Source organism: Thioalkalivibrio sp. ALMg3 (assembly GCF_000381225.1).
Lineage (GTDB): Bacteria > Pseudomonadota > Gammaproteobacteria > Ectothiorhodospirales > Ectothiorhodospiraceae > Thioalkalivibrio > Thioalkalivibrio versutus.
In genome coordinates this window covers 1-111867 of the sequence record NZ_KB906219.1, presented here as the reverse complement: position 1 = coordinate 111867, position 111867 = coordinate 1, and the positions used below count along the sequence as shown (strand labels likewise).

General features: G+C 67.7%; 113 protein-coding genes and 1 pseudogene (1 of these 114 only partly in view). 46 read left to right on the top strand and 68 right to left on the bottom strand.

Annotated elements, in window-relative coordinates:
- Positions 1–551 carry the 5' portion of a murein hydrolase activator EnvC gene (locus F622_RS0100565; protein WP_038095993.1) on the bottom strand. Its footprint begins 631 nt before the window's first position, so the window shows 551 of its 1182 coding nt (coding positions 1–551); its start codon is at positions 549–551; the stop codon falls past the left edge of the window.
- Positions 552–625: 74 nt separating this feature from the next.
- On the opposite strand from F622_RS0100565, the gene F622_RS0100560 reads away from it, so the two are divergent.
- From F622_RS0100560 to F622_RS0100535, 6 genes are all read left to right on the top strand, one after another.
- On the top strand, positions 626–961 hold the full coding sequence (locus tag F622_RS0100560) for a helix-turn-helix transcriptional regulator (RefSeq protein WP_026182005.1): 336 nt from the start codon (positions 626–628) through the stop codon (positions 959–961).
- Between the two features lie 28 nt (positions 962–989).
- A complete protein-coding gene (locus tag F622_RS0100555) occupies positions 990–1418 on the top strand; it encodes a rhodanese-like domain-containing protein (RefSeq protein ID WP_018144124.1) in 429 nt (142 codons plus the stop codon).
- Positions 1418–1708, top strand: a complete 291-nt coding sequence (gene grxC, locus F622_RS0100550) for a glutaredoxin 3 (RefSeq protein ID WP_019563815.1) — start codon at positions 1418–1420, stop codon at positions 1706–1708. The genes F622_RS0100555 and grxC overlap by 1 nt, the downstream gene beginning before the upstream one ends.
- 111 nt (positions 1709–1819) lie before the next feature.
- Entirely contained in the window at positions 1820–2347 is a 528-nt protein-coding gene (gene secB, locus F622_RS0100545; RefSeq protein ID WP_018938372.1) for a protein-export chaperone SecB, read from the top strand.
- Between the two features lie 15 nt (positions 2348–2362).
- Positions 2363–3355, top strand: coding sequence for an NAD(P)H-dependent glycerol-3-phosphate dehydrogenase (locus F622_RS0100540; RefSeq protein WP_019563816.1), 993 nt, complete (start codon positions 2363–2365; stop codon positions 3353–3355).
- Between the two features lie 99 nt (positions 3356–3454).
- Entirely contained in the window at positions 3455–4033 is a 579-nt protein-coding gene (locus F622_RS0100535) for a hypothetical protein (protein WP_018168091.1), read from the top strand.
- A 76-nt stretch (positions 4034–4109) separates the two neighbouring features.
- Here the strand turns inward: F622_RS0100535 and F622_RS0100530 are convergent, their stop codons facing one another.
- From F622_RS0100530 to F622_RS0100515, 4 genes are all read right to left on the bottom strand, one after another.
- Positions 4110–4394 (bottom strand): hypothetical protein, encoded by a 285-nt coding sequence (locus F622_RS0100530; protein WP_018168090.1) that lies wholly within the window; start codon positions 4392–4394, stop codon positions 4110–4112.
- Between the two features lie 318 nt (positions 4395–4712).
- Positions 4713–6371 carry a BCCT family transporter gene (locus tag F622_RS0100525; protein ID WP_018952106.1) on the bottom strand — a complete coding sequence of 553 codons (1659 nt, stop codon included), beginning with the start codon at positions 6369–6371 and terminating at the stop codon, positions 4713–4715.
- A 68-nt stretch (positions 6372–6439) separates the two neighbouring features.
- A complete protein-coding gene (locus F622_RS0100520) occupies positions 6440–7591 on the bottom strand; it encodes a putative zinc-binding metallopeptidase (RefSeq protein ID WP_018952107.1) in 1152 nt (383 codons plus the stop codon).
- 110 nt (positions 7592–7701) lie between these two features.
- Positions 7702–9003 (bottom strand): alpha/beta hydrolase, encoded by a 1302-nt coding sequence (locus F622_RS0100515; RefSeq protein ID WP_018649713.1) that lies wholly within the window; start codon positions 9001–9003, stop codon positions 7702–7704.
- Between the two features lie 244 nt (positions 9004–9247).
- Here F622_RS0100515 and F622_RS0100510 point away from each other — a divergent pair, with 244 nt between their 5' ends.
- Complete coding sequence (locus F622_RS0100510; RefSeq protein WP_018168086.1) at positions 9248–9727, top strand: cupin domain-containing protein; 480 nt, start codon at positions 9248–9250, stop codon at positions 9725–9727.
- Between the two features lie 119 nt (positions 9728–9846).
- Here F622_RS0100510 and clpB read toward each other — a convergent pair whose 3' ends face one another.
- The 3 genes from clpB to rluD all read right to left on the bottom strand — a co-directional run bounded on the left by clpB (position 9847) and on the right by rluD (position 14434).
- Positions 9847–12429 carry an ATP-dependent chaperone ClpB gene (clpB, locus tag F622_RS0100505; RefSeq protein ID WP_018168085.1) on the bottom strand — a complete coding sequence of 861 codons (2583 nt, stop codon included), beginning with the start codon at positions 12427–12429 and terminating at the stop codon, positions 9847–9849.
- A 270-nt stretch (positions 12430–12699) separates the two neighbouring features.
- The gene (gene pgeF, locus F622_RS0100500) at positions 12700–13482 is read right to left on the bottom strand and encodes a peptidoglycan editing factor PgeF (RefSeq protein WP_019571139.1); all 783 of its coding nucleotides are present in this window, start codon (positions 13480–13482) and stop codon (positions 12700–12702) included.
- Positions 13475–14434 (bottom strand): 23S rRNA pseudouridine(1911/1915/1917) synthase RluD, encoded by a 960-nt coding sequence (gene rluD / locus F622_RS0100495; RefSeq protein ID WP_019571138.1) that lies wholly within the window; start codon positions 14432–14434, stop codon positions 13475–13477. The genes pgeF and rluD overlap by 8 nt, the downstream gene beginning before the upstream one ends.
- Before the next feature lie 79 nt (positions 14435–14513).
- Between rluD and F622_RS0100490 the strand changes: the two genes are divergently transcribed.
- A complete protein-coding gene (locus F622_RS0100490) occupies positions 14514–15356 on the top strand; it encodes an outer membrane protein assembly factor BamD (protein ID WP_018144137.1) in 843 nt (280 codons plus the stop codon).
- Positions 15357–15617: 261 nt separating this feature from the next.
- On the opposite strand, the gene F622_RS0100485 is transcribed toward F622_RS0100490, so the two are convergent.
- The 12 genes from F622_RS0100485 to F622_RS0100430 all read right to left on the bottom strand — a co-directional run bounded on the left by F622_RS0100485 (position 15618) and on the right by F622_RS0100430 (position 26139).
- The gene (locus F622_RS0100485; RefSeq protein WP_017940393.1) at positions 15618–15956 is read right to left on the bottom strand and encodes a P-II family nitrogen regulator; all 339 of its coding nucleotides are present in this window, start codon (positions 15954–15956) and stop codon (positions 15618–15620) included.
- Between the two features lie 352 nt (positions 15957–16308).
- Positions 16309–18003 (bottom strand): NAD+ synthase, encoded by a 1695-nt coding sequence (locus tag F622_RS0100480; protein ID WP_019571137.1) that lies wholly within the window; start codon positions 18001–18003, stop codon positions 16309–16311.
- A 7-nt stretch (positions 18004–18010) separates the two neighbouring features.
- Complete coding sequence (gene sucD, locus F622_RS0100475) at positions 18011–18886, bottom strand: succinate--CoA ligase subunit alpha (RefSeq protein WP_019571136.1); 876 nt, start codon at positions 18884–18886, stop codon at positions 18011–18013.
- Entirely contained in the window at positions 18883–20043 is a 1161-nt protein-coding gene (gene sucC / locus F622_RS0100470; RefSeq protein ID WP_019562816.1) for an ADP-forming succinate--CoA ligase subunit beta, read from the bottom strand. Before sucC ends, sucD begins: the two co-directional genes overlap by 4 nt.
- 68 nt (positions 20044–20111) lie before the next feature.
- Positions 20112–20492, bottom strand: a complete 381-nt coding sequence (panD, locus tag F622_RS0100465) for an aspartate 1-decarboxylase (protein WP_018144141.1) — start codon at positions 20490–20492, stop codon at positions 20112–20114.
- 320 nt (positions 20493–20812) lie between these two features.
- Positions 20813–21691, bottom strand: coding sequence for a pantoate--beta-alanine ligase (panC, locus tag F622_RS0100460; protein WP_019571135.1), 879 nt, complete (start codon positions 21689–21691; stop codon positions 20813–20815).
- 30 nt (positions 21692–21721) lie between these two features.
- Entirely contained in the window at positions 21722–22516 is a 795-nt protein-coding gene (gene panB, locus F622_RS0100455) for a 3-methyl-2-oxobutanoate hydroxymethyltransferase (protein WP_019571134.1), read from the bottom strand.
- A gap of 34 nt (positions 22517–22550) precedes the next feature.
- On the bottom strand, positions 22551–23201 hold the full coding sequence (locus tag F622_RS0100450) for a deoxynucleoside kinase (RefSeq protein WP_018144144.1): 651 nt from the start codon (positions 23199–23201) through the stop codon (positions 22551–22553).
- The gene (folK, locus tag F622_RS0100445) at positions 23198–23743 is read right to left on the bottom strand and encodes a 2-amino-4-hydroxy-6-hydroxymethyldihydropteridine diphosphokinase (protein ID WP_019571133.1); all 546 of its coding nucleotides are present in this window, start codon (positions 23741–23743) and stop codon (positions 23198–23200) included. Before folK ends, F622_RS0100450 begins: the two co-directional genes overlap by 4 nt.
- The gene (pcnB, locus tag F622_RS0100440; RefSeq protein WP_018168075.1) at positions 23740–25179 is read right to left on the bottom strand and encodes a polynucleotide adenylyltransferase PcnB; all 1440 of its coding nucleotides are present in this window, start codon (positions 25177–25179) and stop codon (positions 23740–23742) included. Before pcnB ends, folK begins: the two co-directional genes overlap by 4 nt.
- Before the next feature lie 52 nt (positions 25180–25231).
- A complete protein-coding gene (locus tag F622_RS0100435; protein ID WP_019571132.1) occupies positions 25232–25702 on the bottom strand; it encodes an NUDIX hydrolase in 471 nt (156 codons plus the stop codon).
- Positions 25699–26139, bottom strand: coding sequence for an RNA-binding S4 domain-containing protein (locus F622_RS0100430; RefSeq protein WP_019571131.1), 441 nt, complete (start codon positions 26137–26139; stop codon positions 25699–25701). Before F622_RS0100430 ends, F622_RS0100435 begins: the two co-directional genes overlap by 4 nt.
- Before the next feature lie 106 nt (positions 26140–26245).
- Here F622_RS0100430 and F622_RS0100425 point away from each other — a divergent pair, with 106 nt between their 5' ends.
- Both F622_RS0100425 and F622_RS14160 read left to right on the top strand, forming a co-directional pair.
- Positions 26246–26935 (top strand): glutathione S-transferase family protein, encoded by a 690-nt coding sequence (locus tag F622_RS0100425; protein WP_018168072.1) that lies wholly within the window; start codon positions 26246–26248, stop codon positions 26933–26935.
- A 448-nt stretch (positions 26936–27383) separates the two neighbouring features.
- Positions 27384–27590 carry a hypothetical protein gene (locus F622_RS14160; RefSeq protein WP_018175820.1) on the top strand — a complete coding sequence of 69 codons (207 nt, stop codon included), beginning with the start codon at positions 27384–27386 and terminating at the stop codon, positions 27588–27590.
- A 296-nt stretch (positions 27591–27886) separates the two neighbouring features.
- On the opposite strand, the gene fur is transcribed toward F622_RS14160, so the two are convergent.
- The gene (fur, locus tag F622_RS0100415) at positions 27887–28312 is read right to left on the bottom strand and encodes a ferric iron uptake transcriptional regulator (protein WP_018145396.1); all 426 of its coding nucleotides are present in this window, start codon (positions 28310–28312) and stop codon (positions 27887–27889) included.
- Between the two features lie 98 nt (positions 28313–28410).
- Between fur and F622_RS0100410 the strand changes: the two genes are divergently transcribed.
- On the top strand, positions 28411–28773 hold the full coding sequence (locus tag F622_RS0100410; protein ID WP_018145395.1) for an outer membrane protein assembly factor BamE: 363 nt from the start codon (positions 28411–28413) through the stop codon (positions 28771–28773).
- Between the two features lie 41 nt (positions 28774–28814).
- Here the strand turns inward: F622_RS0100410 and F622_RS0100405 are convergent, their stop codons facing one another.
- From F622_RS0100405 to F622_RS0100395, 3 genes are read right to left on the bottom strand one after another with little or no spacing between them, the layout of a single operon-like run.
- Positions 28815–29168, bottom strand: coding sequence for an RnfH family protein (locus tag F622_RS0100405; protein WP_018145394.1), 354 nt, complete (start codon positions 29166–29168; stop codon positions 28815–28817).
- A gap of 28 nt (positions 29169–29196) precedes the next feature.
- Positions 29197–29637 carry a type II toxin-antitoxin system RatA family toxin gene (locus tag F622_RS0100400; RefSeq protein ID WP_018145393.1) on the bottom strand — a complete coding sequence of 147 codons (441 nt, stop codon included), beginning with the start codon at positions 29635–29637 and terminating at the stop codon, positions 29197–29199.
- Positions 29637–30995 (bottom strand): sodium-dependent transporter, encoded by a 1359-nt coding sequence (locus tag F622_RS0100395; protein ID WP_019571130.1) that lies wholly within the window; start codon positions 30993–30995, stop codon positions 29637–29639. Before F622_RS0100395 ends, F622_RS0100400 begins: the two co-directional genes overlap by 1 nt.
- A gap of 197 nt (positions 30996–31192) precedes the next feature.
- Here F622_RS0100395 and smpB point away from each other — a divergent pair, with 197 nt between their 5' ends.
- Together smpB and F622_RS14155 are read left to right on the top strand one after the other, a co-directional pair.
- Positions 31193–31672: an SsrA-binding protein SmpB gene (gene smpB, locus F622_RS0100390; RefSeq protein WP_018168069.1), complete on the top strand. Its 480-nt coding sequence runs from the start codon at positions 31193–31195 to the stop codon at positions 31670–31672.
- Positions 31673–31967: 295 nt separating this feature from the next.
- Positions 31968–32226 (top strand): annotated as a pseudogene (locus F622_RS14155) (hypothetical protein).
- Between the two features lie 268 nt (positions 32227–32494).
- Here F622_RS14155 and dnaQ read toward each other — a convergent pair.
- From dnaQ to F622_RS0100375, 3 genes are read right to left on the bottom strand one after another with little or no spacing between them, the layout of a single operon-like run.
- Positions 32495–33205, bottom strand: a complete 711-nt coding sequence (gene dnaQ, locus F622_RS0100385) for a DNA polymerase III subunit epsilon (protein ID WP_018168068.1) — start codon at positions 33203–33205, stop codon at positions 32495–32497.
- 11 nt (positions 33206–33216) lie between these two features.
- Positions 33217–33678 (bottom strand): ribonuclease HI, encoded by a 462-nt coding sequence (rnhA, locus tag F622_RS0100380; RefSeq protein WP_018145389.1) that lies wholly within the window; start codon positions 33676–33678, stop codon positions 33217–33219.
- Positions 33671–34432, bottom strand: a complete 762-nt coding sequence (locus F622_RS0100375; protein ID WP_018168067.1) for a hypothetical protein — start codon at positions 34430–34432, stop codon at positions 33671–33673. Before F622_RS0100375 ends, rnhA begins: the two co-directional genes overlap by 8 nt.
- Between F622_RS0100375 and F622_RS0100370 the strand changes: the two genes are divergently transcribed.
- Positions 34431–36011: a LysM peptidoglycan-binding domain-containing protein gene (locus tag F622_RS0100370; protein ID WP_019571128.1), complete on the top strand. Its 1581-nt coding sequence runs from the start codon at positions 34431–34433 to the stop codon at positions 36009–36011. The two genes, F622_RS0100375 and F622_RS0100370, sit on opposite strands and share 2 nt — an antisense overlap.
- Before the next feature lie 81 nt (positions 36012–36092).
- Here F622_RS0100370 and hflX read toward each other — a convergent pair whose 3' ends face one another.
- From hflX to F622_RS0100335, 7 genes are all read right to left on the bottom strand, one after another.
- Entirely contained in the window at positions 36093–37433 is a 1341-nt protein-coding gene (gene hflX, locus F622_RS0100365) for a ribosome rescue GTPase HflX (protein ID WP_018175823.1), read from the bottom strand.
- 24 nt (positions 37434–37457) lie between these two features.
- Positions 37458–37718 (bottom strand): RNA chaperone Hfq, encoded by a 261-nt coding sequence (gene hfq, locus F622_RS0100360; RefSeq protein WP_018175824.1) that lies wholly within the window; start codon positions 37716–37718, stop codon positions 37458–37460.
- Between the two features lie 128 nt (positions 37719–37846).
- The gene (gene miaA, locus F622_RS0100355; RefSeq protein WP_019571127.1) at positions 37847–38815 is read right to left on the bottom strand and encodes a tRNA (adenosine(37)-N6)-dimethylallyltransferase MiaA; all 969 of its coding nucleotides are present in this window, start codon (positions 38813–38815) and stop codon (positions 37847–37849) included.
- Positions 38815–40692 (bottom strand): DNA mismatch repair endonuclease MutL, encoded by a 1878-nt coding sequence (gene mutL, locus F622_RS0100350; protein ID WP_019571126.1) that lies wholly within the window; start codon positions 40690–40692, stop codon positions 38815–38817. The genes miaA and mutL overlap by 1 nt, the downstream gene beginning before the upstream one ends.
- Before the next feature lie 120 nt (positions 40693–40812).
- On the bottom strand, positions 40813–42117 hold the full coding sequence (locus F622_RS0100345; protein ID WP_047251974.1) for an N-acetylmuramoyl-L-alanine amidase: 1305 nt from the start codon (positions 42115–42117) through the stop codon (positions 40813–40815).
- A 191-nt stretch (positions 42118–42308) separates the two neighbouring features.
- Positions 42309–42794 (bottom strand): tRNA (adenosine(37)-N6)-threonylcarbamoyltransferase complex ATPase subunit type 1 TsaE, encoded by a 486-nt coding sequence (tsaE, locus tag F622_RS0100340; RefSeq protein WP_018649699.1) that lies wholly within the window; start codon positions 42792–42794, stop codon positions 42309–42311.
- A complete protein-coding gene (locus F622_RS0100335; RefSeq protein WP_019571125.1) occupies positions 42791–44275 on the bottom strand; it encodes a bifunctional ADP-dependent NAD(P)H-hydrate dehydratase/NAD(P)H-hydrate epimerase in 1485 nt (494 codons plus the stop codon). Before F622_RS0100335 ends, tsaE begins: the two co-directional genes overlap by 4 nt.
- Before the next feature lie 18 nt (positions 44276–44293).
- On the opposite strand from F622_RS0100335, the gene queG reads away from it, so the two are divergent.
- The 3 genes from queG (at position 44294) to F622_RS0100320 (ending at position 48952) form a co-directional block, all read left to right on the top strand.
- A complete protein-coding gene (queG, locus tag F622_RS0100330) occupies positions 44294–45463 on the top strand; it encodes a tRNA epoxyqueuosine(34) reductase QueG (protein WP_018939008.1) in 1170 nt (389 codons plus the stop codon).
- Positions 45464–45605: 142 nt separating this feature from the next.
- Entirely contained in the window at positions 45606–48050 is a 2445-nt protein-coding gene (locus F622_RS0100325; RefSeq protein ID WP_019571124.1) for an EAL domain-containing protein, read from the top strand.
- A 110-nt stretch (positions 48051–48160) separates the two neighbouring features.
- Entirely contained in the window at positions 48161–48952 is a 792-nt protein-coding gene (locus tag F622_RS0100320; RefSeq protein WP_018145376.1) for a ferredoxin--NADP reductase, read from the top strand.
- A 12-nt stretch (positions 48953–48964) separates the two neighbouring features.
- Here the strand turns inward: F622_RS0100320 and F622_RS0100315 are convergent, their stop codons facing one another.
- Together F622_RS0100315 and F622_RS13335 are read right to left on the bottom strand one after the other, a co-directional pair.
- Positions 48965–49570 carry a DNA-J related domain-containing protein gene (locus F622_RS0100315; RefSeq protein ID WP_019571123.1) on the bottom strand — a complete coding sequence of 202 codons (606 nt, stop codon included), beginning with the start codon at positions 49568–49570 and terminating at the stop codon, positions 48965–48967.
- A complete protein-coding gene (locus F622_RS13335) occupies positions 49567–49977 on the bottom strand; it encodes a YchJ family protein (protein WP_038095991.1) in 411 nt (136 codons plus the stop codon). The genes F622_RS0100315 and F622_RS13335 overlap by 4 nt, the downstream gene beginning before the upstream one ends.
- A gap of 129 nt (positions 49978–50106) precedes the next feature.
- Between F622_RS13335 and F622_RS0100305 the strand changes: the two genes are divergently transcribed.
- Both F622_RS0100305 and F622_RS0100300 read left to right on the top strand, forming a co-directional pair.
- A complete protein-coding gene (locus tag F622_RS0100305; RefSeq protein ID WP_019571121.1) occupies positions 50107–50952 on the top strand; it encodes an SDR family oxidoreductase in 846 nt (281 codons plus the stop codon).
- Positions 50953–51939: 987 nt separating this feature from the next.
- The gene (locus tag F622_RS0100300) at positions 51940–54717 is read left to right on the top strand and encodes a valine--tRNA ligase (RefSeq protein WP_019571120.1); all 2778 of its coding nucleotides are present in this window, start codon (positions 51940–51942) and stop codon (positions 54715–54717) included.
- 196 nt (positions 54718–54913) lie between these two features.
- Here the strand turns inward: F622_RS0100300 and F622_RS0100295 are convergent, their stop codons facing one another.
- Entirely contained in the window at positions 54914–55588 is a 675-nt protein-coding gene (locus tag F622_RS0100295; protein WP_019571119.1) for a YdcF family protein, read from the bottom strand.
- Between the two features lie 10 nt (positions 55589–55598).
- A complete protein-coding gene (locus tag F622_RS0100290; RefSeq protein ID WP_018145368.1) occupies positions 55599–56912 on the bottom strand; it encodes an NAD(P)/FAD-dependent oxidoreductase in 1314 nt (437 codons plus the stop codon).
- 221 nt (positions 56913–57133) lie between these two features.
- On the opposite strand from F622_RS0100290, the gene F622_RS0100285 reads away from it, so the two are divergent.
- From F622_RS0100285 to F622_RS0100225, 13 genes are all read left to right on the top strand, one after another.
- Positions 57134–57406: a phosphopantetheine-binding protein gene (locus F622_RS0100285; RefSeq protein WP_026182088.1), complete on the top strand. Its 273-nt coding sequence runs from the start codon at positions 57134–57136 to the stop codon at positions 57404–57406.
- Positions 57403–58017, top strand: a complete 615-nt coding sequence (locus F622_RS0100280) for a hypothetical protein (protein WP_019563578.1) — start codon at positions 57403–57405, stop codon at positions 58015–58017. Before F622_RS0100285 ends, F622_RS0100280 begins: the two co-directional genes overlap by 4 nt.
- Entirely contained in the window at positions 58014–59363 is a 1350-nt protein-coding gene (locus F622_RS0100275) for an AMP-binding protein (protein WP_019571118.1), read from the top strand. Before F622_RS0100280 ends, F622_RS0100275 begins: the two co-directional genes overlap by 4 nt.
- Before the next feature lie 13 nt (positions 59364–59376).
- A complete protein-coding gene (locus F622_RS0100270; RefSeq protein WP_019571117.1) occupies positions 59377–59709 on the top strand; it encodes a hypothetical protein in 333 nt (110 codons plus the stop codon).
- On the top strand, positions 59706–60605 hold the full coding sequence (locus F622_RS0100265) for a lipid A biosynthesis acyltransferase (RefSeq protein WP_019571116.1): 900 nt from the start codon (positions 59706–59708) through the stop codon (positions 60603–60605). Before F622_RS0100270 ends, F622_RS0100265 begins: the two co-directional genes overlap by 4 nt.
- A 58-nt stretch (positions 60606–60663) precedes the next feature.
- Positions 60664–61209 carry a LolA-related protein gene (locus tag F622_RS0100260; RefSeq protein WP_026331517.1) on the top strand — a complete coding sequence of 182 codons (546 nt, stop codon included), beginning with the start codon at positions 60664–60666 and terminating at the stop codon, positions 61207–61209.
- A 3-nt stretch (positions 61210–61212) separates the two neighbouring features.
- The gene (locus F622_RS0100255) at positions 61213–63618 is read left to right on the top strand and encodes an MMPL family transporter (protein ID WP_019571114.1); all 2406 of its coding nucleotides are present in this window, start codon (positions 61213–61215) and stop codon (positions 63616–63618) included.
- Positions 63619–63685: 67 nt separating this feature from the next.
- Positions 63686–64873, top strand: a complete 1188-nt coding sequence (locus F622_RS0100250) for a beta-ketoacyl-ACP synthase (protein WP_018169140.1) — start codon at positions 63686–63688, stop codon at positions 64871–64873.
- Positions 64870–65649 carry a beta-ketoacyl synthase chain length factor gene (locus F622_RS0100245; protein WP_018169141.1) on the top strand — a complete coding sequence of 260 codons (780 nt, stop codon included), beginning with the start codon at positions 64870–64872 and terminating at the stop codon, positions 65647–65649. Before F622_RS0100250 ends, F622_RS0100245 begins: the two co-directional genes overlap by 4 nt.
- A gap of 30 nt (positions 65650–65679) precedes the next feature.
- Complete coding sequence (locus F622_RS0100240) at positions 65680–66141, top strand: hypothetical protein (protein WP_018169142.1); 462 nt, start codon at positions 65680–65682, stop codon at positions 66139–66141.
- Positions 66138–66860, top strand: a complete 723-nt coding sequence (gene fabG, locus F622_RS0100235; RefSeq protein ID WP_018649688.1) for a 3-oxoacyl-ACP reductase FabG — start codon at positions 66138–66140, stop codon at positions 66858–66860. The genes F622_RS0100240 and fabG overlap by 4 nt, the downstream gene beginning before the upstream one ends.
- Positions 66861–66867: 7 nt before the next feature.
- The gene (locus F622_RS0100230) at positions 66868–67593 is read left to right on the top strand and encodes a glycosyltransferase family 2 protein (protein ID WP_018169144.1); all 726 of its coding nucleotides are present in this window, start codon (positions 66868–66870) and stop codon (positions 67591–67593) included.
- Positions 67594–67684: 91 nt separating this feature from the next.
- Complete coding sequence (locus tag F622_RS0100225) at positions 67685–68080, top strand: hypothetical protein (protein ID WP_018145355.1); 396 nt, start codon at positions 67685–67687, stop codon at positions 68078–68080.
- A 277-nt stretch (positions 68081–68357) separates the two neighbouring features.
- On the opposite strand, the gene F622_RS0100220 is transcribed toward F622_RS0100225, so the two are convergent.
- A complete protein-coding gene (locus tag F622_RS0100220) occupies positions 68358–68831 on the bottom strand; it encodes a YhcB family protein (RefSeq protein ID WP_018145354.1) in 474 nt (157 codons plus the stop codon).
- Between the two features lie 159 nt (positions 68832–68990).
- Between F622_RS0100220 and F622_RS0100215 the strand changes: the two genes are divergently transcribed.
- Positions 68991–69542 (top strand): hypothetical protein, encoded by a 552-nt coding sequence (locus F622_RS0100215; RefSeq protein WP_018145353.1) that lies wholly within the window; start codon positions 68991–68993, stop codon positions 69540–69542.
- A 67-nt stretch (positions 69543–69609) separates the two neighbouring features.
- Positions 69610–70179, top strand: coding sequence for a hypothetical protein (locus F622_RS0100210; protein WP_018169145.1), 570 nt, complete (start codon positions 69610–69612; stop codon positions 70177–70179).
- A 79-nt stretch (positions 70180–70258) separates the two neighbouring features.
- On the opposite strand, the gene dacB is transcribed toward F622_RS0100210, so the two are convergent.
- From dacB to efp, 3 genes are all read right to left on the bottom strand, one after another.
- Positions 70259–71668 (bottom strand): D-alanyl-D-alanine carboxypeptidase/D-alanyl-D-alanine-endopeptidase, encoded by a 1410-nt coding sequence (gene dacB, locus F622_RS0100205; protein ID WP_369773120.1) that lies wholly within the window; start codon positions 71666–71668, stop codon positions 70259–70261.
- 166 nt (positions 71669–71834) lie between these two features.
- Positions 71835–72800 carry an EF-P lysine aminoacylase EpmA gene (epmA, locus tag F622_RS0100200; protein WP_019571113.1) on the bottom strand — a complete coding sequence of 322 codons (966 nt, stop codon included), beginning with the start codon at positions 72798–72800 and terminating at the stop codon, positions 71835–71837.
- A 25-nt stretch (positions 72801–72825) separates the two neighbouring features.
- On the bottom strand, positions 72826–73389 hold the full coding sequence (gene efp / locus F622_RS0100195; protein WP_026182087.1) for an elongation factor P: 564 nt from the start codon (positions 73387–73389) through the stop codon (positions 72826–72828).
- 77 nt (positions 73390–73466) lie between these two features.
- On the opposite strand from efp, the gene epmB reads away from it, so the two are divergent.
- The 3 genes from epmB to F622_RS0100180 all read left to right on the top strand — a co-directional run bounded on the left by epmB (position 73467) and on the right by F622_RS0100180 (position 78566).
- Complete coding sequence (gene epmB, locus F622_RS0100190; RefSeq protein ID WP_019571112.1) at positions 73467–74510, top strand: EF-P beta-lysylation protein EpmB; 1044 nt, start codon at positions 73467–73469, stop codon at positions 74508–74510.
- 89 nt (positions 74511–74599) lie between these two features.
- Positions 74600–76489, top strand: coding sequence for a hypothetical protein (locus tag F622_RS0100185; RefSeq protein ID WP_019571111.1), 1890 nt, complete (start codon positions 74600–74602; stop codon positions 76487–76489).
- A 4-nt stretch (positions 76490–76493) separates the two neighbouring features.
- The gene (locus F622_RS0100180; RefSeq protein ID WP_019571110.1) at positions 76494–78566 is read left to right on the top strand and encodes an EAL domain-containing protein; all 2073 of its coding nucleotides are present in this window, start codon (positions 76494–76496) and stop codon (positions 78564–78566) included.
- Positions 78567–78891: 325 nt separating this feature from the next.
- On the opposite strand, the gene dnaJ is transcribed toward F622_RS0100180, so the two are convergent.
- From dnaJ to hrcA, 4 genes are all read right to left on the bottom strand, one after another.
- Entirely contained in the window at positions 78892–80040 is a 1149-nt protein-coding gene (gene dnaJ, locus F622_RS0100175; RefSeq protein WP_018169152.1) for a molecular chaperone DnaJ, read from the bottom strand.
- 124 nt (positions 80041–80164) lie between these two features.
- Complete coding sequence (gene dnaK / locus F622_RS0100170) at positions 80165–82096, bottom strand: molecular chaperone DnaK (RefSeq protein WP_019571109.1); 1932 nt, start codon at positions 82094–82096, stop codon at positions 80165–80167.
- Positions 82097–82236: 140 nt separating this feature from the next.
- Positions 82237–82803: a nucleotide exchange factor GrpE gene (grpE, locus tag F622_RS0100165; protein WP_018169153.1), complete on the bottom strand. Its 567-nt coding sequence runs from the start codon at positions 82801–82803 to the stop codon at positions 82237–82239.
- Between the two features lie 119 nt (positions 82804–82922).
- A complete protein-coding gene (gene hrcA, locus F622_RS0100160; protein ID WP_018145342.1) occupies positions 82923–83981 on the bottom strand; it encodes a heat-inducible transcriptional repressor HrcA in 1059 nt (352 codons plus the stop codon).
- 115 nt (positions 83982–84096) lie between these two features.
- On the opposite strand from hrcA, the gene F622_RS0100155 reads away from it, so the two are divergent.
- Complete coding sequence (locus F622_RS0100155; protein WP_018169154.1) at positions 84097–84975, top strand: NAD(+) kinase; 879 nt, start codon at positions 84097–84099, stop codon at positions 84973–84975.
- A 4-nt stretch (positions 84976–84979) separates the two neighbouring features.
- Complete coding sequence (gene recN / locus F622_RS0100150; protein WP_019571108.1) at positions 84980–86641, top strand: DNA repair protein RecN; 1662 nt, start codon at positions 84980–84982, stop codon at positions 86639–86641.
- Positions 86642–86828: 187 nt separating this feature from the next.
- Here recN and F622_RS0100145 read toward each other — a convergent pair whose 3' ends face one another.
- Genes F622_RS0100145 through F622_RS0100135 form a run of 3 tightly spaced genes read right to left on the bottom strand, consistent with a single transcriptional unit; the run spans position 86829 to position 88502 of the window.
- Entirely contained in the window at positions 86829–87293 is a 465-nt protein-coding gene (locus F622_RS0100145) for a gamma-glutamylcyclotransferase (protein ID WP_019571107.1), read from the bottom strand.
- 2 nt (positions 87294–87295) lie between these two features.
- Positions 87296–87808, bottom strand: a complete 513-nt coding sequence (locus F622_RS0100140) for a YcgN family cysteine cluster protein (RefSeq protein WP_018145338.1) — start codon at positions 87806–87808, stop codon at positions 87296–87298.
- Positions 87801–88502 (bottom strand): hypothetical protein, encoded by a 702-nt coding sequence (locus tag F622_RS0100135; RefSeq protein ID WP_019571106.1) that lies wholly within the window; start codon positions 88500–88502, stop codon positions 87801–87803. Before F622_RS0100135 ends, F622_RS0100140 begins: the two co-directional genes overlap by 8 nt.
- Positions 88503–88604: 102 nt before the next feature.
- Between F622_RS0100135 and F622_RS0100130 the strand changes: the two genes are divergently transcribed.
- The 3 genes from F622_RS0100130 (at position 88605) to F622_RS0100120 (ending at position 90532) form a co-directional block, all read left to right on the top strand.
- Positions 88605–89741, top strand: a complete 1137-nt coding sequence (locus F622_RS0100130; RefSeq protein ID WP_018649681.1) for a hypothetical protein — start codon at positions 88605–88607, stop codon at positions 89739–89741.
- Positions 89742–89834: 93 nt separating this feature from the next.
- Positions 89835–90050: a hypothetical protein gene (locus F622_RS0100125; protein ID WP_018145335.1), complete on the top strand. Its 216-nt coding sequence runs from the start codon at positions 89835–89837 to the stop codon at positions 90048–90050.
- Positions 90051–90100: 50 nt separating this feature from the next.
- Positions 90101–90532, top strand: a complete 432-nt coding sequence (locus F622_RS0100120; RefSeq protein ID WP_018169159.1) for a hypothetical protein — start codon at positions 90101–90103, stop codon at positions 90530–90532.
- Positions 90533–90606: 74 nt separating this feature from the next.
- Here the strand turns inward: F622_RS0100120 and F622_RS0100115 are convergent, their stop codons facing one another.
- Positions 90607–91272, bottom strand: coding sequence for a tetratricopeptide repeat protein (locus tag F622_RS0100115; RefSeq protein WP_018145333.1), 666 nt, complete (start codon positions 91270–91272; stop codon positions 90607–90609).
- A 212-nt stretch (positions 91273–91484) separates the two neighbouring features.
- Between F622_RS0100115 and F622_RS0100110 the strand changes: the two genes are divergently transcribed.
- Positions 91485–91763, top strand: a complete 279-nt coding sequence (locus tag F622_RS0100110) for a hypothetical protein (RefSeq protein WP_018169160.1) — start codon at positions 91485–91487, stop codon at positions 91761–91763.
- A gap of 107 nt (positions 91764–91870) precedes the next feature.
- On the opposite strand, the gene F622_RS0100105 is transcribed toward F622_RS0100110, so the two are convergent.
- From F622_RS0100105 to ffh, 18 genes are all read right to left on the bottom strand, one after another.
- Positions 91871–92059, bottom strand: a complete 189-nt coding sequence (locus tag F622_RS0100105; RefSeq protein WP_018145331.1) for a hypothetical protein — start codon at positions 92057–92059, stop codon at positions 91871–91873.
- 223 nt (positions 92060–92282) lie between these two features.
- The gene (locus tag F622_RS0100100) at positions 92283–94400 is read right to left on the bottom strand and encodes a TonB-dependent receptor domain-containing protein (protein WP_019571105.1); all 2118 of its coding nucleotides are present in this window, start codon (positions 94398–94400) and stop codon (positions 92283–92285) included.
- Between the two features lie 255 nt (positions 94401–94655).
- Positions 94656–94829 carry a hemin uptake protein HemP gene (gene hemP / locus F622_RS13550; protein ID WP_018169162.1) on the bottom strand — a complete coding sequence of 58 codons (174 nt, stop codon included), beginning with the start codon at positions 94827–94829 and terminating at the stop codon, positions 94656–94658.
- Positions 94826–95242, bottom strand: coding sequence for a biopolymer transporter ExbD (locus F622_RS0100090; protein WP_018649677.1), 417 nt, complete (start codon positions 95240–95242; stop codon positions 94826–94828). The genes hemP and F622_RS0100090 overlap by 4 nt, the downstream gene beginning before the upstream one ends.
- 3 nt (positions 95243–95245) lie before the next feature.
- Entirely contained in the window at positions 95246–95995 is a 750-nt protein-coding gene (locus F622_RS0100085) for a MotA/TolQ/ExbB proton channel family protein (RefSeq protein WP_018169164.1), read from the bottom strand.
- A 42-nt stretch (positions 95996–96037) separates the two neighbouring features.
- On the bottom strand, positions 96038–96784 hold the full coding sequence (locus tag F622_RS0100080; RefSeq protein WP_155997090.1) for an energy transducer TonB: 747 nt from the start codon (positions 96782–96784) through the stop codon (positions 96038–96040).
- A 492-nt stretch (positions 96785–97276) separates the two neighbouring features.
- The gene (locus tag F622_RS0100075) at positions 97277–97759 is read right to left on the bottom strand and encodes a peptidylprolyl isomerase (protein ID WP_018169167.1); all 483 of its coding nucleotides are present in this window, start codon (positions 97757–97759) and stop codon (positions 97277–97279) included.
- 108 nt (positions 97760–97867) lie between these two features.
- Positions 97868–99778 carry a molecular chaperone HtpG gene (gene htpG, locus F622_RS0100070; protein WP_019571103.1) on the bottom strand — a complete coding sequence of 637 codons (1911 nt, stop codon included), beginning with the start codon at positions 99776–99778 and terminating at the stop codon, positions 97868–97870.
- The gene (locus F622_RS0100065; RefSeq protein WP_019571102.1) at positions 99775–100683 is read right to left on the bottom strand and encodes a 23S rRNA (adenine(2030)-N(6))-methyltransferase RlmJ; all 909 of its coding nucleotides are present in this window, start codon (positions 100681–100683) and stop codon (positions 99775–99777) included. The genes htpG and F622_RS0100065 overlap by 4 nt, the downstream gene beginning before the upstream one ends.
- A 90-nt stretch (positions 100684–100773) precedes the next feature.
- Positions 100774–101460, bottom strand: a complete 687-nt coding sequence (soxX, locus tag F622_RS0100060; protein ID WP_026182086.1) for a sulfur oxidation c-type cytochrome SoxX — start codon at positions 101458–101460, stop codon at positions 100774–100776.
- Positions 101461–101700: 240 nt separating this feature from the next.
- Positions 101701–102393 (bottom strand): sulfur oxidation c-type cytochrome SoxX, encoded by a 693-nt coding sequence (gene soxX / locus F622_RS0100055; protein WP_026331516.1) that lies wholly within the window; start codon positions 102391–102393, stop codon positions 101701–101703.
- 28 nt (positions 102394–102421) lie between these two features.
- Positions 102422–103231 (bottom strand): sulfur oxidation c-type cytochrome SoxA, encoded by an 810-nt coding sequence (soxA, locus tag F622_RS0100050; protein ID WP_018169171.1) that lies wholly within the window; start codon positions 103229–103231, stop codon positions 102422–102424.
- Positions 103232–103672: 441 nt separating this feature from the next.
- Positions 103673–104239: a methylated-DNA--[protein]-cysteine S-methyltransferase gene (locus F622_RS0100045; protein ID WP_018169172.1), complete on the bottom strand. Its 567-nt coding sequence runs from the start codon at positions 104237–104239 to the stop codon at positions 103673–103675.
- A 23-nt stretch (positions 104240–104262) separates the two neighbouring features.
- Positions 104263–104619 carry a 50S ribosomal protein L19 gene (rplS, locus tag F622_RS0100040; RefSeq protein WP_018145318.1) on the bottom strand — a complete coding sequence of 119 codons (357 nt, stop codon included), beginning with the start codon at positions 104617–104619 and terminating at the stop codon, positions 104263–104265.
- Positions 104620–104628: 9 nt separating this feature from the next.
- Positions 104629–105396 (bottom strand): tRNA (guanosine(37)-N1)-methyltransferase TrmD, encoded by a 768-nt coding sequence (gene trmD / locus F622_RS0100035; protein WP_018169173.1) that lies wholly within the window; start codon positions 105394–105396, stop codon positions 104629–104631.
- Positions 105397–105406: 10 nt separating this feature from the next.
- Positions 105407–105916: a ribosome maturation factor RimM gene (gene rimM, locus F622_RS0100030; RefSeq protein ID WP_018169174.1), complete on the bottom strand. Its 510-nt coding sequence runs from the start codon at positions 105914–105916 to the stop codon at positions 105407–105409.
- Positions 105917–105953: 37 nt separating this feature from the next.
- Positions 105954–106217, bottom strand: coding sequence for a 30S ribosomal protein S16 (rpsP, locus tag F622_RS0100025; RefSeq protein WP_018145315.1), 264 nt, complete (start codon positions 106215–106217; stop codon positions 105954–105956).
- 135 nt (positions 106218–106352) lie between these two features.
- Positions 106353–107741: a signal recognition particle protein gene (gene ffh, locus F622_RS0100020; RefSeq protein ID WP_018175870.1), complete on the bottom strand. Its 1389-nt coding sequence runs from the start codon at positions 107739–107741 to the stop codon at positions 106353–106355.
- A gap of 199 nt (positions 107742–107940) precedes the next feature.
- On the opposite strand from ffh, the gene F622_RS0100015 reads away from it, so the two are divergent.
- From F622_RS0100015 to radA, 3 genes are all read left to right on the top strand, one after another.
- On the top strand, positions 107941–108741 hold the full coding sequence (locus F622_RS0100015; protein WP_018169176.1) for an inner membrane protein YpjD: 801 nt from the start codon (positions 107941–107943) through the stop codon (positions 108739–108741).
- Positions 108742–108841: 100 nt separating this feature from the next.
- Entirely contained in the window at positions 108842–110128 is a 1287-nt protein-coding gene (locus tag F622_RS0100010) for an HlyC/CorC family transporter (RefSeq protein WP_019571100.1), read from the top strand.
- Entirely contained in the window at positions 110128–111474 is a 1347-nt protein-coding gene (gene radA, locus F622_RS0100005) for a DNA repair protein RadA (RefSeq protein WP_018169178.1), read from the top strand. Before F622_RS0100010 ends, radA begins: the two co-directional genes overlap by 1 nt.
- Positions 111475–111867 lie beyond the last annotated feature (393 nt).

The following is a 111867-nucleotide window of genomic DNA, read 5'->3' as shown; positions in this document are numbered from 1 at the left end:
GCCAGCACCGCCCGCTCCCGCGCGAGGTTCTCGCGCGCCGTCTCCAGCGCCTCGATGCGGTCGCGCAACACGACCAGGGCCTGCTCGCGCGCCTCGCGGATGCGCGCGGCAAACGCGGCCTGATGGCGGTGCTCCGCAGACCGACCGTCGCTCCGTCCGGGATGGCGTTCGCCCTGCCACTGATCGCGCACCAGGCGAGCCGCGGCGCGGCGTTCTGCCTCCAGCCGCTCCCGGGCCTCGTCCACACGGTCCTCCTGGTCGGCGACCACCGCCTCCTGACGCGAACGCGCCCGCGCCAGCTCGCGCAGCTCCTGGCGCGAGGCCTCGGTCCCGCGAGCAGCCTCCGCGAGCAGCCCTTCCAGATGCTGCAGGGCCGCGTAACGCTCTTCCTGGCTACGCTCCAGGTCCTGGATGGCCTCGCGCGTCTCGCGCAGCTCCGCCTCCGGTTCCAGCGCCACGGCGCTGACCGGCCACAGAAAACAGAGCAACGCACCGCACCACAAAAGGGCGCGTGAACCGCTTGGATGACTCAAGATTGCGCAAATTCGCATATCGGGGTACGTTTAGGTTCTTATATTCTGACCCAGTTGCGAGGGCCTTCCCTCGCGAGCAAGAGAGGCATGCCGTGAGCAACGAAACGGTTGAAGACGAAATGTACGTCGAAGACGGTTTGATGTCCCAGGACGAAGACATCGAGCGGGCCTCGCGCTCGCTCAAGGCCATGTCCCACCCGCTGCGTCTGAAGATCCTCTGCATTCTCGGCGATCGCGAAATCAGCGTACAGGAAATCGTCGATCAGGTCGGGACGTCGCAGAGCAACATCTCGCAGCATCTCGGCATCCTGCGCGACAAGGGCATCCTCGCCACGCGCAAGGACGCCAACCGGGTCTACTACCGGGTGGGGGACTCCCGGACCCTGCGCCTGATCGGTATGATGCAGGACGTTTTCTGCAGTTCCTGACACCCACCCCTCCGATCCGGTCTCCCGAATGCTTGAACGCCTGCCCGAATTTCTCGCCAACCACCCCATCCTGACCGGCGCCCTGCTGGCGGTGATCGGGATGATCCTGTTCGTCGAACTGCGACGCCTGAACCGCAAGTATCGCTCGCTCTCGCCGGTCGAGGCGGTGCGCGTGATCAACCAGGACGACGCCCTGGTGCTGGATGTGCGCGAGGACAACGAAGTCGCCTCCGGGCGCATCGGCGGCGCCAAGCATATCCCGCTCGGCAGCCTGAAAAAGCGCATGGGCGACATCGAGAAATACAAGGACAAACCGGTAGTGGTGTACTGCCGCAGCGGCAACCGCTCCGCCAGCGCCGCGCAGCAACTGACCGCGGCCGGGTTCGAGGACGTAGTCAACCTGCAGGGCGGCATCCAGGCCTGGCAATCGGCCAACATGCCCATCAAGAAGAAGTAATGCAGTTCGAGGTCTACTCCAGCGGGCGCTGTCCATTCTGCCTGCTCGCGCGGCGCCTGCTCAATCAGCGTGGCTACCCGTTCGCGGAGTACGCCGTCGACCGCGAACCCGGTCTGCGCGCAGAGATGGAACAGCGCGCCGCCGGCCGTAGCTCGGTCCCGCAGATCTTTCTCGGCGACACACACATCGGCGGCTTCGACGAACTGCAGGCGATGGACAGTAACGGCCAACTGGCGCGCCTGGCCAGCGAGGCCGGCCTCGAAGGCCCGACCGACAACGCCTCCGGATAACACGCGCCGCCGCCGGCAACGGGCGGCAAACGGGATCGCCCCGGCGACCCCGAAAAACACCGCTCATCCCCCTTACAATGCCCCGATTCCAGACGACTGCGAGACAACATCATGGCTGAAGAGAAGAATTCCCCGAAGAGCGGCAACGGCGCGGCCCAGGCCGAACAGAGTGACCGGCCCGACTTCTCTATCCAGAAGGTCTTCATCAAGGACCTGTCCTTCGAGGCGCCGGAATCCCCCGAGGTATTCATGCGCGAGTGGAAGGGCGAGACCAACATCCAGCTGAACACCAACGCACGTCCGATCGACGAGGCCGCCGGCGCCTTCGAGGTGGAACTGGGCCTGACCGTGACCACCGAATCCGACGGCAAGACCGCCTATCTGGTCGAAATCAAGCAGGCCGGCGTGTTCATCCTGCGCAATTTTGCCGAGGATCAGCGCAACCACCTGCTGGGTGCCTACTGCCCCAACGTGCTGTTCCCGTTCGCCCGCGAAACGGTGGCCGACCTGGTGCTCAAGGGCGGCTTCCCGCAGCTCCTGCTACAGCCGGTCAACTTCGAGTCGCTGTATGCCCAGCACCTGCAGGAACAGAAGCAACAGGCCGGCGGGGAACAGGCCGAGCCCACGCAACAGGCCTGACGCGAGGCGCAACCGATGCGTATCGCGGTCCTCGGAGGCGGCTGCTGGGGCACGGCGCTGGCGGTGCATGCGGCCCGCCTGCATGCCGACGTCGCCCTGTGGGTGCGCAATGACGCCACGGCCGGGCAACTGGAACGCGAGCGCGAGAACGCCCGCTACCTTCCCGGTCTGCGCCTCCCGGACAACCTGCGCGTCAGCGCCGACCCGGCGACCATCGAGGGCCGCGACCTGGTCCTGATCGCAGTCCCCTCCGGCGCCTTCCGCGAAACCCTGCGCTGGATCGCCCCGCGCCTCGCACGCGACCAGGTGGTCGCCTGGGCCACCAAGGGCCTGGAGACGGCAACCGGGGCCTGGCTGCACGAGATTGCCGAACAGGAACTGGGGCCCGAGCGCCCGCCCGCTCTGATCTCCGGGCCCTCCTTCGCCGCCGAGGTGGCGCAGGAGCAGCCGACCGCGCTGTCCGTGGCCTCCAGCGACGAGGGCCACATGGACTGCCTGGTTACGGCCCTGCACGGGCGCTCGCTGCGCCTGTACCGCAATACGGACGTGATCGGCGTGGAACTGGGCGGCGCGCTGAAGAACGTGCTCGCGGTGGCCACCGGTATTGCCGACGGCGCCGGGTTCGGGGCCAATGCGCGCGCCGCACTGATGACCCGCGGGCTGGCCGAGATCCAGCGCTTCGGCGCGGCGGTCGGCGCCCGTCCGACCACCCTCACCGGCCTCTCCGGACTGGGGGACATGATCCTCACCTGCACCGACAACCAGTCGCGCAACCGGCGTCTGGGCCGGATGCTGGGCGAAGGCCTGGATCTCGACACCGCCCGCGCGCGGGTGGGACAGTCGGTGGAGGGCGTAGAGACCGCCCGGGTCGCTGTGGCGCGGGCGAAGGCACTGGAAGTGGACATGCCGATCTGCGCCGAGGTGCACGCGGTGCTCTATCAGGGCCGCCCGGTGCACGACACTGTGCGCCGGCTGCTGGAACGCGACGCCACCCGCGAAGAGGACTGAAGCCGCGTCCGCAAAAGCCCCGCGCGACACCCGCACAATCGCCCGTACGCTCCGGTCGGACTACCGTGGCCCTCACACGCGAACGCAACGGAGAACCGCATGAGCAAGGCCTGGAAGGAACTGGACCTGGAAGGTGGCGGCCTGCAGGCGGTCAACGCCCGCCTCGCTCGCGAGATGCGCACCCGCCCTGCGGCCTACGCTGCGTGGATCCTGTTCCCGCTCGGGCTGCATCGCTTCTACCTGCACGAGCCGCTGGGCGGCGCCGGCTTCCTGGCACTCAGTGCGGCCACCCTGGCCCTCGCCGGATTTGGCCCCGCCGCCTGGTGGTTGCTACCGCTGATTATTGGCGTGTCATGGGCGCTGGTGGACCTGTGGTGGATTGACCGCCGAGTGACCGACTACAACAAGGAGCTACGCAAGCAGCTCTTCCTGCGCAAGGGCCACAAGCCACCGCAGGACTACCGTGGCCGCTACACCAGCGACGAAGACGCCCGCCGCGAACTGGACGAATACCAGCAGATCAAGGAAGCCGAAAAGCCCGGGCAATCAGGCCTGGCCGGTCGCAACGACCCGGCCCGCGACGCCGGCGGCAAGCGCCGCATGCCCAGCTTCAACGAACAGGAAGCCATGCTGCGCCAGATGCGCAAGGACAAAAACAAAGGCGACGGGAACAACTGACCGCCGCCTTCGCAAGATCACCGAGGTTGCGCCGCCCCCCGGTTGCGGCCACGCCCGACGGCATGGCCCGTGGCGCTCAGTTCTCGCCGGGGCGCCACACGCCACTGGCATCCTGCGGCGGCGGGGCGGTCTGCTTGCGGCTCTCGACGTCCACGAACACCGACTCGGTAAATTCGGAGAGCTGCTTGAGGTACTCCTTGCGCTCGTTCACCGACTCCGGCATCTGCGCGACCATGAACCCGGTGATCGCGCTCAGGTACTGCACGGCCACGATGGGTTGCTGCGCCTTCGGGTCCACCTCGGTCAGCAGATCCTGGACCTTCTGAATCAACTCGCCGGACAACTGCAGGGTATCGCTCATGGGGTTCCTCTCGCGGTTCGTGAAATCGTTGCGCACAGGCTACGGCAAGCCCCGCCACCCCGAAAGTGAACGCAAGATGCGCGGGCCTTTCCCTCCCTGGTGTGTTCAACACGAAGCGCGCGAAGGCTCGAAGAAGGTAAGTTCAAGAGCGATTTGAACCACAGAGGGCACGGAGAAAATCAGGGTTGAAGGGCAAGGCGAATCGAACGGCGCCTTCGCCACCCAGGCGTTACCGCGTTCCTTTCTTTCCTCCGTGCCTTCTGTGGTGCAAAGGCTTTTGACCTTCTTCGTGTGCTTCGTGGTGGAAAACTGGGACCGTCAGGAGCGACGAGGGTCGTCGTCTTCGTCACGGGCCTCGGGGGCATCGTCGTCCATGTCAAAGTCCTCGTGGACGCGATCCGGCGGAATGGTCCATGGCTCGCTGGGGGCGACCGTATGCTCGCCCGGGCGTGGGGCATAGCGCTCGTCTTCCAGGGCGCGCATCAGGCCCACCACCATCATCAGCATCACCAGCGAGAACGGCAGCGCGGCCAGGATGACTGCATTCTGCAAGACCTCCAGCCCGCCGGCCAGCAGTAGCACGCCGGTCACCAGACCGATCATCGCGCCCCACAGGATCAGGTGAATCGCCCGGTGTTCGGTGGACCCATGGGCCAGCAGGGTGTTGATGACCACGATGCCGGCATTGGCCGAGGTCAGCAGGTAGGTCGCGATCAGCACCGTAATCAGGACGGCCCCGCTCTTCGCGATCAACCAGGGTTCCAGGGTCTCCATGGTGGCGAAGGTCGCCATGGTCAGGTCCTCCGCCACCTGATCGGCAATGTTCGCGATGCCCTCGACCTCGGCGTGCAGGGCCGTACCGCCCAGCAGTGCGAGCCAGAAGAAGGTGATCAGGGTCGGCACCAGCAGCACACCCATCACGAACTCGCGCAGCGTGCGCCCGCGCGAGATGCGCGCGATGAACAGCCCGACGAACGGCGCCCAGGCCAGCCACCAGCCCCAGTAGAAGACCGTCCAGTCGGAGTGCCACTCGTCCAGGTGGTGAGCATGGGTGTACAGCGACAGCCCCAGCAGGTTCTGCATGTAACTACCACTGGACTGCACCACCAAGGCCAGCAAGTACTGGGTTGGACCCCATACCAGCAGTAGCCCAAGCAGAGCGACACTGAGCCACAGGTTGGCCTGGCTGACCCGCTGCACCCCGGCCTGCATCCCGGCCACCACCGACACGATCGCAGTCACCGTCAGCAGCGCCGTCAGCAGCAGGAGACCGCGATCCCCTTCCAGCGAGAGGCCCACGGTATGCGCCAACCCGGCCTCCAGCTGCTGGATACCCAGCCCCAGAGTCGTTGCGATCCCGAAGACCGTGGCCACGATGGCGAGCAGATCCACCAGATCGCCCGGCCAGGTATGACTGTACTTGCCGATCAGCGGGTGCAGGGCCGAGCGCAGCGCCAGCGGCTGGCCCTTGCGGAAGCTGAAATAGGCCAGGATCAGTGCCAGCAGCGCGAACACACCCCAGGCATTCAGCCCCCAGTGGAAATACGTCAGCACCATCGACATGTCGGCGGCGGCCGCCTGGTTGCCGTTCTCGGCCAGAAACGGGTTGCCGCCGTAATGCGACAGCGGCTCGGCCACCGCCCAGAACAGCAGGCCGACGCCCATGCCGGCGGCGAACAGCATCGACAGCCAGGACAGCGTGGTGAACTCCGGGACCTCGTCGTCGCGCCCCAGGCGCACGTTCTTGTAGCGCCCGACCCCGAGCCAGATCACCATGACCAGGAAGAAGGCCATGATCACCACGTAGTACCACTCCAGCAGCGGCGTCACGAAGGCGCGCGCATCCCCCACCACTGCGCCCAGCTGCTCGGTTCGATAAACCCCCAGCAGGGCGATGATCACCACAAGCATCAGCGCCAGCGGCGCAACACGCGGGTTCAGCCCCTTGAACGGGCCACGGGTGGCAACGTTGTACATCTCGCGTCCTTTCGCTTGCGCGATGGATGTATTTCAGGACAGGACCTTTGCCGATCCAGGCCGGCAGATCAAGGGCCGGTGGCGCCCGCCGGTTGTACGCGGATGCCCATGCGGAAATCCTGAATGACCTGATGCACGAACGCCAGCTTGGCGATCGCGGTAGCGGTCAGCACGAAGGGGTAGACATGCGAGTGACCCATGCTGCGATTCAGGCTGTTCAGGGCGCTGACCAGCGGCAGCCAATGCTCCAGAAGCAGATCGAAGTCCGCCGTGGCATAGGCATCAAAAGCCGGCAGATTCCCCTGCGCGCCCAGCCGCGCCGACGGTCCGGCGACGGGTTCGATGTCCATGTTGTAGGCGGAGGCCGTGTCCAGCGTATCCACGATGTGCATATAGTGAGCCCAGGTCTCGGCCCAGTCTTCCCAGGGGTGCGAGCTGGCATAGGCGGACACGAACGAGGCCTGCCAATCCGCCGGCGGACCACCGGTGTAATGGCGCCGCAGGGCCTCGTCGTAGTCCGCGCGCTCGTCGCCGAAGCGCTCGCGAAAATCGGTATGCCAGTGGCTACCGCGAATCAATCGATCCCAGTAGTAGTGCGCGGACTCATGGCGAAAGTGGCCGAGAATGGTGCGATAGGGTTCGGCCATCGCCTCGCGCATGCGCTCGCGCACCGCGGGATCGGCCTCGGCGATATTGATGGTAATGAGCCCGTGCGAATGGCCGGTGACCACGCCCCCACCCTCGCGGAACTCCGGGGCCGGATCGGCCAGGAAATCAAACGCAATCCCCCCAGGATCGCTTTTCCGCGGCACCACCGGCAGGCCCAGGCGCAACAGGCCATATACCAGGCGTCGCTTCTCGGCCTCCAGACGCTCCCACAGCCGCGCATTGCCCGGCACACTGAGGTCCGGGATGGTGCGATTCAGGCGGCAGGCGCGACAGAACGGCTCGGCTTCTTCATGTGGCACCATCCAGTTGCACACCGCGTCTACCGCATAGTGCCGGCACTGGCGATAAAACAGCCCGTCCGGCTCGTCCGCTACCCGCCACAGGCCACCGGGGATCGGGCGCCCACGGGCGCCCACGGCCTCCCCCGCCGGCACCAGGGCGGAGACCTCCAGGCGGTCCGGCAGGAATCCCAGCCGGTGGCCGCAGCGGGTACAGAAGGTGTTGTCGAAGTACACCCCCTGCCCACAGACCTCGCACTCGAACAACTGCATCGCGCTCCCCGTTGACTGGCCTGCCGAGGACGTCCAGGCGACAGGCATGCCTTCAGACTACGCCGATCCCATTGCGCCGTCGCGGCGGCACGCACCAACACAGACGCCAGTCAGTCCCCCTGTACGCCGGACAAGAGCCCGTCCACTCGCTCCAGCACCAATGGATGGGACAGGATGCCGGCGTGCGTGGTCGCCACCCCGAAGACCGAGGCCGCCTCGCGCTGCGCGGGCGGGTGCAGCATGCTGGCGAGGGTGACCACCCCGTCCGCAGTGGCGCGCGCGCCTCCCTCCCCGCGCTGGTAGCCAAACAGCAGGTGCAGCTCGGTCACCTCCGTGTTGGCATCTGCGAACAGGCCTTCCAGGTAATCGCTGCCCGGGGCCATGTCGCGCCATACCGGAATGACCACCGGCGAACGATCGACACCCCGCTGGGCGCGTTCGTGTCCGGCCCAGGGGGTGGACAGGGTGATCATCGCCGGCACGGTCGCCGCCGCCTCGCGCCGGGCGCGCTCGTTCAGGAAGCCGCGCGCGATCAGCCCGCCCATGCTGTGTGCCACCACCGGCAGTGACTCGACGCCGTGGCGCACCTCCAGCTCCTCGACCACCTGTGCCAGATGCGCCGCGGCCGACTGCAGCGGCAGCCCGGAGGCGTAATAGTAGAACCATGGCTGGTAACGCTCTCGGTCAAGCCCCTCCAGCAACCCGGCGAAGTCACGCGGCGAGCCGTTCATCCCGTGCACGAACAGCACGGGCGTCCGTGCGGGATCGTATGGCTCAAGAAAGTACACCCCGGCATACCCCGACAGCACGAAATCCAGCGGGCGCCACTGGCTGCCCCGCGCCACCTCGGTCGCGAAGCGCGGATCCTCCAGATGGGCGATCTCGCCGTAGGCCGTCACCCGGCCCAGGCTAAGCGGCGCGGGGTCCGGCGCCGCGCCGTCCCCAGGACCCCGCGTATCCGGCAGGCGAATGGCGTGCGCCAGGCGATCATTCCCGTTCACGCGGATATCGATCCCGGTCAGCCGTCCGCCAGGGCCACAATCCAGCGAATCGCCGCGCGCGACGTGCTGGACCGGTGCGCCGGCCGGATGCGCGCGATCACCATCCTCGTCGCGGAAGGCCAGCACGCTGTAACGACCAGGCTCCAGGGCAAAGAACCAGCTCCCGCCGCGCGCGCTCACCACGTGGTCTGCCGGTTCGGGCACAACGGCGCCGGCGACCGGCTCGCGGAACACCGCCACAACATAGGGCCCGGTCCGTTCCGACCCATCCGCCCCTTCGTTCGATCCTACCGTACCGCTGATCACACAGGCCCCGCCCATCCGCGCCAGCTGCTCGCGCGCATCCAGCAGCGAACACCCCACCAGCCCCATCACCACCGCCAGGACCGCACACACTCGCAACACACCCATTCCGAACATCCCTATCCGATAGCTCCCAGACCCCGAGTGTAGCGAGCCGGCAATCGTGGCGCTGCCTGGTGCCCACCTACCGCAACATCCGCCCCCCTGCCGCAAGATCTTGGAAGCCACCCCCACGTGAACCAGCCAGACTTACAGGCAAAAGCCGCTCCGGACGGACACCCGCCCGGTCAGCCACACCACGACACGCCCACCCGGAGCGCGCCGGGTAAAGCCGACCCACAGGAGGTGCACCATGTTCAAACGCGATATCCCGCCCACCGGGGCCATACCCCGCCTTGCCTCGGCCGCCGCCGCCCTCACGCTGGTCGCCGCCTGGACGGTCGCGACGGCGGACCAGGGCCCGGCCTTCATCCACGAACCCGATTCCCCCGATCTCGAATGGGGCCCGTGCCCGGACTTCATGCCGGATGGCTGCCGGCTCGCCGTGCTGCAAGGTGACCCGGCGCAGCCCAATGCCGACGTCTTCTTCCTCCTCCCCGGCAACAGCACCGCGCCCCACCACTGGCACACCAGCGCCGAACGCATGGTGCTCGTCAGCGGCGAGATGCAGGTCGACTACGACGACCAGGACCCGGTCGTGCTCCGACCCGGCACCTATGCCTACGGACCGGCCCGGCTGGCACATACCACCCATTGCACATCGGACGAGGACTGCATCCTGTTCATCGCCTTCGAGGAACCGGTGGACGCCCACGCCAGCCACGACGACTGACCCCGTCACCGTCCCCACCGCCGGATACGGCCGCCCGCCCCTTCGCCCGCAGCTGCTCCCGGACCCAAAAAAGGCCCGCACGGGGCGGGCCTTGTTGGATCGGAACAGCGAAATCCCGATCAGGCAGCAGCTGCAGCCCGGGTAAAGGCAAGCTGGTCGCCAGCCAGGTCCACCTCGATGGTATCGCCGGGGCCGAATTCGCCGGACAGCAGCGACTGGGCCAGCGGGTTTTCCATCTGCGTCTGGATGGCCCGCTTGAGTGGACGCGCGCCGTACACCGGGTCGAAACCGGCGGCGCCCAGGTGATCGAGCGCGGCGTCGGTGATGGTGAGCCCCAGATCGCGCTCCTCCAGACGCTTGCGCAGGAACTGCAGCTGGATGCCGGCAATCGCCCGGATCTGCTCGCGCTCCAGCGGGTGGAACACCACCACATCATCCACGCGGTTGATGAACTCGGGGCGGAAGTGCTGCCCGACGATCTCCATCACCGCGGCCTTCATTGCATCGTAGTTCGCCTCACCGGCCATCTCCTGGATCTGCTGCGAGCCGAGGTTGGAAGTCATCACGATCACCGTGTTGCGGAAGTCCACGGTGCGACCATGACCGTCCGTCAGACGACCATCATCCAGCACCTGCAGCAGCACGTTGAAGACATCCGGATGCGCCTTCTCGACCTCGTCCAGCAGGATCACGGAGTAGGGCTTGCGGCGCACGGCCTCGGTCAGGTAGCCGCCCTCCTCGTAGCCGACATAGCCCGGGGGCGCCCCGATCAACCGCGCCACCGAGTGCTTCTCCATGAACTCGGACATGTCGATGCGCACCATGGACTCTTCGGTGTCGAACAGGAATGACGCCAGCGCCTTGGTCAGCTCCGTCTTGCCGACCCCGGTCGGGCCGAGGAACAGGAACGAGCCATTCGGCCGGTTCGGATCGGACAGGCCCGCCCGCGAACGGCGGATGGCGTTGGCCACCGCGCGCACGGCTTCCGTCTGGCCGACCACGCGATCACCCACGGCCTCTTCCATGCGCAGCAGCTTGTCCTTCTCGCCCTCCAGCATCTTGGAGACCGGGATGCCGGTCCAGCGCGCAACCACCTCGGCGACCTCCTCGTCGGTCACCTTGGTGCGCAGCAACTGGGTCTCCTGGCTCTCCATCTCGTGGGCCATCGCGAGGGACTTCTCCAGATCCGGGATGCGCCCGTACTGCAACTCGGACATGCGCGACAGGTCGCCGGCACGGCGGGCGGTCTCCAGCTCGGTACGTGCGCGCTCGAGCTCTTCCTTCAATTGCGCGGCGCCGGAGACCGAGGCCTTCTCGGACTTCCACACCTCTTCCAGATCGGAGAGCTCGCGCCCCAGGCGATCGATCTCGCCCTCCAGGGTATCCAGCCGCTTCTTCGAGGCGTCGTCGGATTCCTTCTTCAACGCCTCGCGCTCGATCTTGAGCTGGATCAGGCGCCGCTCCAGGCGGTCCATGGACTCGGGCTTGGAGTCGATCTCCATGCGGATCCGCGAGCTGGCCTCGTCGATCAGGTCGATCGCCTTGTCCGGCAGCTGGCGATCGGTGATGTAACGCTGCGACAGCTGCGCCGCGGCGACGATCGCCGGGTCGGTGATCTCGATCCCGTGGTGGACCTCGTAGCGCTCCTTCAGACCGCGCAGGATAGCGATGGTGTCTTCCAGCGTGGGCTCGTCGACCACCACCTTCTGGAAGCGGCGTTCCAGCGCGGCGTCCTTCTCGATGTTCTGGCGGTATTCGTCCAGCGTGGTCGCGCCGATGCAGTGCAGCTCGCCACGTGCCAGCGCCGGCTTGAGCATGTTGCCGGCGTCCATTGCGCCCTCGGCCTTGCCGGCGCCCACCAGGGTATGGATCTCGTCGATGAACAGGATCACGCGACCCTCTTCCTGCGAAAGCTCCTTGAGCACGGACTTCAGCCGCTCTTCGAAATCGCCGCGGTACTTGGCCCCGGCCAGCAAGGCGCCCAGATCCAGCGCAAGCACGCGCTTGTCCTTCAGCCCCTCGGGCACCTCGCCGTTGATGATGCGCTGGGCCAGGCCCTCGACGATCGCGGTCTTGCCGACCCCGGGCTCGCCGATCAGCACCGGGTTGTTCTTGGTGCGCCGCTGCAGGACCTGGATCGAACGGCGAATCTCCTCGTCACGCCCGATCACCGGATCGAGCTTGCCCTGCTCGGCGCGCTCGGTGAGGTCGATGGTGTACTTGTCCAGCGCCTGGCGGTTCTCCTCGGCGTTCGGGTCGTCCACCTGGGCACCGCCGCGCATATCTTCCACGGCCTTCTCCAGGGAGTCCTTGTTGGCGCCGGCGTTGCGCAGCATCTCGCCCACACCGGCCTTCTCGGCGATCGCCGCGAGCAGGAACAGCTCGCTGGGGATGTACTGGTCCTTGCGCTCCTGGGCAAGCTTGTCGCAGACATTCAGCATGCGCCCCAGGTCATTGGAGACATGCACCTCGCCCGCGGCACCCTCCACCCTGGGCAGGCGGTCCAGCGCCTCGCCCAGCGCGGAGCGCAGCTGGCGCACGTTGGCGCCGGCGCGGTCGAGCACGTGGCGGATGGTACCGCCCTCCTGGTCCAGCAGGGCCAGCAGGAGGTGGGCCGGTTCGATGAACTGGTGATCGCGGCCTACCGCGAGCGATTGTGCATCCGCGATGGCGGACTGGAACTTGGTCGTCAGGCGATCCATTCGCATTGGGAAACCCCTCGGTCAAATCTGGGTGAACTGACACCAATGATGGGGACAATCCCCCGACCTTCAAGGATAGACGGACGCAACCGCCCGCATCAGACAAACGGCAACACCGTCACGCACGAACATCGGGGCTGCGCGCGGAGGTTGCCACGGCCCCTGCGGGGCCTCGCAACGACGGGGGCAGGAAAAAGCACCGTCATCGCGAGGCGCGCAGCGACGCGGCGATCTCCATGGGCAACCCTCGCGCCGGACCGAGCGCCGGGGTTAACGCAGGTGGCCGGGGTCAACCCAGACGAGCGTGCCCATGCGGCCGGTCTCGCCATCGCGGCGGTAGGAAAAGAAGGTATCCGCCTCGCTGAAGGTGCAGCGTCCGCCACCGGCGACCTGCGCCACCCCGGCCCGCTGCAGGCGCTGCCGGGCCAGCAGGTAGAGATCCGCCAGCAGGCGGCCCTCGGCGCCGGGGCGGAACGCGGCAACGGCCTCCGGGTCGTGCGCGACAAAGGCCTCGCGGACCTCGGGGCCCACCTCGAAGGCCGCGGGGCCAATGGCCGCCCCCATCCAGGCCTGGATCGGCATCCCCGGGCGCAGCGTCTTCAGGGCCTCCACGCTGGCCTCCAGCACCCCGTCGGCCAGCCCGCGCCAGCCGGCATGCGCCACCCCCACTGCCGCGCCATCGGCGGTCGCCAGCACCACCGGAAGGCAGTCGGCGGTCTGCACCGCACAGACGATCCCGGGCCGGTCGCTGACCACCGCATCGGCCTCGGCCGCGTCGCCGGCCTCCAGCGCCGCGTGCAGGGTGTCGGCGTTGGTCACGCCGGTGCCGTGGACCTGGCGCGGCCAGGCGATCGGCGCGGCCAGCCCCAAAGACGGTTCCAGCCGACGCCGATTCTCCGCCACATGCTCCGGGTCATCGCCAGTGTGCAGCGCCAGGTTCAGCGCGGCCCAGGGCCCGGTACTGACGCCGCCCACCCGCGTGGTCTGGACCGCGCGCACGCCGGCCGGCAGTTCGCCGGGGGACGGCGCCAGCAGGGGCAGGGTCTCAGGCATCACCGGTCTCCCGGGCATCGGCGCGCAGGGCTGCAAGCAGGCCCTCGAAGTCCTCCGGTAGCGGGGCCTCGAACGCGCAGGGTTCGCCGCTGGTCGGGTGCTCGAACTCCAGGCGCGCCGCATGCAGGGCCTGACGCTTGAAGGCCGCCACCGTGGCCTTGGCCGCCTCACCCATGCCCTTGACCGGCCGCGGGCGTCCGCCGTAGGTCAGATCCCCGACGATTGGGTGACGGATATGCGCCATATGCACGCGGATCTGGTGGGTGCGGCCAGTCTCCAGGCGCACATTCAGCAGGGTATGGGAGGGGAAGCGCTCGGCCACGCGGTAATGCGTGACCGCGGGTTTGCCACCGCCGGTCACCGCCTGGCGCTTGCGATCCACCGGGTGGCGCCCGATCGGCTCCTCGATGGTGGCACCGCTGATCACCCGCCCCTGGACCAGCGCGCGGTACTCACGGTGCACGCTGCGCGCCTGCAACTGGCGCACCAGGGCGGTCTGCGCCTCCGGAGTGCGCGCGACCACCATCAATCCGGTGGTGTCCTTGTCGAGGCGGTGGACCACGCCCGCGCGCGGCAACTGCGCCAGTTCCGGGGCATGGTGCAGCAGGGCATTGACCAGTGTGCCGTCGCGATGCCCGGCTGCCGGGTGGGCCACCAGCCCGGCCGGCTTGTTGATCACCAGCACCGCCGCATCCTCGTACAGGACATCCAGCGCTATGGCCTCGGGCTGCGCCGCCAGCACCGGGGCGTCCGGCGCGATCAGTTCCACCCGCTCGCCCCCTCGAACCGGCGTGCGCGGGCGCGGCGAGGCACCGTCCACCCGCAGCGCGCCCTCCTTCAGCCACTGGGTCAACTGGCTGCGCGAATACTCGGGGAACAGCTGCGCCAGCGCGGCATCCAGGCGCTGCCCGGCCGCCTCCTCCGGCAGATGGGCCTCACGCGGTTCACTCATTGCGCGGCCTCCCGCTCGTCGCCACCGGGGCTTGATGTTGTAGAATCCTTGGACTTTGGTTCATCTGTGAGGCCTCGCCGTGATTTCTGTCCCGCACCTGTCGCGCCTGCTCGTCGTTCTGTTCGTGGCGCTCGTGGTCGCCGGCTGCGCCGGGCGCGAAGACCCCACGCTCGGCTGGTCTGCCAGTCAGCTCTACGGCGAGGCCAAGAACGCCCTGAACGAGGGCAATTACGATCAGGCCGTCGAATACTACGAAAAACTCGAGGCGCGCTACCCGTTCGGGCGCTACGCCCAGCAGGCGCAGATCGAGATTCCCTATGCCTACTACAAGGCCGGCGAGCCGGAGCCCGCCCTGGCGGCCGTGGACCGCTTCGTGCAGCTGAACCCGCGGCATCCGAACCTCGATTATGCGTACTACCTGCGCGGGCTGATCAACTTCAACCGCCAGCAGGGCTTTCTCGCCAACCTGTTCCCGCGCGACCCGGCCGAGATGGACCCGGAACCCTTCGACCAGGCCTTCCAGGACTTCGACCGCCTGATCCGCGAGTTCCCGGACAGCCGCTACGCCCCGGACTCCTACCAGCGCATGCTCTACATCCGCAATGCACTGGCCGCCTACGAGCTGCGCGTGGCAGAGTTTTACATGGAACGTACCGCCTGGGTCGCCGCGGCCCAGCGCGCGCGCAACGTGGTGGCCACCTATCCCGGGGCCGAGGTGATGCCGAAGGCCCTGGCCGTGCTGCACCGCGCCTACACCGAACTCGGCCTGGAAGACCATGCCGAGAACACCATGACGGTGCTGGAACTGAACTACCCGGATGCCGCCGTCGCCGTGCGCGCCGGCGAACCGGTGGAACTGGAAGGCGAGGAACGCCGCGGCCTGTGGCGCGTGATGGACCGCATCCCCTTCCTGACGAACTAAGCGGGGAAAGCGGCGCAACCGTAAAGCCATCCCCCGGCGGGGCCCCGCACCACCTTGGGGGTGGCACCGTCATTGCGAGGAGCGCAGCGACGAAGCAACCTCCTGAAGCTGGCAGAGCGCCGGGATCCAGTGGTTCCGGACGGAGGTTACTCGCTACGCTCGCCCTTCGGGCCGGCCTGCGGCCGTTCAACGCAGCTTCGCTGCTTTTGTGCCGCGTCGGCTTCGCCTCCTCGCAATGACGATGCCCGTAACTCCGCCCTGCTAGAGGGCCTCGCTGCCCTCTTCGCCGGTGCGGATGCGGACCACGCGCGACATGTCGGACACGAAGATCTTGCCGTCCCCGATCTTGCCGGTGCGCGAGGCCTTCACGATCGCGTCGATGCAGGGATCGACACGGTCGTCGTCCACCACCAGTTCCAGCTTCACCTTGGGCAGGAAGTCGACCACATATTCCGCGCCCCGGTAGAGTTCCGTGTGGCCCTTCTGGCGCCCGAAACCCTGAACCTCGGTCGCAGTCATGCCGGCAATGCCCATCTCGGTCAGGGCCTCGCGGACATCTTCCAGCTTGAACGGCTTGATGATCGCCTCGATCTTCTTCATGCGAATCCCTTTGGTTGAGCCCGCTGCGCGGGCGCTTGTCTCACACCCGGAAGTGTATCAAACCCCCGGCGCTGCGCTGATAGATCCAACCCCGCGCGCGTCCCGTGCCCCCGTCATTGCGAGGAACGCAGCGACGAAGCACCGTCATCGCGAGGCGCGCAGCGCCGTGGCGATCTCCATGGGTGGCCCCGATGCCGGCCAAGGCGGACATCGGTGGTTCCGGACGGAGGTTACTCGCTACGCTCGCCCTTCGGGCCGGCCTACGGCCGTTCAACGCAGCTTCGCTGCTTTTGTGCCACGTCGGCTTCGCCTCCTCGCAATGACGGGGGCCGGGTACGGCGTCGGGGATCACTCAGTCCGGACGATAACCGGAGGTAATCGGGTAGCGCCGGTCGCGGCCGAAGGCGCGCGGGCTGACCCGCACCCCCGGCGCGGCCTGGCGGCGCTTGTGCTCGGCGATGAACACCATGCGCGCGATGCGCTCCACCGTGGGGCGGTCGAAGCCCTGGGCGACGATCTCGGCGACCGACTGCTCCTGCTCGACGAAGGCCTCGAGGATCGCGTCCAGCACATCGTATGGCGGCAGCGAGTCGGCATCCTGCTGGTCCGGCGCCAGCTCGGCGCTGGGCGGGCGCTCGATCACCCGTGGCGGGATCGCCGCGCCGCACGTGTTGCGCCAGCGTGCCAGGCGGTACACCCACTGCTTGGAGACGTCCTTCAGTGGCGCGAAACCGCCATTCATGTCGCCGTACAGCGTGGAATAGCCCACCGCCATCTCGGACTTGTTGCCAGTGGCCAACAGCAGCTTGCCGCTGCGGTTGGACAGCGCCATCAGCAGCACGCCGCGAGCGCGCGCCTGCAGGTTCTGTTCGGTCACATCCCCCGCCCCGGCCGGGTAGGCCGCCAGGGCATCCCCGAGCCCGGCCATGAAGCTCTCCACCATCGGCTCGATGGCGATCTCGTGGTATTCGAGACCCAGAAGCCGCGCCTGCTCCTCCGCATCCTCGATGCTCATCGAGGCGGTGTAACGATAGGGCATCATCACCGCGGTCACCGCCGCCGGGCCCAGCGCATCCGCCGCCAAGGCCGCGGTCAGGCCGGAGTCGATGCCGCCAGACAGGCCCAGCAATACCCCCGGGAAGCCGTTCTTGCTCACGTAGTCACGGATGCCGATCATCAGCGCCTGATAGAGGTCACGGGCGTCCGCCTCGTCCGGTTCCGGGCCGGGGTCGGTCAGGGTCGGAAGAATGCCGCAGGCGGACAGATGCATGTGCTCGTCGCGGGACCGCAGGACCGGCCCCTGCGCACTGCGACTTGCCTCTACCTGGCCCTGGCCGGTGGCCCAGGCGGGCAGCACGGCGCGGGCCCCGTTGACCGGGTCGTGCACGAACGAGCGGCCGTCGAACACCAGTTCATCCTGCCCGCCCACCTGGTTCACGTAGACCACCGGGCAGCCGGTCTCGGCCACCCGCGCCCCGACCACCTGCAGGCGTTCCTCGGCCTTGCCGCGGTGGTAGGGCGAGGCGTTGAGATTCAGCAGGAGCTCGGCCCCGGCAGCCTGCGCCCCGGCGGCCGGACCCGGCTGCCAGATGTCCTCGCAGACGGTCAGCCCGATCTGCCAGCCATCCAGCTCGACCACGCAGGGGGCATCGCCAGCAACGAAATAGCGCTGCTCGTCGAAGACCGAATAGTTGGGCAGGACCTGCTTGGCGTAGCGCGCGATACAGGCCCCGTCGCGCAGCCACAGGGCCGCGTTGATCAGGCCGGCGTCGCTGCGCACCGGGGCACCCAGGATCACGTCGATATCCCGCGCCGCCCTGGTGATCGCCACCACCGCGCGCTCCACGCCCAGCAGGAAGGCCGGGCGCAGCAGTAGATCCTCGGGGGGATAGCCGGTGACCGCGAGTTCGGGGAAAACCACCGCGCGGGCGCCACCGGCACGGGCCTGCTCGATGGCCTCGAGGATTTGGTGGCGATTGTCGTCCAGCCCGCCCACGACCGGATTGATCTGGGCCAGGGCCAGACGCAGAGGCTGGTCAGGGGTCATCGGCGACTCAGGCGCGGGCGAGCGCGGACTGCATCGCGGCGCCCAGCTCGGCCGGGCTCTCCGCCACGGTCGCGCCGGCCTCGCGCAGGGCCGTCATCTTCTGCTCCGCGGTACCCTGGCCACCGGCGATGATCGCGCCGGCATGACCCATGCGCCGCCCCGGGGGCGCCGTGGCGCCGGCAATATAGGCGGCTACCGGCTTGTCGAATTCGTCCGCGATGTAACGTGCGGCGCGTTCCTCGGCATCACCGCCGATCTCGCCCACCATCAGCACGCCGTCGGTCTCCGGGTCATCGCGGAACAGGCGCAGGCAGTCGACAAAGTCGAGGCCCTGGATCGGGTCACCGCCGATGCCCACGCAGGTGCTCTGACCAAGCCCGAGGTCCGAGGTCTGCTTGACCGCCTCGTAGGTCAGGGTGCCCGAGCGCGAGATGATGCCGATGCGCCCGCGGCTGTGGATATAGCCGGGCATGATCCCGACCTTGCAGGCCTCCGGGGTAATGATGCCCGGGCAATTCGGGCCGATCAGGCGCGTGGGGCTGCCGGCCAGTACCTGTTTGACCCGCACCATGTCCTGGACCGGGATGCCCTCGGTGATGCAAACGGCCAGTTCGATCCCGGCATCCGCCGCCTCGCAGATCGCGTCGGCCGCAAACGGCGCCGGGACGTAGATCATGCTGACCGTGGCGCCGGTCTGCGCCACCGCATCGGCGACGGTATCGAACACCGGCCGATCCAGGTGGGTCTGGCCGCCCTTGCCCGGGGTCACGCCCCCGACCAGGCGCGTGCCGTAGGCGATGGCCTGCTCCGAGTGAAAACTGCCCTGCTTGCCGGTGAAGCCCTGGCAGATCACCTTGGTGTCGCGGTCGACGAGGATGCTCATGCCACAGCCTCCACCACGGCGCGCGCCGCCGCGTCCAGATCGGCGGCCGGGATCACGTCCAGGCCGGAGTTGGCCAGCGCGACGCGGCCCTGCTCGGCGTTGGTGCCCTCCAGGCGCACCACCACCGGCACCTGCACCTGGATCTCGCGGATCGCGGCGATAATGCCCTCGGCGATCAGGTCGCAGCGCACGATGCCGCCAAAGATATTCACCAGCACCGCCTTCACCGATGGGTCCGACAGGATCAGCTTGAACGCTGCGGTGACCCGCTCCACCGTCGTACCGCCGCCGACATCGAGGAAGTTGGCCGGCGAGCCGCCGTGGTGCTGGATCAGATCCATGGTCGCCATTGCCAGCCCGGCGCCGTTGACCATGCAGCCGATCGAGCCGTCCAGGCGGATGTAGTTGAGGTCGTGCTCGTGTGCCTGCTCCTCAGCAGGGTCGCGCTGGCGCACGTCACGCTCCGCGAACAGCGCCTTCTGGCGGTAGGCCGCGGAGTCGTCGATGGTCAGTTTGGCGTCGATCGCCAGCAGCTGATCCTCATGGGTCAGCACCAGCGGGTTGATCTCGAGGAGCTGCGCGTCGAGCTGCTGGAACAGGGCATGGGCATTGGTCACCAGCTGCGCCATCGCCTTCGCCGCGTCGCCGGACAGGCCCAGGGTGGCGGCGACCCGGCGGCCGTGGAAGGGCATCACGCCGGTGGCCGGATGGATCGGCAGGGTCACCACGGCCTCGGGGCGCTCCGCCGCCAGGGTCTCGATGTCCATGCCGCCCTCGGCGGAGACCACCAGCGCCAGGCGCTCGCGCGAACGATCCACCAGCATCGCGAAATAGAACTCGCGGGCGATGTCCGCCGCCGGCTCCAGCAGAAGCTGGTCCACTGGCAGTCCTTCGGGGCCGCTCTGGCCGGTCACCAGGCGCGAACCCAGCAGCTTTTCCGCCGCCTCGTGCGCAGCATCGGCGGAATCCGCCATCACCACGCCACCGGCCTTGCCGCGACCGCCGGAGTGCACCTGGGCCTTGACCAGCGCGCGCTCGGCACCCAGCGCCTGCCAGGCCCCGGAGACCTGCTCGGCGGCGTCGATCACCTGACCTTCGGGGACGGGGATGCCGGCGTCGCGAAAGCGCGCCTTGGCCTGGAATTCGTGGAGATTCATGGGCGTCGAGGATAGCGGCGCAGCCCCGGCCCGACAACTGCGGGAGGCGCGCGCGAAGGAGAGTGTTCTTAAGCGGCCTGGACCGGGATGCCGTTACCGGTGCGCACGATGCGGTTGCCGGCGTCGAGATAGACCAGGTCGGGCGTGAATTCGCGGGCCTCGGCGGCCTCCATCTGGCCATAGGCACAGATGATCACGCGATGGCCCACCGCGGCCTTGTGTGCGGCCGCGCCGTTGACCGAAATGATCCCGGAGCCGGCCTCGCCCTCGATCGCGTAGGTGGTAAAGCGCTCGCCATTGTCGACGTTGTAGATCTGGATCTGCTCGAACGGCAGGATGCCGGCGGCGTCCAGCAGGCGCGTGTCGATGGCACAGGAGCCCTCGTATTCCAGCTCGCAATGCGTGACCCGGCCCTGATGCAGCTTGCCTTTCAGCATGGTGACAAACATACGGCGAATTCCCGGCTTGAACCTCGGAAGGGCGGAAAATTATCCGCGATCCCGGCGGATACGGCAAACGCGCCTTCTCGAGTCGATGGTTTTTCACCGTGAAGCGCGCGAAGACACGGAGAAATTCAAGGGCGATTTACAGGCAGGCTGGAAGACAGAACGAGTGGCAAAAAAGGAATGGACCCGGCGTTCGGGGGCTCGCAAGAACGTTACCGATTGTCAGCGCCCTGCAGCACCACCCTCACCCTTTAACCTGCCCGTCTTCTGTGGATGACTCTTGAATTTCTTCGTGTGCTTCGGGGTAGCCGAAACAAGCAGCGTCAGTCGGTACGGGTGCGGACGTTGTCGATCAGGCGGACGCCTTCCAGCCAGACGGCGGCCAGGACCACCAGGTCCTGCTCGGCCAGGGGGACATCGATTGCCGGCTCCATCAGGTCTTCCGCACGGCGGATGGAGAGGTATTCGGGCTCGAAGCCGGCCTCGCGCAGACGATCGCTGGCGCGGGCCTCCACCTCGACGATGCGGTCGGCGTCCACTTTGGTGGCCGTGCGGCAGACGGTCGCCACCTCGTCCAGCACCCGCTTGAGCTCGGGTGCCACGGCCCGCGCCTCTTCCGACAGCTGGCTGTTGCGTGAACTGAAGGCCAGGCCGTCCGGCTCGCGCACGGTCGGGACTGCCTCCACCCGGGTGGGGATGTCGAGCCCCTGCACCATGCGCTCGATCAGCTTGAACTGCTGGTAATCCTTCTCGCCGAACAGGGCCAGATCCGGGCGCACCAGGTTGAACAGCTTGGTCACCACGGTGGCCACGCCCTCAAAGTGCCCCTGGCGGTAGTTGCCCTCCAGGATCTCCGAGAGCACCGGCACCACCACCTGCACCGGGGGCATGCCGTCGGCAGGGTACATGTCCTCTTCACTGGGACAGAACAAGGCGTCCACACCGGCATTCGTCGCCAGCCGGGCGTCCTCGTCGAGGGTGCGCGGATAGCGCTCCAGATCCTCGGCGCGGTCGAATTGCAGTGGATTGACGAAGATCGACACCACCACCCGCTGGGCCCGCGCCCGGGCATGCCGGATCACGGTCATATGGCCCTCGTGGAGGTTGCCCATCGTGGGCACCAGCGCCACGGTACCGCGCCCCTTGCGGGACCACTCTCGATGCATGGCCACCAGTTGCGGCCGATCACGCAGGATTCTCATGGGCCAGGATCCATCCTTTGGGAAACGCAGTTAACTGAAGGTATGCACGCCGGATTCGGGGAAGGCTCGCGCCCGCACCGCGTCACAGTATCCGCGGACGGCGCCCTCCAGGGAACCGCCCTCGGCAAGGAAATCGCGCGCGAAGCGCGGCGGCTCGGGGGTCAGGCCGATCACGTCGGTCAAGACAAGCACTTGACCATCGCAACGCGGGCTGGCGCCAATCCCGATCACCGGGACCCCTGCACTGCGCACGATGACATCGGCCAGGCTCTCGGGGATACCCTCCAGCAGCAGGGCCTGGGCCCCGGCGTTCTCCAGCTGGGCGGCCAGGGATTCCAGCTCCGCCGCAGCCTTCGGGTCGCGCCCCTGCACGCGGTGCCCGCCGAGACGGTGCACCGCCTGCGGGGTCAGGCCCAGATGGGCACAGACGGGAATCCCGGCGGCGACCAGGCGCTCGACCACGGGGACCTCCATCGCGCCGCATTCCACCTTGACCATGTGAGCCCCGGCGCGCAGGAGCGCCCCGGACTGGACCAGCGCGGTAGCGGGATCGACATCGCCAAGGAACGGGATGTCGGCCATGATCAGCGGGTTCTCACTGCTGCGGGCCACGTTGGCTACATGGTAGACCATGTCCTCCAGCGTCACTGGCAGGGTGGTCGCATGCCCCTGGACCACCATGCCCAGGGAATCGCCGACCAGGATCACGTCGACCCCACAGCGATCCAGCAACCCGGCGAAGGCTGCATCATAGGCCGTGAGGCAAGCGATGGGTTCGCCCGCCTGCTTGCGCTGGGCCAGGGTATTCACGGTAATCGGACGCATGCTCATGCCTCCCGGGCAGTCCGGCTTGCCAGCCTCAAAGCGAGATCGGCAACGGGTTGAAGTAGTGCCGCCCGCCCTGGATCGGCTCCAGGAACTGCACCAGCTGGTCAAAGTCGGCCGGGTTGTTCACCCAGTCGATCTCGGTGGCGTTCACAATCACGAGCGCCGGTCCTTCGAAATGATAGAAGAATTCCGCATAGGCCGCGTTCAAGCGCTCCAGATAACCGGCCTCGATGTGACGTTCGTACGGTCGTGCCCGGCGGCGGATGCGCTCCTGCAGCACCTCCACCGGCGCCTGCAGGTAGACCACCAGGTCCGGGCGCGGCAGCCCCCCGCGCAGATGGCGGAACATCTCGCGGTAGATCTCCAGCTCGTCCGGATGCAGGTTCAACTCGGCGAACAGCGGGTCCTTGTCCATCAGGTAGTCGGACACATGGCGCTGCTCGAACAGGCCCTTCTGCGCCAGCGGCGTCAGCTGGCGCACGCGCTGCACCAGAAAGTGCAACTGGGTCGCCAGGGCGTGCTTGTCCGGTTCCTGATAGAAGCGATCCAGGAAAGGGTTCTCGTCCGGGGCCTCGAAGATGCCCTCCGCCTGCAGGTGCTCGGCCAGGCGCTTGGCCAGGCTGGACTTGCCGACCCCAATCGGTCCCTCTACCGCGATGAAATCGAAATCGGCAAGGCTCATCCGCGTCCCTCCGCAGTCGCCACGGCCTCCTGCGGTTCCGCGATCGGGATCAGGCTCGCACCGTCGAAGCGCTGCGCCAGCCGCTCCAGCGGACCGACTCCCGGGATCTGCAACGACGGCGCCAGTTCCAGCAGCGGCAGGATCACAAAGTCGCGCTCGGCAATCCCGGCGTGCGGCACCTTCAGCCCCGGCAGATCCAGCGACTGCTCGCCGAACAGCAGCAGGTCCAGATCCAGCAGGCGCGGCCCCCAGCGGGTACCGTCCCGCTCGCGCCCGCAGGCGCACTCGATGGCCTGCAGCTCCGCCAGCAGGTCCAGCGGCTCCAGCCGGGTGTGCAGACGGGCCACGGCGTTCACGTAGTCGGGCTGGTCCTGCGGGCCCATCGGCGGGTTACGGAACAGCCGCGAGCGCCCGATCAGACGCGTTTGCGGCAACTCATGCGCCAGCCGGGCAAAGGAGTCCCGCACCTGCGTCTCGGGGTCACCCAGGTTGGCGCCGATCCCGATGAACGCGTGCACGCCGCGGGCAGGCACGCTGCTCATTCGCCGCCACCCCCCGATTCCGGGTTTGCGCCCGCATCGGCGCTCGCGCCGGCGCCGCCCTTGCGTCCCCGACGCCGGCGCCGGCCGCCACGGCGTGACTTGCTCTTGGCTCCAGCCTTGCCATCCCCTTTGGGAACACCCTTGCCCTGGGCACCCGCCATGGCCTTCTGTGCGTCCTCGTCCAGCTCCTGGATCTCGGTCCACCAGCGACACAGCTCGGGGTCGGCATCGCCGGCGCGGGCGCGCAGGCAGAGAAAGTCATAACCGGCGCGAAAGCGCGGATGCGTCAGCAGGCGCAGCGCACGGCCACCACGATGGCGCTCCAGCCGCGCCTGGAGTTCCCAGATCTCGCGCACGATCAGGCTGAAGCGTTTGGGAATGGACACCGTCTTTACCTGACGATCCAGCACCTCGGCCATCGCCTGCTGCCAGGCCGGAATCTCCTGTTCGTCGGCCGCGATCCGTTTGGCCGCGGCCACCTGCACCGGGGCCCAGAGGATGGCCGCGTAGAGGAACGCCGGGTTCACACCCAGGCCCTCATTGATGCGCTTGTCGGTATTCAGCAGCGACTCGACCAGGAACTGGCGGCGCTCGGGGCCAACGTCCGGATCGGCAAAGCAGGCCGCAGCCTCGGGGAACATCGGCTCGAACAGGCCGAGGCGTTCCAGCTCGTCCAGACAGGTGACCGCCGCACCGCTGTGGAACAGCTTGATCACCTCGTCGAACAGCCGCGCCGGGGCTACCGTCTGCATCAGCGAGGCGAGATCAAGGATGCCGGCCTCGACCTCCGGCGCGATGGTCAGACCCAGCTTGGCGGCGAAGCGAACCGCACGCAGCATGCGCACGGGGTCTTCGCGCAGGCGCGTCTCGACGTCGTCGCCGATCAGGCGCAGCTCGCCCGCGCGCAGGTCCTCGAACCCACCGGTGTAATCCAGCACCGAGAAATCCTCGATGTCGTAATACAGGGCGTTGATGGTGAAGTCGCGGCGCACCGCATCCTGCTCGATGGTCCCGTAGCGATTGTCGCGCAGGATACGACCTTCCTCGCTCAGCGCGACCTGGCCTTCGTCCTCGGACTCGTCGTCATGCGGCGCGCGGAAGGTCGCCACCTCGATCATCTCGCGTCCGAACAGCACATGCGCCAGGCGAAAGCGACGCCCGATCAGACGGCAGTTGCGGAACAGGCCACGCACCTGCTCGGGGGTGGCATCGGTGGCGACATCGAAGTCCTTCGGCTCGCGGCCCAGCAGCAGGTCGCGCACGCCGCCGCCCACCAGGCAGGCACGATAACCGGCTTCGCGCAGCCGATAGAGCACCTTCAGGGCGTTGTCGTCGATCGCCGCGCGCGAGATGCCGTGCTCCGCACGCTCGTAGACGCGCGGTTCCGGCAGCTCGCTGTCGGGCCGGGACGGGGTTGCGGGGTCAGCCTTTGTCACGCGATACCGTATCGGTGGTCGAAAGCGCCGTATGGTAACAGCTTGGCCGGATTCATCCCGTTTTTTGTACCGGACGCGGGGCGGCGGTTTCGCCGGTCAGGCGCCAGCGCCGATAGTCGTCAAGGATACGTCGGTGGTCGAAGACCAGCACCTGGCCCGGGTCTTCCGGGTCCAGCCAGGCGCAGTCGGCAGCGTCATCCCCGGCCCTGGCCTCGCCCCGGCCCCGCGCGATGTAGACCGCGCTGACGGTGTGCCCGCGCGGGTCGCGCTCCGGGTCGGAATACACCCCCAGCAACGCCTCCAGCTCGACCTCCAGCCCGGTCTCTTCGCGCGCCTCGCGCACCGCGGCATGCTCGGTCGACTCACCGACGTCGACGAAGCCGCCCGGCAGGGCCCAGCCGTGCGGGGGGTTGTGGCGCTCGATCACCAGCACACGACCGGGCTGCGCCGAGTGGCGGATGACCATATCCACCGCCAGCCGGGGGGTGACGGGCGGGCCACTCGAGCCTTCGGGGTTGTTCACTCGGATTCACTCCTGTCGCTGCCGTCCTGGCGAATAAAGCGGCGGATCTTGCGCCGCTCGCGCTTGTCCGGGCGCCGGCTGGGGGCGCTGTCCGCGACCGCGCGCTCGGCGCGCCGGCGTTCGCTTTCGGCCGCGCGCCGGGCCTGGCTTTCTTCGGTCTCGGTGTACAGCGCCTGGGCCTCGCGTGCCGGCCGGCGTTGATCGCTCAAATCGACAACATCCAGCTCCCAGACCTGCGGGCCGCGGTGGATGGTCAGGCGATCACCGGTGTGCACCCGGCGCGCCGGCTTGCAGCGCTCGCCGTTCACGTGGACCTTGCCACCGCCAACCGCCTCGCTGGCGAGGGCGCGCGTCTTGTAGAAACGGGCGGCCCAAAGCCATTTGTCGATCCGCAGCCCGGCGCCGGGCGCCCCGTTGTGGCCGCTACCCTTGCCCAAGGCTTTCCCGCGACATCACGAGGGGAGACAATGCGCCCCCTTTAATAGCGAGGAACCGGCGAGCCGGATCGGGGCCCCGCCCCACCTGCGGACGCCGAAGACCACCATGAATCTGCCGCATCTGCACCTGATCAGTTTCGCCATCTGTCCGTTCGTTCAGCGTAGCGTGATCACACTGAAATACAAGGAGGCGCCGTTCGAGCTGAGCCTGATCGATCTGGCCAACCCGCCGGACTGGTTCCGCGAACGCTCGCCCCTGGGCAAGGTTCCGCTGTTGATCGTCGACCACGATACGGTGCTGTTCGAGTCGGCCGTGATCAACGAATATATCGATGCCATTACCCCGCCCGCGTTGATGCCGACCGACCCACTGGAACAGGCACGCACTCGGGCCTGGATCGAGTACCTCTCGGAACAGACCTTTGCCCAGTACCACTGGATGACCGCGACCACCGAGGATGCCTTCGAGCTGGCGCGCCACACTGCCGCACGCGGGCTGGAGCGCCTGGAACAGCAGATGACGCAAGACGACCGCCTGGCCGCGCCCGGCTTCTCGCTGATTGATGCCACCCTGGCCCCGATCCTGATGCGCTATGCGCTGCTGGAGGATCCGGACAGCCCCTGGGAGACCGAGGCCTTTCCGCGCCTTGCGGCCCGCTGGGACCAGCTGCGCGAGATACCGGCCGTGCGGGACTCGGTCCCGACCGACTTTGCGGCACAACTGGCCGACTACCTGCGCCAGCAGGACGGCTTTGCGCCGGCGCATTTCGCGGCGCAGCTCGACGCGCCCGCCTGACCAAGGCTTCACCCGACCGCCTACCCCAGTGGTCGGACTCGGCCCATCAACCGCCGGGTTGAGTCTGGTCATGGTTCGACATCTGGTGTTTTCGCTGGCTTCGGTCCGCCGCCTGCCTGGTTGTGGCTGGCCATGGTTTGTCCTCTGGTGTTTACGTGCCTTCGTCCGGCCGCCTGCCAGGCGCTGACTCGCCAGCGCACCGCGAGGTACTTCTTTGCTCGTGCAAAGAAGTACCCAAGAAACACGCCCGACTGCCGCGACCCCGGCCCGCTGGGCGGGCCGGGGTTTCCCTCGCTCCGAGGCTTTTCGCGGGCGGCGCTGAACTCGCTACGCTGCGCTCCGCTCAGACATCCAGCGCCTTGAATCCCGCGAAAAGCCTCTCCACTCGGCGCGACGACAACGGGGAGGCAGGTCCAAACAACGGCTATCCCAACGTTACTGCCAGTGGATGATGGCTAGGCTTTCGGACATCTTCGGCACGCTCGGCCTTTGGCCGTTGCGTGCCGCACCCGCGGAGCGGGTGCCGGGGGCTTTCGGGTGGCGATGCCTATGGTTAGGCGGAAGCGTGGGGATACGGTCGGTTTTGACTTTCACCTCCCGTATGGAGCCCCTCGCGGAGGGCGTGATGGGCCGGAAGAAGGCGCTGGATGTCTGAGCGAAGCCGCAGGCGCAGCGAGTTCAGCGCCGCCGGCCCAGCGCGTCCGGAGCGAGGTTCCCGGGCGAAATCCGGGTGCCCTTCTTTGGGTACTTTCTTGGGCAAGCAAGAAAGTACCTCGCGGCGCGCTGGCGAGTCAGCGCATGGCAGGCGGCCGGACGAAGCCCCCGTAAACACCGATCGCCGAACCGGGACCAGCCACTCCTGGGCGAACAATAGCCCGCAAGCGGGCAGGCATCACACGCCGTGTGTGACGCATGGGCGCGACTGGGACAGCGGCTACGGGAAGCGCGTGGTCAGGCGGGGCGGTGGGGGCAAGCGCTGTCGGTGCAGTCGCCGTACAGGACCAGCGCGTGGTCCTTGATGGCAAAGCCGTGGTGCTGCGCCACCTCGCGCTGACGCCGCTCGATGGTCTCGTCGAAGAACTCCTCCACCCGCCCGCACTGGTTGCAGACGATATGGTCATGGTGCCCGCCCCGCTCCAGCTCGAACACCGCCTGGTTGCCCTCCAGGTGCAGGCGGCAAACCAGCCCGGCCGCCTCGAACTGCGTCAGCACGCGATACACCGTGGCCAGACCGATTTCCTCGCCGGAATCGAGCAGCTCGCGATAGATCGCCTCGGCCGTCAGGTGACGGGTCTCCGAGTTCTCGAGGATCTCGAGGATCTTCATCCGCGGCAGCGTGACCTTGAGCCCGGCCTTCTTGAGATTACTCGTTTCCATTGCCCGTTTTCCCGGTCCCGTCCGCTTGAGAGAGGCGGGACGCTTTGGTGTACCATGCGCGTTCACGGCCCACCAGACGCCGAGGACCGCCCGCTCAGATGATCAAGATTCTCATTTCTATCGCCGTGGCCGCAAGCCTGCTGAGCGCCTGCGGCGGCCTCAACCAGTTCCGTCTGGATGTCCAGCAGGGCAATGTGATCGACCCCGTACAGGTGGCCCAGATCCAGCCCGGCATGACCCCGCAGCAGGTCCGCTTCCTGATGGGGTCGCCCCAGCTGGAGCCCGCCTTCCGGGCCGATGACCGCTGGGACTACGTCTACTATCGCCGTCCAGGCTTCGGCTCCACCGAACGCCAGCGAGTGACCGTGCATTTCGACAACGGCGTAGTCAGCCATGTGGATGCCGACATCCCGCAGCCGGTGGCGCTGGACGAGCATCCGGTAGACAGAGACAACGACTGACACCCGCGTGCGGCGGCATATTCCTCCGCCGCACGCCCCTGCTACTCCTTCGCGTTGTCGGCCGGCGCCTCCTTCGGCTTGTCGTCGGCGGCGCCGGCGTCACCCTTGCCCGGCTTCTTCTTGCGCCCCTTGTCGGCACGCTGGCGCCGCACCTCCTTCGGATCCGCGATCAGCGGGCGATAAACCTCGATGCGGTCGCGTGGGCGCAGCACGGTGTCCCTACGGGTGATCTTGCCGAAGATCCCGACCTTGGCGTTGTCCAGATCGATCTCGGGAAACTGCAGTTCAATCTCCGACTGGCGCAGCGCGGTATCGACCGTCGTGCCCTCGGGCACCACCAGCGGCAGGATCACCTGCCGGTCGGGCCGCGCGTAGGCAATCTCCACCCGGATCATGCCGCCCTCTGCGGCCGGTGCCACGTGGCTATCCGTCACCGTGGACCTCGCGCGCGCGCTGGACAAAGGCATCCACCAGCGAATTGGCAATCTGAGTGAACACCGGGCCAATCGCAAAGGCCATGAGCCGGTTGGCAAACTCGAACTCCAGCTCCAGGGCGATGCGGGTCTTGCCGCCCTCGACCTCGGTAAAGCTCCAGGTCCCGTGCAGGCGTCGGAACGGCCCGGAGACCAGGCGCATGTCGATGCTTTCCGGGCGCTTGAGCGTGTTCCGGGTGGTGAACGACTTGTGCAGCGCCCCCTTGGCCAGCTCGATCGTGCCCTCCACCTCGTGCTCGCCACGCGGGCGCGCGGAGGCACTGCGGCAGCCGGGCAGGAACTGCGGATAGGCGTCTACGTCATTCACCAGATTGAACATCTGTTCACGGCTGTAGGGCACGTCCGCGTAGCGGCGAATCTTCGAGGCCATCAGATCAACTCCACGGCGCGCAGGAACACAAACAGGATCGCGACCGGCGCGACGAAACGCACCAGAAAGTACCAGACCTGGTACAGGACCGGGTGCTTGAGGCGCAGCTCGGACTGCACCGAGCGCTCGGTCATGCGCCAGCCCACGAAGATCGCGATCAGGAACCCACCCAGCGGCAGCAGGATGTTGGCCGTCACGTAATCCAGCAGGTCCAGGATGCCCATGTCGAACAGGGTGTAGTCGGACCAGACGTTCAGCGACAGCAATGCGCCGATGCCGAGGAACCAGGCCCCGATGGCGATCATCGCGGTCGCCATCACCCGGGTCAGCCCCATGTTCTCGACCAGGAAGGCGACCGCCGGCTCGATGATGGAGATCGCCGAGGTCCAGGCCGCAAACACCAGCAACACGAAGAACATGGTGCCGAAATACAGCCCGCCCGGCATGTCGGCAAAGGCCAGCGGCAGGGTCACAAAGATCAGCCCCGGCCCCTGCTCCGCCGACAGCCCGGCCCCGAGCACGATGGGGAAGATCGCCAGCCCGGCCATGATCGCGACCAGGGTGTCCGCCCCGACCACCGCCGCGGAGGTGCGCGCGATGGACGCATCGCTCTGCAGATAGCTGCCGTAGATCATGATCGCGCCCATGCCCAGGCTGAGCGTAAAGAAGGCCTGGCCCATCGCCAGCAGAACCGCGTTGGCGGACAGCGCGGAGAAGTCCGGATACAGCAGGAACTCCAGTCCGGCGAGGAACTGCCCCTCGACCATCGCATAGCCGACCATCACCACCAGCATCACGAACAGCAGCGGCATCAGAATGGTCACCGCCTTCTCCAGGCCGGACTGCACCCCACGCGCGACCACCATCGCCGTCATCACCATGAAGATCGTGTGCCAGGCCAGCAGGGCCTCCGGGTCCGCCAGCATGTTGCCGAACATCGACTCCGAGCCATCCGCATCCAGCTCGAGAAAGCCGCCGGTCCCCGACTTGAAGACATACGACAGCGACCAGCCCGCGACCACGCTGTAGAACGACAGGATCAGAAATCCGGCCAGCACCCCGATCCAGCCGATCATGCCCCACGCGCGCGTCAGGCCCTCCTCGCGCGCCAGCGCCGACATGGTGTTGATCGGGCTCTGACGCCCGCGCCGGCCCAGCAGGATCTCCGCCATCATCACCGGCAGGCCGATCAAAAGGATGCAGCCGAGATAAACCAGCACAAAGGCGCCACCCCCGTTCTCACCGGCGATATAGGGGAAACGCCAGATGTTGCCCAGGCCAACAGCCGAACCCGTGGCCGCGAGAATGAAGGCCAGGCGGGTCGTCCATTGCCCGTGGATCGAGGTCGTGGCTGGCATCAGTGGCTCCTTGTTGAACGGAGACGGAGGCGCTCCCGTGGGCCGCCGCCCCCGGGATCGGCCGGGGCCGGTCGCTCAAGCGCATCGCCGGGTCCGCCGGAATTGTGGGGCAGCGGGTCGCCCGGCTCAACTTTCACCCCGCGCGCCCGGACATTCGGACTGCTTCGGCCGCCCGCCTGCAGTACACTGCCCGGGTTATGGGAAAGAACAAGAAACAAGCCAAGGAACCGTCCAGCACCATCGCCCTCAACCGCAAGGCGCGCCACGAATTCTTCATCGAGGACCGCCTGGAGGCGGGGATGGAGCTCGAGGGCTGGGAGGTCAAGTCGATGCGCGCGGGCCGCGCGCAGCTGAGCGAGGCCTACGTGCTGCTGCGCAACGGCGAGGCCTTCCTGTTCGGGGCCCACATCACCCCGTTGCCGACCGCCTCCACCCATATCAATCCGGATCCCAGCCGCACGCGCAAGCTGCTGCTGCATCGCGCGGAGATCAACCGCCTGGTCGGCGCAGTGGAGCGCAAGGGCTACACCCTGGTGCCCATGGCTCTGTACTGGAAGCGCGGGCGAGCCAAGCTCGAGATCGGCCTCGCCAAGGGCAAGAAGGAATACGACAAGCGCGCTGACAAGAAGGACAAGGACTGGGAACGCGAGCGGGCGCGGATCCTGAAGCACGGCTAACGCCACAGCACCCCGCCCATCATCCCTATTCCGGCTCGCGCCGGATGTCCCTGCCCCGTCACTCGCCGTTTACGGTGCCTTCGGTCCGTCGCCTGCCAGGCTGTGGCTGGCCTTGGTTCGCCCTCCGCCGGTGTTTACGGTGGCTTCGTCTGGCCGCCTGCCACGCGCTCTCTCGCGAGCGCACCGCGAGGTACTTCTTTGCTCGTGCAAAGAAGTACCCAAGAAACACGCCCGACTGCCGCGACCCCGGGGAGGTAGGTCAAGACAATTGCGATCCGAAGGCCTGCGCCATTGGTTGGAGGCAGGCTGTTCCGGCATCTTCGGCACGCTCGGCCTGTGGCCGTTGCGTGCCGCGCCCGCGGAGCGGGCGCCGGGGGGCGTAGGATGCCGATGAGCGTAGCGAATCGCATCGGGGTTTCGCACGGCGTGGGAGATGGTGCGTTTCGCTGCGTTCAACGGCACCCTACGGGGTACCGTTTGTTTTGACCTTCGCCTCCCGTATGAAGCCCCTCGCGGAGGGCGTGATGGGCCGGGAGAAGGCGCTGGATGTCTGAGCGGAGCCGAAGGCGCAGCGAGTTCAGCGCCGCCGGCCCGAGGGCCCTGGAGCAAGGTTCCCGGGCGGAATCCGGGTGCCCTTCTTTGGGTACTTTCTTGGGCAAGCAAGAAAGTACCTCGCGGCGCGCTGGCGAGACAGCGCATGGCAGTAAGCGGAGCAAAGCCACCGTAAACACCGAAGGAAGAACTATGGCCAGCCACAACAAGGCAGGGTGACGGGCCGAAGGCACCGAAACGCAGGAGTGGAGCCCGCGTCGGGCGCCAGGATCAGGCGTTGGCGCGCCAGCGGCAGGTGCCGCCGGCCGCCTCGTCGAGGGTCTGCAGCAGCGCCTCGTGCGCCGCCTGCTCCTCGGGCGTCGGCTCGATCACCGGCAGCGGCTTGCCCGAGCGACGCGCCTTGACCGGGCCGGCTGCGGCATCGCCGTCGCCTCCGGAATCCAGGGTGAGCGCCACCTGCCCGCCGGTCATCGCCAGATAGACATCCGCGAGCAGCTCGGCATCGAGCAGCGCCCCGTGCAGGGTGCGGCCGGAGCCGTCCACCTCGTAGCGCTTGCACAGGGCATCCAGGGAATTGCGCGCCCCCGGGTGCATGCGCCGCGCCATCACCAGCGAATCCAGCACGGTGCTGACCTCTGCCACCTCGGACGCCGGCGCCACATCGCCCAACAGGCGCAGCTCGTTGTTGATGAAGCCGACATCGAAGGGCGCGTTGTGAATGATCAGTTCGGCCCCACGAATGAAGTCGACAAAGTCATCGACGACATCGGCAAATCGAGGCTTGTCGGCCAGAAACTCGTTGGTGATCCCGTGCACCGCGATCGCGCCGGCGTCGATCTCGCGATCCGGTTGCAGAAACTCGTGCAGCTTGCGCCCGGTGGGGCGGCGGTTGTCCAGCTCCAGGCAGCCGATCTCGATAATGCGGTGGCCGTCGGAGGGGTCCAGGCCCGTGGTCTCGGTATCCAGCACGATCTGACGCATCGTGGCTTCCTTCAGTTCTCGATCGGTTCGCCGGCCAGCAGGGCATCAATGCCTGCATTGGCCAGTTCGTCGGCGCGCTCGTTCTCCGGGTGACCGCTGTGGCCCCGTACCCAGTACCACTCGATGTCGTGGCGCTGGGCCTGTGCATCCAGCTCCTCCCAGAGATCACGGTTCTTCACCGGCGAGCCGCTGGCGGACTTCCAGTTGCGCCGCTTCCAGCCCGGCATCCACTCGGTCACGCCCTGCTTCACGTACTTGGAATCCGTGACCAGCTCCACCTTGCAGGGGCGCTTCAGGGTCTCCAGCGCGCGGATGGCCGCGGTCATCTCCATGCGGTTATTGGTCGTCTCGGCCTCGGCCCCGTAGAGCTCGCGCTCGCGCCCGTCGAAGCGCAGGATCGCGCCCCAACCGCCGGGCCCGGGGTTCCCGCGGCAGGCCCCGTCGGTATAGATGTACACGCGTTCGTCAGCCATGCGTTCGGCGGGCTCCAGAATGAGAGGAGCGCGAGGATACCAGCCCCGGACGCATCGCGGGGTTGGGCATGGCGAAGCGGAAACGCGGCTCCGGACGCAGGGGCATGTTCACCCGCTTGTGGGCCACGGTCAGGATCATGCTGGCCAGCGGCGGCAGACCGCGCAGGGTCCAGGCATCCATGGTGGCCAGGCGTTTCTGCCAGGCGGCGGGCAGCCCCGGTGGGAGCAGGCTCAGGCTCCACTGATCCAGCACCTCGAGATCCGCCGCCTCCAGCAACTCGCGATATTGGCGCCGCCGCAGGCCTTCGGGCAGAGGCGAGGCGCGCACCCCGTTGCGCCCACCGCGTTGCAGGCGGTTGCCTTCCAGCAGAAACACCCGTCCCTCGGGCTCCAGCACCCGGGCCGCCTCGGCCACCACCGCCGCCGGTTGCTCGCTCTGGGCGCAGGGATGGGCGAGCACGATGCGCCCGGCACAGCCGGACTCCAGCGGCCAGGCCTCGGGGTCCATGCGCAGCGCCGGGCGCGCCGAGGCGATCCGGATCAGCGGGGCCTGCAGGGCATCGCTGTCCTCCAGGATCGGCACCGGCGCCAGCTCCACCGCCAGCCCCCCGGGGCCCGGATCGCCATAGCGCCGAATGCGTTCCAGAAAGCGCTCGCGGACCCTCCGCCCCTGCGGCTGGGCATACCAGTGCGCCAACCAAGTCAGGAATGGGTCTTGGTGATCCCCCATCTCTGGTTTATCCTCCAGCGCCATGACACCACGCCTCCGCACACGACTGACCACCGCCCTGATTCTCGGCCTGACGGCGATCTTCGCCTCTGCCTGTAGCCTACACGACTCCGAGCGCACGCTGGACACCTCGGCGGCGGATCGGCCGATCGTGGAACCGCGCACGACCGAGGACGTGCAGGCCGCGATGGAACGCCAGCAGCGCGACGCCGCGCAACGTGCCGCCGAGACCGACGACCTGTGGGAGCGCGCGCGCCTGGGCTTCGGCTTCAACGACGCGCTGGACCACGAGCGCGTGGATCGCTATATCAGGCACTACCGTGACCATCCACGGATCATCGAGTACAGCACCCGGCGCGCGGAGCCGTTCGCCTACTTCATCCTGTCCGAGATCGAGGCGCGCGACATGCCCGCCGAGCTCCTGCTGCTGCCGATCGTGGAGAGCGGCTTCGTCGCCCAGGCGACCTCGCGCAGCCGCGCCGCGGGTATCTGGCAGTTCATGCCCGCCACCGGCGACTATTTCGATCTGTCGCGCGATCACTGGTACGACGGCCGCCGCGACGTCTACAAATCCACCCTCGCCGCGCTGGACTACCTCCAGGCGCTGCATCGACGCTTCGACGACTGGTACCTGGCCCTGGCCGCTTATAACTACGGCCAGGGCAACATCCAGCGCGCGATCGACCGCAATGCCGCCCGCGGCGAGCCCACTGACTACTGGAGCCTGGACCTGCCGTCCGAGCCGACCGCGTACATCCCGCGACTGCTGGCCCTGCGCCACCTGTTCCTGGACCCCGATGCCCACAACATCGCCATCGCGCCCATCGCCAACGAACCGGCGCTGGAGATGATCGAACCCGGCCAGCAGGCGGACTTCTCGCTAATCGCGGAGCTCGCCGACCTGGATACCGAGACCCTCAAACAGCTCAACCCCGGCTACCACCGCCATGCCACTCACCCCGGCGGCGCCCAGCACCTGTTCGTCCCGCGCGAGGCGCTGCCCACCCTCGAGGCGGCACTGGAGACCCGCAACGATGAACCGCTGCTCCGGTTCCGCGAATACACCGTGCGCTCGGGCGACAACCTCGGCCAGATTGCCCAGCGCGCCGGCACCCGCGTCGCCGTGCTGCGCGACATGAACAACCTCGACGACGACATGATCCGCGCCGGTCAGACCCTGCGCCTGCCGGCCTCCGCCCCGAGCGAAGAGGCTCCGCTGCAGGTGGCCGACGACAACAGCCAGTTAGCGGAGGACTATCAGGTGCAGGCTGGCGACAGCCTGTGGCACATCAGCCAGCGCACCGGCATGTCCATCGGCGCCCTGCGCGCCGCCAACGACCTGGACCCGGACGCGATCCTCCGCCCGGGCGACACCCTGAAGGTGGTGCGCGCCGATCTCGACCGTGGGCCCGACGGCCAGCGCGTCGAGTACGAGGTCCGCCCCGGCGACTCGCTGTCGACCATCGCTCGCCGCCACCAGGTCAGCATCGGCGACCTGCGGCGCTGGAACGGGCTGAACGGCGACGGCATCCGAGCCGGAGAGACCCTGACCCTGTACCTGGCCAGCGCCGACGGAGAGGCGATCGCCCAGAGCGACGCCTGAACCGCGACGACATCGACGCCACGGAAAAGGCCCCGGTTGAACCCGGGGCCTTTTTCGTGCGCAAGCGAGCCGCGGCCGGCTTCAGTGGTCGGCGGCCGCCGCCCCCGGTGCTTCCGATTGCAGGCGGACGGTTTCGGGGTCCAGCCCGGCCGCCCGGAAGAGCTGCTCGAAACGCCGCTTCGGCACATGCAGGCGCAACTGGATCGACCCGTCCGGCGTGGTCTGCTCGGCCTCCACGGCCTTCTCTTCGTAGAGCTGGGCGCGCAGGCGCCCGGCCGAGGCCGGGAGCTCGACCCAGCCCTGGGTCATGGATTCGGTGAAGGTCTCGGCCAGGCGCTGCTCCAGGCGCTCCACACCCTCGCCGGTATGCGCCGACAGCCAGAAGGCATCGTCCGCCATGCCGAAACGGTCGTCCGGGTCCTCGGCCGGGTTCTCCAGCTGGTCGATCTTGTTGTACACCCGCCAGCAGGGGACGTCCTCGGCGCCGATCTCCTCAAGCACCTCCTCGACCTGGCGGATGCGCGCCTCGCGCTCCGGGTCGGCGGCGTCGATCACGTGCAGCAGCAGCGCCGCCTCGCGGGTCTCGGTCAGGGTCGCCTTGAACGCGGCGACCAGCTCATGCGGCAGGTCGCGCACGAAGCCCACGGTGTCGGCCAGGATCAGCGACTGGTGCGGGGCCAGATCCAGGCGCCGCAAAGTCGGGTCCAGGGTCGCGAACAGCTGATCCGCCTGGTAGACGTCGGAATGCGTGAGGCGATTGAACAGGGTCGACTTGCCGGCGTTGGTGTAGCCCACCAGCGAGACCGTCGGGATCTCGTTGCGCAGGCGCGCCTGACGGCCCTGTTCGCGGGTGCGTTCGACCTTCTCCAGACGCCGCTCGATGTGCTTGATGCGCCCGGCCAGCAGGCGGCGGTCGGTCTCCAGCTGGGTTTCCCCCGGACCGCGCAGGCCGATCCCGCCCTTTTGCCGCTCGAGGTGGGTCCAGCCACGCACCAGACGCGTGGACATATGGCGCAACTGGGCCAGCTCCACCTGCAACTTGCCCTCGTGGGAGCGGGCGCGCTGGGCGAAGATATCGAGGATCAAACCGGAGCGATCCAGCACCCGGGCCTTCAGGTGGGCCTCGAGGTTGCGTTCCTGGCTGGGCGAAAGGGCATGGTTGAAGATCACCACGTCAGCCCCCGAGGCCTCGACCGCATCGCGGATCTCGTCGGCCTTGCCAGCACCGACGAACAGCTTGGGGTGCGGCCGGTCGCGCGAGCCGCGCACCACCGCCATGATCTCGGCCCCGGCGGAGCGCACGAGCTCGTCGAATTCCTGGACCTGGGCCTCGATATCGGGGTTGTCCCCGACATTCAGCGCGACCAGGACCGCACCATTGCCGACGCGCTCGTCGCCGGCACTCTCCGGACGCTCAAACAAGCTGGAGGAGACCTCCACTCATGTTCAGGACTCGGCCTCGGCGGAGGCGGGGGCCGCTGCCTCGCCCTCGAGATTCATGTTCACCTGACGGGCCGGCACGATCGTGGAGATGGCGTGCTTGTACACCATCTGCGAGACCGTACTGCGCAGCAGCACCACGAACTGGTCGAAGGATTCGATCTGCCCCTGCAGCTTGATCCCGTTCACCAGGTAGATGGAGACCGGGATCCGGTCCCGACGCAGCGCATTCAGGAAGGGTTCCTGCAACATTTGCCCTTTGGCCATCGGTGCGTTCCTTGATCGTTATTATTGGTTCGCGACCCGCGCCGGCGGCTCGAGGTCGGCCCGCCGCACGGTCAGGTTGAAGCGTAGCATACCGGCTTCGCGACGCCGTTCCAGGCGTACACCGGGCGTTATTCGGACATCGCCGCTGCCGGGGCCGCCATCCGTGCAGCCTGGATAGCCCGCAGAGCCTGCGACAAATCCGCGTCCTCGGCGTTCAACCGGGCATGCAGGGGGAAGCGCCGCAGCCCGGTGAGCTGGCGTTTTGCGAGCTGGCGGGTCGCGGCAATGGCCCGCTCGCGAAAGGTCGCAAAGTCGCATTCGCCCGCCAGCCACTGCCAGCCCTGGCGATACCCCACCGCCCGTTGCGACGGGTGCTCCGCGGTCAGGCCGCGGCGACGGGTCAGGGTCATCAGTTCGTCGATGAAGCCGGCCTCCAGCATCGCATCGAAGCGGTCGGCGATGCGGATGCGCAGGCGCTCGCGATCCGCCGGCCACAGGGCCAGCGACACCCAGCCCGCCGGGACCGTCGCGGCCGCGCCACTCTGGAAGCCCGACAATGGCTGGCCACTGGCCGCGTACACCTCCAGGGCGCGCAGGATGCGTTGCGGGTCGTTCGGGTGGATGCGCGCGGCGGCCTCCGGGTCCACGGTGGCCAGCTCGGCATGGAGGGCCACGGCGCCCTCGTGTTCCAGACGGCCACGCACGGACTCGCGGACCGCATCCGGGACCGGCGGGATCGGATCGAAGCCGTCCAGCAGGGCGCGCAGGTAGAGCAGCGTGCCGCCCGCCAGCAGGGCGACCCGGCCGCGGGCATGAATGGCATCGATCGCGGCGCGGGCATCGTGGGCAAAGTCGGAGGCGTTGTAGGTGTCCTCCGGGTCGCGGATATCCAGCAGGTGATGCGGGGCGCGGGCGCGCTCGGCGGCGTCCGGTTTGGCGGTGCCGATATCCATGCCGCGATAGACCAGCGCGGAATCCACGCTGACGATCTCCGCGTCCAGGGCCTCGGCCAGCGCCAGCGACAGCGCGGTCTTGCCGCTCGCGGTGGGACCGGCCAGCAGGATGACCGGCGGCCGCTCCCCATCCAGTCCGGCCATCAGCGTCCTCGCAGGAACAGCCGATCCAGCGCCGAGTGGTCCAGCTCCACCCACGTCGGGCGCCCGTGGTTGCACTGGCCGGAACGCTCGGTGGCCTCCATGTCCCGCAGTAACTGGTTCATCTCGGGCAGGGTCAGGCGCCGCCCCGAACGCACGGAACCGTGGCAGGCGATCGTTCCCAGTACCGCGTTGATCGCCCCCTCGGCCCGATGGCTGTAGCCATCGGCGGCGAGGTCCGCCAGGACATCGCGCACGAGCTGCGCGGTGTCCTGGCCACGCAGCAACGCAGGCGCCGCGCGCAGGGTCAGCGTCTCGGGGCCGGCGCGGTCGAGCTCGAAGCCGAGTTCCCCAAGCAGGTCCGCGCGTTCCTCGGCCAGTTCGGCCTCGGCCGGGGTGACGTCCAGGGTCTCCGGCACCAGCAGGGGCTGCGAGGTCACCCGTGCCCCCTCCCATTCGCGCTTCAGACGTTCATAGGTGATGCGCTCGTGGGCCGCGTGCATGTCCACCACGATCAGGCCGCGGGGGCTCTCGGCCAGGATGAAGGTCTCGGCTACCTGCCCCAGGGCAAACCCCAGGGGCGGCATGCCGTCCGGGTCCGCTGCGGGCGCACCGGACGTGGCGGATGGCATCGGGGTGTCATAAGCGGCGGGCCGCACCTCGGCCACCGCAGACGTCCCGCGGAACTCGGCCCAGGCCGCACCAAAGCCTGGATCGCGCCCGACCGGCTCAAGTCGCGGTTCGCGAGGGGGCGCATACCCACCGCCCGCACCCGGCACACCCAGCCCGGACAGCGGGCGATCCGCCTGCGCCGGCATGGGCATGGGGCGACCGGAGGGGGCCGGCGCACCCATGTCGGGTACCGCCGCGGCATGCCCGGAATCCCCCGGACGCAACGCGGCAAGCGCCTTGTGCAGGCTGTGGAAGATGAAGTCGTGAACCATGCGCGACTCGCGAAAGCGCACCTCCTGCTTGGTCGGATGCGCGTTCACATCCACCTGGGTCGGATCCAGCTCCAGGTCCAGCACGAACATCGGATGCCGCCCGTGGTAGAGCACGTCCTGATAGGCCTTGCGCACGGCCGCGGCCAGCACGCGGTCACGGATCGCGCGGCCGTTGACGAAGAAGAATTGCTGATCGGGCTGGGCGCGCGACTGGGTTGGCGAGCCCAACCAGCCGGACAGCGCCAGCCCGGCGCGCTGTTCGTCCACCGGAGTCGCATGCTCCAGGAAGGCATCACCCAGCAGCGCCCGCACCCGCTCGCCGGGGTCGTCAGCCGCTGGCAGGTCCAGGGTGACGCGGTCATTGTGGCGCAGGCTGAAGGCGACCTCGGGACAAGCAGCCGCCTGGGTGCGGATCACGTTCTCGCAGTGGTTGTATTCGGTGCGTTCGGTACGCACGAACTTGCGCCGCGCCGGGACGTTGAAGAACAGGTCGCGGACCTCGACGGTCGTGCCCACCGGATGTGACGCCGGGGCGGCCTCGCGGAAGACATCGGAGCCGTCCCCGGTCAGGCGCCAGCCGTTGCGCTCGTCCGCCACCATGGAGGTCAGCGACAGCCGCGAGACGGAGGCGATCGAGGGCAGGGCCTCGCCGCGAAAGCCCAGGGTATGCAACGCCTCGAGATCGTCCATGCAGGCGATCTTGCTGGTGGCGTGGCGCGACAGGGCCAGCGGCATCTCGTCGCGATAGATCCCGCTGCCGTTGTCGCTGATCTGGATCAGTCGAATGCCACCCTGCTCCAGGCGCACATCCACCCGCGTCGCCCCGGCATCCAGGGCGTTCTCCAGCAGCTCCTTGACCACCGAGGCCGGACGCTCGATCACCTCGCCGGCGGCGATCTGGTTGATCAGTTGTTCGGAGAGCTTTGCGATCGCCACGCGCGACACCTGGGAGAGACGAGAACCGGGTGCCTAGCCTAACCGGGGCAGCGCCGGAGTGCCTAGCCGGCGGCCGAACAACGCCTGCAAGACGTGACGGGCTGCCCGGAGGTGCCGGGCTCAGGAGTCGCGGGGGATACGCAGGACCTGGCCGGCGTAAATGCGGTCGTCGCGGACATCGTTGGCCGAACGCAGGTCCGCCAGCGACAGGCGATAGCGATCGGCAATCCCGGAGAGGGTCTCGCCCGGGCGGATGATGTGCTGGTCGGGCTGGCCGTCGGCGATCAGCGTGCCCGGACGGGCATGGGTGGAGAAGTACGACCGCAACCCGGTCAGCAGGGCGTCCGCCAGCGAGTTCTGGAAGGTCGTGCTGCGCAGCTTGCGCTCCTCGGAGGGATTGGAGATGAAGGCCGCCTCGACCAGGACCGACGGCACGTCCGGCGAGCGCAGGACCGCAAAGTTCGCGCGCTCTACCTCCGGCTTGCGCACCTTGCCCACCCGGTGGAGCTCCGCGATCATCCGCTCGGCCAGGGTGTTGCTGGCCTCCAGGCTCCCGCTCTGGGCCAGATCCAGCAGCACGTTGGTCAGGGAATCGTCCTTGCCGTTGATCGGCACCCCGCCCAGGCTCAGATCCGCCTGGTTCTCGCGCTGGGCGAGGAAGCGCGCCGCCTCGCTGGAGGCCCCGCGCTCGGACAGCATGTACACCGACGAACCCTGGACACTGCGATTGGCGATCGCGTCGGCGTGGATGGACACGAAGATATCGGCGTCCGCCTTGCGCGCCCGCTCGATGCGCTCGCGCAGGGGCAGGAAATAGTCGCCACTGCGGGTCATCACGGCCTTCATGCCGTGCTCGCTGTTCACGCGATCGGCCAGACGCTTCGAGATCTGCAGGACCACGTCCTTCTCGCGGGTGCCGGCGGGGCCGATGGCACCCGGATCATGCCCACCATGACCGGCATCGATGGCGACCACGACATCGCGCAGGTCCTCCTGCGAGCGCCCACGGCGGGAGCCGTTGTTCTCCGCCGAGCGCGGCGCGGCGGGTGCCTCGCCGCTGGCCAGATCCAGGACCAGGCGGTGCGGCGCACCCTGTGCCGGCATCAGCACGAAACTGCTCGGCTCCACCGGCTTGCGCAGGTCGAACACCACGCGCAGATCGGAGCCATTGCGTGCGGCATGGCGCACGGCCTTGATCGCCGAGCGCGGGTTATCGCTGATGGTCAGGTCTTCCACGGCCCGCGCGTTCTCCAGATCCACCACCAGGCGGTCGGGAGACTGCAGGTGGAACATGGAGTATTCCGCCTCGCCGTCCATGTCGAAGACCAGACGGGTGGTTCCGCCATCCACGGACATACGCACGCGCCGGACGTCCGTGCGAGCCAGGGCCGGCAAAGGCATCCCGACCAGCCCGAGGGCAGTCATGGCGCGCAGCAGCTGGCGGCGGCGCAGATCCGGCGATGTTGATTGGCCCACGGCGTTTCCCTTTGTAATCAGGGGTTCTGACTACATTGTGGACGCTTTTTCTGGAAAAGCAATAGCAATTTTCTTTCTTTATGAGCGAGATATCGCGCATTGTGCGCGTGGCGGGCCAACTCCGGGGCAGCCCCGGCGTGTCACCCTGTCACGATCTCCTGGTCCCGAAGCACCCGGTGGTAGGCCGCCGCCAGCGGCCCCTCCAGCCACAGCTCCCGGCCTTCGGCTGTGCCCTCGCGATGCGCCAGGCGCACCACCAGATCCGGCGCCGGCAGCCAGCCCGCACCGCGCTCCGGCCACTCCACCAGCCACAGGACATCGCCCCCGAAGGCCTCGCGCACCCCCAGGTACTCGAGTTCTTCGGGATCACCCAGGCGATAAAGGTCGAAGTGCAGGACCTCGCGCCCCGCCAGCGCATACGGCTCCACCAGGGTGTAGGTCGGACTGCGGACCGCGCCTTCATGCCCGAGCCGGCGCAGCAGACCCCGAACCCAGGTGGTCTTGCCGACACCCAAATCACCCTCCAGGAACACGATATGCGGGGCGTCGAGCGCCGCCAACGCGGCCCCGGCCGCCTCGGTCGCCTCCAGGTGCGGGAGGATCAGAGGGGGCGCTGCTACCGTCATGCCCCACCCCCGGCCGCGGCCGGCAGGGCTTCGGCCAGATCCCCGGCCAGCATCCCGCGCGCCCCGCCCAGGCGATCACGCGCGATGCAGGCTGCGGCGCAGTGCCAGGCGGCCCCGATCTCCGCGGCGCTGCGCGCATCCGCGCCCTGCCCGCGCAGCGCCGCGATGATGCCGGTCAGCACGTCCCCGCTACCGGCGGTGGCCATACCGGGGTGGCCGCCGGTGACACAGGCCAGCGGCTCCGCACCCGAACTGGCGACCAGCGTGCCCGCCCCCTTCAGCAACACCACTCCACCCAGGCGCGCGGCCAGCGCCCGCACCTGCCCGGGGCGATCGGCCTCGATGGTGGCCACGTCCTGCCCCTGCAGACGGGCAGCCTCGCCTGGGTGCGGGGTCAGCACCCAGTCCTCGCCCCGACGCGGGGCCTCGGCCAGCAGGTTCAGGGCATCGGCATCCACCACCCGGGGCAGGTCGGCATCCGCCACCGCCAGCCACAGGCCACGACCCCAGGCGTCCTGTCCCAGTCCCGGTCCCACCGCGACGACATCGACGCGACGCATCAGGGCCTGCAACTCGCTGGCGTCCGCCACGCCACGCACCATCAACTCGGGTCGCTCCAGGTTCGCCCAGGCCGCATGCTCGGGGTGCGTGGCCAGGGTCACACGGCCGGCCCCGGCGCGCAGGGCGGCCGTCGCCGCCAGCCGCGCGGCCCCCGAGTAGCCGGGCGCGCCGCCCACGATCAGCACATGCCCACAGTCGCCCTTGTGCGCCCCCGGGCGCCGTACCGGCAGACGCTGCCGCCAGTCCTCTGGCCCGACCCGACGCGCAACCGGCGCGATGCCATGGGCCACCGAGGCAGGGAGATCGAGCGGGGCCACCTCCACCTGGCCGACCCGGTCGACCGCGGCCCCGGTATGCAGGCCCAGCTTGTCGGCGATCATGGTCAGGGTGTGATTCGCCCTGACCGCCTCCCCCAGGACCCGGCCGCGATCGATATCCACGCCCGAGGGCACATCGGCCGCCAGCACCTGCCGCCCACTCGCGTTCAACGACTCGATCACCGCGCCGTAGGCATCGGTCAGCGGCCGCTCCAAGCCGATCCCGAACAGGCAATCCACCCACAGGTCCGCGGCCGCCGGGTCGAAGTTTTCCAGGGCATGGACCTCGCCGCCGCCCTCCTGCCAGCGCCGATGGGCCTGGCGACCATCGGACTCGGGGCGCGCCCGCGAGGGGCCGCCATGGACCCGCACCTCCAGCCCGGCCTCGGCCGCCAGCCGGGCAAGCACGTAGCCGTCTCCGCCGTTGTTGCCGGGCCCGCACAGGATCCCGATGCGGCGGGCCTGCGGCCAGTCGCGGCGCACCACCGCCAGCAGGGCCTGACCGGCACGCTCCATCAGCTCGCCCGGCGCCATCCCCGGCAGGGCCAGGCCGGCGGCATCCAGGGCCCGCATGCCCGCGTTATCGAACAGTGCGCTGGTCAATGCTTGTGGGTCGGGTTCATGATTCACGCCATCACCTCCGTCGCGGAAGCCGAAATCGTGCCTCAGCGCCTCGATCCACGCCAATCCACCGAGCTTGCCGAACGCATCCGCGACTGGGGACGCGAGCTCGGCTTCCAGGCCGTGCGCATCGCCCCCGCCGAGGTGCCCGAGGCGGATCGCCGGCATCTGGACGACTGGCTGGCCCAGGGCTCGCACGGCGACATGGACTGGATGGCCGACCGCGCCCCCCTGCGCCACGCCCCGGATGCCCTGATGCCCGGTGTGCAGCGCATCATCAGCGTGCGCATGGACTACTTCCCGCCGGCCACCCGGCGCCCGGCGATCCAGCTGGCCGAACGCGATCACGCCTATGTCTCGCGCTATGCCCTGGGCCGCGACTACCACAAGCTGCTGCGCAAGCGCCTGACCACCCTCGCGCGCCGGATCGAGGCGGAGGTCGGGCCGTTCGGCTATCGCGCCTTCACCGATAGCGCGCCAATCCTGGAAAAGGCCCTGGCCGCCCGCGCCGGGCTGGGCTGGATTGGCAAGAACACCAATCTGCTGGCGCGCGAGAGCGGCTCCTGGTTCTTTCTCGGGGAGCTGTTTACCGACCTGCCACTGCCACTGGACGAACCCGTGGACGAGCACTGCGGCCAGTGCACCGCCTGTCTCGATGTCTGCCCGACCCGGGCCTTCCGCGGGCCGTACGACCTGGACGCACGCCTCTGCATCTCCTACCTGACCATCGAACTGAAGGGTGCGATCCCCGAGGACCTGCGCCCGCTGATCGGCAACCGCATCTACGGCTGCGACGACTGCCAGCTGGTCTGCCCCTGGAACCGCTTTGCCGAGGTCACGGCGGAACCCGACTTCATCGCCCGCCACGGTCTGGATAGCGCCAGCCTGATCGAGCTGTTCGCCTGGGACGAGGCAACCTTCCTCGCCCGCACCGAGGGCATGGCCATTCGCCGAATCGGCCATGCGCAGTGGCTGCGCAACCTCGCTGTGGCCCTGGGCAACGGTCCGGCCACACCCGAGGCGGACGCGGCCCTGGCCGCCCGCGCCGAGCACCCTTCCGAGCTGGTGCGCGAACACGCCGCCTGGGCGCGCGAACAACTGCGCAATCCCCCGCACAGCGCGCCCCTGTCCACGGAAAACCTGTCCCGGCTCACCCAAGCGCCCGGGTAAGCCGGGCAAGCAGAAACCGCCCCGGAAGAGGCAAATCCGCACCTTCCAAGGTTGCCAGTGCCGGCGCAACCGGCGACACTCCGGTGCCGAATCACGCCCCGACGCGGGGCCCGGCCCGCCACCAAAGGTTCAGCCCGCCGCCATGCCCGATCACCCGGACACCACGCGCTATCAGCGGATCTTCGAACAGGCGCCCGAGGCTCATCTGGTCCTCGACCGCAAGGGCGGGATCGTCGCGGCCAACTACGCCGCCTGCGAACTTCTGGGCTATACCAGCGCCGAACTGACCGGCGGCGTGCACATCACCGAGCTGGACCTGCAGGCCACTCAGGACGACGTGGACCAGGCCCACTCCAACCCCGAACAGCGCCTCCCCGCGCACTTCGAAAGCCGCTACCGGCGCAGTGACGGTGGCGAATTTCCGGCCGAGGTGCACATCAACGCGATCCGCACGGACGGCGAGCTCGAGGTCTTCGCGACCGTCCGCGACATCACCCGCGAGCGTCAGTCGGAGCAGGCGCTGAAGAGCCTGGAGACCCAGCTGGGCGCGACCATTCGCCACGCCCCACTGATCCTGTTCGCGCTGGACGCAGACGGCCGATTCACGCTTTCCGAGGGGGCCGGGCTGCAGGCCCTGGGTCTGAACCCCGGCGAGGTGGTCGGGCGCAATTTCCACGACGTCTATGCGGACCAGCCCGGCACACTGGAGGCCGCCGAACGCGCCCTCGCGGGCGAAGCCTTCCAGTTCGAGGACACCGTCAACGGTACGCATCTCAGCGTCTCGTGGATCCCCATGAAAGACCCAGAAAAGGGTCCGGACGGCGCACTCGGCGTGGCCTGGGACGTCACCTCGCTGCGGGCCGCGGAGGCCGCCACGGGTGCCGAACGGGACCGCCTGCTAACCACGCTGCAATCGATCAGCGACGGGGTCATCACCGCAGACACCCACGGGCGCCTGACCTACCTGAACCCCGCCGCCCAGGTACTGCTGGGGCTGGATGCCACCAGCGCCCAGGGCCACCTGGTGGACGAACTGCTGGACCTGGAAGACACCCGGACGGGGGCCAGCGTGCTCCGCCCGGTGGAACACTGCCTGAACCTGGGCGGTACCGTGGAATCGCCCGAACGCATACTGCATCGCGCCGACGGCGAAACCCGCGTGGTACGCATGCTGGCCTCGCCCCTGCAACGCCCGAACCGCGAGGCCCAGGGTGTGGTGGTCGTGCTGCACGACCACACCGAGCTGTGGCAGATGACCCAGCAGCTCAACCATCAGGCGACCCATGACGACCTCACCGGCCTGTGCAACCGCCGCGAATTCGAGCGGCGGCTGGACCAGGCCCTGCACATTCAGGAGGAGGGCGAGACGCCGCATGCGGTGTTCTACATGGACCTCGACCAGTTCAAGATCATCAACGACACCTGCGGTCACCAGGCCGGCGACGAGCTCCTGCGGGAACTCTCCGAGCGCCTGCGGCACCTGATCCGCGAGAACGACACCCTGGCTCGCCTGGGTGGCGACGAATTCGGCGTGCTGCTGTACCACTGCCCGCCCGAACGCGCCGAGGCGATTGCCCGGAAGATGCTGGAGACCGTGCAGTCCCTGCGCTTCGCATGGGAGGGCCGGCGTTTCGATGTCGGCGTCAGCATCGGTCTGGTGCCGGTCAGCGGCCCGGAACAGACCCTGCCCGAGATCCTCAGCCAGGCGGACTCCGCCTGCTACGCCGCCAAGGAAAACGGCCGCAACCAGGTCTACGTCTGGCAGCCCAGCGACCAGGCCCTGCGCCGCCGACGCGGGGAGATGGAATGGGTCGGCCGCATCCGCTCGGCGCTGGAGGAAGGGCGCTTCGCGCTGTTCGGCCAGGCCGTCCACCCGCTGGGCCCGGTCGACCCGGACCTTGCCCATGTCGAGGTGTTGATGCGCCTGCGCGACGAGGATGGCCGGCTGATCCCGCCGGGCAGCTTCATCCCGGCCGCGGAGCGCTACCACCTGATGCCGGATATCGACCGCCACATCATCGACAACGCCTTCGCCATGCTCGCCCGGCATCGTGCGCCGCGCGAGAACCCCTCCCACTGCGACCCCACCCTGGCGATCAACCTCTCGGGCCAGTCGCTGGCGCAGGAGAGCATGCTGGAGTTCGTCACCGAGCGCCTGCAGCACTACGCGATCCCGCCGCGCTGCATCATCTTCGAGATCACCGAGACCGCAGCCATCAGCCACCACGAACGTGCCCAGAGCCTGATCCGCACCCTGCGCTACATGGGCTGTCGTTTCTCCCTGGACGACTTCGGCAGCGGTCTGTCGTCATTCGGGTACTTGAAGAACCTGCCGGTGGACTTCATCAAGGTCGACGGTAGCTTCGTGCGCGATATTGCCCACAACGCGGTGGACTCGGCCATGGTCACGGCCATTCATCGCGTGGGTCATGTCCTCGGCCTGCGCACCATCGCCGAGTGTGTCGAATCAGCCGCGACCATGGACCGCCTGCGAGAGATCGGCCTGGACTTCGTGCAGGGCTTCTACCTGTCGGAACCGGCACCGCTGGAGCAACACCTCACGCCCATCGACAGCAACGTCCACTGACGAGCGGCACCCATTTCCGAGTGTTTTCCTTGGTTTTTGCCGGCGCTTTCGCTTCCGGCACCAGGACTTGCTAGCGTAGGACCGAACAATAATCGGAAAACCACGCACTTATGCCGTATTCGGAACAACGCATCACCTCCACGCGCCGCTGGTCGGACAAGACCTTCAGCTTCACCACCACGCGCCCGGAGGGTCTGGAATTCAAGAACGGGCAGTTCGTGACCCTGGGGCTGCGCCCCGAGGGCAAGCTGATTCCGCGTGCGTATTCGATCGTCTCCGAACCCGAGGCCGAGGAACTGGAGTTCCTGAGCATCCACGTGCCGGATGGCGCCCTGACCAGCCGCCTGGCCGAGGCTGGACCGGGTGATTCGATCTGGATCAACACCAAGGTCACCGGCTCGCTCACCTTCGACTACGTGCAGCCGGGTCGCACCCTGTACATGCTGGCCACCGGCACGGGGCTCGCCCCGTTCATCTCGCTGATCCGCAGCCCGGAGCTGTTCGAGCACTTCGACAATGCAGTGCTGGTACACAGCGTTCGTACCGTCGAGGAACTGGCCTACCGCCAGGAGATCGAGTCGCGCATCAGCGACCGCCTGCGCTACGTGCCGACCGTGACCCGCGAGAACCATGACTTCGCCTGCCCGATCGCGCAGCAGCCGTATGACAACAACCAGCGCGGCGCCGACATGTTCCGCTCCGGGGAACTCAGCCAGATCCTCGATCTGCCGCCCGCGGACCCGGAACACGACCGCGTGATGCTGTGCGGCAACCCGGCGATGAACCGCGAGATGAGCGAGTGGCTCACCGAACATGGCTGGACCCAGACCAACTACAAGGGCGTGGGCACATTCACCGTGGAACAGGCGTTCGTGACCACCATGTCCGACTCCGACGACTGAGCCCCGGCGTGTTCACTCGCCGGTCAGCAGGACCCACCGGGCCGCGTTGATCCGCTGCAGTGTCGCCGTGTCCCCACCCCGGTCGGGGTGGTGTCGCTGCGCCATCCGGCGGTACTGGTGGCGGATGGTGTCCGCATCCACCGGGTCCGCCAGTTCCAGCACCGCCAGGGCCTGCTCGCGCTGCTCGTCGCGCCCCAGGCGCGACCAGAACTCGCCCAGAAGCGCCTCGACCGCCGCCGCATCCATGGTGTCCAGCCGGGTCGGATCGAGGTAATAGGCCCGCAAGGGATCGTGCGGGACCGGGAACCCGCCCGCCCGCGGGACACCCGACACCGGCTCGATGCCGATATCCAGGCAATGAATCCGCAGCCACTCGCCCTGCTCCGCCAGGCGGTCGCGCAGCCGATACAGGCAGTGGAACAACAGGAAGTGTGTCTGAAACAGGCTCAGTGGCTCCTGCAGCCGCGCCCCGGCAAACGGCTCCACTCCCGCGTCGCGCAACTGCGTGATCAGGGCGTGCTCGGTCAGCCCGTCCGGCCGGACGCGCAAGCACTCCAGCACCCGCTCCAGCAACGCCGGACTCACCGGCGATGCGACCGCATCCGCTGCGGCTGTCATGCCCCCGGAAATTCCCCGTCGACATAAACCCAGCGGCCGTCCTCGCGACGAAACCGGCTGCGCTCGTGCAGACGCACGCCCTGGCCGTGCAGCCTTGATCGCGCGACGAACTCGACCCAGCCCTCGACGTCATCCGGCCCACCCGCCTCGGTCGCGCGGATCGCCAGCCCCAGCCAGCGCTGATCCGGATCCAGCCCCAGCGATGCCGGTCGGGTCTCCGGAGCCCAGGTGGCCCGCAGGTAATCCTCCCGTCCCTCGACGAAGGCTGTAAAACGTGACCGCATCAGCGTCTCCGCCGTCGGCGCCGAGGCCGTTCCGTCCAGATACGGCCCGCAGCAGGCCATCCGGTCCTGCCCCGAGCCGCAGGCACACGTAGCGTTGTTTGTTGTCCGCCTGGCCTTGCCCAAGCCGCACCTCCCGTCATCTGCGTCCCGCTCAGGATGCCCGACCCATGGACCCGGGTCGAACCCTCACTCCGGGGCTGGTCTTTCACCGGCAAAGCCGGTAGCGTGCGAAGCACGATCGCGGAGGGAACAATGGCCAACATCCTGATCATGGGCTGCGGCGACCTCGGCTGCGCCGTCGGCCAACCGCTCGCCGTCGCGGGACATGCCGTCTGGGGCCTGCGCCGCCAGCCAGAACCCATCCCGAAGCCGATCCGGCCCCTGGCCGGCGACTTCGGCGTCGCGGACGGCCTGCCGGAGCTGCCGCCGGCGCTCGACACCGTCTATTTCATCGCCACTCCGGGCGAATTCACCGAGCCCGCCTATCGTCGCGCCTATGTTGACGGCCTGCGCAACACCCTGACCGCCCTGGAACGGGCCAGCCAGCGGCCGCGCCGCGTTGTATTCGTCTCCAGCACCTCGGTCTACGGCGCCGACGACGGCCGCTGGGTGGACGAGGCCAGCCCCACCGAACCCACCCGGTTCTCCGGGCGCGCCCTGCGGGAAGCCGAGCAGTTGCTGGCCGACAGTCCCTTTCCCGGCGTGGTCGTGCGCTTTGGCGGCATCTATGGCCCGGGGCGCGAGTACCACCTGCGCAAGGTGCGCGAGGGCGTGCGCGGTCAGCACGAAGCACCGGTCTGGACCAACCGCATCCACCGCGATGACTGCGTGGGCCTGCTGACCCACTTGTTCCATCTGGATGACCCCGACCCGATTTATCTGGGCGTGGATGACGAGCCCGCCCTGCGCCACGAGCTGCTCGCCTGGCTGGCACAGGCGATGGAGATCGATCCGCCCGGCACACCGCCAATGCCCGAGGGCGGAGTCTCCGGCAAGCGCTGCTGCAACAAGCGCCTGCATGCCAGTGGCTATCGCCTGCAGTATCCCGACTACCGCGCCGGCTACCGCGCCCTGCTCGACCGCATCGCCACCACCTGACCAGGGTCCTCGCAGCGCCGGGCCCGGGCGCAGTTCAGCCTCAGGTGTCTACATTGCCTCCGATCCACCGCCTGCCTTGTTGTGGCTGGTCCCGGTTCGTCGTTGGGTGTTTACGGTGCCTCCGGTCCGCCGCCTGCCACGCGCTCTCTCGCGAGCGCACCGCGAGGTACTTCTTTGCTCGTGCAAAGAAGTACCCAAGAAACACGCCCGACTGCCGCGACCCCGGCCCGCTGCGCGGGCCGGGGTTTCCCTCGCTCCGAGGCTTTTCGCGGGCGGCGCTGAACTCGCTGCGCCTGCGGCTCCGCTCAGACATCCAGCGCCTTGAATCCCGCGAAAAGCCTCTCCACTCGGCGCGACGACAACGGGGAGGTAGGTCAAGACAACGGCGGTCCGAAGGCCTGTGCCATTGGATGGAGGCGGGCTGTTCCGGCATCTGGGCACGCTCGGCCTGCGGCCATGGCGTGCCGCGCCCGCGTAGCGGGCGCCGGGGGGCGTAGGATGTGATGAGCGAAGCGAATCGCATCAGGGTCTCGCACGACGTGGGGAACGGTGCGTTTCGCTGCGCTCAACCGCACCCTACGGGATACCGTCTGTTGTGACCTTCTCCTCCCGTATGAAGCCCCTCGCGGAGGGCGTGATGGGCCGGCCAGTTAACAATAGACATGGGGCGCTGGATGTCTGAGCGAAGCCGCAGGCGTAGCGAGTTCAGCGCCGCCGGCCCAGCACGTCCGGAGCGAGGTTCCCGGGCGGAATCCGGGTGCCCTTCTTCGGGTACTTTCTTGGGCAAGCAAGAAAGTACCTCGCAGTGCGCTCGCGAGAGAGCGCGTGGCAGGCGGCGGACCGGAGGCACCGTAAACACCGGATGACGAACCAGGGCCAGCCTCCACGGCAGTAGCCGGACAACGGCATATCCCCCGGGCGGCCAGCGCGCCGCGCCGTTATAATGCGCGGCTTTCCCCACACTCCGACCCGAGCGCGCCCGCGATCATGGACAAGAGCTTCGACCCCAAGAGCATCGAGCAGACCCAGTACGACCGCTGGGAGGCCGCGAATATCTTCGCGCCACCGGCGACGGGCGACGCCAACTACTGCATCTTGCTGCCGCCCCCGAACGTCACCGGCACCCTGCACATGGGGCACGCCTTCCAGCACACCCTGATGGACACCCTGATCCGCTACCGCCGGATGCACGGCGACCGGACCCTGTGGCAAGGCGGCACCGACCATGCCGGGATCGCCACGCAGATGGTGGTGGAGCGCCAGCTGGGTGCCGACGGCAAGAGCCGCCACGACCTCGGGCGCGAGAACTTCCTGAAGGCCGTGTGGGAGTGGAAACACGAATCCGGCGGCACCATCACCCGCCAGATGCGCCGCCTCGGCGACTCGGTGGACTGGTCGCGCGAACGCTTCACCATGGACGATGGCCTGTCCCACGCGGTGCGCGAGGTCTTCGTACGCCTGCATGACGAGGGCCTGATCTATCGCGGCAAGCGCCTGGTCAACTGGGACCCGGTGCTGCACACCGCGCTGTCCGACCTGGAGGTGCTGTCGGAGGAAGAGGCCGGCCACCTGTGGCACTTCCGCTACCCGCTGGCGGACGGCTCCGGGCACCTGACCGTCGCGACCACCCGCCCGGAGACCATGCTGGGCGACACCGCCGTCGCGGTGCATCCGGAGGACGAGCGCTACCAGCACCTGATCGGCAAGACGATCCGGCTGCCGCTGGTCGGGCGCGAGATCCCGATCATTGCCGACGACTATGTCGAGGCCGAGTTCGGCTCTGGCTGCGTGAAGATCACCCCGGCGCACGACTTCAACGACTACGCCATGGGGCAGCGCCACGACCTGCCGGTGATCAACATCCTGACCATCGACGCCTGCATGAACGACAACGTGCCGGCCGCCTATCGCGGGCTGGACCGCTACCAGGCCCGGCAGAAGGTTGTCGACGACCTGGATACAGAAGGACTGCTCGAAAAGATCGACGACCACAAGCTGATGGTCCCGCGCGGCGACCGCTCCGGCACCGTGGTCGAGCCTTATCTGACCGACCAGTGGTACGTGAAGGCCGGCCCGCTGGCCGAACCGGCGATCAAGGCAGTGGAGGACGGCCGCATCCGCTTCGTGCCGGAAAACTGGTCGAAGACCTACTTCGAGTGGATGCGCAACATCGAGGACTGGTGCATCTCGCGCCAGATCTGGTGGGGCCACCGCATCCCGGCCTGGTACGACACCGACGGCAACGTGTACGTCGGGCGCTCCGAGGACGAGGTGCGCGCAAAGCACGGCCTGAGCGCGGACGTGGTGCTCGAACAGGACGAAGACGTGCTGGACACCTGGTTCAGCTCGGCGCTGTGGCCGTTCTCCACCCTCGGCTGGCCGGAGCAGACGCAGGAACTGAAGGATTTCTACCCGACCAGCGTGCTGGTCACCGGCTTCGACATCATCTTCTTCTGGGTCGCCCGCATGATCATGATGGGCGAGCACTTCATGGGGGATGTGCCCTTCCGCGAGGTGTACGTCACCGGCCTGATCCGCGACTCGGAAGGCCAGAAGATGTCCAAGTCCAAGGGCAACGTGATCGACCCGATCGATCTCATTGACGGCATCAGCGCCGACGGCCTGGTGGCCAAACGCACCCGCGGCCTGATGCAGCCGCAGATGGCGCAGAAGATCGAGAAGGCCACGCGCAAGGCCTTCCCCGACGGCTTCCCCGCCTTTGGCACCGATGCCCTGCGCTTCACCCTGGCGGCACTCGCCACCACCGGGCGCGATATCAAGTTCGACCTCGGCCGCATCGAGGGCTATCGCAACTTCTGCAACAAGCTGTGGAACGCCTCGCGCTTCGTGCTGATGAACGTCGAGGGCCACGACTGCTCCGCCGCGGCCGATACCGCGGAACACCGCACGCTGGCCGACCGCTGGATCCTTGACCGCCTGGCCGCCACTGCCGAGACCGCCACGGCGCAGCTCGATGCCTACCGCTTCGACCTCGCCGCGCAGACGCTCTACGAGTTCACCTGGCACGACTACTGCGACTGGTACCTGGAGCTGACCAAGCCGGTGCTGAACGACGACGCCACGCCGGAGGCGGTCAAGCGCGCCACACGCAATACCCTGGTCACCGTGCTCGAGGCCCTGCTGCGCCTGCTGCACCCGGTGACCCCGTTCATCACCGAGGCCATCTGGACCAACGTGAAACCGCATGCCGGCATCACGGATGACATCGAATTCCTGGTGCAGCGCCCCTGGCCTGGCCGCGACGGCTTCCCGCGTGACGCGACCGCCACGGCCGAGCTCGACTGGGTGAAGGACTTCATCACCGGGCTGCGCCGCATCCGCGCGGAGATGGACATCGCTCCCGCCAAACCGCTGCCGGTGCTGGTAAAGAACTGGACCGACGCCGACCAGGAGCGCTACACCCGCCACCGCGGCCTGCTGGAGTTCCTCGCCAAGCCCGAGAGCGTCACCTGGCTGGACACGGCCGACGAGGCGCCGGAATCCGCGATGGCCCTGGTCGACGACATGCAGCTGCTGATTCCGCTGGCCGGGCTGATCGACAAGGACGCCGAGCTCGCACGCCTGGACAAGGAAATCGGCAAGCTCGACAAGAACCTCGAACAGAGCGAGCAGCGGCTTTCCAACGCGAGCTTCGTCGACCGCGCCCCGGCCGAGGTGGTGCAGAAGGAACGCGACCGCGTCGCCGAGATGCACGCCACCCGCGACCAGCTCGCCGCCCAGCGCGAACGCATCCGCGCGATGTGAGGGCGCTGTTCACCACGAGGCACACGCAGCAGACCGAAAAAGTATTGACGGGAGACGGGAAGGATCCAGGCTGACGGGCCGCACAGAGGACCGGCTGCACCCAAGGCGGTAGTAGCCTCGGGCCCATACCCCTTGAATCCCTGTTGATCGCTCTTGCCCGCCTTCGTGTCTTCGTGCGCTTCGCGCTTGAAGAACATCAGCTGATCCGTTCGAGCATACCCCGGTGGCGGATCAGGCGCGCCAGGGTGCGGCCGGTGTGGTACCAGTGCAGCATCCAGCATTCGCGCGCCAGGCGCGCCGCCGATACGGTGGAGCCCGGCTCCGCCGGACAGGGGCAGACGCGCAATCCCATGCCGCGCGCAATGGCGACCGCCCGGGCGAGATGGAAGCGACTGGTCACCAGCACCAGGGGCGCATCACCGGCCTCCGGCGTCGCCGTCAGCAGATCGCGCGCATTGCGCAGATTCTCCAGCGTATGCCGCGAGGCGTCTTCGGTACGGATGCGCGTCGCCGCGATCCCGTGGTGTTGCAGAAAGGCCGCGCCCGCGGCGGCCTCGCTGGGAGCACCGGGGGAGGTCTGCCCACCCAGCACCAGGATCCGGGCATCGGGATTCCGGCGCGCCAGACGCACGGCGCGCAGCAGGCGCAGGCGGTAGCCCGGACCGGGCGCCCCCGACTCCAGCTGCTGCCCCAGCACCAGGATGCAGTCCCCGCGCCCGGGGCAGCGCCGCCGCCGCGACCAGTGCACGGTGTAGAGCCACAGCGCCAGCCAGGACAAGCCGCCGGTGGCCAGGATGATCAGATTCGACAGCGCAAAGGTCGCCAGGCCGTCCGGCCCGATGCGACCCAGTCCGACGCGCACCTCGCCCACGGGAGCCTTCTCAGGCCTCGTCTTCGGGCGTGGTGCCGCCGGTGAAGTGCAGCCGCGCGTTGCGCCGGCGCCGCGCCCAGAAGGCCAGGGCCCGCGGCAGGTTCAGCGCCATCTGCACGTAGTACACCGTCTTGAAGGCGCGCAGGGACCACTGCACACGGGTATTGCGGTAGACATCCCCGGCCAGCAGCGAGATCACCGCCTGCTCCATCCCGAAGGTATTGCGCGGACCCATGAACAGCTTGCGCATCACCGGGCTGTTGAAACGATAGATCAACCAGGAGAAACGGCGGACGCCACGGCGCACGTCGCGCTCAAAAGCACGCAGATAGCGTGCGGAGCGCGCCGGATGCTCCAGGCAGCGATCCACCGCATCGGCGGCGCGGAAGCCCCCCGACATCGCGATATAGACCCCGCTGGAGAACACCGGGTCGACAAAGGTGAACGCATCGCCGACCAGCAGATAACCCGGGCCGTGGGCCTGACTGGAGCGGTAGGAGAAATTGCCGGTGGCGTTGACCGGGCCGGCCAGCTCCGCGCCCTGCATGCGTTCGAAGGCCGGCGGGCAAAGCTTCAGCGTGTCCCACAGGAACGTCTCGGGCTTGGTCTTGCGCGTCTTCAGGTATTCGGGAAAACAGACCGCGCCCACGCTCATCGCCCCGTCGCGCAACGGGATCATCCAGATCCAGCCGTGCTGGAACCAGTAGATACTGATGTTGCCGGCATCGCGCCCGGCACGCCGCGGCACGTTGTTGAAGTGCCCGAAGATCGCGGCGCTGTTGTGTTCCGGGTTGCGCGCCTTCAGGTCCAGGCGGCGCGCCAGGAAGGTATCGCGACCGGAGGCGTCGACCACGAAATCGGCCTCGAACTCCAGCGTGTTGCCGGATGCATCGCGCGCGGTGACCTGCTGGGTCCCGCCCTTGGCGGGATCGGCCAGGGCGACATCGAATACAGTGACCTCTTCCAGCACCCGCACACCCAGGCGGGCGCTGTTTTCCAGCAACAGGTGGTCGAACTCCGAACGCCGCACCTCGCATGCCGACGCGGGTGTGTCGTCGTTCAGGGCACGCTCGAAGTAATAGGTTCGCGGCGCGTCGGGCGCCTCGGGGATGGTGAACTCGGCCCCGTGCTTGGGGATGCCGATTGCCGCGATGGCTTCGGCCACGCCCAGTTCCTCGAACAACGGCATATTCATCGGCAGCAGGGATTCGCCGATGTGGAAGCGTGGATGCCGGGCCTTTTCCAGCAGCACCACGTCGCGCCCCTTCTGCGCCAATCGGGAGGCCACCGTGGAGCCGGCGGGGCCTCCTCCGATCACCACCACCTGGCAGCGCCCGTCGGTTACGGCTTCCTGTCCCGGTTGTCTCAAATCACGTCTCCGCTTGCCCGCCCGCAACCCCAGATAAGGCGACCCGGTCTGGTCGCGAGGGTACCACGGCCCCTCGGGTGTGGGTATCATCGGCGCCCACAGCAGGGTGACCCTCGCGCGAACGGCAAGTTCGGAGGCGATCACAAAATGCGCACATCACTGCACCGGGGGAACACGTGCCATCACAAACAGCGTTCGAACAGGAAGTCGCCCAACTGATCGTGGACAGCCTTAATCTGGAGGAGGTCGCGCCGGAGGAAATCGAGCCGGAAGATGCGCTGTTCCGTGAAGGACTGGGGCTGGATTCCATCGATGCCCTGGAGCTGGCCCTGGCCATCTCCCGCGCCTACGGCGTCCAGATCCGGTCGGATGACGAAAACAACCGCGAGATCTTCGCGTCCTTGCGTGCGCTGAGCGCCCATATCGAGGCCAACCGAGCCACATCGTGAACACCCCACTCGCCGCCTGCGTGGCCCTGAGTTATCCGGTCGCGGTCGTCCTCGGCGTGACCTTCGAGATCCCGTTGGTGCCGCTGGCGGTCCTGGCCAGCCTGATCCTGGTGGCTGCATGGGCCTCGCTGGCCGCCGCCGGACGTGGCGTGCTGGCCGCGAGCCTGGCCGTGGGCATAAGCCTGTTGCTCCTCGGCGGGATGGCCACCTGGCTGCTGTACGCATTGCCGGTACTCATCATGGGGCTCTTGTCGCTTCTGTTCGCGCGTTCGCTACGCAGCGACTCCACCCCGCTGATCACGCGCTATGCCCTGGCCATGGGGGCCTCCGACACCCCCGCGGTGCACCGCTACACGCGCAACCTCACCATTACCTGGGCCCTGCTGTGTGCCGGACTGGCGATCGTGTCCGCCTGGCTGGCGCTGTTCGCCACCGCCACCACCTGGGCCCTGTTTGCCAACGGGATCAACTACCTTTTGCTGGCCGGCCTGTTCCTGCTGGAGTATCCGCTGCGCCGCTGGCTCCTGCGCGACGAGCCGCACAACGGCTTCCTGGCCTACCTGATGGAGCTGGCGCGGGTCGATCACCACCGGATGCTGAGGCACCCGTGACAGATACCCCGCAGGTCACTCGACCACTGATCGCCGACACGCCCGCCCCGCTGGCGCGCATCGGCGATCGGGCGATCTCGCGCGCCGCCTTCCTCGCCGACGCGCAGGCGCTGGCCGCACGCCTGCCGCAGGCGCAGGCGGCCTTCAACCTGTGCCAGGACCGCTACCACTTCGCGGTCGCCTTTGCCGCCATTCTGCTGCGCGGCCAGGTCAATCTGCTGCCCCCGAACCGCGGGAGCACTACCCTGGCCGAGATCGCCAGCCAATACCCGGACGCGCCTGCCCTGGTCGACGGCCCGGATGCCGAGATCGCAATCCCGATCCTGCGGGTGTCCGCCCGCGGCGAAGCGGGCGAGGCCACCGGGGCGATCCCCGAGATCCCCGCCGACCAGACCGCCGTTCTGGCCTTCTCCTCCGGTAGCACCGGCACCCCCACGGCCCATGCGCGGAGCTGGGAGGCCCTGCATGCTGTCACCTGGCAGGCGCTGGAATGCTTCGATCTGGTGGATGGCTCCGGACCGACCCTGATCGGCACGGTCCCGCCGCAGCACATGTACGGTCTGGAGTCCACGCTCCTGTACGCCCTGCTGGGGCACGCCACCCTACTCGCCGGACGCCCGTTCTACCCCGAGGACATCCGTGCCGCACTGGCGGACTGCACCCCGGCCGTTCTGGTCACCACACCTTTTCATCTGAGCGCCTGCCTGCGTGCGGGGCTGGAGTGGCCGACCCCGGAACGCATCCTCTGCGCAACCGCGCCCCTGGACCCGGAAACGGCCGGCCAGGCCGAACGGGTGTTCGGCTGCCGGCTGGACGAGATCTACGGTTGCACCGAGGCCGGCGCCATTGCGACCCGCCGCACCACCCGCGAATCCGACTGGACGGCCTACCCCGGGGTGCAACTGCGCCGCAATGACGACGGCCTCGCGCGCGTCCAGGGACCCCAGCACCCCGAAGCGGTCCCGCTTCCGGACCACATCGAGGTCCGGGACGTCGGCCACTTCCGCATGGAGGGGCGCCTCGCCGATCAACTGAACATCGCCGGCAAACGCGCCTCCCTGGCCGATCTCAACCGCCGGCTCAACGCAATCCCCGGGGTACTCGACGGGGTGTTCATTCCGCCGGGCACCGATCAGGAAGCGCACGGCGTGACCCGGCTGGCCGCCCTGGTGGTGGCACCGGATCGCAGCGCGGCCGAAATCCAGGCCGCACTGGCCGAGTGCATGGACCCGCTGTTCCTGCCGCGCCCGCTGGTCCGCGTGGAGCACCTGCCGCGTTCGGCCACCGGCAAGCTGCCGCGCCAGATCCTGCTGGACCTGCTCGCCCACCACGGCCAGTGCGCCTGAGCCGCCCGCTCTGATGCAGACCCTCATCCAGTCCACCATTCGCCGCATCGGGGCCGGTCACCCATCCCTTCCCGGACACTTCCCCGGTCACCCGGTGGTGCCCGGCGTGGTCATCCTCGACCAGGTCGCGACGGTGGCCCACGCCCACGGTCTCGGGCCGGTCGAGGCCCTCCCCCAGGTCAAGTTCCTCGCACCCCTGGGACCCGAGACGGCATTCCGGGTCGAGATCGATCCGCCCGGGCAAGGCGGCCGTCAGGCCTTCCGCGTACTCGCGGCGGATGGCGAGGCCCCCGTCACCTTCTGTGCCGGCCAACTGATCACGACTCACGACACCGCGGACGCATGAGCCGCGGCTGGTTTCAGCAGGCGGAACGGGGCTCGCCCCTGGCCCTGCGCATCATCCTCTGGGTGGCCCTGAATCTCGGGCGCCGCGCCAGCCGCACCCTGCTCTACCCGGTCACGGCCTACTTCCTGCTGTTCGCACCGCAGTCGCGCCGCCACAGTCGCAACTACCTGCGCCGCGTCCTGGGGCGCGAACCGCGCCTGGGCGATTTGGCCCGGCACCTGCACTGCTTTGCGGCGGTCATCCTCGACCGCGTCTTCCTGCTCGCCGGCAAGGACGCCTGTCTGGACATCCAGGTACACAACCGCGAGACCTTCCTGGAACACGTGGAAAGTGGCCGCGGCGCGATCCTGCTGGGCGCGCACCTGGGCAGCTTCGAGGCCCTGCGGGCGCTGGCGGTGGGCAAGTACGACTTTCCGGTCAAGGTCCTGATGTACAACGACCACAACCAGAGCATCACCCAGGTCCTGGAGGCCCTGAACCCCGAGGTCGCCGCCTCGGTGATCCCGCTGGGGCGTACCGAGACCCTGATCCAGGCCCGCGAGTGCCTGGATCGCGGCGAGCTGATCGCAACACTGGGCGACCGCGTCGCCGAGAGTGACAAGATGGTCGCCTGCAACTTCCTCGGCGATACCGCGCTGTTCCCGCAAGGGCCACTGCTGCTGGCCGCGGTACTCAAGGTCCCGGTGATCCTGTGCTTCGGGCTCTATCGCGGGGGCAACCGCTACGATATCGTCTTTGAACCCTTCGCCGAGACCATCGAGGCCCCACGCGGGCAGCGCGATGCAGCCCTGGCACACTGGGTACAGCGCTACGCCGATCGCCTCGAGGCGCGGGTGCGCGAGGCCCCCTACAACTGGTTCAATTTCTATGACTTCTGGGACGATGCATCCAAATAGGCGAGGCCACGGCTTTGGCCCGCGTATCCGCCAGTCCGGCATCACGCTGATCCTGGCCTTGGGTCTTCTCGTCCCTGTTTCGGCCCTGGCCAACGACACCCTCGGCGCCTTGCTCGAAGTCCTGACCACCGAGCGCGCGGCGACCCTCGCGTTCGAAGAGCGCCGCGACGACCCGATGCTGGAATTCCCGGAGACCCGCTCGGGCTCCCTGGCCTTCGAGCCCCCCGATACCCTTACCCGCCAGGTCGACGGCCCGCGTGGCGAGACCGTGCACATCGAGGGTGACACCCTCACCCTGGAACGTCGCGGCTCCAGCCGCGAGATCGACCTCAACGAACAGCCCGCCCTGGCCACCCTGGCCGGGTTGTTCCGCGCCCTGCTGACCGGCGACCGCGAGACCCTGGAGAGCGACTTCGAGATCGACGTCACGGGAGACATCGACGCCTGGACCCTGGAGCTGGTCCCGCAGGATCGCACCCTGCGCCGCATGGTCCCCGAACTGACCCTGAAAGGCGCCGACGGCGAACTGCACGAACTGGTCACCATCGAGGCTGGCGGCCACCACAGCCGCATGCGTTTCGAACCGCCACAGTACGCGGACTAGTCCTTGCTGCGCCGCCACCCCTCCCGCGTTGCCCTGACGCTCTGGCTGGCCGCCCTGCTCCTGGCCACGCTGACGCTGACCCTGCGCGGCGAACTGGTCACCGACCTCCAGGGCTTTGCCCCGGACCCGGTCAGCGCGGACGGGATCGCCCTGGACCCCGGGGCCGGCCCCGCCGGACGCATGCTGCTGCTGGCCATCGCCGGTGGCGAGGCCCGCGAGCGGGCGGCAGCCAGCGACGCACTGGTCGCGGCCCTGGAGGATGCCCCCGATGTTGCCGGCATCCACAACGGCCGCCTCGACCCCGACGACCCGGCGCTGGATTTCCTGATCGAGCATCGCTACCTGCTAAGCCCCCGGGTCGATGCCGAACACTTCAGCCAGGACCGCCTGAGCGAACACCTGGAGGCCCGCCGCGATGACCTCGCCAGCGCCGTCCCGGAACTGCCGCGGGAACTGATCCCGCGTGACCCCACCGCACAGGCCCGGGTCGTCCTGGAGCAGCTCGCCGCCAGCGGTGGTCAGGCGACGACCGGCGCCGAAGGCGTCTGGGTCACCCCCGACCGGAGACGGGCCCTGCTGGTGCTGCGCAGCACGGCTGACGGCATGGACCTGGATGCCCAGGCCGCCCTGATCGAACGCACGCACGCGGCCTTCAGCGCCATCGACGAACCGAATCTGCAGCTGCAGATTGCCGGCCCGGCGGTGATCGCGGTGGACTCCCGCGCCACCATCCGCGGCGAGGTGACCTGGATCACCGCAGGCGCCAGCGTCGCGCTGGCCCTCCTGCTGCTGGCGGTGTTCCGCCATCCGCACCCGGTCTGGCTGGCGGCCGTGCCCCTGGCCAGCGGCATCCTGATCGCCGCGGCCGTGGTTACGCTGGTCTTCGGACACCTGCACGGGATCGCGCTGGCCTTCGGCATCACCGTGCTGGGCATTGCCCTCGACTACCCGCTGCACCTGTTCGCCCATGCACAACGAGGCGATAGTGAACCGTCCGGCGGCGAACGGGCCGACGGCGGGCGCCTCCCGCAGGTCGCGCGCGAGCTGTGGCCCACCATTGCCCTGGGGGCCGGCAGCACGATACTGGTGTATGCCCTGATGGCAATGACCGGGTTCTCCGGCATGGCCCAGCTCGGGCTGTTCGTATTGACTGGCGTGGCCGTGGCCGCCGTGGTCACCCGCTGGATCCTGCCAACGCTGGTCCCCACCCGCTTGCAGCGCGAGGGCCTGCCGCCGCTGCGCCTGCCCCTGCCCACGGGTCTCGCCCAGCCCCCCGCCATCGCGCGCTGGGGCCTCGCCCTGCTGGCCCTGGCCGCGATCGCCGTGGTCGCGACTGCCGACCCCTTCCCCTGGGAGGATCGCCTGTCCGCCCTGCACCCGGTACCGGAGGACCAGATTGCGCTCGACCAGGACCTGCGCAGCGCCCTGGGGCTGCCGGACGTCCGCCATGCCCTGCTGGTCAGCGCCGACACGCCGGAACAGGCCCTGCGCGCCAGCGAGGCCCTGACACCGGGCCTGGAGGCCCTGCGCGAGACCGGGGCCCTGGACGGCTTCGGCCATGCCGCGAACGTCCTGCCCAGCCGGGCACTGCAGCGCGAGCGTCAAGCCGCGTTGCCGGAACCCGATACCCTGCGCGAACGCCTGGAGGTGGCGGGCGCAGGGTTGGGGTTCCGCGACGGGGCCTTCGAGCCCTTCGTGAACGACATCCAGACGGCCCGTCAGCAAGACCTGCTGGAACCCGAGGGCCTTCCCGACGGGCCGCTGCGCAATGCCCTGGAACCCCTGCTCCAGCCCCGCGATGACGGCACTGGCTGGATCGCCTGGGTGCGCTTGCAGGGCGTCCATGACCCCGATGCCCTGACCCGCTGGGCCGAAGACGCACCTCTGGCCAGCGTGCCGGAACTGGACGGGGTGGGTATCCGCCACATCGACTTCTTCCGCGCCTCCGAAGAACTGGTGATCGGCTTTCGCGTCGAGGCCCTGCACCGGCTCGCGCTGGGAATGGTCGCGGTGGCCCTCCTGCTGCTGGCCGTCACCCGGGCGCCGGGACGCAGCCTGCGCATCCTCACCGCGGTGGGCACCGGGTTGCTGCTGACCCTGGCCACACTGATCCTGCTGGGCATCCAGCTGTCGCTGTTCCACCTGATCGCGATGCTGCTGATCACCGGGCTGTGCCTGGATTACGCCGTGTTCTTCAGCCGCCCGCTGCGGGATGCCGCGGCGCGCCTGCGCAACCTGCGCTCGGTCAGCGTGTGCGCACTGTCCACGCTGGTGGTGTTCGGTCTGTTGGCCCTTTCCAGTCTTCCGGTCTTGCAGGCCATGGGCCTCACGGTAGTGCTGGGCGTGGTATTTTCCTTCCTCGCAGCGGCCCTGCTGGCCCCCGAGGCCAGCCGCCGGCAAACTGCCTGAAGCAACGCCGAACTGGCCCAATCCACCCGGAACCCCCTCCGGCCACAACCCGCAGATACGCCCGTCCATGGACCCCCTGGTCATCACTGCCCACACCCTGACGAGTGCCGCCGGCACCGGGATCGCCGCCAACGCCGAGGCCCTGCGCAGCGGCACCAGCGGACTGCGTGCCTGCGACCTGGAGCGCGTCAACCTGGACACCTACGTCGGCCGCGTACCGGGTGTGGAAGCCATCGCCCTCGAGGGCGCCCTGGCCCCGTTCCTGTGTCGCAACAACCAGCTGGCCGAGCTGGGGTTGCGCCAGGACGGCTTCGCCGAGGCGGTGGCGGCTGCAGTGGAGCGCCACGGGGCCGACCGGGTGGCCGTACTGCTGGGCACCAGCACTTCCGGGATCGCCGCCACCGAGGCCGCGTACCACCGGCGTGACCCGCAGACCGGGGCCCTGCCACCGGACTACGACTACCAGCACACCCAGAACATGTTCTCGCTGGCCGACTTTGTTGCCACCCGCCTCGGCCTGTCCGGCCCCGCCATGGTGGTCTCCACGGCCTGCTCGTCCAGCGCCAAGGTCTTTGCCGATGCCCGGCGCTACATCGCGGCGGGACTGTGCGACGCCGCCGTGGTCGGCGGCGTCGACAGCCTGTGCGGCATGACGCTGTACGGCTTCGACGCCCTGCAGCTGGTCGCCGCGCAGCCCTGCACCCCGCTGGATCGCGACCGGGCCGGGATCTCCATCGGCGAGGCCGCCGGCTTCTTCCTGCTGGAGCGCCCCTCCGCGAATGCCCACGGCGCGCGGCTGACCGGTTACGGCGAATCCAGCGATGCCCACCACATGTCCGCCCCGCACCCGGAAGGCCTGGGGGCCGCGACGGCACTACAGCAAGCCCTGGACCGTGCAGGGCGGCAAGGCGACGAGATCGACTATGTGCTGATGCATGCCACCGCGACCCCGGCCAACGACCGTTCCGAGGCCCACGCCCTGATCCACCGCCTGGGCCCGACCCCGCGCGCGGTGGGCAGCAAGGGCCTGACCGGGCATACCCTCGGGGCTGCCGGCGCGGTGGGGGTCGCGCAGGCACTGGCCAGCCTGGCCGGCGGCTTCGTGCCGGCGACCGCCGGGCTGGGGCACCCGGACCCGGAACTGGGCCTGGATGCACGGGCAGAGACCGAGGAACGCCCGGTTCGGCGGGTCCTGGTCAACGCCTTCGGGTTCGGCGGAAACAACTGCAGCCTGCTGCTGGAGGCACCGCAATGAACACCATCGGTCTGCATGCGGTCGGACTGCTGGGCCCGGGACTGGACGACTTCGAGACCGCCCGCGCCATCCTCGCCGGCACGGCGCCTCTGGCGGGTGACGCGATCAATATCCCACCCGTGCGGCTGCTCCCCGCCAACGAGCGTCGACGCACCACGACCACGATTCGCCTGGCCCTGAAGGTGGCGGAAGAGGCCACAACCGACAGCGATCGCAGCCAACTGCGCAGCGTGTTCGCCTCGTCCTCCGGCGACATGGACATCATCGATCGCATCTGCGACGCGCTCACCCAGCCGGAGCCGGTGGTCTCGCCGGTCCAGTTCCACAATTCGGTGCACAACGCCCCGGCCGGTAACTGGTCGATCGCCACCCGCAACCCCGCCCCGGCGACCGCCGTATCCGGCTACAACGCCACGGTGGCCGCCGGCTTGCTGGAGGCCGCGACGCTGCAACAGTGCGAGGGTGGCGAGGTGCTGCTCACCTGCTACGACGTACCGTCGATGGAGACATTCATCCGCGTGCGCCCGATCCACCATGCGTTCGCGGTCGCCCTGCGCCTGGGGCCGGTGGAGGGCGCCACCTGGCGGCTGCAGATGGACCTCAAGGGACCCGCCACCGCCGATCGCTGCGTGGCTGACGAGCTGGAGGCCCTGCGCGAGAGCAACCCGGCGGCACGCGCCCTGCCCCTGCTGGAGCAACTGGCCCGGGGCACGGCCGGCCATGTTACGCTTGACGCCCCGTTGGGCCGGTCGCTGAGCATCCGCATCGAGCCCTGAACAATCGCTTGGATCAGGAAGATCCCGCGCATGCCATCCCGACCCGAAACCCTGGATCACGACGCCATCTGCCGGCTGCTGCCGCACGCCGGGGCGATGTGCCTGCTGGATTCGGTAGAGGCCTGGTCCGACGACGCCATCCACTGTCGTGCCGACAGCCACCGGGATCCGGCCAACCCGCTGCGCGGGGAAGGCGGCCTGCATGCCCTGGCGGCACTGGAATACGGCGCCCAGGGCATGGCCGTGCACGGGGCGCTGCTGGCGGATGGCGGCCCGCCCCGGGCCGGCTACCTGGCGGCCGTGCGCAACCTACAACTGCGGGTCCAACGTCTCGACGGCCTCGACGACCCGCTCGAGATCCACGCCGAACGCATCCTGTCGGATACCCACAGCTCGATCTACGACCTGCGGGTCACCGCCGGTGACCGGCCGGTGCTGAGCGCCCGCGCGACGGTGATACTGCAACCCGCCGACGAGGAAAAGACCCCGTGACTGCACGCGCCCTGATTACCGGAGCCAGCGGTGCCATCGGCGCCGCCATTGCCCAAGCCCTGGCCGCGGCTGGCCATGAGGTGGTCCTGCACGCCCATCGCAATGCCGACGCGGCCGAAGCAACAGCCGCGGCCATCCGCGCCGACGGCGGCCAGGCCCGCGTGCTGGTGTTCGACATCACCGACGAGGGGGCCTGCCGCGAGGCCCTGGAGCCCCTGGCGGCCGAACAACCGGTGCAGATCCTGGTGCATAACGCAGGCATCCACGACGATGCGCCGCTGGCCGGAATGCGCCGCGAGCAGTGGGACCGACCGATCGACGTCGGACTGAACGGGTTCTACAACGTCACCCAGCCACTACTGCTGCCGATGATCACCACCCGCTGGGGCCGGGTCGTGGCGATCTCCTCCGTCGCCGGGCAGATCGGCAATCGCGGCCAGGCCAACTACGCAGCGGCCAAGGCCGGGCTCCATGGTGCCATTCGCTCGCTGGCCCAGGAGGTCGCCTCGCGCGGGATTACCGCCAACGCGGTCGCCCCCGGGATCATCGAAAGCCCGATGAGCGATTCGAGCTTCGATGCCGACCGCATCCGCAGCGTCGTACCCATGCGCCGTGCCGGCCAGCCCGCGGAGGTCGCGAGTGTGGTCGGCTTCCTCGCCAGCGAGGGCGCCAGCTACGTGTCCGGTCAGGTCATCGGCGTCAATGGTGCCCTCGCCTGATCCCGTCATGAGCCACGTCGTTGCCCTGATCCCGGCCCACAACGAGGCGGCCACCATCGAAGAGGTCGTCACTGGCGCCCGCGCCCACGTGGACCGGGTGATCGTGGTGGACGACGGCTCCGAGGATGCGACCGCAAGCCTGATCGAGGGCCAGGCGGAGGTCCTTCGGCAGCCCGAGAATGGTGGCAAGGCGGCCGCGTTGTGGGCCGGGATGCAGCATGCCCTGGCCACCGGGGCCGATGCCGTGGTGACCCTGGACGCCGACGGCCAGCACGACACCACGGAGATCCCGGCCCTCATCGCCGCCTGGCGCGAGACCCCCGAGCGGCTGATCCTGGGGGCCCGACTCAAGGGCCGCGAACATACCCCGCCGCTACGCCTGTTCGGCAACCGCATGGCGGACTTCTGGATTGCCTGGGCCTCGGGGCAACCGCTGCAGGATTCGCAGTCGGGGTTCCGCCTGTATCCCGCGGCGCTATTGCGACGCCTCGAGCTGCGTCATCACCGGGCGCGCGGCTTCGTGTTCGAAAGCGAGGCCCTAATCGTCGCCGAGCGGCTGGGATTCCCGGTGCGGGTGGTCCCGGTACGCTGTATCTACCCGGAGAACCACCGCCCCAGCCATTACCGCGCGACCGCGGACACCCTGCGCATCATCGCCATGGTCGCCGGCCACCTGCTGCGCCGCGGAATGCGCCCGCTGGGGCTGTTGCGCTCGCGGGGCCTGTTGCGCTGAAGGCCCCGGCGTGCGCTCCGGGCCGCGCCCTTGGAAACCACCGGCACGCATGTCTACACTCTCGACGCACCCATCCCAGAAGGAAAACGCCATGAATACCAGGACGTTGCTGGTCATCTTGTTTGCCAGCCTGATCGCGCTGGCCGGCTGCCGCGGCACGGTCCCCGTGCACAACGTCAGCGATACCACGGTCACCGATGTTGCGGGTGAACGCCCCAGCGCCGAACAGATGGAACGCGCCATCCGCACCGCCGGAACGGCGCTAGGCTGGCGCATGGAAGAAGTGGAACCGGGGCTACTCGAAGGGCGACTTGCGCTGCGCGACCACGTCGCCGAAGTGGAGATCCCCTATGCGGCGGGTGAATACAGCATTCGCTACAAGGACAGCACCAACCTGAACTACGCGGACGGCAATATCCACCCGAACTACAACAACTGGATCCAGAACCTGGACAACCAGATCCGGGCGCAGATCTCCGCCCTCTGAGCCCACCCCGCACCGTGTCGGGCACGCCCCGGCGCCGTGCGTCCAGGGCAAAGGGCCTTTCACCACTAAGCGCACGAAGGCACGAAGAAAACCCGTAAAAGAGCATTTTCAGGAAGGCGGGGAGATCGGAAGGAATGCGGTGACGGAAGAGTCTTGCTCCTCCGTTGCGGTCTTGCCCATCATTCAGTCTTCGCACCTACCTGGTGGATGCTTTTCAGGTTTTCTTCGTGCCTTCCTGTGCTTCGTGGTGATCCCAAACCGACTCCGCGGTCACGGGTCAGTCGGGGCGCGGGCGTTCGTCCGGCTTGCGTGCCTCGCCCTCGGAACTCTTGGGGGTCGGCTCGTCGTCCTGGGCGTCCGATTCGTTGGCGCCGCCGGCCGCCTCGCCGGGACCGGCGCCGTAGTCACGGCGCGTCATGTGCGACAGAAGCTGCCCGGCCCGGTCCTCGAGGCGATCACGGGTCGGCTTGTCCGCCAGTTCCTCCGCGCTCTGCGCCAGGTGGTGGTAGAGGTCGCGGTAGGAACCCGCCATGGTCGCGAACAGCGTGGCCGTGCGATCGAAATGGTCGTTGACCTGGCTGCGGTAGCGGGTCAGTTCCTGCATGCGCCGGTCGAGTTCCTCTTCCAGCTCGCGGATCAGCTTGCGCTCGTCACTGGTGACGCGGCCCACCCAGAAACCCACGAGGGCGGCAACCACGATGGCCAGGATCCCGAGGGCCACCCACAGCCCCACTGCTGTCTGTTCTTCCACCACGACATCCTCTGCAAATGGAGCCGCCATTGTGCCGCAGGCCCTCGCCGAACGCACTGCCGGGCATGCTAACCTCGCCACAACAGGGACACCGGAACCACGCAGGAAGGCCCCCGGAAGCCGTTTCAATCCGCCGTACAACCAAGAGTCAGACCCACCATGATCGAACCGCAACATGCCCAGCAGATCCGCCAGGCCCAGGCCGGCCTGATCAACCTGGTGGTGCAGGCCACCCAGAACCCGGAGACCCGCCGCGAACTGGAGCCAGTGCTGAACCAGGCCCACGAGGCCGGCTGGGGCGAGCTGATCCTGCGCATCCGCCGCGTGCTCGAAGGCGAACGCGACACGTCCCTGCTGCAGGGGCTGGACGACGAGGACACGGTGATCCTGACGGCGATCCTGGCCGGCCTGCAGGATCCCTCCACCCTGCCGGACCCCGAGCAAAGCGGCGATCCGGCGCAGGCCGCACCGGGGCTGGCCCAGATGATCCACGGCGCGGCCCACGGAGACGCCCAGTCGCTGCACTGGCTGTCGCAGATGGCCGAACAGATGAGCCGGGCCGGGGGCGACATGGCGCGTCTGGGTGGCATCACCAAGCGCCTGGTGGACGGCGAGCGTGACCCGGATGTGCTGTGCCGCGGCATGGACGCCCAGGGCGAGTCGCTGGTGCTCTCGATCCTCTCGGAGCTGGGCAAGCTCGAGCACCACTGACCAACCCGTGCGCCATTCCAGCATTTGCAGGCCACGCCGCCGAGGCACGCTCCGCCTCGAGCATCTGATGCTGGCCGTAATTGCCCTGTGGCTCCTGCAAGGCTGCGCCGCAGTCACCCTGCAGCCGCCGGCCGAACCGGAAGACCCGGTCACTGTGGCACTCCTGGACCACGGCCATCACTCCAGTCTGGTCCTGCCGACCGCGACCCCGGACGCCTGGCTGCGCTATTCCTACGGCGACTGGTCGTTTTACGTCGAGCGGCGAATCAACCCCCTGCAGGGGCTGGCCGGGCTGTTCCTGCCCACACGGGCGGGCCTCGGCCGGCAATCCCTGACCGGCTCCAACCTGGAAGACGCGACGGCGACCCAGTTGCGCGTGCCGCTGGAAGAACTGCATCTGCTGACGGTCCCCGGGGCCAGGGTCACGGCACTGCGCGAGGCGCTGGAGGGAATCTGGCAGGCGGGCCACGATGACCGCGAGGTATCGACAGAATGGGACATGGCCTTTGTCGAACACCCCGAGGCCTACACCCTGCGCAACAACTCCAACCGCATGGTCGCGCACTGGCTGACGGCCCTGGAGGTCGATGTCTCGCGCCTCCCGATCATGTCCAACTGGAAGCTCGACTCACCCTGAGGTCAATCAAGGCCCTCTGACCACGAAGCGCGCGAACCTAACCCTTCGTGCGCGCTTCGTGGTGGATAAACGCCGGGCGTCAAAGGCGGTGGGCCCACTCCAGGACGGCATCCTGCAGGTTCCGGCCGAGGCCCTGATGCGCGCGGGGGTCGTTGACCAGCACCACCACGGCCAGGTCGTCCCCACCTTGCGTGCGCACGTAGCCGGCGACCGCAGAGACCTCGTTGAGGTGCCCCGTCTTCAGGTGCATCTGCCCGCGCAGGTCGCGCTGGCTGCCGTTGCGGAAGCGATTGCGCAGGGTCCCGTCCAGCCCGGCCAGGGCCAGGGAGGACTGGAATTCCGGACGGTGAGAGTGCTGCCATCCGCCCTCGAGGATCTGGCCCAGCTGGCGCGCGGTCATGCGGGTGTCGCGGCTGAGCCCCGACCCGTTGTCGACCACCATGCCACCCACCTCGACCCCCAACCCGCGCAGCGACTCCAGCAGGGCCTGCTGCCCCTTCTCCAGCGTGGCCGGCGGGGTGAAGTGACGCGCCCCCAGGGTCAGCAGCAGGTGGCGGGTCATCACGTTGGAGCTCCACTTGTTGGAGACCCGGATCAGATCCGCCAGCGGCCGCGAGGTATGACGCAGGATCGGTTCGTCGTACAGCACCGGCAGCACGCCGGGGCGAATGTCGCCGGTCAGCTCACCACCCCACTGCGACCAGTGCAGACGGAACATCTCGGCGTGATTGGCCTCCGGCGTCAGGACCGTACGCAGCAGTTCGTAGTCCCCGCAGTTAACCGGGTACTCGCCGGACAGGGTCACGCGTTGTGCCTCGGGGTCGGCGTCAAAGCGAATTCCCCGCTGCCAGGCCCCGCAGCTGCCACGCGACGGCTGCAGGCGATTCTCGATCGTCAGCCCCGGCAGCGGCGGATCCACGGTCACGTCAATCCCGTTCCCATGCCGCTCCGGCCGCACACGGAAGCGCTGGGCGTTGGCGTTTACGTGCAGGGCATAGGGCAGCTGGTTGTAGGCCCGCAGCGGCTGGTCATTGAATGCGGCCGGATGGCCCGGAGGCAGTTCGAAATGCGAGGCGTCGAGGATGACGTTGCCCTCGATGCGCCGCAGCCCGGTCTGACGCAACTGCCCCAGCATGCGCCAGTGCTCCTCGCTGACCATGCCGGGGTCGCCGGTCCCACGGATCACCAGATCGCCGCGCAATACACCGTCGCGCACCGGTCGCGTAGCCCACACCTCGGTGGTCCAGGTGTATTCCGGCCCCAACTCGTGCAAGGCCGCCAGCGAGGTAGCCAGCTTGATGGTGGAGGCAGGGTTGTACGGCTGATCGGCATTCAGGCGCGCGAGGACCGCGCCATCGGACATCCGCTGTACCCACAGGCCCACATTTGCCGGCGGCAGACGCTGGCTCTCGATCGCCCGCTGCAGCGGTCCCGGGAGATGCTCGAACTGGGCCTGTGCGGCTAGCGGTGCCAGCCACAACAAGAGGATCAAAGCGACGGATACGAAACACCAGGAAGGTCCGGACCGGGGCCCGGGGCGACGCGAAAAACGACAAGGGGACATTGAGACCAGCCATCCTGCATGAGAGCCTTCGGCAACGGCCCCTATAGTGTGCCGCCATCTCGGCCGCGACAAGCCCTCCGGGTGGGCTTCGTCACGCCCAGGGGAAATCGATCACCTGATCGATACGCGACACCCCCAACAGACGCATCAGCAGCCGGTCCACGCCCAGGGCCACGCCCGCGCAGTCCGGCAGCCCGGCCTCCAGTGCCGCCTCCAGGTGCCGATCCGCGGGCGGGAGTGGCTGACCACGCGCACGGCGGATCGCGATATCCCTTTTGCGACGGCTGCGGAACACCACCGGATCGGTCAGCTCGTGATAGCCGTTGGCCAGCTCCAGGTCGCCCCAGTAGAGCTCGAAACGGGCGGCATAGCCCGGCCGGTCCGCGCAGGGGCGCGCGAGGACGGCCTGGCTCTCGGGGTAGTCGAACAGGATTGTCAGCCGGTCCGGCGGGAAGCCCGGCGCGATCACCAGGCTGATCAGGGCATCCAGCCAGCCATCCCGATCCAGCCCGCCGCGGATGACCAGCCCGTGGTCCCCCGCGACCCGTTCCAGCTCCGCGGCATTCGTCTCCGCCGGGTCTACCCCCAAAGTCGAGCGAAACAGATCGGCATAGGCGATCGCCTCGCACCCCCGGGGCGCGTGCCAGTCGGGAGACTGCGCGGCCTGATCCGCGATCAGGGCCACCACCTCGCGCGCCAGTGCGTGGTGGTCCAGGCCCAGGCGATACCACTCCAGCAGAGTGAATTCGGGGTTGTGCCGCGGGCCGGATTCACCGCCGCGGAACACCCGTGCGATCTGGTAGATATCCGGGGCGCCGTCCGCCAGCAGGCGCTTCATCGGGTATTCCGGCGAGGTCTGCAGATAGCCGCGCTCGCCGCCGGGCGCCTGCGCCTGCGCCTCCCAGCTCTCCAGCATTGGATCTTGCGGCGCGCCCCGGCTCAGGATCGGGGTCTCGACCTCGAGCACCCCGCGGGCCGCGAAGAACGCCCGCAACCCGGCCAGGAGGCGGGCGCGCGCCGCGCGGGCCGGCGCCGCACCCGGACGCCAGTCGGTCATGTCGCAGGGCCTGCCGGGATCCGGCTCACACGCGCGAGACGTACTCGCCGTTGCGGGTATCCACCTTCACCGTCTCGCCCTCTTCGACGAACAACGGGACCTTGACCACCGCGCCGCTCTCCAGCGTGGCCGGCTTGGTGCCGCCCTGCGCAGTGTCACCGCGCAGGCCCGGATCGCACTGGGTGATCTTCAGCTCGGTGAAGGACGGCGGCACCACCGACAGCGGCTCGCCGTTCCACAAGGTCACGGTGCAAATATCCTGTTCCTTCAGCCACTGCCCGGAATCACCCAGTGCGGCCTCGCCGACGGCATACTGCTCGAAGGTGTCCGGCACCATGAAGTGCCAGAACTCGCCATCGTTGTAGAGATACTGCATCTCGGTATCCATCACGTCGGCGGCCTCCACCGACTCGCCGGACTTGAAGGTCTTCTCCAGCACCCGGCCGGTACGCAGATTGCGCAGCTTGACCCGGCTGAAGGCCTGGCCCTTGCCCGGCTTGACGAACTCGTTCTCCACGATGGCCTGCGGGTCACCATCCAGCAGGAGCTTGAGACCGGCCTTGAATTCGTTGGTACTGTAGGTTGCCATTACGCGCTGTCCCTCGATGATGCGTGGCGCGGACATGCCGCCCCGTCCGGAAACGATTCATGCCCACAAAGCCCGTCATGATAACGCGCGAGGCGCGCGGAACCCAGCCACCCACAGCGCGCGCCACGCCGGCCTGGCAGCAGGCGCTGGCCCGCGCGATCGCCGATCCCGAGACCCTCGCCACACGCCTGGGACTGTCACCGGAGGCGTTGCCGGGCATGCAGTCCGCGCACCGGCTGTTTCGCACCCGCATCCCGGAGAGCTACCTGGCGCGCATCCAGCCCGGCGACCCACAGGATCCCCTGCTGTTGCAGGCCCTGCCGGACGCGCGCGAGGCGCTGGAATCCCCGGGGTTTGTCAGTGACCCGGTCGGCGACCACGACGCCCTGGCCGCCCCCGGTGTCGTGCACAAGTACCACGGCCGCGTCCTGCTGTTGACCACCGGGGCCTGCGCCATCCACTGCCGTTACTGCTTCCGCCGCGAATTCGACTATGCCGACCACAACCCGGCCCGGGATGACTGGGGACCGGCGCTGGACTACATCGCGGCGCACCCGGACATCCGCGAGGTCATCCTCAGCGGCGGTGACCCGCTGAGCCTCTCGGATACACGGCTGGCGCGGCTGGCGGAGCGGCTCGCGGGCATCCCGCACGTCGAGCGCCTGCGCATCCACACACGCCTGCCGGTGGTCCTGCCGGAACGGGTCGACGACCGCCTGCTGGCCTGGCTCGGCAAGGGCCGTCTGCAGCACATCCTGGTGCTGCACGCGAATCACCCGCGCGAGTTCGCCGCACCGGCCAATGCCGCGATCGATCGCCTGCGCGCCGCCGGGGTCACGCTCCTCAACCAGGCGGTACTGCTGGCCGGCATCAACGACGACACCGAGACCCTGATTGAACTCCAGGAGGCCGGCTTCCGCCTGGGCGTGCTGCCCTACTACCTGCACCAGCTCGACCGCACCCGCGGCACAGCCCACTTCGAGGTACCGGACGCCCGCGCGCGCGAACTCTACCGCGCCCTGCACGCCCGCCTGCCGGGCTACCTGGTCCCGCGACTGGCGCGCGAGATCGCCGGAGAACCCGGCAAGACCCTGCAGACACCGTTTCCCGCGCATGAATGAGCCGCACCGGCACCCACACCGATTGCGCGGTTTGCTGCTAAAGTAGCGCCAGAATCCTGCAACCGGCCCAGCAACCACTGGACACGCCCATGCTGCAAGCCCTGCCCGAGCTGCCCACCCAACCGGCCGGTCCCGACAGCTTCCCCCACCAGACCCCGCAAACACTGGACGCCTGGTGTGCGGAGCTGCCCGGCAGCGAGCCGGAGCTCGGCATCCAGCGCATCCGCGAGGCCCTCGACGGGCTGAACGCGATCGTACTTCGCCCCGGAACCCGAGCCACGCTGGTCGCAATACTGGAAGATCATCTCCTGCCGCTACTCCCGGCCATGGAGCGACTGCTGCGCCAGCGGCCCCTGCCGCTGGGCAACCGCAGCCGCAAGCGCGCCGATGTTTACAGCGCCGCCGTGCGCGCCCTCCTCACCGCGGAGCTGCTGGTGGTCCGCGAACGCGCGGACGCGCACGACAACCGCCACGCGAAACGCCTGACAGCACCCCTGCAGGCCGCAGTCGCCCTGCTGGGGGCCTTGAGCGTGCACCACTGGCGGCTGTACCAGTCCGTGCCGCCTGGCCACTGGCAGCGGCTGTTCGATGTGCTGCGCCTGGCGCGTGAGCAGGGAATCGCCGACGAGCGGCCCGCCACCGACAAGCGCTTCGGCCCGCTGGAGGTGGACCGCATCGAAGCCATGAGCGCACGGCTGATGATACTGGGCAGCACCGATCCCAATGCGCTGAAGATGGGCGAAATGGACTTGCTGGCTCGCTGGGCCAACACGTTGCCCCTCGCCTGCACCGCCGCCCCCGACCCGGAACAACACCCCGATCTTCCCGTACTGCGCTGCAATCTCGACCGCGACCACGCCCCGGGCCTGGTCCTGCGCGGGACACCGGCCACCGAACCCGCCTGCTTCATTGAGCTGACGCCGGCGCTGGACGCCCTTCGTGAACGCCCCGACGACCTGGAACCGCGCCGCCGCGGCGAGGGACAGCCGCTGGCCGAACACTTGTTGCGCCTGTGGTCGAACCTGCCGACCCGCCGTCACAGTCGCGAGAGCGCCAGCGACCTGCAGCGGATCTGCGTGATGGGCCTGGAACGTATCCATGATTTCCTGCTGATGGAAATGGACAGCCGGCGCGCGCCCGAGACCGAGACCGAGACCACCGGGGCAGCGGAAGCGCCGGAGACCAGCCTGAAATCCCTGCAAGAACACGACCACGGCGTCAGCGTGTTCGAAATGTCGAAGGCCGCGCTGCGCGGCTCGGATCTCGCCCTGGTAGACAGCCCGCACCGTTCCGACCGCGAGCGCGACCTGCAACCACTGGCGGACGACACGCCGAATACCGCCGCGACCGCCTGGGAGGATGTCGGGCGCGGACTCGAGATCGCCGCCCGCGATGAATCCACGGGACCGATCACCAAGCGTCACCCCCCGGAACACTGGCAGGTGGACGACATCGGCGCCGGCGGCGTGCGTCTGCGCCTGGACAACCCCCAGCAGCCCTTGCTGATCGGGGACCTCGTCGGCTTGCGTGCCGTGGATGGCCATCGCTGGACCATCGGGGTTCTGCGCTGGATTCGCTTCGACGACCAGGCCGGCAGTCTGATCAGCATCGGCGTGGAATTTCTCGCCGATCGCTGCCTGCCCATGCAGATTCAGGATTTCCGCAATGGCATGGCGGCGGGCGTCCCGCAATCAGGACTGTTCGCCCCGCAGCGCACCGATGCCGACGGGGCAGTACTGTTTCTGCCGGCGCAGGTATTCGATCATGAACAACGCGTCGTCTGCTGGCTGAACAGGCGCGCCCGTGTTCTGGAACTGGACAGCGAGCGCACGGGCACTACTCTGTTTACCGAGGTCGGGTGCCGCATGACCGGCCTGGAGGTCCACCAACCGGCCGGCGAGACGCCCGACATCGCCGACGGACCGGCCATCGCGGATGACGACGGACCGCCATTCACTACCCGCAACCGCGACGACTAGCCCCATGAACGAAACGATTCGCACGCTCTTCGTTACCAGCAACCCGAACCGGGCTGAAGAGGTCATCAGCAGTATCCGGACCCGCGGCAGCGCGATCCGGCCGGAGCAGGTATCCGGCAGCGACGCCCTGGCCGAGGCGCTGGAGGGCCGGCGCTTCGACGTGATCGTCCTGATCGAACCCGGCCTGGCCCTGACCCGGGAACACGTCGACGCGGCGCTGCACGCATCCGGTCGACGTACCCCGCTGGTCATCATGACCGAGCGCCCCGAACCCGCACGCATAGACGACTACGAGGCCGGCGCCTATGCCGTCGTCGATCACGAACTGCACGAACTGGCCGGCATCCTTGCGGTGCGCGCTGCCGAGCAGTTCCAGCTGCGCCAGCGGATGGGGCGCATGGACGCATCGCTGCAGGAGTCCGAACGCCGCTGCCAACTGTTGCTGGACAACTCGCGCGACGCCATCGCCTACGTCCACGAGGGCATGCACATCTATGCCAACGCGTCCTGGCGTGAACGCTTCGGGATTGCCGATCCGGAGGAAGTGGAAGGCCTGCCGCTGATGGACCTGATCGCCCCGGAGAGCCGCGACGAACTGAAGGGCCTGCTGCGCCGCTTCCAGAGTGGCGAGGAAGGTGAACAGACCCATCAGGCCTTCCAGCTGCAGGCGTTTGACGGCACGCCGTTCGAGGCCAACCTGCGTCTGTCCACCGCCAGCGTCGAGGGGGAGGCCTGCACCCAGGTGCTGCTGGACTCGGCCCAGGAGGACCCGGAGCTGGCCGAGAAGATCGACTACCTCTCGCAGCGTGACCTGGTCACCGGGCTCTACAACCGCCAGCACTTCTCCGGGATGATCGAGACCGCGCAGAGCCAGGCCGCGCAATCGGAGAAGCCCTTCGCCCTGGTCACCCTTGCGGTCGACCGTTTCCCCGAGATCCGGGCCAACGTCGGCATGTCCGCCAGCGATCTGCTGCTTGCCGATATCGGCAAGCTGATCGAGGATCACTTTCCCGACCCGGCCATCGCCGCACGCCTGGAGGCCGAGCACTTCGGGATCGTGGTCCCCGACACCCGGCGCAACGAGGTGGAGGCCCGCATCCACGGTCTGATGGAAGCGGTCACCGGACGTGTCTTCGAGCTCGGCAACGCCTCGACCAACTGTAGCCTGTCGGCCGGCATCGTGATCGCCGACGAGACGGCGGTGGATACCGAAGAACTGCTGACCCACGCCGACCGCGCCCTGCAAGAAGCCGTGGAGGCTGGGGGCGGAAACCACCGCTTCTTCCGCCCCGCAGAGGGCGAGATGACCCAGGCGCAGAACGACCAGCAGTGGAAGCTGCGCATTCAGGACGCCCTGGAACACGATCGCCTGGAACTGCTGTATCAGCCGATCGTGAACCTGCACGGTGCCGATCGCCCGCGCTACTCGGTCTTCGTGCGCCTGCGTGACGCCGAGGGGCATATCCACGAGCCCGATGCCTTCCTGCCCAGTGCCGAGCGCACCGAGATGGCGGCACCCATCGACCGCTGGGTCCTGAAGACTGCGCTGCAGATGCTGACGGAACAGCTAAAGAAAGACCCGACCACCCAGTTCTTCCTCAAACTGACCAACGGCTCCCTGGGCGACCCCTCCGTGGTCAGCTGGCTGCACAACGACCTGCACGGCATGCGCATCCCCGCCGACAACGTGGTCGTCGAACTGAAGGAACCCACCGTGGTTACCCACCTGAAGCCGGCGATCCACGTCGCCCGCGGGCTGCAGGAAATGCACGGCCATCTGTGCATCGACGACTTCGGCAGCGGGCTGAACCCGTTCCAGCTCCTGCAGCACCTGGAGGCGGATCACATCAAGCTGGACCCGTCCTACGTGAAGAACCTGGCCGAGAGCGAGGAGAACCAGCAGTTGATCCGCGAACATACCGATGCCGCGCATGCCAAGGGCAAGCAGGTCATCGTGCCCTATGTCGAGGACGCCAGCGTGCTCGCCGTGCTCTACAGCCTGAACGTGAACCTCGTTCAGGGCTACTTCCTGCAGGCACCGATGCCCGCCCCCACCTTCGATTTCGCCTCGACCTGAGCCCCCCACCTCGCGGACTCCGGCTTCTCCCACAGAACGCGCAGAGAACACGGCGCCGGGCAGGTCAAGGGCGATTCACAGCTAGACCCTGGGGTGTGAGGAACCGGGCTCGCGACCGCGCAGGGAAGCCCGGCTGCGGCGGCGAGTATGCGGCCGCCCATCCCGTCTTCCTGCACAGCGTTTTCCTCCGTGAACTCCGTGTTGGCTGGCACGAAAGTCGAGTCCGCAGAGCGAGGGACTTTATGGAGGGCTGAGCACGCCCCCAACGCAACAGGCCCCGGTGAATACCGGGGCCTGTGCGAACCATGGTCCTTGCCCTGCGGGACTACCTGGACCAGAAGTTAAGGTCCTCGAAAAACCCCTTAACGCCGTCCAGCCAGGAGTGAGCCTGCGGGCTGTGCTTGGTACCGCCAGCCTGGGTGGACTCCTCGAACTGGCGCAGGAGCTGCTTCTGCTCCTTGGTCAGGTTGATCGGCGTCTCTACCACCACGCGGCAGATCAGGTCACCGACCCCGCCGCCATGCACGGACTTCACGCCCTTGCCACCAACCCGGAACTGCTTGCCGGTCTGGGTCTCCGCGGGGACCTTCAGCTTGACCCGGCCATCCAGCGACGGCACTTCCAAATCGCCGCCCAGAGCGGCCGTGGCGAACGACACCGGCACCTCGCAGTGCAGATCCGAGCCCTCGCGCCGGAACAACTTGTGCGGCTTGACCCGCACCTGCACGTACAGATCACCCGGCGGGCCGCCGTTCATGCCGGCCTCGCCCTGGCCTCCCAGGCGGATGCGGTCACCGCTGTCCACCCCGGCCGGGATCTTCACGTCCAGGGTGTTCTGCTCCTGCACTCGACCCTTGCCGTGGCAGGACTTGCAGGGGCTCGAGACGACCTTGCCCGCGCCCTCGCAACGCGGGCAGGTCTGCTGCACCGAGAAGAAACCCTGCTGGATGCGCACCTGGCCGACCCCATTACAGGTCGGGCAGGTCTCCGGCGAGGTCCCCGGCTCGGCGCCCGAGCCATCACAGGCCTCGCAGCTGACGGTGGTCGGGATACGGACCTTCACCTCGGTGCCGAACACGGCCTCTTCCAGGGTCAGGTCCAGGTTGTACTGCAGGTCGGAGCCACGATAGGCCCGCTGCCCGCGGCCGCCCCCGCCACCTCCGAAGATATCGCCAAAGATGTCCTCGAAGATGTCACTGAAGTTGGAGGCCCCGGCGCCCCCGCCAAAACCCCCGGCCGAGCCGTCCACGCCGGCATGGCCGTAACGGTCGTAGGCGGCGCGCTTCTGGTCGTCGCTGAGGACGTCATAGGCGGCGCGCGCCTCCTTGAACTTGGCCTCGGCCTCCGCATCCCCGGGGTTGCGGTCGGGGTGGTGCTTCATCGCCAGGCGGCGAAAGGCCTTCTTGATATCGGCGGCCGAGGCGTCCTTGGAGACGCCCAGCACCTCGTAATAGTCGCGTTGTGACATGGTCATTCCCTGCTGATTCGTGCGCGCGAACGCGGAATGCCTTCACGCAAACGCCCGGAGTCACGAGTACCCCGGGCGCGGCGTTCAAACAGTTCCGGCGGGACGCCATAGCGTCCCGCCGGCTGCGGCATCAGCCCTGCTTTTTCTGGTCGTCGTCGACTTCCTCGAACTCGGCGTCCACGACATCGTCGCCCTGCGGGCCAGCCTCGGCCTGCTCGGCCCCGGCCTCGCCCGCGGCGTCCGCGCCCTGGGCATAGGCCTTCTCGGCCAGCTTGCCGGAGACCTCGGCCAGCTTCTGCGCGGCCTGCTCGATCACCTCGGGGTCGTCGCCTTCCATCGCGGTCTTGGTCTCGGCCACCGCCGACTCGATCGCGGTGCGCTCGTCGTCGGAGACCTGATCGGCCAGATCCTTCAGGGACTTCTCGGCCGAATGCACCAGGCCATCAGCCTGGTTGCGCGCCTGGACCAGCTGCTGGAACTTCTTGTCGTCCTCGGCGTGGGCCTCGGCGTCCTTGACCATCTGTTCGACTTCCTCGTCGGACAGGCCGGAGGAGGCCTTGATGACGATCTTGTTCTCCTTGCCGGTCGCCTTGTCCTTGGCCGAGACGTTCAGGATGCCGTTGGAGTCGATGTCGAAGGTGACCTCGATCTGCGGCACACCACGCGGCGCGGCCGGGATGTCCTGCAGGTCGAAGCGACCCAGCGACTTGTTGGCGCTAGCCATGTCGCGCTCGCCCTGCAGCACGTGCACGGTCACCGCGGTCTGATTGTCCTCGGCGGTGGAGAACACCTGATTGGCCCGGGTCGGGATGGTGGTGTTCTTCTCGATCAGCTTGGTCATCACGCCGCCCATCGTCTCGATCCCGAGCGACAGCGGGGTCACGTCCAGCAGCAGCACGTCCTTGACGTCGCCACCCAGCACGCCGGCCTGCACCGCGGCACCGACCGCAACGGCCTCGTCCGGGTTCACGTCCTTGCGCGGCTCCTTGCCGAAGAACGCCTGCACCGCTTCCTGCACCTTGGGCATGCGGGTCTGGCCACCGACCAGGATCACGTCGTCCACCTCGGAGGCGGACAGACCGGCATCCTTCAGCGCGACCTTGCACGGCTCGATGGAGCGCTTGACCAGGTCATCGACCAGGCTTTCCAGCTTGGCGCGGGTGATCTTCAGCGCCAGGTGCTTGGGCCCGGTGTTGTCGGCGGTGATGTACGGCAGGTTCACCTCGGTCTGCTGGCTGGAGGACAGCTCGATCTTGGCCTTCTCGGCGGCCTCCTTCACGCGCTGCATCGCCAGCGGATCGCCCTTGATGTCGATGCCCTGGTCCTTCTTGAACTCGTCGACCAGGTAGTCGATCAGGCGATTGTCGAAGTCCTCGCCACCGAGGAAGGTGTCGCCGTTGGTCGCCAGCACCTCGAACTGGTGCTCGCCATCCACCTCGGCGATCTCGATGATCGAGACGTCGAAGGTACCGCCACCCAGGTCGTACACGGCGATCTTGCGATCCCCGCGCTGCTTGTCCATGCCATAGGCGAGCGCGGCCGCGGTCGGCTCGTTGATGATGCGCTTGACCTCGAGCCCGGCGATCTTGCCGGCGTCCTTGGTCGCCTGACGCTGGGAGTCGTTGAAGTACGCCGGGACGGTGATGACCGCCTCGGTAACCTCTTCGCCGAGATAGTCCTCGGCGGTCTTCTTCATCTTCTGCAGCACGCGCGCAGAGATCTCCGGCGGGGCCATCTTCTTGCCCTGCACCTCGATCCAGGCGTCACCGTTGTCGGCCTTCACGATGTTGTAGGAGACGAGCTTGATGTCCTTCTGGACCTCGTCTTCCTGGAACTTGCGACCGATCAGGCGCTTGGAAGCGAACACGGTGTTCTGGGGGTTGGTGACCGCCTGGCGCTTCGCGGACTGGCCAACCAGCACCTCGCCGTCGTCACTGAACGCGACGATGGACGGGGTGGTGCGGGTGCCTTCCGCGTTCTCGATGACCTTGGCCTGGTCGCCTTCCATTACGGCGACGCAGGAGTTGGTGGTCCCGAGGTCAATACCAATGATCTTGCCCATGACTGAAATCTCCTGATGCGAAAAATTTTGCGCTGCAGAGCGTGTTTCTCTGCCAACTTGTACGGGAATCTGGGGCCCCGGGCCGGGTTTTCAAGGGGCAGCGTGTCCGATACCCCGAAAACCGGCCCGAAAAGACGGTGTCAGGCGCTTTCGTCGATGTTCGGCGAGGTCGGCGCCTTGGAGACCACCACCATCGCCGGGCGCAGCACGCGGTCCTGCAACCGGTACCCCTTCTGCATGGTGGCCACCACGGTGTTCGGCGGGTTCTCCGGGTCTTCCTGCATGGACATCGCCTGGTGACGCTCCGGATCGAAGCGCTGGCCGGTCGGGTCCTCGGACTGGATGCCGAACTTCTCGAACACCCGGGTCAGGTTCTTCAGGGTCAGCTCGGCGCCCTCGATGATGCGCTCGACATCCTTGGACTCGCGCGCCGCCTGCAGCCCCAGTTCCAGCGAGTCGCCCACCTCCAGCATTTCGGCAGCGAACTTCTCCATTGCGTACTTGTGCGCGTTCTCCAGCTCGCGCTCGAAGCGGCGGCGCTGGTTCTCCAGCTCGGCCTGGGCCCGCAGGGCCTGGTCGCGGCGCTCTTCGGCCAGGGCCTCGAGCTCCTGCAGCCGATCATCCGTGCCACCCTCGGCCTCGGGGGTCTCGTCGTTCCGGGTCTCGAGTTCTTCCGGCTGTTCCTGGGATTCCCGCTGTTCGGACATGCTGGCCTCGCAAATCAATGAAAAACAAAATCGCCCGCCGCGCCGATCACCGGCGGACAGGGTGGATTGGGTTGTCTATCTGGATGCTGGGGGCATTCCCCCCGGTTTCAAGGGGGTCGCTACTTCGAATCATCCACCGGGTGATCGCCCAGCGCCGAGCCCAGCAGGCGGGCCGTCACGTCCACAATCGGGATTACCCGGTCGTAGGACATCCGCGTGGGACCAATGACCCCGAGCACGCCCACCACCTCGCCGTCGACACTGTAGGGCGCAGTCACCACCGAACAGTTCTCGAACCAGTCGAGCCCCGATTCGCGGCCGATGAAGATCTGCACCCGGTCGCCGCGGATGCACTGGTCGAGGATGCCGAGGATCTCCTGCTTCTCGTTGAAGGCCTCCAGCAACTGGCGCAGGCGGGCCATGTCCGCCAGCTCCTCGTAGCCGAGCAGGTGGGTCTGGCCAGCCACGACCACGTCGTCCGGGTCCTCGTCGCCCACCGCCTTCTCGCCCAGGTCGATCGCCGCCAGCATCATTGCGTCCAGGTCGTCGCGCACGTCACGCATCTCGCGTAACAGCTCGGCGCGCACCGCATGCAGGCTCTTGCCGGCCAGATGGGCATTCAGGTAGTTCGCCATGCGCTGCAGTTCGTCCTGGCTGAAGTCACGATCGAGTTCCAGCACCCGGTTCTGCACCTCCTTGCCGTCGATCACCAGGATCGCAAGGATGCGGCCCTCGCCCAGGCGCAGGAACTCGATCTGACTGAGCGCCACGTTGCGATGCCGCGGCAGGCGCACCATCCCGGCCATGCGCGTGACCCGCGACAGCAGGTTGCTGGTGGCGTCCATCAGGTCCTGGGTGCTCGCACTCGGATCGAACCCCGACTGGATCGCACGGATATCCTCCGGCGAGGGATTGCGCACCTCCAGCAGGCTGTCGACGAACAGCCGGTAGCCGGCCGGGGTCGGTATGCGCCCGGCCGAGGTATGCGGCGAATGGATCAGCCCCATATCCTCGAGATCCGCCATCACGTTGCGCACCGTGGCGGCGCTCACACTGAGGCCAGAGGTCCGGGCCAGGGTGCGCGAACCGACGGGCTGGCCATCCCGGATATAGCTCTCGATCAGGGTCCGCAACAGGGTGCGGGCCCTGGCGTCCAGATTGATCGTTGCGTTTTCCATGGATCGTCAGCGCTCCACTCGGTCGAGTGCTTAAAGGGTTCAGTCTTGGATCGTGCAGGAATCAGGTCAAGAAACCCCGGGTGCAGTCGCGGTCCCTTTTCCGGATAATGCCGGCATGATGCCAGACTTCAACAAGGTCGGACTGGTCGGCAAGTCCAGCGACTCGCGTACCGCGCCCCTGGTCGCGACCCTGGTGGGTCTGCTGCAGGAGCGCGGCCGCCAGGTCTTCATGGAACAGGAGATCGACGGCTTCGAGCGGCCGGACAGCGTCGGGCTACTGCCACTGGACGAGCTGGCCCACGCGGTAGACCTTCTCATCGTGATCGGCGGCGACGGGACACTGCTGGCCACGGCCCGTGTCACCGCGGATGCCGACACCCCGCTGCTGGGGATCAACCTCGGCCGGCTCGGCTTCCTGGTGGATGTCTCCCCCGACACCGCCCCGGAGGAACTGGGCGAGGTCCTGGATGGCGCCTTCGAGCGCGAACCCCGGGCCATGCTCGAGGCCGAGCTGATCCGCGACGGCGTCACCATCCACCGCGGGATCGCCCTGAATGACGTCGTCCTCCACGTGCTGAGCGTGGTGCGCATTATCGAATTCGACACCGCAATCGACGGCATGGATGTCGGACGCCTGCGGGCCGACGGCCTGGTGATCGCGACCCCCACCGGGTCCACCGCCTACGCGCTGTCCGCCGGCGGGCCGATCCTGACCCCGCAGCTGGACGCGATGGTGCTGGTGCCGGTCTGCCCGCACAGCCTGAATCACCGCCCGCTGGTCGTCAGCGGCCGCTCCACCATCGAGATCCGCCTGTCCAGCGGCAGCCGCTCGCCGGCCCAGGTCGCACTGGATGGCCAGGAGAACGTGGACTTCGCCCCCGGCGACCTGCTGCGCATCCATCGCCGCGAACAGGCCCTGACCCTGATCCACCCCCGCGAACACCACTTCCTGCGCGTGCTCCGCACCAAGCTGCGCTGGGGCGAGCAGCCCTGATCCCATGTTGCATCTGATCAGCATCCGCGACTTCGCGATCATCGACCGGCTGGAACTGGAGCTGGACACCGGCCTGAGCGCCCTGACCGGCGAGACCGGGGCCGGCAAGTCCATCCTGATCGACGTGATCGGCCAGCTACTGGGCGACCGCGCCGACGCCGGCATGGTGCGCGAGGGCGCCGAACAGGCCGATCTGTCGGCCGAGTTCGCCCTGCCCGCCAAGGGCCCGGCCAGCGCCTGGCTGGCCGAACAGGACCTGGCCGCGGCGGACGACGAAAACGTCCTGCTGCGCCGCGTGCTGACCCGCCAGGGGAAGAGCCGCGCCTGGATCAACGGGCGGCCGGTCGCGGTGGGTCAGCTGCGCACCCTGGGCGAATGGCTGGTGGACATCCACGGCCAGCACGCGCATCAGCAGCTTTTGCAGCGCGATACCCAGCGCCACTGGCTGGACGGCTTCCTCGACGGCAACCCGACGCGCGATGTCCGCGAGGCCTACCGCGCCTGGCGCGCTGCGGCGAGCGCCCTGGACCAGGCACGCGAGGCCCAGGCCGACACCTCCGACCGCCTCGACCTGCTGCGCTTCCAGAGCGGAGAACTAGCCGAGCTGGCCCCGGCACAGGACGAATACCCCCGACTGCTGACCGAACAAAACCAGCTCGCCCACGGCACCGAGGTACTCACCGCCCTCCAGACCGCCAGCCAGCAGATCGAGGAGGACAGCGGGCTGGACACGCAGCTGGGCCAGGTCCTGCACGCCCTGCAGGACGCCGCGCAACACGACGAGCGGGTCAGTCCGGCGGTCGAGCTGCTGGAATCCGCCCGCATCCAGATCGACGAGGCCGGCGACCACCTGCGCCGCCTGGCCGACGGCATCGAGCTGGACCCGGAACGCCTCGCCGAGCTGGATACTCGCGTCAGCGAATACCTGCGCCTGGCGCGCAAGCACCGGATCGACCCCGAGGCCCTGCCAGGCCTGTTCGATGAACTGCAAACGGAACTGGATGCCCTGGAAAACGGCGATCAGACCGTTGAGGCCCTGGAGGCCCGCGAACAGCAGACCCGCGCGGCCTTCGATACCGCTGCCACGAAACTCACTCAGGCCCGCCGGAAGGCCGCCAGCCGCATCGGACAGTCGGTCACCGAGACCATGCAGGAACTGGGCATGGCTGGCGGCCACTTCGAGATCGGGGTCGAGCCCGCCGACAAGCCGCAGGCCCACGGCGTGGACCACATTGAATTCCGCGTGGCCGCGAACCCCGGTGCTGCGCCGCAGCCGATGGCCAAGGTCGCCTCCGGCGGCGAGCTCTCGCGCATCGGGCTGGCGCTACAGGTACTGGCCAGCGAGCAGCAGACAGTGCCCACGCTGATCTTCGACGAAGTCGACAGCGGCATCAGTGGCGCGGTCGCCGAGGTGGTCGGGCGCAAGCTGCGCAGCCTGGGCGAGCGCCATCAGGTCCTGTGCGTGACCCACCTGGCCCAGGTCGCCGCCCAGGCGCACCACCAGCTGGAGGTACAAAAGAGCCACGCCAAGGACGGCACCCGCACCGCGATCCAGCCGCTGGACGACGAACGCCGCGTGGAGGCCCTGGCCCGCCTGATCGGCGGCACCCAGCTCACCGAGACCACCCGCACCCACGCCCGCGAACTCCTCGCCTCCGCCGGCTAGCGCCTCCCCGGAACCACGAATACCAGGGAAACCGTAGGATGCGATGAGCGCAGCAAATCGCATCGTTCAAGACGTGGCACTCACCCCATGCTCCACCCGATGCGATTCGCTGCGCTCATCGGCATCCTACCGCTCACGGACCGTGCCAGCGGCGCCCCAGGACTGCGTAATGAGCACGCCGTACGGATCAAGTCCTCACCGGCCAGGCCCCATCCGGCAGGTAGCGCGCATCGGGCGGCAATTGCGGCATCCAGTACACCCACAGGGCCCGTGGACCCTCCTGCGTTCGGGCGGGAACCAGCGCGCGGCGATACTCTCCGCGGCCGTCCGCGCGCACACCTTCGAGGGCATCGATCAGCGGCAGGGTCCGCGCGGGGTCCGGGAGGCGGATCCATTCCCCATGGACCGGTCTAGCTGACGCGGGCGTGCGGACGAGCCTCTGGCGGCCCGCATCGCGCACGGGGTCGGCACCCGCCTCCAGAGGGATGCTTGCGCCTGGGAGCTGCACCGCCGGATAGCCCACGGGCAGATCAAAGATCGCTCCGGCGATCGATGCGGTGCGTATCTTGATCGCGCGCTCGCAGCATGCACGGTGGTTGGCAAAACCCCGCTTGAGCGTCCCGTAGACGAACAGGTCCACCACCGCCGGCATGGCTACTCCCGCGGCAGACGGACCACCGGGCGCCACAGGCGCGCGGACTCGGGCACCTCGCCGGGCCAGTCCACGACGTAGTCGATCAGTGGCAGGTCCGGGGCGTCCTGCTCGCGGATCACGCGCCCGGCCACTGACACGCGGGCGCGGCGGACCGTCTCCGGATCGCCGCTCAGCAGCGGATGCCAGGCTGGCAGAGGGTGACCCTCGAAGCGCAGCCGGTAGGCGCAGGTCGGTGGCAGCCAGTGATAGTGCGGCAGGTCCTTCCGGGTCAGCTGGATGCAGTCCGGCACGAAGTCGCGGCGGTTCGCGTAGTCGGAGCAGTAGCCGGTCTCGCAGTCGAGCAGATCGCAGGCCAGCCAGGTGAAGGCCAGCTCGCCCGAGTCCTCGTCTTCCAGCTTGTGCAGACAGCAGCGCCCGCAGCCATCGCACAGGGCCTCCCACTCGGCATGGGTCAGGCTCTCGAGCGGGCGCTCCCAGAACGGGCGGTCATCCGTCGGGTTCGACTCACTCATGATCCCCGTGATCCTCGCCCAGGCGGCGCCGCCCCTCGTCGCGCAGGCGCTCCACCGTCTGCCCCCAGCGGTCCTGGGTAACGTAATGCATCAGCACGCGGCCGCGCCGCGGGACCAGGATGGCCAACCCCTCCTCGGGGTAGAGCCAGTAACTGTGATCGGAGTCGATACGCAGCCGCTCGCGCGGCTCGCCGAAGCGCTTGGTGATCAGGTCCTCGGTCCATTGCGCGCGGGGGATATAGCTCATCTCGACGATCGGCACATTGCCCAGCGAGGTCAGGGCATTGTCGCTCAGCCCGTAGCGCCGGGCGCCACTGGGCATCGGGCGCTCGGAGGTGACTTCGGACTGAATCCGGTCCAGCGCGGCCTCGTCCAGATCCGGGCGCAGGATCAGGTTGGCCTCGAACGGCGGGATGCGCGCGTTCACGTAATAGGCCTCAAGCGAACGCGAGCCGTCCGCGTCCACGAACAGGCGGATATCCGGCACCGGCAGGCGGTGCATCAGATCCGCCATGGTGGTCTCGCCCAGCACGACCCCCAGCACCCGGGTGCGCTGGCGGTCCCCCACCTCGATCTGCCAGGGCAGATCGGAGAACTGCTGGCTGCGCATCCCGCCGGGGTTGGAATAGACCCACATGGCCAGGGCCAGGATGACCCCCATCACCACCAGCCCGATGATCCAGCGTATGCCCATTCCGCGATTCCCCTCGAGACAACGTGTAGCCCGCCCGTGGCGGGCGCTGTGCGGCGCCTCGTATAATGCGGCGCTCGCCCGACGACCGGATAACAGCCCACCATGTTCGCACGTTTGTCTGCCTGGATCACCGCCCGCTCCGTCCCCGGCGAAAGCAGCGGGCGCATCCTGGTCCTGGCCCCGCGGGCCACTCTGGAGACCGCCGCCGACTGGCTGCAGGAGCTGGCCGGGTCCGTCGGGCCCATCGCCCTCGGCGTCACCGACTGTGGCCAGGACCGCGAGGCCGAGGACCTGATCGACGGCCTCCCGGCCCTGGCGATGCGCCCCGAACTGGCCGCCACACGTCTGGCGCGCCTGCAACCGCGCGCCATCCTGGTCATCGGCCCCCTGCACGCTGGCGATCTGGACCTGGGACCCGCCCTCGGCGCGGTCCACGTGCCACGCATCTGGATCAATGCCGAGGGTGACGGCGCGGCAGGCGTCGAATGGAATGCGGTCTTCGCTGCACGCGAGGCCGCTACCCCCTCCGGCCCGGTCGAGGTGATCGGCGATCCGATCGCCGGGGCGGTGGAACTGCCGCCCGCGCCATCCGGAGATGACGGGTTCTGCGAGCGTTTTCGCGAGTACCACGAGAAGGGTCACCCGATCCTGCTGGCACCCAATACTGGCCCGGGCGAGGAGGCCTTCGCCTTCGCCGTGTTGTTCGCGATCCTGCGCAAGAGCGCCGCCATCCTGCTGCTGGCCCCGGCCGACCCGGCACGCCACGAGCCGGTCTATCGCGACGCGATCAAGTACTCCCTGCCGATCATCCGCCACAACCGCTTCATGACGTCCTTCGTGCCGCGCAAGAACCGGGTCTACTACATCGAGGACCCGGAGACCCTGCACGCCGCCTACACCTGCGCCGACGTGACCCTGCCGGGTGGCACCCTGGCCGCCAGCGAGACCCCTCCGGACCTGGGTCTGCCACTGGCCTGTGGCAGCGCGGTGATCTGCGGCCCCGCGCAGCACGAGCGCCATCCGGACGCCGCCACCCGGCTGCGCATCGCGGCCGAACACACCGGCCTGGTCGCCCGCGGCGAGGACCCCGAACAGGTGGCCGAAGAGGTGCTTGCCCGCCTGGCGGAAGGGATTGATCGGCAGGCTCGCCGCGAGCGTCTGGCTGCATGGCAGGCGCGACAGGCCGGCGCCCGCGAGGCTGTTCAAGCCCGCCTGCAAAGCTTGCTCGGCACCTCCTGACGCCTTCCTGGATGGGCTTCCGGTGAAGTGCAACTAATTGATCTATAATTCGGTCGTAGGGTTGCAACCGAAAACCATAACGAGTTCGAAACGATGATCGACGGAAGCACCTCCCTCGCGGGCATTCAGAAGGGCATGACCAGCATGCGCCAGCAGGCACATACGGTGGCCACCGAGAATGCGGGCAGTCGCGAGGGCATGGGCGCCCAGGTCGGCATGATCGCCAGCCAGAATCAGATCGAGGCCTCGGTGAAGACCCTGCAGGCCGAAGATCGAATGATCGGCTCACTGCTGGATGTGCGCGCCTGAATCCAGGCGACAAGACCACGTAACGATCAGGGGGCTCGACGAGTCACACGATGGAAGTCCCAGTCTCCAACCCCTCAGCTGCAATACCGATCGGCACACGCCCGACCGGAAGCGACCGGCTGGGCCTGGGCCAACTCTCCACCCCGGCGGATTTCGAACGCCCGCTGAACGATCCGGAGGCCGGCGCGGCCCGCCGGCCGCTCGAAGACCGTCCGGAACAGGACGACAACCGGCGCGGTGATACCGAACAGGATCAGGGACTGGCCTTCCCGCGATCGGACCAGGAGATGGCCTCCCGCGCCCGCGTGGCGGCCCAGATCGAGGCGTTCCGCAGCGGCAATGATTCCGCCGAGGCCATGCCGGCGGACGGCGGCCCGCTGAGCGGTGGTGGTGTCGAGGCCCTGCGCCGTCGCGTGGAACTCGCGGTCAGCCTGGCCGGCCCGGCCGAAGAGCCGCGCCGCGAACTGAACGTAGTGATCTAGCCCAACGCCAACCGCAACGCCTTGCCCCTTTCTCAGTCTCAGGGACACCCCAGCGCGAGCGCCCGACCGACCCGCTATTGCAGACGGGGCGAGGAATGGCCCTGCAACCACTCCTGCGCACGCTCACCGGCATGCAGGCGCTGCTCCGGGCTCAGCTCGCGAGCGACCCGCTCGCGGTGCCGCGCGGCGCTCGCAACCCCCATCTCCGCCGCGATCGCATACCACTTGAACGCCGACACGTCGGAACGCTCCACGCCCTCGCCCATCGCGAACAGACGCGCGAGATTGGCCGCACCACGCCCTTCACCGGCCTCGGCCGCCAGCAGGTACCACTGTGCCGCCTGTTCCGGGTCCTGCGGCAGGCCCCGACCCTCGTCGAACTTGAGCCCCAGATTGAACATGGCCTGGGCGTTCCCGCGTTCGGCGGCAATATGGAACCAGCGCGCGGCCTCGTTGGGATTCGCCTCCGGCCCATCACCCTGCTCGAACAGCACCGCCAGGTTGAAGGCCGCATCCGGAAAGCCGGCTTCGGCTGAGCGCTGGTACCACTGCGCGGCCTCGAGCGGATCCCGGGGCAGGTACTGCCCCTCGTCCAGCAGCACGCCAAGATTAAACGCGCACTGCGGATCACCCGCCTCGGCACCCTGGCGCCAAAGGGTCATCGCAGCGTCATGTTCGCCCCGGGCCCAGGCCGAGCGAGCCTGATCGAGGAGGGGGTCGGGTTGGGAGAATTGCGCCATCACTACGGTCCGTGAATTGCTTGGGCATCACTGTAGCGGTGGGTTCGTGATGCGTCGACAAACCGCACGGGGATACGTGATGAGCGCCACGATCGCCTCACCGAAACGGTGGAGTGTGATGAACTTCTCGCAACATATGAGGGGGTATTCCGGTCAACTGGATTGAACGTCATTTTTCCGTTCACATTCACCCCGGATACACAGGAGTTTCCATGAAACATTCCACCAAGATCCTGGCCGCCATGGCCATCGCGCCCCTCGTCTTCCTGATGGGCTGCTCCGACGGCGACATGGGCATGGACGAGTTCGAAGAGCAACAGATGCAGGAACAGCCCGAGACCGGTGAAGGCGGCATGCAGAGCGCCCCGCCACCCCAAGACGGCATGCAGCAACAGCAGCCGCCGGAAGGCGAGATGCAGCAGCCCCCGACGGATGACGGCATGGACGAGCAGGGCGGCTCCCTGGAACCCGAGGGTGACGACCGCCTCTGATCCTGCCCCGGATCCATCACCCAGGCGACCAGCTGGCGCTGGTCCGCCACAAAAAAGCCCCGACACGCTGCGCGTGCCGGGGCTTTCACGTACTGCAGGGCAGAAAATCAGTTGCTGAAGGTGTCTTCCATCTCGTCGCCGGCATCCTCCATCGAATCGCCCGCATCGTCCATGGCGTCATCGATGTTCTCGCCGGCCTCTTCCGCCGGGCCCTGATTGTCACACCCCGCGAGGGTGGCACTGCCCAGCGCCATCATCAGGGCAAGCATCAGGATCGTCAGTCGCGATTTCCACATGGTGTTCTCCTTTACCGTAAGGGTCCTTTCTCGCTTCGCCCCCAGTATCCGACAGTTACCCGTCGAACCGGGGACACTCGAGGCGTTGGACCCGGAAGCCCAACATACGATCCGTCTTGCCGGAAACCCGCCGTCCAGAATGTGACGGGCTGCCGATTCCGGTTTCCCATACAAGAAGACCGCACCCGAGGAAGGTGCGGTCTGCGGTGCAAGAGACACCGACTCAGAACCGGTGCGTCAACCCGACCGAGAACGTACGCGGTTCGTTGGGCCGGGCACCGTCCGGGGAGCGCGCGATGATTTGTTGCTCATCCAGCACATTGCTCACCCGGGCATAGAGGTCGGTGTTCCTGCCCAGGGGATACTGGCTCACCAGGTCGATCGTCGTCAGCGACTCGGTGCGGTCGAATGCGCCCGCGCTCCGGTTACAGCCATCGCTATTGCAGGTCGCGTCGATGTACTTCACGACCGCGTAGTGGTTCCAGCCACTCGCGTGCTCGAGGCCCCCTCGAAGGCTGAACTGGTGGCGCGGGATCCCCTGCAAGCGATCGCCCTCTTGCTGCCCCGAGGCCGGGTTGTCCGCGCTGGCCTTGGCGCTGGTGTAGGTGTAGCTGGCCTCCAGGGGCGCGTGGAAGGATCCCAGGTCCACCCCCCTGGAGGCCCGCAACTCCAGTCCGGAGATGACCGCCTCCCCGGTCGTGAAGGTCCCGGAGGTGGAACCGTCCGAGCAGGGCGTCGCCACCGAGCAGTTCTGCACTAAGTCGGAGAAATCGCTGTAGAAACCAATCGCCTCGACAAACGCATTGTCGCCCTGATACCGGGCGCCCAGTTCCCAGTTCGTGCTGGTTTCCGGGGCCTGGTCTTCGGTCGCACCGCCCCCCAGGGGAGCAAACCCACGGTGAACCCCCGCCAGCAGTTGCCAGCGATCCGTGAAATCGTAGGTCAGCGAGGCCCCCGGCAGCCAGACGCTGCTCGAATTGGAGCGCCGCGAATCCACGACGTTTCGCTGCGTATCGGCATACTGGGTCCGCGAGGTCTCGACATCCTCGTAGCGCAGCAGCAGGTTCGCGGTCAGCCGGTCACTGACGTACCACTCGTCGGCGAGCCAGAAGCTCCAGGCCTGCGCATCCTCGAACCGGTTGTTGCTGCCCGTCGGCTGGATGGTCTCCTGGTAGACGAGGGAACCGTTCACCTGATCGTAGATGTCGTCCGGCTGGAAGCGGTCCATCTCGTCCTGGTGATAACGGACACCCGCACGCAGCCAGTGGTCCCCGAAGTCCATGCCCAGTTCGGTCTGGATACCCTCGGAGACATATTCGCGGTTGTTGTTGCGGTAGGTCAGCCCCGCCACATCGTCTTCGCCCCGGAGGATTCGGTGCGCGGTCGCATCGCCCCGATTGGCGTCGTCAATGAACGCGCCACCCCCGCCCAGCTTGAACCAGTTTCGGGCGAATTCGTTGCGGTACAACGTGGTGGCCATGCGCACGCGCTCGGACCAGTCGATGTCGTGCGTGACGCTCAGACCGAGGTGGTCGTTCTCCATCTGATCGATCCCGGACAGGCCATAGCGCCGATTGGGATCACGCGCGAAATCCGCATCGGTCAGGCCAAGATAGGTCTCGTTGGACGTTTCCTCCGAGTACTGGACCTTGGCCTCGATGCTCTGGCGCTCGCCGTCCCAGCGCAGCTTGCCGACATAGTCCTGAATGTCGTAGCCGGTATCGCGGTTGCTGCGATCGATATCCTTGAAGCCGGCCCCTCTGCGCTGGACGGTCTCGACCATGTAGCTCCAGTCACCGGAACGATCCCCGAACATCGCGTGCACGTCGGTGCCGCCCCGATCGTTCACCACCGTTTCGATGGAACCTCCGCGTTCCCGGGGGATGGGCGTGGACACCAGATTGATCACACCCCCGGTGGTCTGCGGCCCGTGGCGCAACAGCGGGGCCCCCTTGAGCACTTCGATCTCGTTGATCCGCATCATGGTCGGGAAATAGTAGGCCGCCGGGTTGGAATACGGTGCCGGGGCGATCAGCACGTTGTCCTCCATCAGGGTCACCTTGCTGCTGCGGCCCGGAGGCGCTGCACGGATCCCGATATTGGGACGCAGACCCGCCCCGTCTTCCTCCTGCACATACACGCCAGGCACGGTCTTGAGCGCCTGGTGGATGTCCGTGGTCCCTTCGGTTTCCAGCTGTTCGCGACCCACCACGGCCGCCGAGCCGGGCAGCCGCTGCGTCGCGGTCACGTCTCCGAGGATTTGCACCGGCGCCAGCCGGGCCTCGGTTCCGGATTCGGCTGTCGGGGCGGCCTCGTCGGCATGCAGCGCGGGAATCCCCACGGCCCCGGCAATTGCGAGTACGACGGCACGTCGCCTCCATACCCCGGAGTTGCGCGAGTGGTCGGCGGGTCGTGCGATTCGGCGGCTTGCCAGATGGTTTCGAGCCATGGTTGTCTCCCTTGAGTTGGCCAGCATCAACACCGCCACGGACGCCGGGGCGCCGCGGATCGGTGACGGATTGGAGGCTGGCTGAGGGAGAGACTCCCCTGGCTGGCAGGAGCCGCGGTGTGGACCGCGGCTGGTGTTTCACGGGGTTTACTTGGTCAGGATCAGCTTGTCGTTGGCGGTCCGGCGCAGGGTGTACCACTCGCCGCGGTGGCAGATGCGGATCTGCCGCGCGGGGCCCAGCAGCTGCTCGCTGGCGATCTCGCGCGGGCCCGGATCCTCGCGGACAGCCGGCTTGCCGGATGGATGCGTTCCGGAATTCATTGTTCCCCCTCCGGTTCGGAGACAAAGGCCATGCGGCTCACCCCGGACTGGCGCACCTCGGCCATCACCCGGGCCAGGCGCTCGTAACGCGTGTCACGATCCGCGCGCAGATAGATCGCGATGTCCGGTTGTGTCTCCAGCGCCTCGCGCAGGCGCGCCGGGAGACGCTCCAGCGAGACCGACTCGTTGTTCCAGTACAGGTCGCCGCTTCCGTCCAGGGACAGCGTCACGCTGTCCGGCCGCTCGTCCACCGGCTCGCTGGTGGCCTGGGGCAGATCCAGATCCACCGAGTGGGTAATCACCGGTGCAGTGATGATGAAGATCACCAGCAGCACCAGCATCACATCCACCAGCGGGATCACGTTCATGTCCGACATTGGTTCGCTGGTGTCGCCCATGCGTCCGAAGGCCATGGCTTAGCCCTCCTGGTGCAGGCCGTCGTCCGGCAGTGCATGCGGATCGGTGCGGCGGTCACGCGCCTCGCGAGCATTGCCGGGCTTCAGGTCAGAGTGCATCAGCAGCGCATGCACATCGTGTGCAAAGGCCTCGAAGTCCTGATGCAACAGGCGCTGGGAGCGATTGAAGATGTTGAAGAAGGCCACCGCCGGGATCGCCGCGGCCAGGCCGGCGGCCGTCGCCACCAGGGCCTCGCCGAGCGGACCCGCCACCAGATCCATGGACACCGACGACTCCTGTGAGATGTCGATCAGGGCGCCATGGATACCCCAGACGGTACCGAGGAGTCCGACAAAGGGCGCCAGCGCCCCGACCGAGGCGAACACGATATTGCCGGCCTGCATGCGCAGCAGCTGGCGGTCCATCGCCTGGCGAATCCGGCGCACCACGTGGTCATCCAGGCGCTGCTCGGCCTTGTCCGACCCATCACGCACCCCGCGGTAGTCGTCGAACGCGGCAAACGCCTCCTGACCGATCACCGCCAGCGGGCCGCGCTGGTCGTGGATCGCATCGTGGAAGGCCGGCGCCGTCTGGCTGGCATCGAAGGCCGCCAACGCGGCGCGGTTGTCGCGACGCACGCCAATCAGCGTCAGCAGCTTGCTCGCGGCAATCGCCCAGGTCGCCACGGACATCAGCAGCAGGATCGCGAAGACCGCGACCAGCACCGGGTCACCATGGCGAAACACGTAGAAGACATCGAACTCGTTCATGCAATCATCCCCGGCTGCGCAGCGCTTCATGCGCCGGCCTTGTCATCGAATCGAAAAATCCATCGGTACGAGCACCACGCCCTCCACCGCGCGTCCCCCACGGCGGGCAGGCTCGAACTCCCAATGCTCGATCGCCGCCTCGGCGGCATCGTCCAGGCGCCGGTGGCCGCTGCTCTCCTCCACCGACCAGTCCAGCGGCTGCCCCTGCGCGGAGACCCGGACGCGCAGCAGGACGGTACCCTCCTCCCCTCGGCGCAACGAGATTCGCGGATAGTCCGGCGGCGGGTTATTCAGGTACTCCGCCCCGAACCCCGGCTCCTCGAAGGGCTCGTCCTCTTGGCCCGCCGGCCCACCGGGGGCCGCCTCCGTCGCCGGCTCCTGGTCTTCGGCCGGCCCGGACGCGCCCGAACGACTCGGCTCTGGCTCCGGTTCTGGCTCCGGTTCTGGCTCCGGTTCTGGCTCCGGCTCCGGCTCCGGCTCCGGCTCCGGCTCCGGCTCCGGCTCCGGCTCCGGCTCTGGCTCTGGCTCCGGCTCTGGCTCCGGCTCTGGTTCCGGCTCTGGTTCCGGCTCTGGCTCCGGCTCTGGTTCCGGCTCTGGTTCCGGCTCTGGTTCCGGCTCTGGTTCCGGCTCTGGTTCCGGTTCCGGTTCCGGTTCCGGTTCCGGTTCCGGTTCCGGTTCCGGTTCCGGTTCCTCAAGTGTCTCGGTCACGGCGTCGGGCTCAACGACCGCCGTTTCTTGCCCGGTCGTGTCAGGCAACACCGCGTCCAGTTCGACCCAGTGTGCCTCCATGCCCCCGCCCCGGGTGCCAGCCAACTCCGGTGCGGCATCACGCATCACCCATAGCGCGCCCAGTATCCCGCCGTGCAGCGCGAAGCTCACGGCCACGCCCAGCGCCAACGCACGACGACTGCCGGAAGGGGATATGGAAAAACGGTGGGTCATGGATGAGCTAGCTCGCCGCAGGACACGAATGTATAGACGCCTTGACCGAAGAGAAGCTAACCCGCTCGCACATCGGCGCGTATGGGTCACGCATCTCCCGGAACCCGACTATCGCGGCTGGCCGGCGGATTGCCAAGTCACTGCCCACGAACAGAGCGCACCCTACCCTTAATGCGAATGGTTTGCAATACCAGTCGCATATAGCGCCATTCGCTCCGGATCGATACGCAGCAGCCCGGGTCAACTTTCCTCGGGTCCAAAACGATAAAACCCGCCCCGGCGGCACCGGGGCGGGTCGAAAAAGGCGGCTAGGCCGGCGGTATCGCCGGCCAGGCGCGATCAGTGCTGGTGACCGCCCTCGCCGTGGGCGTGGCCGTGCTCCAGCTCTTCGGCCGAGGCCTCGCGGACTTCGACAATCTCGACGTCGAAGTTCAGGGTCTCGCCGGCCAGCGGATGGTTGCCATCGACCGTGGCGGTGTCGCCCTCGACCTTGGTCACGGTGACCGTCAGCGGGCCGTTCTCGGTCTGCGCCTGGAACTGCATCCCCGGCTCGACGGATTCAACGCCCTGGAAGGCCTCCATCGGGATCTCCTGAACCATGGCGTCGATCTTCTCGCCATAGCCTTCTTCCGGGGAGACCTTCGCCTGGACCTTGTCACCGGCGGCCTTGCCCTCCAGCTCCTTTTCCAGGCCCGGGACAATCTGGCCTTGTCCGTGCAGGTAGGCCAGCGGCTCGCGGCCTTCGGAGCTGTCGATCTTCTCGCCAGCATCGTTGGTCAGGGTGTAGTGGATGGCCACCACGGCGTTCTGCGCGACTTGCATGGGCTTTGCCCTCTTAATACATGAACTTTTAAGGGTAACGCGGAATATCGCTCCACGTCAGGTCCACCCGCCGGACACGCGGTTTCCGGCGGGTGGGTGTCCGCCGGGTCAGGCGGCCTTCTGCAACAGCAGTCGGTTCAACCGGGCGACGAAGCCGCTCGGGTCCTCCAGCTGCCCGCCCTCGGCCAGCAGGGACTGCTCGAACAGCAAGGAGGCCAGGTCGTTGAACTCGTCGCCTTCCGCGGCCTTGAGGCGTGCGACCAGCGGATGGCCCGGGTTGACCTCCAGCACCGGTTTTCCGGAGAAGGTCTCCTGGCCGGCCTGCTTGAGCAGTTCCTGCAGGTACAGGGCCATCTCGTGCTCGCCGAGCACGATACAGGCCGGGGACTCCACCAACCGCCGCGAGGGCCGCACGCTCTCCACGCGGTCGCCCAGGGCCTGCTGCAGTCGTTCCGGCAGATCGCCCAGGTCGCCCTCCGCGGCTTGTTCGCCGGTCTCGTCCTTCTGCTCGACGTCCTCGCCGATGATCTTGTCCAGGTCCAGGTCACCCTTGGCAACATTCTTGATGGGCTTGCCGTCGAACTCGCGCAGGTGGGACAGCAGCCACTCGTCGACCCGGTCCGACAGCAACAGGACCTCGATCCCGTGCTTGCGGAAGATCTCCAGGTGCGGGCTGTTGCGCGCGGCGGAGGCATTGTCGGCAGTGATCACGTAGATCGCCTCCTGGCCCTCCTTCATGCGCTCGAGGTAATCCGCCAGCGCGACGTTCTGGGTGTCGTCGCTGTTATGGGTGCTGGCAAAGCGCAGCAACTTGGCGATCGCCTCCTGGTTGGCGAAATCCTCGCCCGGGCCCTCCTTCAGCACCCGCCCGAAGTTCTGCCAGATCTCGGCGTACGCCTCGGGCTCGTTCTTGGCGATGCTTTCCAGCAGCCCCAGGATCTTCTTCACCGAACCGGAGCGGATCGAGTCCACCAGGCGGTTGTCCTGCAGGATCTCGCGCGAGACGTTCAGCGGCAGGTCCGCCGAGTCCACCACCCCGCGCACGAAGCGCAGGTAGTTGGGCAGCAGCTTGTCCGCGTCGTCCATGATGAACACCCGCTTCACGTAGAGCTTCACCCCGTGGCGGGCATCGCGATCCCAAAGGTCGAACGGCGCGCGCTTCGGGATGTAGAACAGCGTGGTGTATTCCTGCCGGCCCTCCACGTGGTTGTGGGTCCAGGCGGCCGGATCCTCGAAGTCGTGCGCGACGTGCTTGTAGAACTCCCGGTATTCCTCGTCGCTGATCTCGCTCTTCGAGCGGGTCCACAGCGCGCTGGCACGGTTCACGGTCTCCCAGTCGTCGGTAGGGTTGCCCTCCTCGTCCTGCTTGCGCATGCGGATCGGGAACGCCACATGGTCCGAGTAGCGCCCGATAATGTGGCGCAGACGCACGGGCTCGAGAAACTCGCCAGCGTCTTCCTTCAGGGTCAGGGTGATCTCGGTCCCGGCCTCGGTGCGCTCGCATGGGGCAATGGTGTATTCACCATCGCCACGCGACTCCCAGCGGGTACCCGCATCCTGTTCGCTGCCGGCGCGGCGCGTCTCCAGGCGCACGTGGTCGGCGACGATGAACGACGAGTAGAAACCCACCCCGAACTGACCAATCAGCTGGGAATCCTTTTTCTGGTCGCCAGTCAGCTTCTCGAGAAACGCCTTGGTACCCGAGCGTGCGATGGTGCCGATATGTTCGACCACCTCGTCACGTGACATGCCGATGCCGTTGTCGCGCACCGTAACGGTCCGCGCCTCCGCGTCCACCTCGACGTCAATCACCAGCTCCGCCGGCTGCGGGATCGCGTCCGGCTGGGCCAGGGCCTCGAAACGCAGCTTGTCACAGGCATCGGCGCCGTTGGAGATCAACTCACGCAGGAAGATCTCGCGATTGGAATAAAGCGAGTGGATCATCAGCTGCAGAAGCTGGCTGACCTCGGTCTCGAAGCGGCGAGTTTCGGTGCTGGGTTCGGTCTGGGTTTCGGTCATGGCGTGCGTGTCCCTTGATTGTTCTCGACACGTCGTAAGGTAGGGTCGCCTGCCCCGTTTTCAAGGACCGCGGCCTGGTAAAGTCCGCCCGCTCCTTCCGGATCCAGGAGTGCCCAGACCGGCGCGAGCAGCGCCGGAAGCTGCTCCTCCAGCTGCCACGGCGGACGCAGCACCAGCATCCCGGAGCCCGCCAGCCCGAGGTGGCGCTCCGGGTCGGCGGCGATACGCAACTCGCTGACCAGCCAGGGATCGTCCAGCTCGGCGCGTAACTGTTCGCGCATCGGGTGATCCGGCCGGCCTGCGAGAATGGGGTACCAGACCAGGATGATCCCGGTGTTCCAGCGCCGACGGATGGTCGCCACCATCTCCGCCACCTCGCGATACTCCGACTTGCGCTCGTAGGACGGGTCCAGCAGGACCAGACCGCGGCGTGGCTCCGGCGGAAACAGCGCTCGCGCGGCCTCGCGCGCGTCACGCTTGTGCACATGGCAGCGGGAATCGCCGGCGAGGCGCGTCTGCAGCCGATCATAGGCCTCCGGATGGAGTTCGCACGCGATCAGGCGATCGCGTTCGCGCAACCGCGCCTGAATCAGCAACGGGGATCCCGGATATTCGGTAAGGCGCGGGGGCTTCGGCTGCATCCCCCGCAACGTCTCCAGGAACGTCCGGCCCGCGGATGGCCAGACCGGATCGGCAGACCACAGGCGTGCGATACCGGAGGTGGCCTCGTCGGTCTTGCGTGCCCGCGCGCTGGTCAGGTCGTAGCCCCCGGCGCCAGCGTGCAGGTCCACGGCCACGAAGGGTTTCTCGCGCCCACGCAGCGATTCCAGAACCTGCCACAGGACCAGGTGCTTGTGGACGTCGGCAAAATTGCCGGCGTGGTAGTCATGTTGGTAGCTGAGCATGCGTCCCTCAAACAAAAAGCCACCGCGAGGGTACCCGCGGTGGCTCAAGAAGGGCAGCCCGGAAGGACCGCCCTCGACCGTGTGAACGGCTTACTGGTTGACCGGCGAGTCCGGATCCAGAAGATACGCCATGACGTGTGCAATCTGTTCCTCGCTGAGGAAGTTGTTGCGTCCGAACCGCGGCATCTTGGTGCACGGGAAGTACTGGTGGGGGTTGGACACCACCTGGTGCACGTAATTCACCACCGAACTGTCATTACCGCGGGTGGCCCCGTAACCGGCCAGGCTCGGGCCCAGGGTGCCGTAAAGCTCCTCGGCCGGATCCATCTGATGGCAGGCGTAACAATTACCGCCTGCCTCGCGGGTACCATGGTCATCGTTTCGATGACCGATACGGTAGCCATACCCGGAGCGCGCCAACTCGGCGCCACGGCGCCAGTTGCCCAGGCGCGGACCACCCGGCGGCTCCTCGTAGCTTTCGCGGGCCATGGCGATCACCTCGCCTGCGGTCCCGGAATCCGGATCGCCCTCGATCGAACAGGCGGCCTGAATGCCATCCTGCACCATGCGATCACGGGCCGACCCACCTTCCTGCGCCTCCTGCTCGAAACGATAACTGTCCGTTTCCAGCACGAGGTAATCTGCCAATTCGTCGGCGCTCATCGCCGTAATGTCGACCTCGCCACTGGTCTCGCCCATCCAGCCATCGCAACCCGCGATCAGCACCGTGGACGCCAGAACGGCCAAGCCCGCCCCAACTGTCTTGTTCCTAAGCATCCCTGATGTCTCCTCTTGCGTCGGCTATTGCCGCTTCTTGCCGATCATCGTGCCGGCGTCTTCCAGGCGTAGGCCCGGCTGCCTCCAGGCCCGATGGAGAACAGGCCCCGGATCAACGGCCCATGGCCGCAAAGTAGATAGACCCATGCGCGGGTCCGTCAGGAAAAACCACCGCGAGCCCTCCCGCGGTGGTTCAAAAAAGGGCAGCCCCGGAAGGCTGCCCTAGAACCAGCGTGTGGCTTACTGGTTGTTGACCGGCGACTCCGGATCCAGCAGGTAGGCCATGATATGGCTGATCTGCTCGTCGCTCAGGAGCTGGTGACGGTCGGAGTTGAACCGCGGCATCTGGGTGCACGGGAAGTACTGGTGAGGATTGGAAATCACCTCGTGCACGTAATTCAGCACCGCTTCGCTGGTACCACGGTTGGCACCGTAGTTCTGCAGGCTCGGGCCGATGGTCCCCTGCTCGGAAACCCGCGGGTCGAACACGTGGCAGTTGTAGCAGTTGCCGCCCGCCTCACGCTGACTGTGGTTGTCCGTGTTGTGACCCTGGCGGTAGCCATAACCGGAGTTCGCCAGTTCGGCACCCTTGCGCCAGTCACCCAGCTCCACGCCACCTTCCGGACGCTCGTAGCCGGCACGCGCCATGGCCACGACGCGGCCGGCGGTTTCGCCATCCGGATCGCCTTCCATGGAGCAGGCCTTCTGCAGCTCGTCCTGGGTCATGCGATCACGCCAGGAACCGCCTTCCTGCATCTCCTGGTCACGGAAGCTGTCCGTTTCGAAGATGAGATGCTCGGCCAGCTCGTCAGCGCTCATCGCGGTGATGTCGACATCCGAACCCTTGCTTCCATCGGCAACGGCGCAACCAGCGGCGAGGGCGACGGATGCGAACGCGGCCATGCCGGCCGCAACAGCATTCTTTTTAAACATACTTGGTGTCTCCTATTGCGTCCGTAGATTACCGCTTCAGGTCAGGCAGGATGGCCGGTTCGCCACGCGCCGCGTCGTTCCAGAACGAGATCAGGGCGGTGTTGACCGGGGTATCGTGCTTGATACCTGCGTGACGCATCTGCCACACGCAACCACGGATACGGTGGTTCTGGCTACGCACGTTGTCGTGGCCGGCGCGGTGGGCGGGCCAGGAAACAGCCTTGGTCCATTCCTGCCCATTGCGCATCTCGGGCAGCACGGAGGCACGGATCTGCTTGCCGGAATCGCCATGGCAGCTGGCGCAGTTGAAGTCCATCGCGCCACCGCGGCGGAAGAACAGCTTCTCGCCCGCATCGCGCATGGCCTGCTCTTCCGGGTGATCCAGCGGCGGATTCCACGCCATGCCGGAGGACTGGTGGGCGATGTAGGTGGTCAGCTTCATGATGTCGGAGCCGTTGCCGTGACGCTGGCCTACAGCGGCGTCATCGCTGGTGAAGCCCTGCAGTTCCTTCATGCAGTGCACCAGGCGCATTTCGAAGTCCATCACCTTGCCGGTGTCTTCGAAGTAGCGCGGCAGCTCGACATAGGCGCCGTCCAGCTCGCCCGGCCCCTTGCCGAAGTCGCAGCCTTCCAGGGAGACATTGTTCGGGCCGCGCTGGGCGTAAAACAGGTCCTCGCCTTCCTCGACCAGCCACAGGGCCGGGTTGTCCGGCATCATCATGATGTTCATTTCACTCTGATGCAGGTAGGCGGAATCGGGGTTGTTCTGCAGCAGGTTCTGCAGGACATCATTGGGGTCTTGCCATTCGCCGGCCTGAGCCGCAGCCCCAACAGCCATTGCTACGGGCAACGCAAGCAATGCTTTCTTGAACATGGAAACCTCCATCACACGGGTTTTTTCGATTGAGCCCGGGACTGATCTGGCCCGGACCTGTGTAGCAGAGTGCTGAACCCGAGTCCGCGCTGTCAACACAAAAGACTATATTAGCGTTTCCTAAAAGTCTGTTTTGCAACGATTCTTGGGGATCAACACCAAGGGGCAGACGATGATTACCCCTTTATTATTCCCGCCTTTCCAGAGTTTTTTTCAGGCGCCGTTCAGGCGCGCCCCGAGCGACAAACACCTGATGCCGCGGGCGAATACCCGGGGGCCATCACCAGCCCGAGAACGGCGGGCTAACGCGGCCTCCACGGAATAGCGGGCCAGAATGAGAAAAGCACCCGACGCAGGTACGAGTATGGGGAGGGATCGGCGAGCTGCGAACTAGCGGCCGCGGGGTCAATCGCGACCCAAAACACCCTCATGGACCAGCAGCAGGCGTTTCACCTGGGCCAGCTCGCCAACCTGATCGCCGGCGTAACCGCCGACATCGCTGGAGGTACGAAAACGCGAGGACACCACGCGGTGGCAGGGGATGAACAAGGGCCAGGGGTTGGCACGACAGGCCTGCCCCACCGCACGGGGCGCAGAACCCACGCGGGTCGCGATCTCGGAGTAAGTGCGCACCTCGCCCACCGGGATCTCCGACAAGGCGGCCCACACCCGGCGCGCATGGGCGCTGCCGGGGGGTACAGCCGACGTCGGGCGCCAGGCCGTGGCGTCACGACCGTAGCGTTCCGGGTCAAAGCGCGGCGCCTGGAGATCCGCGCTCGGGATATCCACCAACGGCACCAGGTCCTCGGGATCGCCCGGATCCTGCCAGTCGCAGGCCAGGACTTCGCCATCGGCGGATTCCAGCCACACAAAAGCCAGCGCGACTCCGGGGAGGAGGCAGCGCTGGCTGCGGGTCATCGGACCTGCCGACATCGAATGGTTAAACGCCAGGGGTGGCAGGGATTCGGCCATACGCCGAACCCCGTCCGGTCGCGTTACTTCGCGGCCTTGACGTCTTCCTTGATGCGGGCGGCCTTGCCGGTCCGGTCGCGCAGGTAGTACAGCTTGGAACGACGCACCTTGCCGCGGCGCTTCACCTTGATCTCGGCGATCTGCGGGCTGTGGGTCTGGAAGGTACGCTCCACGCCGTTGCCGTAGGAGACCTTGCGCAGGGTGAAGGCGGAGTTGAGGCCGCGGTTGCGCACGGCGATCACCGCGCCCTCGAAGGCCTGCAGACGCTCGCGGTCGCCTTCGCGAACCTTGACCTGCACCACCAAGGTATCGCCGGGCCCGAAGGCGGGCACATCCGACTTCATCTGCTCGGCTTCCAGTTCCTGAATGACGTTATTCATTGCTCGACCTCAATCATCGCTTTCGGTGCGCGAGCCGCCGGTATGGCCACTCGCACGGTATTCGTCCAACAGGGCCGCATCTTCGGCCCCGAGTTCCAGCCGGGCCAGCAGGTCCGGCCGCCGGGTCCAGGTCCTGCCCAGTGCCTCGCGGCGGCGCCAGCGCCGGATCGCGCCATGATCGCCCCCCTTCAGGACCGGCGGCACGGTACGCCCGGCGACCGTCTCCGGGCGCGTGTAGTGCGGGCAATCCAGAAGCCCCGCACTGAACGAGTCCTGCTCGGCCGAGTCCGCATGCCCCAGAACCCCCGGTAGCAGGCGGGCACAGCCATCGATCACCGCCATCGCCGCAAGTTCGCCGCCCGAGAGCACGAAGTCGCCTAGAGACCACTCCGCGTCGACCTGCGCCTCGATAAAGCGCTCGTCGATACCCTCGTAGCGCCCGCAGACCAGGGCGACCCGCGGCCGCCCGGCCAGTTCACGCAGCATCGCCTGCCGGATCGGTTGCCCCTGCGGGGTCAGTGCGATCACGTGCGGCGTGGCTTCGGCATCCGCCCGCGCCGCATTCAGCGCGGACGCCAGCGGCGCGTACTGCATCACCATGCCCGGACCCCCGCCATATGGCCGGTCGTCCACTGCCTGGTGAACACCGGCGCCCCAGGCACGCGGATTCCAGTATCTCAGTTCCAGCTGACCGCGCTCCACGGCCCGCCCGGTCACTCCGGATTCGCCAACCGCTGCGACCAGCTCCGGAAACAGCGAGATGACGTCGAAACGCATCCGCGCCGCTTCAGAATTCCGGGTCCCAGTCGACCCGCACGCGGCGGGCCTCCAGATCCACGTCCAGCACGTACTGGTCGCGAACCCAGGGGATCAGGCGTTCCCGATCCCCCTGGACTACCAGCACGTCGTTGGCACCGGTCTCGATAAAACCCGAGATGGTTCCCAACACCGCGCCGTCGTTGTTCTCGACCGCCATGCCCAGAAGATCGGCCCAGTAGTAGGCGCCATCCTCGGCCGGTGGCAACCAGGCCCGCTCGATCGCGAGTTCGGCACCAATCAACCGGTGCGCCCCATCGCGATCCGCGGCTTCGCGAAACTTCATCACGACGCCCTGGCCATGGCCGCGGCCGCCCTCGACGTCAACCAGGCGCCAATCACTCCCGTGCTGCATCCACAGCTGCGGGAATTCGGTGATCGCGGCGCGCGGCGCGGTCTCGGAAAAGACCCGCACCCAACCCTTGACGCCATAGACCCCGGACACACGCCCGACGCGGATACGCTCATCCGCCTCATTCATGACCGCAGCCAAGCGTCAGTACAACGGCCGGGCGCCCTCAGGCCGCCGCGGACTGCTGCTGCTTGCGGTAACCCTTGACCAGGTGATTCACACGCTCGGACATGCCGGCGCCGTGACCCAGCCAGTGGTCCACGCGCTCCAGATCGATGCGCAGCGGTTCTTCCTGACCGCGGGCCACCGGGTTGAAGAAACCGATCTGCTCCTTGTAGCCGCTATCGCGACGAGCGCGGGAATCGGTAACCACGATCGAATAAAACGGGCGCTTCTTGGCGCCGCGGCGTAGCAGGCGAATCGTAACCATGTAGTGTTGAACCCCGTGAGTCCGTTTTCTCGAGAAAACGCGCGATTATAACGAATTCGACCGACAACACAAGGGAGAGCTCAGGTCTCCCTTGTGCGCCAGGCCGCCGCTCGCGCGTGCTTTAGGTAGTTTCTGCTAGCGAAACGGCATCCCGCCGCCGGGGCCACCCATACCCCCCATGCCGCCCATTTTGCTCCCCAGGGCCCGCATCATCTTCGATGCGCCGCCCTTGGAGAATTTCTTCATCGCCTTGCTCATTTGGGTGTGTTGCTTGAGCAGACGATTCACATCCTGAATCTGGGTGCCGGAACCGGCGGCAATACGGCGCTTGCGCGAGCCCTTGATCACCTCCGGGTGACGGCGCTCGCGCTCGGTCATCGACGAGATCACCGCCATCATGCGACCGATCTCCTTGTCGTTGGCCTGATTCTTCACCGCATCCGGCAGCTTGCCGCCGCCGGGGAGCTTCTCGAGCATGGAACTCATGCCGCCCATCTTCTGCATCTGGCCCAGCTGGTCGCGCAGGTCGTTCAGGTCGAAGCCGCGCCCCTTCTTCAACTTGCGGGTCAGCTTCTCGGCCTGATCCTGGTCGACCTGGCGACTGGCCTCCTCGACCAGCGACAGCACGTCGCCCTTGCCGAGGATGCGCGAGGCGATGCGCTCGGGGTGGAACGGCTCCAGGGCATCCGGGCGCTCGCCCATGCCAATAAACTTGATCGGCACGCCGGTGATCTGGCGCACCGAGAGGGCCGCACCCCCACGGGCATCGCCGTCCGCCTTGGTCAGCACCACGCCGGTCAGCGGCAGCGCCTCGCCGAAGGCGCGTGCGGTGTTCGCCGCATCCTGCCCGGTCATGGAATCGACCACGAACAGGGTCTCGATCGGGTCGATCGCCTGATGCAGGGCCTGGACCTCGGCCATCATGTCCTCGTCGACATGCAGGCGGCCCGCGGTATCCACCAGCAGGACCTCGATGCCCTCGCGGCGGGCGCGGGCGACCGCATCCCTGGCGATCGCCTCGGGCTTCTGGCTGGTGTCACTGGGATAGAACGTGACTTCGACCTGGCCGGCCAGGGTCTCCAACTGCTGGATTGCCGCCGGGCGATAGACGTCACAGCTGACCACTGCGACCTTTTTCTTCTCGCGCTCGCGCAACAGGCGCGCGAGCTTGCCGATACTGGTGGTCTTGCCGGCACCCTGGAGGCCGGCCACCAGCACTACGGCGGGCGGCTGCTGCGCCAGGTTCAGCGTGGCATTCTCGCCACCCATGGTCGCGATCAGTTCGTCATGGACGACCTTGATCAGGGCCTGGCCGGGGGTCAGGCTGCCGATGACCTCCTTGCCCAGCGCCTTTTCCTTGACGTCCTTGATGAACTCGCGCACCACCGGCAGGGCCACGTCGGCCTCCAGCAGCGCCATGCGCACCTCGCGCAGGGCGTCCTGGACATTGTCCTCCGTGAGCCGCGCCTGACCCTTCAGGCGCTTCATGGTCTCCTGCAGGCGGCTGGAAAGGCCGTCGAACATCACGCGTCCTCGTCTAAATCAGCGGTGGTCGGCGCACATCCACCGACCACGGGACCGCACAGTATACCGCTCTCGCGCTCCGGGATGCAGGCCCACCGCCGGGCAACCGGTCGAGAGATCACAGCGGGGCACCCGAACTGGCGCCGGAACGGCCGCCACCATGTGCAATCCGCCCGCGGAGCGGCGATAATCCGGCGTCATGATCATTGCCATCGGACTCCTCGCCGTCGCGCTGTATCTCGTCACCGCGGGCTACCTGGTTGTCACCGCCCGCCGGCAGCCGCTGACACAGGGCCAGCCGCGGGGGCCCCTGGCCCTGTGGGGGCTCGCGCTGCTCGCCCACCTGGGCGCTCTGCTGCCGATGGTGCTGACCGATACGGGACTCAACCTGTGCCTGGGCAATGCGCTGTCGGCCTCGCTGTGGCTGGTGGCCGCACTGCTGTGGCTGACGAGCTGGCGCCATCCCCTGGCCATCCTCGGGGTCGTGATCCTGCCGCTGACCGCGCTGGCCGCCCTCACCGCTCTCCTGTGTGACGGCGATACGCGCTATACCACCTCGGCCGGGATCGACCTGCACATCCTGTTCTCGGCACTGGGCTGGGCGTTCCTCGCGCTGTCCACCGCACAGGCGGCGGTGATGGCCGCCCAGCACCGGGCCCTGCACAACCATCACGCCTCGGGCTTCGTGCGTGCCCTGCCGCCGTTGTTTTCGATGGAGGTGTGGCTGTTCCGGATGATCTTCATCGGCTGGCTGTTCCTCGGGCTCAGCCTGCTGTCCGGGTTGCTGTTCGTGGACAACCTGTTTGCCCAGCACCTGGTCCACAAGACCACACTGTCGATCCTGGCCTGGCTGATCTTCTCCACCCTGCTGATTGGCCGCTGGCGTCTCGGCTGGCGCGGCACCCGCGCGCTGGCCTGGACCACCGGCGGCTTTGTCGTGCTGGTGCTGGCCTATTTCGGCTCCAAGCTGGTGCTGGAAGTCATCCTCGGACGCATCTGAACGCGGTAACCACGGCTTGACACCCCCACGGGCCTTGCCTGAAATGATCCCGAGCATGCAGCCCCGCCCGTCCGCCCACCCCTGACCGCAGGCCGCACCCTTGCAAGAGATCCCGCTGTACGTCCTGTTCGGCGCCCTGGTGGTGCTGTTCCTGCTGTCGGCGTTCTTCTCCGGCTCGGAGACGGCGTTGATGGCGTTGAACCGCTATCGCATGCGCCACCGCGCGCAGACCGGCCATCGCGGCGCCCAGCGCGCCGCGCGGCTGCTGGAGAAACCGGATCGACTGATCGGACTGATCCTGCTGGGCAATAATTTCGTCAACATCATGATCGCGCAGATCGCCACCTTCATCGGGTGGCGCCTGTTCGGCGATACCGGCGTGGCCATCGCCACCGGCGTGCTGACCCTGACCCTGCTGATCTTCGCCGAGACCGCACCGAAGACCCTCGCCGCGCTGCACAGCGAACGCGTGGCCTACCCCGCCGCCTGGGTCTACTCTGGACTGATCAGGGTGATGTGGCCGGTGGTCTGGATGATCAACCTGATGGCGAACGGCGTGCTGCGCCTATTTGGCGTCCATATGAATGCCGACCAGCGCGCCGCACTGAACACCGATGAACTCCGCAGCGTGGTCTCCGAGGCCGGCGCGCTGATCCCGGCCAACCACCAGCGCATGCTGCTGAACCTGCTGGATCTGGAGCGCACCACGGTCGAGGACATCATGATCCCGCGCAACGAGATTGTGGTGATTGACTTGAACGAACCCTGGAACGAGGTCGAGGACCAACTGATCCACGGCAGCTTCACCCGCCTGCCGGTGGTGGAGGGCGAGCTGGACCACATCGTCGGCTTCGTCCACCGCCGCGACGTCCTGCCACTGGTCGAGCGTGACGCGTTCGGCCCCGACGACCTGCGTCAGGTCCTGACCCCGCCCTACTTCATTCCCGAAGGTACGGCGCTCAACCGCCAGCTGATCAACTTCCAGCAACAGAAGAAGCGGATCGGCCTGGTGGTGGACGAGTACGGCGATATCGAGGGACTGATCACGCTGGAGGACCTGCTGGAGGAGATCGTCGGCGAGTTCACCACCGACTCCCCGGCGATGAGCGACGACCTCCTGCGTCAGGACGACGGCTCGGTCATGGTCGACGGCGGCATTCACCTGCGTGAACTGAACCGGGCCCTGGGCCTGGACCTGCCACAGGACGGCCCGAAGACCCTCAGCGGCCTGATCGTCGAACACCTGGAAAGCATCCCCGAAGCGTCCGTAAGCGTGAAGATCAACGGCGTGGTAATGGACATCGCCCAGATCAAGAACAACACCATCCGCACCGTGCGCGTGGTCGCGCCCGACCTGCCGGAAGCCCCACCGCAGAAGGCCCCCTGATGGCAAAGAGCAAGACCCAGTACGTATGCCAGTCCTGCGGCGCGATCAGCCCCAAGTGGGCCGGCCAGTGCGGCGACTGCGGCGCCTGGAACACCCTGGAGGAGGCCGCTCCGGCGGCCAGCGCAGGCCCGCGCGGCGGGTACGCCGGCGCGGTCGCCGGAATTACCCGTCTGGGCGAAGTCGAGCTGGCCGAGGTACCGCGCACCAGCACCGGGTTGTCGGAGCTGGATCGCGCCCTGGGGGGCGGCCTGGTCCACGGGTCGGTGGTGCTGCTGGGCGGCGACCCGGGCATCGGCAAGTCCACCCTGCTGCTGCAGACCCTGGCCATGCTGCCCATCGGCGACACGCTCTACGTGACCGGCGAGGAATCGGCCCAGCAAATCGGCATGCGCGCCCGGCGCCTGGGCCTGGAGGTCGACGGGCTGCGCCTGCTGACCGAAACCCAGGTCGAGAACGTGATCGCCACCTGCGAACGCGAGCGCCCGCGCGTACTGGTAATCGACTCCATCCAGACGCTCTACACCGCTGCGCTGCAGTCCGCCCCCGGCTCGGTCGGCCAGGTGCGCGAAAGCGCCGCGGCCTTGGTGCGCATGGCCAAGCAGCGCGGCATCACCGTGATCCTGGTTGGTCACGTGACCAAGGACGGCCAGCTCGCTGGCCCGCGTGTGCTGGAACACATGGTCGATACGGTGCTCTATTTCGAGGGCGACCCGGACGGGCGCTACCGCATGCTGCGCGCGGTGAAGAACCGCTTCGGCGCGGTGAACGAGCTGGGCGTGTTCGCCATGCTGGAGAACGGCTTGAAGGCCGTCTCCAACCCGTCCGCGATCTTCCTGTCACGTCACCAGGGGCCGGTGCCCGGCAGCGTCGTCATGGTTACCCGCGAGGGCACGCGCCCGTTGCTGGTCGAGGTGCAAGCGCTGGTCGCCGAGAGCCATGCCTCGCAGCCGCGGCGGATCACCGTAGGGCTGGAGCAGAACCGCCTGACCATGCTCCTGGCCGTGCTGCATCGCCACGGCGGCGTGGCCCTGTTCGACCAGGACGTGTTCATCAACGTGGTGGGCGGCGTGCGCGTAACAGAGACTGCCGCCGACCTGCCGATGCTGGCGGCCGCGCTCTCCAGCTTCCGTGATCGCGCCCTGCCGCAGGAGCTGCTGGCGTTCGGCGAGGTCGGCCTGGCCGGCGAGATCCGCCCGGTCCCGAACGGCGAGGAACGCCTGCGCGAGGCGGCCAAGCATGGCTACACCCGCGCCATCGCGCCGGCCGCCAACGCCCCACGCAAGCCGATCAAGGGAATGGAGGTCATCCCCGTATCGCGCCTCTCGGAGGTCCTCGACGCCCTGTAGCGTCGTCTCCTGCCGCGCGCCCAGGTCGGGCCAGGTTCATCGCTCGGTGTTTACGTACTTTCGACCGGCCGCCTGCCTTGTTGTGGCTGGCCATGGTTCATCGTCCGGTGTTTACGGTGGCTCCGGTCCACCGCCTGCCAGGCGCTCTCTCGCGAGCGCACCGCGAGGTACTTCTTTGCTCGTGCAAAGAAGTACCCAAGAAACACGCCCGACTGCCGCGACCCCAGCCCGCTGCGCGGGCCGGGGTTTCCCTCGCTCCGAGGCTTTTCGCGGGCGGCGCTGAACTCGCTACGCCTTCGGCTCCGCTCAGACATCCAGCGCCCCGTGTCTATTTAGAATCGTCCCGCGAAAAGCCTCTCCACTCGGCGCGACGACAACGGGGAGGTAGGTCAA

What these genes read in the sequence shown, in the direction of transcription:
- F622_RS0100400 (WP_018145393.1), bottom strand. Translation starts at nt 29,637, where the DNA reads ATGGCCTCGAAGATTCGCCGCTACGCGGACGTGCCCTACAGCCGTGAA.
- F622_RS0100315 (WP_019571123.1), bottom strand. Translation starts at nt 49,570, where the DNA reads ATGACAGCCGCAGCGGATGCGGTCGCATCGCCGGTGAGTCCGGCGTTG.
- F622_RS0100540 (WP_019563816.1), top strand. Translation starts at nt 2,363, where the DNA reads ATGCGTATCGCGGTCCTCGGAGGCGGCTGCTGGGGCACGGCGCTGGCG.
- rnhA (WP_018145389.1), bottom strand. Translation starts at nt 33,678, where the DNA reads ATGGCTGACGAACGCGTGTACATCTATACCGACGGGGCCTGCCGCGGG.
- F622_RS0100515 (WP_018649713.1), bottom strand. Translation starts at nt 9,003, where the DNA reads ATGGGTGTGTTGCGAGTGTGTGCGGTCCTGGCGGTGGTGATGGGGCTG.
- dnaJ (WP_018169152.1), bottom strand. Translation starts at nt 80,040, where the DNA reads ATGACCATGTCACAACGCGACTATTACGAGGTGCTGGGCGTCTCCAAG.
- F622_RS0100375 (WP_018168067.1), bottom strand. Translation starts at nt 34,432, where the DNA reads ATGGCGCTGGAGGATAAACCAGAGATGGGGGATCACCAAGACCCATTC.
- F622_RS0100520 (WP_018952107.1), bottom strand. Translation starts at nt 7,591, where the DNA reads ATGCAGTTGTTCGAGTGCGAGGTCTGTGGGCAGGGGGTGTACTTCGAC.
- F622_RS0100510 (WP_018168086.1), top strand. Translation starts at nt 9,248, where the DNA reads ATGTTCAAACGCGATATCCCGCCCACCGGGGCCATACCCCGCCTTGCC.
- panD (WP_018144141.1), bottom strand. Translation starts at nt 20,492, where the DNA reads ATGTTTGTCACCATGCTGAAAGGCAAGCTGCATCAGGGCCGGGTCACG.
- F622_RS0100485 (WP_017940393.1), bottom strand. Translation starts at nt 15,956, where the DNA reads ATGAAGAAGATCGAGGCGATCATCAAGCCGTTCAAGCTGGAAGATGTC.
- F622_RS0100135 (WP_019571106.1), bottom strand. Translation starts at nt 88,502, where the DNA reads ATGGGCATACGCTGGATCATCGGGCTGGTGGTGATGGGGGTCATCCTG.
- F622_RS0100530 (WP_018168090.1), bottom strand. Translation starts at nt 4,394, where the DNA reads ATGAGCGATACCCTGCAGTTGTCCGGCGAGTTGATTCAGAAGGTCCAG.
- epmA (WP_019571113.1), bottom strand. Translation starts at nt 72,800, where the DNA reads ATGACCGACTGGCGTCCGGGTGCGGCGCCGGCCCGCGCGGCGCGCGCC.
- sucC (WP_019562816.1), bottom strand. Translation starts at nt 20,043, where the DNA reads ATGAATCTCCACGAATTCCAGGCCAAGGCGCGCTTTCGCGACGCCGGC.
- queG (WP_018939008.1), top strand. Translation starts at nt 44,294, where the DNA reads ATGATTCACGCCATCACCTCCGTCGCGGAAGCCGAAATCGTGCCTCAG.
- F622_RS0100250 (WP_018169140.1), top strand. Translation starts at nt 63,686, where the DNA reads ATGGACCCCCTGGTCATCACTGCCCACACCCTGACGAGTGCCGCCGGC.
- F622_RS0100555 (WP_018144124.1), top strand. Translation starts at nt 990, where the DNA reads ATGCTTGAACGCCTGCCCGAATTTCTCGCCAACCACCCCATCCTGACC.
- F622_RS0100210 (WP_018169145.1), top strand. Translation starts at nt 69,610, where the DNA reads ATGCTGGCCGTAATTGCCCTGTGGCTCCTGCAAGGCTGCGCCGCAGTC.
- F622_RS0100245 (WP_018169141.1), top strand. Translation starts at nt 64,870, where the DNA reads ATGAACACCATCGGTCTGCATGCGGTCGGACTGCTGGGCCCGGGACTG.
- miaA (WP_019571127.1), bottom strand. Translation starts at nt 38,815, where the DNA reads ATGGCCGGACTGGATGGGGAGCGGCCGCCGGTCATCCTGCTGGCCGGT.
- F622_RS0100480 (WP_019571137.1), bottom strand. Translation starts at nt 18,003, where the DNA reads ATGACCCCTGACCAGCCTCTGCGTCTGGCCCTGGCCCAGATCAATCCG.
- rpsP (WP_018145315.1), bottom strand. Translation starts at nt 106,217, where the DNA reads ATGGTTACGATTCGCCTGCTACGCCGCGGCGCCAAGAAGCGCCCGTTT.
- F622_RS0100395 (WP_019571130.1), bottom strand. Translation starts at nt 30,995, where the DNA reads ATGCCAGCCACGACCTCGATCCACGGGCAATGGACGACCCGCCTGGCC.
- fur (WP_018145396.1), bottom strand. Translation starts at nt 28,312, where the DNA reads ATGGAAACGAGTAATCTCAAGAAGGCCGGGCTCAAGGTCACGCTGCCG.
- F622_RS0100115 (WP_018145333.1), bottom strand. Translation starts at nt 91,272, where the DNA reads ATGGCGCAATTCTCCCAACCCGACCCCCTCCTCGATCAGGCTCGCTCG.
- F622_RS0100425 (WP_018168072.1), top strand. Translation starts at nt 26,246, where the DNA reads ATGAATCTGCCGCATCTGCACCTGATCAGTTTCGCCATCTGTCCGTTC.
- rplS (WP_018145318.1), bottom strand. Translation starts at nt 104,619, where the DNA reads ATGAATAACGTCATTCAGGAACTGGAAGCCGAGCAGATGAAGTCGGAT.
- F622_RS0100180 (WP_019571110.1), top strand. Translation starts at nt 76,494, where the DNA reads ATGAACGAAACGATTCGCACGCTCTTCGTTACCAGCAACCCGAACCGG.
- F622_RS0100305 (WP_019571121.1), top strand. Translation starts at nt 50,107, where the DNA reads ATGGCCAACATCCTGATCATGGGCTGCGGCGACCTCGGCTGCGCCGTC.
- F622_RS0100320 (WP_018145376.1), top strand. Translation starts at nt 48,161, where the DNA reads ATGCCGTATTCGGAACAACGCATCACCTCCACGCGCCGCTGGTCGGAC.
- tsaE (WP_018649699.1), bottom strand. Translation starts at nt 42,794, where the DNA reads ATGACGGTAGCAGCGCCCCCTCTGATCCTCCCGCACCTGGAGGCGACC.
- F622_RS0100145 (WP_019571107.1), bottom strand. Translation starts at nt 87,293, where the DNA reads ATGCCGGCGGTGGTGGACCTGTTCGTCTACGGGACGCTCAAGCGGGGT.
- F622_RS0100075 (WP_018169167.1), bottom strand. Translation starts at nt 97,759, where the DNA reads ATGCAAGTCGCGCAGAACGCCGTGGTGGCCATCCACTACACCCTGACC.
- F622_RS0100045 (WP_018169172.1), bottom strand. Translation starts at nt 104,239, where the DNA reads ATGGCCGAATCCCTGCCACCCCTGGCGTTTAACCATTCGATGTCGGCA.
- rluD (WP_019571138.1), bottom strand. Translation starts at nt 14,434, where the DNA reads ATGAGTGAACCGCGTGAGGCCCATCTGCCGGAGGAGGCGGCCGGGCAG.
- F622_RS0100130 (WP_018649681.1), top strand. Translation starts at nt 88,605, where the DNA reads ATGTTCGCACGTTTGTCTGCCTGGATCACCGCCCGCTCCGTCCCCGGC.
- efp (WP_026182087.1), bottom strand. Translation starts at nt 73,389, where the DNA reads ATGGCAACCTACAGTACCAACGAATTCAAGGCCGGTCTCAAGCTCCTG.
- smpB (WP_018168069.1), top strand. Translation starts at nt 31,193, where the DNA reads ATGGGAAAGAACAAGAAACAAGCCAAGGAACCGTCCAGCACCATCGCC.
- F622_RS0100110 (WP_018169160.1), top strand. Translation starts at nt 91,485, where the DNA reads ATGAAACATTCCACCAAGATCCTGGCCGCCATGGCCATCGCGCCCCTC.
- rimM (WP_018169174.1), bottom strand. Translation starts at nt 105,916, where the DNA reads ATGAATGAGGCGGATGAGCGTATCCGCGTCGGGCGTGTGTCCGGGGTC.
- recN (WP_019571108.1), top strand. Translation starts at nt 84,980, where the DNA reads ATGTTGCATCTGATCAGCATCCGCGACTTCGCGATCATCGACCGGCTG.
- F622_RS0100240 (WP_018169142.1), top strand. Translation starts at nt 65,680, where the DNA reads ATGCCATCCCGACCCGAAACCCTGGATCACGACGCCATCTGCCGGCTG.
- F622_RS0100065 (WP_019571102.1), bottom strand. Translation starts at nt 100,683, where the DNA reads ATGCTCAGCTACCAACATGACTACCACGCCGGCAATTTTGCCGACGTC.
- htpG (WP_019571103.1), bottom strand. Translation starts at nt 99,778, where the DNA reads ATGACCGAAACCCAGACCGAACCCAGCACCGAAACTCGCCGCTTCGAG.
- F622_RS0100215 (WP_018145353.1), top strand. Translation starts at nt 68,991, where the DNA reads ATGATCGAACCGCAACATGCCCAGCAGATCCGCCAGGCCCAGGCCGGC.
- F622_RS0100185 (WP_019571111.1), top strand. Translation starts at nt 74,600, where the DNA reads ATGCTGCAAGCCCTGCCCGAGCTGCCCACCCAACCGGCCGGTCCCGAC.
- ffh (WP_018175870.1), bottom strand. Translation starts at nt 107,741, where the DNA reads ATGTTCGACGGCCTTTCCAGCCGCCTGCAGGAGACCATGAAGCGCCTG.
- F622_RS0100155 (WP_018169154.1), top strand. Translation starts at nt 84,097, where the DNA reads ATGATGCCAGACTTCAACAAGGTCGGACTGGTCGGCAAGTCCAGCGAC.
- F622_RS0100090 (WP_018649677.1), bottom strand. Translation starts at nt 95,242, where the DNA reads ATGGCCTTCGGACGCATGGGCGACACCAGCGAACCAATGTCGGACATG.
- trmD (WP_018169173.1), bottom strand. Translation starts at nt 105,396, where the DNA reads ATGCGTTTCGACGTCATCTCGCTGTTTCCGGAGCTGGTCGCAGCGGTT.
- radA (WP_018169178.1), top strand. Translation starts at nt 110,128, where the DNA reads ATGGCAAAGAGCAAGACCCAGTACGTATGCCAGTCCTGCGGCGCGATC.
- clpB (WP_018168085.1), bottom strand. Translation starts at nt 12,429, where the DNA reads ATGGATCGCCTGACGACCAAGTTCCAGTCCGCCATCGCGGATGCACAA.
- grpE (WP_018169153.1), bottom strand. Translation starts at nt 82,803, where the DNA reads ATGTCCGAACAGCGGGAATCCCAGGAACAGCCGGAAGAACTCGAGACC.
- F622_RS0100015 (WP_018169176.1), top strand. Translation starts at nt 107,941, where the DNA reads ATGATCATTGCCATCGGACTCCTCGCCGTCGCGCTGTATCTCGTCACC.
- hfq (WP_018175824.1), bottom strand. Translation starts at nt 37,718, where the DNA reads ATGGCCAAAGGGCAAATGTTGCAGGAACCCTTCCTGAATGCGCTGCGT.
- F622_RS14160 (WP_018175820.1), top strand. Translation starts at nt 27,384, where the DNA reads ATGATGGCTAGGCTTTCGGACATCTTCGGCACGCTCGGCCTTTGGCCG.
- F622_RS0100085 (WP_018169164.1), bottom strand. Translation starts at nt 95,995, where the DNA reads ATGAACGAGTTCGATGTCTTCTACGTGTTTCGCCATGGTGACCCGGTG.
- F622_RS0100370 (WP_019571128.1), top strand. Translation starts at nt 34,431, where the DNA reads ATGACACCACGCCTCCGCACACGACTGACCACCGCCCTGATTCTCGGC.
- sucD (WP_019571136.1), bottom strand. Translation starts at nt 18,886, where the DNA reads ATGAGCATCCTCGTCGACCGCGACACCAAGGTGATCTGCCAGGGCTTC.
- F622_RS0100125 (WP_018145335.1), top strand. Translation starts at nt 89,835, where the DNA reads ATGATCGACGGAAGCACCTCCCTCGCGGGCATTCAGAAGGGCATGACC.
- dnaQ (WP_018168068.1), bottom strand. Translation starts at nt 33,205, where the DNA reads ATGCGTCAGATCGTGCTGGATACCGAGACCACGGGCCTGGACCCCTCC.
- F622_RS0100230 (WP_018169144.1), top strand. Translation starts at nt 66,868, where the DNA reads ATGAGCCACGTCGTTGCCCTGATCCCGGCCCACAACGAGGCGGCCACC.
- F622_RS0100345 (WP_047251974.1), bottom strand. Translation starts at nt 42,117, where the DNA reads ATGACTGCCCTCGGGCTGGTCGGGATGCCTTTGCCGGCCCTGGCTCGC.
- F622_RS0100080 (WP_155997090.1), bottom strand. Translation starts at nt 96,784, where the DNA reads ATGGAGGCACACTGGGTCGAACTGGACGCGGTGTTGCCTGACACGACC.
- F622_RS0100410 (WP_018145395.1), top strand. Translation starts at nt 28,411, where the DNA reads ATGATCAAGATTCTCATTTCTATCGCCGTGGCCGCAAGCCTGCTGAGC.
- epmB (WP_019571112.1), top strand. Translation starts at nt 73,467, where the DNA reads ATGATAACGCGCGAGGCGCGCGGAACCCAGCCACCCACAGCGCGCGCC.
- soxX (WP_026331516.1), bottom strand. Translation starts at nt 102,393, where the DNA reads ATGTTTAAAAAGAATGCTGTTGCGGCCGGCATGGCCGCGTTCGCATCC.
- hemP (WP_018169162.1), bottom strand. Translation starts at nt 94,829, where the DNA reads ATGAATTCCGGAACGCATCCATCCGGCAAGCCGGCTGTCCGCGAGGAT.
- soxX (WP_026182086.1), bottom strand. Translation starts at nt 101,460, where the DNA reads ATGCTTAGGAACAAGACAGTTGGGGCGGGCTTGGCCGTTCTGGCGTCC.
- F622_RS0100325 (WP_019571124.1), top strand. Translation starts at nt 45,606, where the DNA reads ATGCCCGATCACCCGGACACCACGCGCTATCAGCGGATCTTCGAACAG.
- panC (WP_019571135.1), bottom strand. Translation starts at nt 21,691, where the DNA reads ATGAGAATCCTGCGTGATCGGCCGCAACTGGTGGCCATGCATCGAGAG.
- F622_RS0100225 (WP_018145355.1), top strand. Translation starts at nt 67,685, where the DNA reads ATGAATACCAGGACGTTGCTGGTCATCTTGTTTGCCAGCCTGATCGCG.
- folK (WP_019571133.1), bottom strand. Translation starts at nt 23,743, where the DNA reads ATGAGCAGCGTGCCTGCCCGCGGCGTGCACGCGTTCATCGGGATCGGC.
- panB (WP_019571134.1), bottom strand. Translation starts at nt 22,516, where the DNA reads ATGCGTCCGATTACCGTGAATACCCTGGCCCAGCGCAAGCAGGCGGGC.
- secB (WP_018938372.1), top strand. Translation starts at nt 1,820, where the DNA reads ATGGCTGAAGAGAAGAATTCCCCGAAGAGCGGCAACGGCGCGGCCCAG.
- grxC (WP_019563815.1), top strand. Translation starts at nt 1,418, where the DNA reads ATGCAGTTCGAGGTCTACTCCAGCGGGCGCTGTCCATTCTGCCTGCTC.
- F622_RS0100270 (WP_019571117.1), top strand. Translation starts at nt 59,377, where the DNA reads ATGCAGACCCTCATCCAGTCCACCATTCGCCGCATCGGGGCCGGTCAC.
- F622_RS0100405 (WP_018145394.1), bottom strand. Translation starts at nt 29,168, where the DNA reads ATGATCCGGGTGGAGATTGCCTACGCGCGGCCCGACCGGCAGGTGATC.
- hrcA (WP_018145342.1), bottom strand. Translation starts at nt 83,981, where the DNA reads ATGGAAAACGCAACGATCAATCTGGACGCCAGGGCCCGCACCCTGTTG.
- F622_RS0100265 (WP_019571116.1), top strand. Translation starts at nt 59,706, where the DNA reads ATGAGCCGCGGCTGGTTTCAGCAGGCGGAACGGGGCTCGCCCCTGGCC.
- pgeF (WP_019571139.1), bottom strand. Translation starts at nt 13,482, where the DNA reads ATGCCTGAGACCCTGCCCCTGCTGGCGCCGTCCCCCGGCGAACTGCCG.
- F622_RS0100105 (WP_018145331.1), bottom strand. Translation starts at nt 92,059, where the DNA reads ATGTGGAAATCGCGACTGACGATCCTGATGCTTGCCCTGATGATGGCG.
- F622_RS0100525 (WP_018952106.1), bottom strand. Translation starts at nt 6,371, where the DNA reads ATGTACAACGTTGCCACCCGTGGCCCGTTCAAGGGGCTGAACCCGCGT.
- dnaK (WP_019571109.1), bottom strand. Translation starts at nt 82,096, where the DNA reads ATGGGCAAGATCATTGGTATTGACCTCGGGACCACCAACTCCTGCGTC.
- F622_RS0100450 (WP_018144144.1), bottom strand. Translation starts at nt 23,201, where the DNA reads ATGAGCCTTGCCGATTTCGATTTCATCGCGGTAGAGGGACCGATTGGG.
- F622_RS0100535 (WP_018168091.1), top strand. Translation starts at nt 3,455, where the DNA reads ATGAGCAAGGCCTGGAAGGAACTGGACCTGGAAGGTGGCGGCCTGCAG.
- F622_RS0100120 (WP_018169159.1), top strand. Translation starts at nt 90,101, where the DNA reads ATGGAAGTCCCAGTCTCCAACCCCTCAGCTGCAATACCGATCGGCACA.
- F622_RS0100300 (WP_019571120.1), top strand. Translation starts at nt 51,940, where the DNA reads ATGGACAAGAGCTTCGACCCCAAGAGCATCGAGCAGACCCAGTACGAC.
- soxA (WP_018169171.1), bottom strand. Translation starts at nt 103,231, where the DNA reads ATGGCTGTTGGGGCTGCGGCTCAGGCCGGCGAATGGCAAGACCCCAAT.
- F622_RS0100140 (WP_018145338.1), bottom strand. Translation starts at nt 87,808, where the DNA reads ATGAGTGAGTCGAACCCGACGGATGACCGCCCGTTCTGGGAGCGCCCG.